At 69.1% G+C, this 83756-nt stretch carries 90 protein-coding genes and 1 pseudogene (1 of these 91 running past the window's edge); 51 read left to right on the top strand and 40 right to left on the bottom strand.

What is annotated here, in order from left to right; genetic code table 11:
• The 3 genes from ACIA6A_RS12535 to ACIA6A_RS12525 all read left to right on the top strand — a co-directional run.
• Nucleotides 1–390 (top strand): UDP binding domain-containing protein (locus tag ACIA6A_RS12535; RefSeq protein ID WP_396097603.1); only part of this gene is annotated, 390 nt, incomplete at its 5' end.
• A gap of 45 nt (nucleotides 391–435) precedes the next feature.
• Nucleotides 436–1755 carry a glycosyltransferase family 4 protein gene (locus tag ACIA6A_RS12530; protein WP_396097602.1) on the top strand — a complete coding sequence of 440 codons (1320 nt, stop codon included), beginning with the start codon at nucleotides 436–438 and terminating at the stop codon, nucleotides 1753–1755.
• A gap of 5 nt (nucleotides 1756–1760) precedes the next feature.
• Nucleotides 1761–2978 carry a hypothetical protein gene (locus ACIA6A_RS12525; RefSeq protein WP_396097601.1) on the top strand — a complete coding sequence of 406 codons (1218 nt, stop codon included), beginning with the start codon at nucleotides 1761–1763 and terminating at the stop codon, nucleotides 2976–2978.
• A gap of 46 nt (nucleotides 2979–3024) precedes the next feature.
• On the opposite strand, the gene ACIA6A_RS12520 is transcribed toward ACIA6A_RS12525, so the two are convergent.
• The 5 genes from ACIA6A_RS12520 to ACIA6A_RS12500 all read right to left on the bottom strand — a co-directional run bounded on the left by ACIA6A_RS12520 (nucleotide 3025) and on the right by ACIA6A_RS12500 (nucleotide 8396).
• On the bottom strand, nucleotides 3025–4410 hold the full coding sequence (locus ACIA6A_RS12520; RefSeq protein ID WP_396097600.1) for a hypothetical protein: 1386 nt from the start codon (nucleotides 4408–4410) through the stop codon (nucleotides 3025–3027).
• Between the two features lie 144 nt (nucleotides 4411–4554).
• On the bottom strand, nucleotides 4555–5652 hold the full coding sequence (locus ACIA6A_RS12515; protein ID WP_396097599.1) for a hypothetical protein: 1098 nt from the start codon (nucleotides 5650–5652) through the stop codon (nucleotides 4555–4557).
• A gap of 338 nt (nucleotides 5653–5990) precedes the next feature.
• Nucleotides 5991–6632 (bottom strand): NeuD/PglB/VioB family sugar acetyltransferase, encoded by a 642-nt coding sequence (locus ACIA6A_RS12510; RefSeq protein WP_396097598.1) that lies wholly within the window; start codon nucleotides 6630–6632, stop codon nucleotides 5991–5993.
• Nucleotides 6625–7269, bottom strand: coding sequence for a sugar transferase (locus tag ACIA6A_RS12505; RefSeq protein ID WP_396097597.1), 645 nt, complete (start codon nucleotides 7267–7269; stop codon nucleotides 6625–6627). Before ACIA6A_RS12505 ends, ACIA6A_RS12510 begins: the two co-directional genes overlap by 8 nt.
• Complete coding sequence (locus ACIA6A_RS12500; RefSeq protein ID WP_396097596.1) at nucleotides 7266–8396, bottom strand: DegT/DnrJ/EryC1/StrS family aminotransferase; 1131 nt, start codon at nucleotides 8394–8396, stop codon at nucleotides 7266–7268. Before ACIA6A_RS12500 ends, ACIA6A_RS12505 begins: the two co-directional genes overlap by 4 nt.
• 42 nt (nucleotides 8397–8438) lie before the next feature.
• Between ACIA6A_RS12500 and ACIA6A_RS12495 the strand changes: the two genes are divergently transcribed.
• A complete protein-coding gene (locus ACIA6A_RS12495) occupies nucleotides 8439–9020 on the top strand; it encodes a low molecular weight phosphatase family protein (protein WP_396097595.1) in 582 nt (193 codons plus the stop codon).
• Here ACIA6A_RS12495 and ACIA6A_RS12490 read toward each other — a convergent pair.
• Complete coding sequence (locus ACIA6A_RS12490; protein ID WP_396097594.1) at nucleotides 9004–10608, bottom strand: polysaccharide biosynthesis tyrosine autokinase; 1605 nt, start codon at nucleotides 10606–10608, stop codon at nucleotides 9004–9006. The genes ACIA6A_RS12495 and ACIA6A_RS12490 overlap by 17 nt on opposite strands.
• Before the next feature lie 450 nt (nucleotides 10609–11058).
• Here ACIA6A_RS12490 and ACIA6A_RS12485 point away from each other — a divergent pair, with 450 nt between their 5' ends.
• The gene (locus ACIA6A_RS12485; RefSeq protein WP_396097593.1) at nucleotides 11059–11652 is read left to right on the top strand and encodes a hypothetical protein; all 594 of its coding nucleotides are present in this window, start codon (nucleotides 11059–11061) and stop codon (nucleotides 11650–11652) included.
• Nucleotides 11653–11730: 78 nt separating this feature from the next.
• On the opposite strand, the gene ACIA6A_RS12480 is transcribed toward ACIA6A_RS12485, so the two are convergent.
• Nucleotides 11731–11937, bottom strand: a complete 207-nt coding sequence (locus ACIA6A_RS12480) for a DUF397 domain-containing protein (protein WP_396097592.1) — start codon at nucleotides 11935–11937, stop codon at nucleotides 11731–11733.
• On the bottom strand, nucleotides 11928–12791 hold the full coding sequence (locus ACIA6A_RS12475) for a helix-turn-helix domain-containing protein (protein ID WP_396097591.1): 864 nt from the start codon (nucleotides 12789–12791) through the stop codon (nucleotides 11928–11930). The genes ACIA6A_RS12480 and ACIA6A_RS12475 overlap by 10 nt, the downstream gene beginning before the upstream one ends.
• 155 nt (nucleotides 12792–12946) lie before the next feature.
• Between ACIA6A_RS12475 and ACIA6A_RS12470 the strand changes: the two genes are divergently transcribed.
• The 7 genes from ACIA6A_RS12470 to ACIA6A_RS12440 all read left to right on the top strand — a co-directional run bounded on the left by ACIA6A_RS12470 (nucleotide 12947) and on the right by ACIA6A_RS12440 (nucleotide 17212).
• A complete protein-coding gene (locus ACIA6A_RS12470) occupies nucleotides 12947–13222 on the top strand; it encodes a hypothetical protein (RefSeq protein WP_396097590.1) in 276 nt (91 codons plus the stop codon).
• 608 nt (nucleotides 13223–13830) lie between these two features.
• Entirely contained in the window at nucleotides 13831–14322 is a 492-nt protein-coding gene (locus tag ACIA6A_RS12465) for a hypothetical protein (protein WP_396097589.1), read from the top strand.
• Between the two features lie 36 nt (nucleotides 14323–14358).
• Nucleotides 14359–14850 (top strand): hypothetical protein, encoded by a 492-nt coding sequence (locus tag ACIA6A_RS12460; protein ID WP_396097588.1) that lies wholly within the window; start codon nucleotides 14359–14361, stop codon nucleotides 14848–14850.
• Nucleotides 14850–15530 carry a hypothetical protein gene (locus tag ACIA6A_RS12455; protein WP_396097587.1) on the top strand — a complete coding sequence of 227 codons (681 nt, stop codon included), beginning with the start codon at nucleotides 14850–14852 and terminating at the stop codon, nucleotides 15528–15530. The genes ACIA6A_RS12460 and ACIA6A_RS12455 overlap by 1 nt, the downstream gene beginning before the upstream one ends.
• Nucleotides 15531–15647: 117 nt before the next feature.
• Nucleotides 15648–15947, top strand: coding sequence for a hypothetical protein (locus ACIA6A_RS12450; protein ID WP_396097586.1), 300 nt, complete (start codon nucleotides 15648–15650; stop codon nucleotides 15945–15947).
• Nucleotides 15944–16285, top strand: coding sequence for a hypothetical protein (locus ACIA6A_RS12445; protein WP_396097585.1), 342 nt, complete (start codon nucleotides 15944–15946; stop codon nucleotides 16283–16285). The genes ACIA6A_RS12450 and ACIA6A_RS12445 overlap by 4 nt, the downstream gene beginning before the upstream one ends.
• A 180-nt stretch (nucleotides 16286–16465) precedes the next feature.
• Nucleotides 16466–17212, top strand: coding sequence for a SigB/SigF/SigG family RNA polymerase sigma factor (locus tag ACIA6A_RS12440; protein ID WP_396097584.1), 747 nt, complete (start codon nucleotides 16466–16468; stop codon nucleotides 17210–17212).
• Between the two features lie 9 nt (nucleotides 17213–17221).
• Here the strand turns inward: ACIA6A_RS12440 and ACIA6A_RS12435 are convergent, their stop codons facing one another.
• The 3 genes from ACIA6A_RS12435 to ACIA6A_RS12425 form a co-directional block, all read right to left on the bottom strand.
• The gene (locus ACIA6A_RS12435; protein WP_396097583.1) at nucleotides 17222–17551 is read right to left on the bottom strand and encodes an STAS domain-containing protein; all 330 of its coding nucleotides are present in this window, start codon (nucleotides 17549–17551) and stop codon (nucleotides 17222–17224) included.
• Nucleotides 17552–17634: 83 nt separating this feature from the next.
• Nucleotides 17635–18066 carry an ATP-binding protein gene (locus ACIA6A_RS12430; RefSeq protein WP_396097582.1) on the bottom strand — a complete coding sequence of 144 codons (432 nt, stop codon included), beginning with the start codon at nucleotides 18064–18066 and terminating at the stop codon, nucleotides 17635–17637.
• A gap of 29 nt (nucleotides 18067–18095) precedes the next feature.
• Nucleotides 18096–19088 carry a GlxA family transcriptional regulator gene (locus ACIA6A_RS12425; RefSeq protein WP_396097581.1) on the bottom strand — a complete coding sequence of 331 codons (993 nt, stop codon included), beginning with the start codon at nucleotides 19086–19088 and terminating at the stop codon, nucleotides 18096–18098.
• A 52-nt stretch (nucleotides 19089–19140) separates the two neighbouring features.
• Between ACIA6A_RS12425 and ACIA6A_RS12420 the strand changes: the two genes are divergently transcribed.
• Entirely contained in the window at nucleotides 19141–19491 is a 351-nt protein-coding gene (locus ACIA6A_RS12420) for a cupin domain-containing protein (protein WP_396097580.1), read from the top strand.
• Between the two features lie 97 nt (nucleotides 19492–19588).
• Complete coding sequence (locus tag ACIA6A_RS12415; RefSeq protein WP_396097579.1) at nucleotides 19589–20185, top strand: type IV toxin-antitoxin system AbiEi family antitoxin domain-containing protein; 597 nt, start codon at nucleotides 19589–19591, stop codon at nucleotides 20183–20185.
• A gap of 48 nt (nucleotides 20186–20233) precedes the next feature.
• Here the strand turns inward: ACIA6A_RS12415 and ACIA6A_RS12410 are convergent, their stop codons facing one another.
• Genes ACIA6A_RS12410 through ACIA6A_RS12400 form a run of 3 tightly spaced genes read right to left on the bottom strand, consistent with a single transcriptional unit; the run spans nucleotide 20234 to nucleotide 22729 of the window.
• Nucleotides 20234–21511, bottom strand: a complete 1278-nt coding sequence (locus ACIA6A_RS12410) for a DUF4407 domain-containing protein (protein ID WP_396097578.1) — start codon at nucleotides 21509–21511, stop codon at nucleotides 20234–20236.
• Between the two features lie 35 nt (nucleotides 21512–21546).
• A complete protein-coding gene (locus ACIA6A_RS12405) occupies nucleotides 21547–22197 on the bottom strand; it encodes an SIMPL domain-containing protein (RefSeq protein ID WP_396097577.1) in 651 nt (216 codons plus the stop codon).
• A complete protein-coding gene (locus tag ACIA6A_RS12400) occupies nucleotides 22190–22729 on the bottom strand; it encodes a DUF4352 domain-containing protein (protein WP_396097576.1) in 540 nt (179 codons plus the stop codon). The genes ACIA6A_RS12405 and ACIA6A_RS12400 overlap by 8 nt, the downstream gene beginning before the upstream one ends.
• A 171-nt stretch (nucleotides 22730–22900) precedes the next feature.
• Here ACIA6A_RS12400 and ACIA6A_RS12395 point away from each other — a divergent pair, with 171 nt between their 5' ends.
• A complete protein-coding gene (locus ACIA6A_RS12395; protein WP_396097575.1) occupies nucleotides 22901–23560 on the top strand; it encodes a hypothetical protein in 660 nt (219 codons plus the stop codon).
• A 43-nt stretch (nucleotides 23561–23603) separates the two neighbouring features.
• On the opposite strand, the gene ACIA6A_RS12390 is transcribed toward ACIA6A_RS12395, so the two are convergent.
• The 4 genes from ACIA6A_RS12390 to fdxA all read right to left on the bottom strand — a co-directional run bounded on the left by ACIA6A_RS12390 (nucleotide 23604) and on the right by fdxA (nucleotide 28137).
• On the bottom strand, nucleotides 23604–25427 hold the full coding sequence (locus ACIA6A_RS12390) for a LamG domain-containing protein (protein ID WP_396097574.1): 1824 nt from the start codon (nucleotides 25425–25427) through the stop codon (nucleotides 23604–23606).
• A 138-nt stretch (nucleotides 25428–25565) separates the two neighbouring features.
• Nucleotides 25566–26669: a S8 family peptidase gene (locus ACIA6A_RS12385; protein WP_396097573.1), complete on the bottom strand. Its 1104-nt coding sequence runs from the start codon at nucleotides 26667–26669 to the stop codon at nucleotides 25566–25568.
• Between the two features lie 50 nt (nucleotides 26670–26719).
• Nucleotides 26720–27808 carry a succinyldiaminopimelate transaminase gene (dapC, locus tag ACIA6A_RS12380; protein ID WP_396097572.1) on the bottom strand — a complete coding sequence of 363 codons (1089 nt, stop codon included), beginning with the start codon at nucleotides 27806–27808 and terminating at the stop codon, nucleotides 26720–26722.
• A 2-nt stretch (nucleotides 27809–27810) separates the two neighbouring features.
• Complete coding sequence (gene fdxA / locus ACIA6A_RS12375) at nucleotides 27811–28137, bottom strand: ferredoxin (protein WP_396097571.1); 327 nt, start codon at nucleotides 28135–28137, stop codon at nucleotides 27811–27813.
• Between the two features lie 83 nt (nucleotides 28138–28220).
• Here fdxA and ACIA6A_RS12370 point away from each other — a divergent pair, with 83 nt between their 5' ends.
• Nucleotides 28221–29186, top strand: a complete 966-nt coding sequence (locus tag ACIA6A_RS12370) for a GNAT family N-acetyltransferase (RefSeq protein WP_396097570.1) — start codon at nucleotides 28221–28223, stop codon at nucleotides 29184–29186.
• Nucleotides 29187–29257: 71 nt separating this feature from the next.
• Entirely contained in the window at nucleotides 29258–29722 is a 465-nt protein-coding gene (locus ACIA6A_RS12365; protein WP_396097569.1) for a hypothetical protein, read from the top strand.
• 17 nt (nucleotides 29723–29739) lie between these two features.
• Here ACIA6A_RS12365 and ACIA6A_RS12360 read toward each other — a convergent pair whose 3' ends face one another.
• From ACIA6A_RS12360 to mshB, 4 genes are all read right to left on the bottom strand, one after another.
• Nucleotides 29740–30204: a hypothetical protein gene (locus ACIA6A_RS12360; protein WP_396097568.1), complete on the bottom strand. Its 465-nt coding sequence runs from the start codon at nucleotides 30202–30204 to the stop codon at nucleotides 29740–29742.
• Nucleotides 30205–30214: 10 nt separating this feature from the next.
• Entirely contained in the window at nucleotides 30215–31945 is a 1731-nt protein-coding gene (locus tag ACIA6A_RS12355) for a VanW family protein (RefSeq protein ID WP_396097567.1), read from the bottom strand.
• Between the two features lie 83 nt (nucleotides 31946–32028).
• Nucleotides 32029–32472, bottom strand: coding sequence for a hypothetical protein (locus ACIA6A_RS12350; RefSeq protein WP_396097566.1), 444 nt, complete (start codon nucleotides 32470–32472; stop codon nucleotides 32029–32031).
• A complete protein-coding gene (gene mshB, locus ACIA6A_RS12345; protein WP_396097657.1) occupies nucleotides 32469–33317 on the bottom strand; it encodes an N-acetyl-1-D-myo-inositol-2-amino-2-deoxy-alpha-D-glucopyranoside deacetylase in 849 nt (282 codons plus the stop codon). Before mshB ends, ACIA6A_RS12350 begins: the two co-directional genes overlap by 4 nt.
• Nucleotides 33318–33422: 105 nt before the next feature.
• Here mshB and ACIA6A_RS12340 point away from each other — a divergent pair.
• The 3 genes and pseudogenes from ACIA6A_RS12340 to ACIA6A_RS12330 all read left to right on the top strand — a co-directional run.
• Nucleotides 33423–35230 (top strand): annotated as a pseudogene (locus tag ACIA6A_RS12340) (prolyl oligopeptidase family serine peptidase); the annotation flags it as partial.
• On the top strand, nucleotides 35219–35671 hold the full coding sequence (locus tag ACIA6A_RS12335; RefSeq protein ID WP_396097656.1) for a Uma2 family endonuclease: 453 nt from the start codon (nucleotides 35219–35221) through the stop codon (nucleotides 35669–35671). The pseudogene ACIA6A_RS12340 and the gene ACIA6A_RS12335, both read left to right, overlap by 12 nt.
• Nucleotide 35672: 1 nt before the next feature.
• Nucleotides 35673–36209 (top strand): Uma2 family endonuclease, encoded by a 537-nt coding sequence (locus ACIA6A_RS12330; RefSeq protein ID WP_396097565.1) that lies wholly within the window; start codon nucleotides 35673–35675, stop codon nucleotides 36207–36209.
• Nucleotides 36210–36227: 18 nt separating this feature from the next.
• Here ACIA6A_RS12330 and ACIA6A_RS12325 read toward each other — a convergent pair whose 3' ends face one another.
• Nucleotides 36228–37763, bottom strand: a complete 1536-nt coding sequence (locus ACIA6A_RS12325) for a diguanylate cyclase (protein ID WP_396097564.1) — start codon at nucleotides 37761–37763, stop codon at nucleotides 36228–36230.
• A gap of 92 nt (nucleotides 37764–37855) precedes the next feature.
• Between ACIA6A_RS12325 and ACIA6A_RS12320 the strand changes: the two genes are divergently transcribed.
• From ACIA6A_RS12320 to ACIA6A_RS12280, 9 genes are all read left to right on the top strand, one after another.
• On the top strand, nucleotides 37856–39298 hold the full coding sequence (locus tag ACIA6A_RS12320; RefSeq protein WP_396097563.1) for a TldD/PmbA family protein: 1443 nt from the start codon (nucleotides 37856–37858) through the stop codon (nucleotides 39296–39298).
• A complete protein-coding gene (locus ACIA6A_RS12315; protein ID WP_396097562.1) occupies nucleotides 39295–40674 on the top strand; it encodes a TldD/PmbA family protein in 1380 nt (459 codons plus the stop codon). Before ACIA6A_RS12320 ends, ACIA6A_RS12315 begins: the two co-directional genes overlap by 4 nt.
• Before the next feature lie 284 nt (nucleotides 40675–40958).
• On the top strand, nucleotides 40959–41687 hold the full coding sequence (locus ACIA6A_RS12310; protein WP_396097561.1) for a hypothetical protein: 729 nt from the start codon (nucleotides 40959–40961) through the stop codon (nucleotides 41685–41687).
• A 36-nt stretch (nucleotides 41688–41723) separates the two neighbouring features.
• Complete coding sequence (locus ACIA6A_RS12305) at nucleotides 41724–42392, top strand: hypothetical protein (protein WP_396097560.1); 669 nt, start codon at nucleotides 41724–41726, stop codon at nucleotides 42390–42392.
• Between the two features lie 127 nt (nucleotides 42393–42519).
• Entirely contained in the window at nucleotides 42520–43308 is a 789-nt protein-coding gene (locus ACIA6A_RS12300; protein ID WP_396097559.1) for a hypothetical protein, read from the top strand.
• Nucleotides 43309–43324: 16 nt separating this feature from the next.
• A complete protein-coding gene (locus tag ACIA6A_RS12295; protein WP_396097558.1) occupies nucleotides 43325–45205 on the top strand; it encodes a fumarate reductase/succinate dehydrogenase flavoprotein subunit in 1881 nt (626 codons plus the stop codon).
• Nucleotides 45202–46104 (top strand): succinate dehydrogenase/fumarate reductase iron-sulfur subunit, encoded by a 903-nt coding sequence (locus ACIA6A_RS12290; protein WP_396097557.1) that lies wholly within the window; start codon nucleotides 45202–45204, stop codon nucleotides 46102–46104. Before ACIA6A_RS12295 ends, ACIA6A_RS12290 begins: the two co-directional genes overlap by 4 nt.
• A 15-nt stretch (nucleotides 46105–46119) precedes the next feature.
• Nucleotides 46120–46578, top strand: a complete 459-nt coding sequence (locus tag ACIA6A_RS12285; RefSeq protein ID WP_396097556.1) for a hypothetical protein — start codon at nucleotides 46120–46122, stop codon at nucleotides 46576–46578.
• A 52-nt stretch (nucleotides 46579–46630) separates the two neighbouring features.
• Nucleotides 46631–47248, top strand: coding sequence for an alpha-ketoglutarate-dependent dioxygenase AlkB (locus ACIA6A_RS12280; protein WP_396097655.1), 618 nt, complete (start codon nucleotides 46631–46633; stop codon nucleotides 47246–47248).
• 13 nt (nucleotides 47249–47261) lie between these two features.
• Here ACIA6A_RS12280 and ACIA6A_RS12275 read toward each other — a convergent pair whose 3' ends face one another.
• Nucleotides 47262–48659: a DUF4328 domain-containing protein gene (locus tag ACIA6A_RS12275; RefSeq protein ID WP_396097555.1), complete on the bottom strand. Its 1398-nt coding sequence runs from the start codon at nucleotides 48657–48659 to the stop codon at nucleotides 47262–47264.
• 330 nt (nucleotides 48660–48989) lie between these two features.
• On the opposite strand from ACIA6A_RS12275, the gene ACIA6A_RS12270 reads away from it, so the two are divergent.
• The 10 genes from ACIA6A_RS12270 to ACIA6A_RS12225 all read left to right on the top strand — a co-directional run bounded on the left by ACIA6A_RS12270 (nucleotide 48990) and on the right by ACIA6A_RS12225 (nucleotide 57957).
• Nucleotides 48990–49688 carry an ABC transporter ATP-binding protein gene (locus tag ACIA6A_RS12270; protein WP_396097554.1) on the top strand — a complete coding sequence of 233 codons (699 nt, stop codon included), beginning with the start codon at nucleotides 48990–48992 and terminating at the stop codon, nucleotides 49686–49688.
• 24 nt (nucleotides 49689–49712) lie between these two features.
• Nucleotides 49713–50420, top strand: coding sequence for an ABC transporter ATP-binding protein (locus ACIA6A_RS12265; RefSeq protein WP_396097553.1), 708 nt, complete (start codon nucleotides 49713–49715; stop codon nucleotides 50418–50420).
• A gap of 8 nt (nucleotides 50421–50428) precedes the next feature.
• Nucleotides 50429–51307 (top strand): branched-chain amino acid ABC transporter permease, encoded by an 879-nt coding sequence (locus ACIA6A_RS12260; protein ID WP_396097552.1) that lies wholly within the window; start codon nucleotides 50429–50431, stop codon nucleotides 51305–51307.
• Complete coding sequence (locus ACIA6A_RS12255) at nucleotides 51304–52290, top strand: branched-chain amino acid ABC transporter permease (RefSeq protein WP_396097551.1); 987 nt, start codon at nucleotides 51304–51306, stop codon at nucleotides 52288–52290. Before ACIA6A_RS12260 ends, ACIA6A_RS12255 begins: the two co-directional genes overlap by 4 nt.
• Nucleotides 52287–53552: an ABC transporter substrate-binding protein gene (locus tag ACIA6A_RS12250; protein ID WP_396097550.1), complete on the top strand. Its 1266-nt coding sequence runs from the start codon at nucleotides 52287–52289 to the stop codon at nucleotides 53550–53552. Before ACIA6A_RS12255 ends, ACIA6A_RS12250 begins: the two co-directional genes overlap by 4 nt.
• A gap of 107 nt (nucleotides 53553–53659) precedes the next feature.
• Nucleotides 53660–54415, top strand: coding sequence for an SDR family oxidoreductase (locus ACIA6A_RS12245; protein ID WP_396097549.1), 756 nt, complete (start codon nucleotides 53660–53662; stop codon nucleotides 54413–54415).
• Entirely contained in the window at nucleotides 54412–55176 is a 765-nt protein-coding gene (locus ACIA6A_RS12240) for an SDR family oxidoreductase (protein WP_396097548.1), read from the top strand. The genes ACIA6A_RS12245 and ACIA6A_RS12240 overlap by 4 nt, the downstream gene beginning before the upstream one ends.
• Entirely contained in the window at nucleotides 55173–56162 is a 990-nt protein-coding gene (locus ACIA6A_RS12235) for a phosphotransferase family protein (RefSeq protein WP_396097547.1), read from the top strand. Before ACIA6A_RS12240 ends, ACIA6A_RS12235 begins: the two co-directional genes overlap by 4 nt.
• Nucleotides 56162–57367, top strand: a complete 1206-nt coding sequence (locus ACIA6A_RS12230; protein WP_396097546.1) for an acyl-CoA dehydrogenase family protein — start codon at nucleotides 56162–56164, stop codon at nucleotides 57365–57367. Before ACIA6A_RS12235 ends, ACIA6A_RS12230 begins: the two co-directional genes overlap by 1 nt.
• Nucleotides 57367–57957, top strand: coding sequence for a TetR/AcrR family transcriptional regulator (locus tag ACIA6A_RS12225; RefSeq protein WP_396097545.1), 591 nt, complete (start codon nucleotides 57367–57369; stop codon nucleotides 57955–57957). The genes ACIA6A_RS12230 and ACIA6A_RS12225 overlap by 1 nt, the downstream gene beginning before the upstream one ends.
• On the opposite strand, the gene egtD is transcribed toward ACIA6A_RS12225, so the two are convergent.
• The 9 genes from egtD to ACIA6A_RS12180 all read right to left on the bottom strand — a co-directional run bounded on the left by egtD (nucleotide 57954) and on the right by ACIA6A_RS12180 (nucleotide 66672).
• Nucleotides 57954–58919: an L-histidine N(alpha)-methyltransferase gene (gene egtD, locus ACIA6A_RS12220; RefSeq protein WP_396097654.1), complete on the bottom strand. Its 966-nt coding sequence runs from the start codon at nucleotides 58917–58919 to the stop codon at nucleotides 57954–57956. The two genes, ACIA6A_RS12225 and egtD, sit on opposite strands and share 4 nt — an antisense overlap.
• A 2-nt stretch (nucleotides 58920–58921) precedes the next feature.
• Nucleotides 58922–59668 carry an ergothioneine biosynthesis protein EgtC gene (gene egtC, locus ACIA6A_RS12215; RefSeq protein WP_396097544.1) on the bottom strand — a complete coding sequence of 249 codons (747 nt, stop codon included), beginning with the start codon at nucleotides 59666–59668 and terminating at the stop codon, nucleotides 58922–58924.
• On the bottom strand, nucleotides 59668–60972 hold the full coding sequence (gene egtB / locus ACIA6A_RS12210; RefSeq protein ID WP_396097543.1) for an ergothioneine biosynthesis protein EgtB: 1305 nt from the start codon (nucleotides 60970–60972) through the stop codon (nucleotides 59668–59670). Before egtB ends, egtC begins: the two co-directional genes overlap by 1 nt.
• Complete coding sequence (gene egtA, locus ACIA6A_RS12205; protein ID WP_396097542.1) at nucleotides 60969–62195, bottom strand: ergothioneine biosynthesis glutamate--cysteine ligase EgtA; 1227 nt, start codon at nucleotides 62193–62195, stop codon at nucleotides 60969–60971. The genes egtB and egtA overlap by 4 nt, the downstream gene beginning before the upstream one ends.
• 263 nt (nucleotides 62196–62458) lie before the next feature.
• The gene (locus ACIA6A_RS12200; RefSeq protein ID WP_396097541.1) at nucleotides 62459–62926 is read right to left on the bottom strand and encodes a hypothetical protein; all 468 of its coding nucleotides are present in this window, start codon (nucleotides 62924–62926) and stop codon (nucleotides 62459–62461) included.
• A gap of 38 nt (nucleotides 62927–62964) precedes the next feature.
• Entirely contained in the window at nucleotides 62965–63423 is a 459-nt protein-coding gene (locus tag ACIA6A_RS12195; RefSeq protein WP_396097540.1) for a hypothetical protein, read from the bottom strand.
• A gap of 146 nt (nucleotides 63424–63569) precedes the next feature.
• Nucleotides 63570–64655: a zinc-binding dehydrogenase gene (locus ACIA6A_RS12190; protein WP_396097539.1), complete on the bottom strand. Its 1086-nt coding sequence runs from the start codon at nucleotides 64653–64655 to the stop codon at nucleotides 63570–63572.
• On the bottom strand, nucleotides 64652–66046 hold the full coding sequence (locus ACIA6A_RS12185; RefSeq protein ID WP_396097538.1) for an aldehyde dehydrogenase family protein: 1395 nt from the start codon (nucleotides 66044–66046) through the stop codon (nucleotides 64652–64654). Before ACIA6A_RS12185 ends, ACIA6A_RS12190 begins: the two co-directional genes overlap by 4 nt.
• Nucleotides 66043–66672 carry a TetR/AcrR family transcriptional regulator gene (locus ACIA6A_RS12180; RefSeq protein WP_396097537.1) on the bottom strand — a complete coding sequence of 210 codons (630 nt, stop codon included), beginning with the start codon at nucleotides 66670–66672 and terminating at the stop codon, nucleotides 66043–66045. Before ACIA6A_RS12180 ends, ACIA6A_RS12185 begins: the two co-directional genes overlap by 4 nt.
• A 54-nt stretch (nucleotides 66673–66726) precedes the next feature.
• Between ACIA6A_RS12180 and ACIA6A_RS12175 the strand changes: the two genes are divergently transcribed.
• Entirely contained in the window at nucleotides 66727–67899 is a 1173-nt protein-coding gene (locus ACIA6A_RS12175) for an acyl-CoA dehydrogenase family protein (RefSeq protein WP_396097536.1), read from the top strand.
• Nucleotides 67896–69431 (top strand): long-chain fatty acid--CoA ligase, encoded by a 1536-nt coding sequence (locus ACIA6A_RS12170; protein WP_396097535.1) that lies wholly within the window; start codon nucleotides 67896–67898, stop codon nucleotides 69429–69431. The genes ACIA6A_RS12175 and ACIA6A_RS12170 overlap by 4 nt, the downstream gene beginning before the upstream one ends.
• Here the strand turns inward: ACIA6A_RS12170 and ACIA6A_RS12165 are convergent.
• On the bottom strand, nucleotides 69408–69842 hold the full coding sequence (locus ACIA6A_RS12165; RefSeq protein ID WP_396097534.1) for a (deoxy)nucleoside triphosphate pyrophosphohydrolase: 435 nt from the start codon (nucleotides 69840–69842) through the stop codon (nucleotides 69408–69410). The genes ACIA6A_RS12170 and ACIA6A_RS12165 overlap by 24 nt on opposite strands.
• A gap of 183 nt (nucleotides 69843–70025) precedes the next feature.
• Between ACIA6A_RS12165 and ACIA6A_RS12160 the strand changes: the two genes are divergently transcribed.
• The 4 genes from ACIA6A_RS12160 to ACIA6A_RS12145 all read left to right on the top strand — a co-directional run bounded on the left by ACIA6A_RS12160 (nucleotide 70026) and on the right by ACIA6A_RS12145 (nucleotide 75262).
• Entirely contained in the window at nucleotides 70026–70340 is a 315-nt protein-coding gene (locus ACIA6A_RS12160; RefSeq protein WP_396097653.1) for a pterin dehydratase, read from the top strand.
• A 10-nt stretch (nucleotides 70341–70350) separates the two neighbouring features.
• The gene (locus ACIA6A_RS12155) at nucleotides 70351–70713 is read left to right on the top strand and encodes a PH domain-containing protein (RefSeq protein WP_396097533.1); all 363 of its coding nucleotides are present in this window, start codon (nucleotides 70351–70353) and stop codon (nucleotides 70711–70713) included.
• A gap of 71 nt (nucleotides 70714–70784) precedes the next feature.
• The gene (locus ACIA6A_RS12150; RefSeq protein ID WP_396097532.1) at nucleotides 70785–73580 is read left to right on the top strand and encodes a PQQ-dependent sugar dehydrogenase; all 2796 of its coding nucleotides are present in this window, start codon (nucleotides 70785–70787) and stop codon (nucleotides 73578–73580) included.
• Nucleotides 73577–75262, top strand: a complete 1686-nt coding sequence (locus ACIA6A_RS12145; RefSeq protein ID WP_396097531.1) for a ThuA domain-containing protein — start codon at nucleotides 73577–73579, stop codon at nucleotides 75260–75262. The genes ACIA6A_RS12150 and ACIA6A_RS12145 overlap by 4 nt, the downstream gene beginning before the upstream one ends.
• Here the strand turns inward: ACIA6A_RS12145 and ACIA6A_RS12140 are convergent.
• From ACIA6A_RS12140 to ACIA6A_RS12120, 5 genes are all read right to left on the bottom strand, one after another.
• On the bottom strand, nucleotides 75259–75996 hold the full coding sequence (locus ACIA6A_RS12140; protein WP_396097530.1) for a Type 1 glutamine amidotransferase-like domain-containing protein: 738 nt from the start codon (nucleotides 75994–75996) through the stop codon (nucleotides 75259–75261). The two genes, ACIA6A_RS12145 and ACIA6A_RS12140, sit on opposite strands and share 4 nt — an antisense overlap.
• Nucleotides 75993–76820: a nucleotidyltransferase domain-containing protein gene (locus ACIA6A_RS12135; RefSeq protein WP_396097529.1), complete on the bottom strand. Its 828-nt coding sequence runs from the start codon at nucleotides 76818–76820 to the stop codon at nucleotides 75993–75995. The genes ACIA6A_RS12140 and ACIA6A_RS12135 overlap by 4 nt, the downstream gene beginning before the upstream one ends.
• A 48-nt stretch (nucleotides 76821–76868) precedes the next feature.
• Nucleotides 76869–77609 carry a methyltransferase domain-containing protein gene (locus tag ACIA6A_RS12130; RefSeq protein WP_396097528.1) on the bottom strand — a complete coding sequence of 247 codons (741 nt, stop codon included), beginning with the start codon at nucleotides 77607–77609 and terminating at the stop codon, nucleotides 76869–76871.
• Complete coding sequence (locus tag ACIA6A_RS12125) at nucleotides 77606–78526, bottom strand: G5 domain-containing protein (protein WP_396097527.1); 921 nt, start codon at nucleotides 78524–78526, stop codon at nucleotides 77606–77608. The genes ACIA6A_RS12130 and ACIA6A_RS12125 overlap by 4 nt, the downstream gene beginning before the upstream one ends.
• A gap of 180 nt (nucleotides 78527–78706) precedes the next feature.
• Entirely contained in the window at nucleotides 78707–79933 is a 1227-nt protein-coding gene (locus ACIA6A_RS12120; protein WP_396097526.1) for an FAD-dependent monooxygenase, read from the bottom strand.
• Nucleotides 79934–80009: 76 nt separating this feature from the next.
• Between ACIA6A_RS12120 and ACIA6A_RS12115 the strand changes: the two genes are divergently transcribed.
• Both ACIA6A_RS12115 and ACIA6A_RS12110 read left to right on the top strand, forming a co-directional pair.
• On the top strand, nucleotides 80010–80540 hold the full coding sequence (locus ACIA6A_RS12115; RefSeq protein ID WP_396097525.1) for a MarR family winged helix-turn-helix transcriptional regulator: 531 nt from the start codon (nucleotides 80010–80012) through the stop codon (nucleotides 80538–80540).
• Nucleotides 80541–80676: 136 nt separating this feature from the next.
• Complete coding sequence (locus ACIA6A_RS12110; RefSeq protein ID WP_396097524.1) at nucleotides 80677–81135, top strand: lamin tail domain-containing protein; 459 nt, start codon at nucleotides 80677–80679, stop codon at nucleotides 81133–81135.
• A gap of 76 nt (nucleotides 81136–81211) precedes the next feature.
• Here the strand turns inward: ACIA6A_RS12110 and ACIA6A_RS12105 are convergent, their stop codons facing one another.
• The gene (locus tag ACIA6A_RS12105) at nucleotides 81212–81775 is read right to left on the bottom strand and encodes an NADPH-dependent FMN reductase (RefSeq protein WP_396097523.1); all 564 of its coding nucleotides are present in this window, start codon (nucleotides 81773–81775) and stop codon (nucleotides 81212–81214) included.
• A gap of 85 nt (nucleotides 81776–81860) precedes the next feature.
• Here ACIA6A_RS12105 and ACIA6A_RS12100 point away from each other — a divergent pair, with 85 nt between their 5' ends.
• The 4 genes in view from ACIA6A_RS12100 to ACIA6A_RS12085 are tightly spaced (at most 43 nt apart) and all read left to right on the top strand, a layout consistent with a single transcriptional unit that may run on beyond the window.
• Nucleotides 81861–82328 (top strand): MarR family winged helix-turn-helix transcriptional regulator, encoded by a 468-nt coding sequence (locus tag ACIA6A_RS12100; RefSeq protein ID WP_396097522.1) that lies wholly within the window; start codon nucleotides 81861–81863, stop codon nucleotides 82326–82328.
• Nucleotides 82329–82371: 43 nt separating this feature from the next.
• A complete protein-coding gene (locus ACIA6A_RS12095; RefSeq protein ID WP_396097521.1) occupies nucleotides 82372–82758 on the top strand; it encodes an ArsR/SmtB family transcription factor in 387 nt (128 codons plus the stop codon).
• Nucleotides 82706–83182 (top strand): SRPBCC family protein, encoded by a 477-nt coding sequence (locus ACIA6A_RS12090; protein WP_396097520.1) that lies wholly within the window; start codon nucleotides 82706–82708, stop codon nucleotides 83180–83182. Before ACIA6A_RS12095 ends, ACIA6A_RS12090 begins: the two co-directional genes overlap by 53 nt.
• A gap of 22 nt (nucleotides 83183–83204) precedes the next feature.
• Nucleotides 83205–83756: the 5' portion of a phosphoesterase PA-phosphatase gene (locus ACIA6A_RS12085; protein WP_396097519.1), read on the top strand. 24 nt of this gene lie beyond the right edge of the window; the window shows 552 of its 576 coding nt (coding positions 1–552); it begins with the start codon at nucleotides 83205–83207; its stop codon lies beyond the right edge, outside the window.

Genomic DNA, 83756 nt, shown 5'->3' with positions numbered 1-83756 from the left:
GGCACCCGCATCGCCGTACTCGGAGCCGCGTTCAAACCCAACTCCGACGACGTACGCGACGCACCCGCCCTGTCCATCGCCGCCAGCCTCGCCAAAGCCGGAGCCGACGTACGCGTCTACGACCCCCAAGGCATGGAAAACGCCCGCAAGGTCCTCTCAACCGCGACCTACGCAATTTCACTAGAGTTCGCCGTCACCGATGCGGACCTGGTGTGCGTGCTCACCGAATGGCCGGAATTCCGCAACGCCGACCCGGCCGCGCTCGGCGCCCTCGCCGCCGCCAAACGCGTGATCGACGGCAAGAACTGCCTCGACGCCACCCTCTGGGCCCGCGCAGGCTGGGAATACCGCGGAATAGGTGTCCCCAACCTCGCGAGCAGCGGCCGGTAAAGATTCATCTCCGCGACCTGGCGCAATTCCTCATTCCCATCGGGCTTGGATCTGCTGCTCGGCAGCCAATCCCTCTCAGGAGATGACTGTTTCTTCATGACTGAACCCACGATTCGGGTAGCACTCCTGACGCACGGCTTCTACTCCGGCGGAGGCGTTCCCTCCGTCGTCCGCTGGTTGCGAACCGGCCTGCAGAAGCAGGGCCGCTACGAGGTCACCGTCCATGACCTCGCGACCTCGCGAGCGGATGCCAACAGTCGTCTCCTCACCCGGCCGGCCACTTGGCGGCGAGAGAGTCTTCTGACCGTGGATTCCGCCGGTGTCCACCGGTGGGGGGCGAACGCGGTCGAGCTCGAGTTCATGCGCTACAAGCCACGCAGAGAGATCACCGACCACCTGGAACGTTACGACGTACTCCAAGTCGTCTGCGGGACCCCTGCTTGGGCCGCGGTGGTACGCGGAAGCACCAGACCCGTCATCCTGCAGACAGCGACCATCGCACAATGGGAGCGCCAGGAGGCCCTGGTCTCCAAGAAGTTGGGCAGACGGTACTGGACGAAAGCGATGACCTCGGCCACCACCAAGGCCGAGAAGCTCGGGCTGGAGGCGTCAGACGTCGTCCTGGTCGAGAACAGAGAAATGTTCGACCACGTCAAGACGATGGGTCACACGAACACCATCATCGCTCCCCCGGGTATCGACACCAACACCTTCAAGCCTCATCCGAGGGGACACAACCGGCAGGGCTACCTCCTTTCCCTGTGCCGGCTCGGCGACCCACGCAAGCGGCTTGATCGCCTGGTGGACGCCTACGCGCTGCTCCTCGGTGCAGCGCGTGATTGTCCCGACCTGGTGATCGCCGGGCGAGGAGCGCTGCATGACGCGGCCAAGCAGCGGATCGACCACCACAAAATTTCTGAACGAGTCCGGGTAATGCCTGACGTCAGTGCAGAGGATCTGGTCTCGCTGTATCAAGGTGCATCCGTGTTCGTCCAGACCTCGCAGGAGGAAGGGCTCGGACTCTCGCTCCTGGAAGCCATGGCCTGCGGAGCGCCGGTGGTCGCCACGGAAACCGCCGGCAGCCTCGAAACCGTGGTCGACGGATACAACGGCTTCCTGGTGACGCAGAAAGTCGAGCACGAAATTCCGCACAAGGTGATGCTGGCCGTGTCCAGGCTGCTCCACGAGGACGATGGCCGCACGAGCACCAACGGGCGTGACTTCTGCGTCGCCAATTTCTCCACCGCGAAGACGTTAGCAAGGTATACGGACGCCTACGATCGCGCGATCGGCCAGCGCGTAGTGCCCCCATCGAGATCACCGGTTGCAGCCGATCTCGAACTGGGACAGCGGCTTTCCGAGTAACCGTCATGAGCAAAATAGAGCTTGGATTCAGCCGCGTAACACAGGCGAAGCGCCCCCTGCTGGGAGTAACGACCAACGCCGCCTCCAGCCTGGGGAACTTCCTTCTCGCAGTAGGAGTGGCGCGCTCGGTCTCCGTCGAGGAGTTCGGCCATTTCGCCGTAGCCTTCTCCCTCTATGTGCTGATCGTCGGTGCATACCGATGTGCGATCACAGAGCAAGTGCTGGCCCTCCCCGGCGCGCCGGGCGTCACGCACCGAGGCAGTCAACTCCTCGTCATGCTGGGAGGAATCGCCGGCGTAGTCGCCGTAGGGACGGCCCTCGCCTTCGATCTGAAGTACATCCTGGTGCTCGGCATAGCCCTGCCCGGCCTGGTGATGTACGAACACATCAAGACGCTACTGCTGGGATTCGGCCGCGCCGAGAGCGCCTTCGTCCAGGAGATCATCTGGACCGGGATCGTCGTATCCCTGTTCGTCCTGATGATGGTCACCGACCTCGGCCCGCTGGCCATCTTCTCCGGGTGGGCCATCGGCGGAGCCACAATCGGCCTGTTGCAAGCCGTCCGGCTTGGCGTTTCTCTGAAGCCGGCCACGAAGACGCCTGATCTGCCGGCCAAGACCTCGTTCCTCTACGGCCTCGAGTTCCTCACCGGCAGCGGGGTAGCCCAGCTGATCACCAGCCTGCTGCTGATCGCGGCGACCGCGGAGGTGATCGGTGCACTCCGTGCGGCCGGCACCATCCTTGCCCCGTGCACGATCCTGATCACGACAGCACGCGGCATCGCGATCCCATACCTGGCAAGGATCCAAGCGAACGATCCTCAGAAGCTCGTTCAGCGCGCACTGCTCATCTGCGCCACCATGATGAGCGCCATCGCCACGCTCGGTCTCCTGGTGTTCCTCCTGCCGGCGCAGGTCGGCTCAAGCTTGCTGGGCGGGAGCTGGGCAGGCGCCAAGCCGACGGTGCCGTTCCTGACCGCAGAGCTCGTCTTCGCCTGCCTGAGCGCCATCGCCCTCGCCCTCCACCGCACCATGGGCGCCCCCGCACGAGGCCTGATGATCGAGGCCGCAGTCGGACCCTTCCGAGTAGCGGCGATCCTGGCTAGCGCGCACTATTTCGGCGCGGTCGGCGCATCTGTGGCAATGGCGCTGATTTCACTATTGGGAGCGGCGCTGTGGTGGCTGAGCTTCACAAAGCTGAAGCACGCCTCGGTCATTCCCTAATCCATCGCCAGGCAGACTTCTCCTGCCCGGCAACCACAACCGATCATCACTTTTTTGCGCCGACCATGAGGGTCGATGGCATGACATTTTGCAGCCGACGGCTCCCATCTCTTCTGAGCATCATCCTAACTTCTTTGGTCAACCAGATAAGGGCGACGAACGCGACCACCCCTCGACCGGTGACGAAAAGCGCTTGAGGCCCGGCCTCATAAGCCAATGCACACTGCGCGACCCCGATAGACAGAACGAAGCGCGCTGGGCTTGGATGATGGAGCGCAGCGATCTCCAAGCTTCCGAGCAGCAGACCAAAGATCGCAGACAGCGTGAGCAGCCCCAGCGGCCCGAAGTAGGCAGTCATGGCTCCCAACATTCCTGGGAGCCAGTCGATCTGCTGGTCGATGCCGAATCTACGATCAATGAATGCCTCCTCGTTCCTGACCTCTCGGGCACTGTCCAACTTATCCGGTGCCAGGAAGCTCGGAACAACCAGAAACATACTATTTTTCAACGTCTCCAGCCCCACCGACGGGACATCCTGACGGAGCCCCTGGAGTACCAGCGCACCGTAGGTGTTGCAGTCAAAGCGGTAAACGAAGTCGTTGAGGATCGCACCCCGGCTCTGAGCGGTGGGGAGCGCCGCAAGGCCCGCAAAAAGCCCGTTGATCCGGTCGTCGGCGCCCTGTCCCGCGGTGAAGGATTCCCGACCGGCGGTAAACCGTGTGGACGAGATCAAGGCGGCAAAGAAGATCACGATCAGCGCCACCCATGCGGCCTGTCTGCGCGAAGGACGCACCCCACACAGGCGAGCTCCGAGCAGAGAAAGCAGGCAGGTCGCTACTATCATCGTCCGCGTGCCGGCCAAGGACAACATGATCCCCTGCACCGCAAACAACGGAATCAGCCATCGGACTCCATAGCGGACCAGGATGACTGCTCCGGTGGCAGCCATCACCGGCACGAGGAACTGGCCGGCAAGCCCGACAGCTACGTAATCATCGCGGCTGGCAACCTGCCCGATGGCCACGGCGCCGAGGGCTCCTCGACCTTGCCAGGTAAGGATCAGAAGAGGAGCGGTTAGCGCCACCAGAAATTTCAGCGGAAGCCTGGAAACGTATTCGGTCTTGTCCTGAGCCGCATCCGTGAAGTGCGCTCCTTTACTACGCACCAACATGGAGTAAGCGACGGCGTAGATCGCGATCGCCACTGACATCAGCAGAACCCAGTCGTCCATGTCTGCCTGAACAAGCCATCGGCGATACGCATTTCGGCCGGGCCAGATCCACTGCATCACCTCCGTGACACCGTGACCCAAGACGGCCATGAGCAGCATGAGAGCCGCAGGCCTACGAATCCAATCACCACGAATGACGACATGCACAAAACAGACTGAAATGGCTTGCAGGCATAGGCCGAGTATCACTGAAACGGTCAAAGCGTGCCTCGATGCGCTAGCTGGATACGGTCAGGTCAGCCGGTCCAAAGTCTTACGACCAGCCACAAGGACCAACCGCGCGGATCTTTTCGCCGCACCGTTCCACAGGCCAGCCACACAAACATGAACCCGGACATCCCGCCGTCACTGGTCCTTCGTTTTGCCGTCCCGTCCGAATATCCGGAGAGCAAGAAATACAGGGAGCGCGGCCAGCAGACTCTGCAGATAACCGGTCAGGGCGTCGGGATGAGTGTTCGCCCAGCCCAGAGGACCGGGTATGGCCATCAGAGCGACTGCAAGCCGGACAGGCCCTGGACCACCTCGGGTTCTCAGCAGTAGAACAAAAGCAAGAGCCCAACCGCTATAAAATATCATCAGGCCATAGGGGCCTTCGATGAAGTAGACCGTTCCTACCGCAAGGAAGTTGTAGGACGACGTCCTGGTGCCGCCCATGTACTCATTGATCAAGTTTCCGGTCGAAAGGGCGGGGCGGCCCGGATCGAGGACCCGCGGAACCAAGCCGTAGCGAAGGATGTCGCTGGTACGCATCTCGCCCGGCAGCCTGGCGGGAACAGAATAGGCGGACGCTGCCGTCAACTGCTCATCGAAGCGGAGCCGGTCCTGGGCCGTGACGTCGGAGTCCACGGCCACGCCGCCACTTTCCCGGATCTCGTTTCGTATGCTGAAAACGACCGGCCAGATCAGCACGAGACACAACCCGAACGTCGCGACGAACTTGATTCTGAGCAGTCCGAGCAGGAGGCCGGCAAAGATGGTGAAACTGATGTAATTGACAATTGGCGCGGTAATGGCGGTGTATCCGGCAACAACGATTTGCCCGAGAAGGAGCAGGCCGCACCACTTCAAGAACGAAGAGTCCTTCATGAGCCCACCGAGGCATGCCGAAGCGAAAAGCGCTACGGCTAAATACTTCCAACTGGCAAGCGGGGTGGTCAAGCTGGCCAACGGCGACGCCGCGACTTGCCCGGTCACCTGGGTGAAGATGGAACTTCCACCGACGGCAGCATTGGTGATGTCAGCGACCACGCTCACGATCGCCACGACCCTGGCTACACGCACTATTTGTGGGTACTTGGAATTTGCCTCTACACACTTGTCTGCCGACTTGTAGGGCAACCTCAGCAGGAAGAACATCGTCTCCACGCACGCAGAACTTCCGACCGCAATCCCGAGGACCATACACAGGAAACCCATATGCGGATTCCCGTAGTAGATTGCCATGGGAACAATTGCGACGTACGGCGCCAGCGTCAGACACGTGATGGGATACCGCTGAAGAACTCGGGTTATCACCCTCCCGTTGCCATCTCGGACCTGAGTGGAGTCCTCGACCGCATGCACGGCAAGAGTCGCGGGGAGAGGTTTCATCAGTGCCCCGTTCCATCGGGCCGCTGAACCAGGACGAGGAGCACAGACAGCCTCCCGACGTCGCCCACATCACGTGAGCGGCAAAAGCCAACGGGATTCCTGCAAATGCCTGCCCGGTCTATGCCGTAAAGAGTTCCCACCCATATTCCCGCCTAGTGTCTTTGGGATTTTTCACCGCTTCAGCACAAGATCTAACGCGCCGGCACGCCCTTGACGATTGAGCCTGCCGGGACGTCTTTGACCGCGCATGCACCCGCGCCTATGGTCGCCCCCATTCCGACGGTCAGGCCCTGGAGCAGGGCAGCCGTGGTACCGACCAGGACTCGCTCGTGCAGATGACAGTCGCCGGACACCGCAGCCAGTGGGTTGATCTGGACGAAGTCATCGAGAACGGTGTCGTGACCAACGGTGACGTTCTGGTTGAGATGGACGTGGCGGCCCATCGTGACATTGGTCGTGACTCGTGCTCCGGGAAAGATGACGACGCCCTCGGCGAATCGGTTGTCCAGGCCCACCGTCGCGGCGGGATGGATGATGGGTGCCGCGGCCCTCATCCCCGGCCCGATCTTGCCGGCGACCTTAGCTCTTACCCGGGGGTCTCCGATACCGATGACGTATCGCACGTCGTTGGGCATTGCTGCCAGCTGGGGGATCGCTCCCAAGAAGGGAACCCCCAGGCGTTCCAGCCGACCGAGGTTGACGTCGCTGGGTGCGTCGTCGACGAAGCCGAGTACCTTCCAGGGGTCTCCCTGGGCTTCGTTGATGGCCTGGACGACGCCGAAGATCTCGCGGCCATGACCTCCGCACCCGACGATGACCAGCGGCTCAGGCATTCGCCACGCCTCGCATGCGTTCGGCCGTTCCGGTGAACTCCGGCATGCTGACCTCGCCCTCAGCCGCGATGCCGTCACGCCGCAGCACTGTCATGAACGTCTCGAACATGATGCGGATGTTGAGGGGCAGGGTGCGGTGATCGACGTACCAGACGTCCAGATCGAATTTGTCTTCCCAGGAGAGGGAGTTTCGGCCGCGGACCTGGGCCAGGCCGGTCAGGCCCGGGCGGACCTCGTGGCGGCGGGCCTGTGTCGGTGTGTAGCGGCCGAGGTAGCGGACCAGCAGCGGCCGCGGGCCTACCAGGCTCATGTCGCCCTTGAGGATGTTGATGAATGTTGGCAGCTCGTCCACGCTCGTCGCTCGCAGGATGCGGCCGAGGCGGGTCATTCGGTCCGCGTCGGTGATGAGGCCGCGCTGAGGGTCGACGTCGCGCATGGTGCGGAATTTGACCATCGTGAAGATGCGTCCGTTCAAGCCTGGTCTGGCCTGGTGGAAGAAGACTGGCCGGCCCAGCCGCCAGGCGACCAGGATCGTGACGACGAGGATGAGTGGCGCGGTGATTGTCAGCATGACCAGGGCGACGATGATGTCGAACGTCCGCTGGATCCCGTCGTGCAGTCGTACCCGGTCGATCATCGGTTCCTCCCCAGGAACTCCGAGGTCGTGTCGAGGATTCGTTGCCTGTCGAGGTCGCTCAGGACCGAGCCGCTGGGCAGCGTGAGCCCGTTCTGGAAAAGCGTTTCGGCTGCGCCGGTCAGGTATGACCGCGCACCGGCGAATGCGGGCTGGAGGTGCATCGGCTTGAAGACCGGGCGGGTCTCGATGTCCTGGTCGGCGAAGTGTTGTGCCAGGTCCGCCGCGGCCCAACCGGCCTTGGCCGGGTCCACGATGATGCTGGTGAGCCAGCAGTTCGCGCCGTCGTCCACACCGAGCAGGGTGACCCCGTCGGTGCTGGCGAAGACCTTGGCGTAGGCGTCGCGGAACGCCCGGCGGCGGGCGATCATGTCGTCGAGCCGGCTGAGCTGTGCCCGGCCGAGGGCGGCCAGGAGGTTGCTCAGGCGGTAGTTGTAGCCGACCTCCTCGTGCTGGTAATACGGCACGGGTTGCCTGGCCTGGGTGGAGAGGTGGCGGCAGCGGGCCGCGAGGGCCGCGTCGTTCGAGAGCAGCATGCCGCCACCCGACGTGGTCATGATCTTGTTGCCGTTGAAGGAGACGACGCTCGCCGATCCGAACGAGCCCGCCGGCCGGCCCCGGTACGAAGCGCCCAGCGATTCGGCGGCATCCGCGACAAGCGGCACCTGGTGCTCGTCACACAGACGGGTGAGTTCGTCGTAGTCGGCACACGTGCCGAAGAGGTCGACCGGCATGACCGCGCCGATGACGCGGCCCTCACCCCGGAGGTCGCTCAGAGCCCTGGCCACCAGTGCCGGGTCGATGTTGCCGGTCTGCGGATCGCTGTCGACGAATACCGGGGCCGCCCCGGTGTACGCGACCGCGTTCGCCGTGGCGGCGAACGTAAGAGTCGGGACCACAACAACCTGGCCTGGGCCGACTCCGTTGGCCAGCAGGGCGAGGTGGAGCCCCGCGGTGCCCGAGCTGACGGCGACCGCGTGCGCGACGCCGACCCGGCCGGCCACCTCCTGCTCGAAGGCGTCGACCGCCGGCCCGGCCGGGGCGACCCAGCCGGATCGGAGTGCCTCGACGACGTAGGCCTCTTCGAGCTCGCCGACATCGGGGGCGGACAACAGGATCCGTCCGGTCATCGCTGGGCATCCTTTCCACAAAACCGAGAAAGAGGAATTTCGTTGACTGAGGATCGTTTTGACATTCTTTTTGTCTGCCACGCGAACCTCTGCCGCTCGCCCATGGCTGAGCGCCTGGCCCGGCGGGCGTTCGACGACGCGTTCGGGCCGGCCGCGGCCGGAGTCGTGACCGCGAGTGCCGGGACCCGGGCCTTCGACGGGGCGGGGATGCACCGGGGCACCGCTGAGGTGCTCGGCGAGTGCGGGGTCGATGCGGGTGGCTTTGTCAGCCGTACGGTGACCGCCGGGATGTTGCGTGCTGCCGACCTGGTCCTGACCGCCTCGCGGGACCAGCGGGCGGCTTGTCTGATGGTCGAGCCGGCAGCGGTCCGGCGGGCCTTCACGTTGCGGCAGTTCGCCCGGTTCGCCGCGGAGGTGAAGCCCGTTCGCGGTGGGACGGTCGCCACGCGGATGGGCCGGTTGGTCGCGACGGTCAATGCGACCCGGCACCTCGCGGCGCCGGTTCCGGACGGGGACGATGATCTGCCGGACCCGGTGGACCAGCCGATCGAGGCGTTCCGGACCTGTGCCGAGGATGTCTGGCTGTCACTGCGGGCCGTGGTCGGGGTCATCGCTGGTGCCTGACCTCGGCCACCGACGCGGTGCCCTCGTAGTGGCCGTCCTCGGTCCGGCGATAGATGCGCAGGTCGGTGGTGGGGGTCTCGTCGATCTCGGCGCGACGGGAGGCCCGGGTCGGCCGCTGCTCGGTGCGGACCGCGGTGGGGGCGGCCGCCGAGCGGAAGGGCGACGCGGGCAGCGGTTCGTTGCGCGATACGGGGGTCTCGCGGGCACGTGGCGGCGTGATCGCGGCCCGCGGGGCCTCGTCCATCTCGTTGGTGTAGCTGTAGTACGCGTAAGCGCCGGCGCTCTTGGCCGGGACCATGTTCAGGACGCAGCCGTGCAGCTTCGCGCTGACCTTGCTGAGGGCGGCGGCGGCCATCGCGGCCTGTGACCTGGTGGTCTTGGCGTGCCGGGCGACCAGCAGACAACCGTCCGCGAGGGTGGCCATCACCGCCGCGTCGGTGACCGGCAGCAGCGGCGGGGTGTCGATCAGGATGATGTCGAAACCGGAGCTGAGCGCGGCGAGCAGGTCCGCCATGTTGCCGGAGCCGAGCAGCTCACTGGGGTTCGGCGGGATGTAGCCGCTGGGCAGGACCCACAGTCCGCTCGTGCCCCACTGCTGGGCGGCGTCGCGTAGGTTCGCCTGGCCGGCCAGGACGTTGGTGAGACCGACGGCGCCTTCCAGGCCCAGGTATTCGGCGATGCGGGGGCGGCGCAGGTCGGCGTCGATGATGATGACGCGCTGGCCGGCCTCGGCGAAGGCGATCCCGAGGTTGCAGACCGTCGTCGATTTGCCCTCGCCCGGCAGTGAGCTGCTGACGACCAGGCTGCGGATCGGCCGGTCCACGTCGACGAACTGCAGGTTCGTACGCAGCTGGCGCATGGCCTCCGCGCGGGTGGACTGGGCGCTGCCCTCGGTGATCAGCGGGGACTTGTCGGCCTTGCGGTCGAACGGGATGGCGCTGAGCACCGGCGCCGACGCCGCGTCGTTCAGAGCCTCGGGGGTACGGATCGTGCTGTCCATGGATTCGCGCAGCGCCGCGGTGCCGACGCCGATGATCAGGCCGAGTGCGACAGCCAGGCCCACATTGCGTACGGGTTGTGGGGAGACCTGGTCCGGGGCGAGTTTCGGCTCGGCGATGATCTGGACGCCCACCGTGGGGACCTTCGAGCCGGGTGGGGTCTCGAGTTTGCTGATGAGGGCCGGGAACGCCGTCGCCAGCCGCTGGGTCAGGCGCAGGGCGCGGGCCCGGTCGGTGTCGGTGATGGTCGCCTCGACGAGCACGGTGTCCGGTACCACCTGTGCGGTGATCTGCTCCTGGATGTCCTCGGCGGTCAGCGCGCTCGGTTCCTCGTCGTCGAGGGCTACCGCGAGCCGGTTGCTGGTCAGCACGTCCACGTACGACTTCACCCGCTCCTGGGCGAATTGGCCGCCCTGGAACGCCTGGGTCACCTCGGTGCCCCGGGTGTTGACGAAGAACGTGACCGATGCCGCGTACCGGGGTGGGGTGAGGAGGGTGACGGTGATCGCCACGCCGATCGCCATCACGATCGCTCCGACGACCATCCACCATCTCTTCCGGACGGCGCGCACGTAATCGCGCAGGTCCATCGAGTTGCCTCCTCTATCTGTATCCGGAGAATCCGCCATCCGGACATCGTGTACGACCCGAAATGCTCATGTATTCGGCCGTCGGTTGCGCGTTGTCCCGTACGAGTCCGCGTGCGCAACCGGGGCTCGTAGACGACTAACGCCGCATAGCGCTTCTGATGATGGTTTGCCGCGCAGAAACTCCGAGGTATTTCGGGATTCACCCGCACGAGGGGGGTGAATTTCGTGATGCCGCCAGTGACGCCTATAACCGCAGGTCGCAGGCCTTTGATCTTCATCTCACCGGGATGGTGCGGTGAGGCCGCACAGACCGCGAGGAGGTGAATCAGCACCGGACGGTGATCACCATCCAGGTCGTCCGGACCGAGCAGGACAGGGTCTCATCGCAACCGAAACGGGTCTCACCCGTTCGACCCTGCAGAATCATCACTTTATTCGGAAGAGGCAATCATGAGCCGCAGTAGGGCCATTGCTTTTCTCACGGCCGTCGCCGCCACCCTGGCGATGACGTTCGGCCTCACCGCCTTCGGCGCCTCCGCGGCGCAGGCCGCGCCGGGCGCTTACCCGCCGCCGCCGCCGTCGCTGGTGGTGAACAAGGGCGTCGTGAAGATCGGCATCAAGGTTCGGGCGACCGGTAAGAAGTACATCGCCCGGGAGAAGATCGCCGTTGTCATCAAGTTCCTGCCCAAGGGTTCCACGAAGTGGAAGACGACCAAGGTCGTCGGCCTGAAGGCGGACAAGTTCGGCAAGTTCACGTACAACGTGAAGACGAAGAGTGCCGGCACCATCGTGATCACGGCCAAGGGGGCAAAGTCCAAGAAGGGTGCCTCCGCCACGATCCTGGTCCTGAAAAAGGGCAAGGGCCGCATCGTCATGCGCAAGGCCTCGTTCGACTCCGCACCGGCGACGGTCGCGGTCGGCAGCACCACCGAGGCCCCGGCCTCGAACGGTGTCTGGATCGCCATCGCCGGCCTCGGCGTCCTGGCGCTCGCGGGCAGTGCCGCGGTCACGCGTAACCACGTGCGCCGCCGCAACAACGTCTGATCCCTGGATCTGACAAAAGGCTGGCCCGCACTGCCGACATGGCAGTGCGGGCCAGCGTCTTTTACCCAGCCGCCTGGATCAGGCGGGCAGGTCGAACTCGCCGTCCTTGGTGCCGCCGATGAAGGCCGCCCATTCGTCCTGGGTGAAGCGCAGGGCCGGACCGTCGGGGTTCTTCGAGTCCCGGACGGCGATGCCTGCCGGGAGCAGGTTCATCGCGACCTCGACGCAGTTGCTCTCGGGCTCGCTGCGGGTGCTCTTCTTCCACGACGCGTTGGTCAGGTCCATGGTGAACTCCTTTTCCTGGTGATGAGAGCGATCGTTTCCGCGGGGTCGAGCGCTTGTGCCGCGAGGCGTCGGAACGTGGTGCGGTATCGGGCCACGGTTGCCTCTGTTTCCAGGAAGAGGACGCCGCTGGCGGCGTCCGCGCAGACGAGCGATGGGTCGTCGTCCGGGAAATCCATCAGCACGAAGGATCCCGGCATCCCTGGGTGGGCGCCGGCGCTGAAGGGCAGCACCTGCAGGGTGATGGTGGGTGACCGGGCGGCTCGGACGAGGTGGTCGAGCTGGGTGTTCATGACCTCGGGTCCGCCGACCGTCCGGTGGATGGCGGCTTCGTCGAGGATCGCCCACAGCTGGATGGACTGCTTCGCGGTGAACAGGGCCTGCCGGCGGGCCCTGGTCTCGACGCCTCGTTCGGCCCGGTTGTCGCTGTCGTCCTGGAGCAGGCCTTCGAAGAGGGCCCGCGTGTAGGCCTCGGTCTGGAGCAGGCCCGGGACGAACAGGCTTTCGTAGTTGTGGATGCGGTCCGCCTCGGTCTCGAAGCTGATGAAGGTCTGGTAACCCTCGGGCAGCTCCGATCGGCCGAACTCGAGCCAGCCCAGCTGCGGTACGTCCCGGGTGAGTTCGACCAGGAGATCCCGTTCGGGGCCGTCGGGGATGCCGTAGAACTCGAGCAGGGCGTACAGGGTGCGTTTCTGCGGGCGTACCCGTGCTGTTTCTATCCGGTAGAGGCTGGCCGTGTTGATGCCGGTCTTGTCCTCCACCGTTTCCCGGGTGTGGCCGGCGGCGGCGCGCAGCTGTCTCAGCTCCGCGGCGAGCCGGCGGAGCCGGGCGGTCGGGGGCTGCTTGCGTCTCGCCATGAAATCTCTCCTCTCGGTCCGCCCCGTGACCGGTCCCGTCCCGTGGTCGGCCGGGCCGATCTCGCGCATGCGTTGCATCGGCATATCCACTCGGGCATGCTGCACGACAACTTGTCGTACGACTAGCCTTGCTTCAGACCATAGATGAGGTAGCCATGCAGCATCAAGCCCGGTCCGGCGCCCATGAGCCCGACCGCCCCGGGTGGAGCTGTGCCGGGTGCGGGACCGGGTGGCCGTGCGCGGCGGCCCGGGCCGACCTGGCGCGGGACTTCGACCGGTTCCCGACGTCGTTCGCCGCCTACATGGCGCAGTTCTACGCCCAGGCCTTCGAGGATCTGGCGGCGAGCGCGGACGGCGTGCCGGAGGACCTGTGGGACCGGTTCATGGGGTGGTTGCCGCCCCGGCCGCATCGCGTCACTCCTGCGGGCTAAACCGATCAGGCGCCCGCTGATGATCAAAGCGTCGAATCCGCGAACGGTTGCCCGATCTCCGCCGGTGCCGCAATAGCGTTCTCCAGTAAGAGACGCACCAAGGATTTCAGGAGAGCCACATGTACGGATAAACAGACCTCTTCACCGATGCTGCCCGCCGACCTGCCCCCAGGCGTGGCGCGTGGTGAAGAACCCGCCGATGGTGACCGGCGGGCTGCTGGGTTCCCGTCGCCCCTCCCCGGCGACGGGAACCCGGCAGAGCAAGATCTTTACCGATTTGGATAACGGACGGGAAAGGTGCTAAACGGATGTCGTGGCTGCTCAGCAACGGTTCACCGGCCATTGTCGACCGTTGTCGCATCGATGATCCCGGCAGCCGGCATGCTGCTTTACCTCTCGCGGGGTAACCCGGTAAGCGCGGATCGCGGGATTGTTACGGCGGTGATGCCGCACGGAAATCCGATCACGCGTTCGCCCATGGTCAGGGAATGTGGTACCGCACAGTTCCGCCTCCACCGGAACGACAGTGGCAGTACCGATTCCCGCGCCCCCGGTCGCGGTCCGGCGACCGGGGGCGCATTTTCGACTTCTGCGGGAGGAACGCGCGCATGCGCAAGTTCAGCAAGCGGTCGGCGGCCGTGCTCACCACCGTCACGGTGCTGCTCGGGGCGGCCGGGGCGGCCTGGGCCGCCTGGAGCCTCAGCGGCACCGGGAACGCCGAGGCGAAGGCCGGCTCCGGGGTCACGCTGCGCGTCACCGGCGCGGGGCTGGCCGGCGCCGGGCTCACTCCCGGGAACACCACGACCGTGCTGCTGACCGTGGAGAATCCCAACACTTTTCCCGTACGCGTCAACAACATCGACCTGACGCAGGTGGCCTCCACGACGGCCGGATGTGACGCCGCGGCGAACGTCGAAGTGGTGAACGACGCCCCCCTGCCGGAGGCGGTGACCGTGCCGGCCGGCCGCGCCGACGCCCCGGCGACCGCGCGGATCACGTGGGACGGGCCGTTGCGGATGATCGCGGATCCGGCCGACGCCTGCCAGGGCGCCCCGTTCACCTTCAGCGTCCATCTCGATGCCGTCAGCGCAGCTTCGTGAGCGCGGCGGTGAGGCCTAGAACCGAAAAGGAACCGCATGCGCAAGCTCGACCGTCGCGGCAGGGCGATCCTCAGTTTCGCGGCCGCCGCTGCCGTGCTCGTCAATGCGGGCGCCGCCTGGGCGTACTGGAAGCTGGACGGCAGCGGGACCGGGGTGGCCGTGGCCGGCCGGGCCGTCGAGCTCAAGCTGCAGGGCCGCTCCGACGACAGCAGGCCGCTGTACCCGGGCGCGACCGCGGATCTGACCGTCACGGTCACCAACCAGAACGACTTCCCGGTGCGGATCACCACGGTCAGCCCGGGCGCCGGGCCGGTGGTCGCCGATGACGAGCATCGCGACGCGGGTTGCCGTACCACCGGGGTCGTGATCACCGCGGAGACGCTGCCGGTCGCGTGGGAGGTCCCGCGGAACACCATCGGGGTCTTCACCGTCGCCGGTGGACTGCGGATGACCAACGCCTCCGACAGCGCCTGCCAGGGTGCGACCTTCACGATTCCGGTACGGGCGAACGGCGCGAGCAGCGCCTGATGGTGAGGGAGCCAGTGGTGCGCCGATGGTCCAGGACGTTCGTCGCGGTCGCCGGCGCGGGGGCCGGGGTGGTGGCGGTCGGCAGCGGGGTCGCCGCCTACGGGGGCTGGAACGTGACCGCGTCCCCGTCGACGTTCACCATCCACGCGGTGCGGATCCCGCGGATGGCGGCGCCGACCGTACGGCTGGTGGCCACCGGGCCGCGGGTCGGCTGGGACGCCGTCGAGCTGGCCCCGGGGGTGCCGGTGGACCGGTACCTCGTCACCCGCCATCCCGGGCCGGTCGGCGAGGTCGTGTGCGAGGTGCCGGGCGGGCGGGTGAGTTGTGTCGACACGGCGGCCGCGGCGGGGCAATTGAGCACGTACACGGTGTCAGCGGGTTTCGGGTCGCACTGGGCCGGACCGGATTCCGCACCGAGCGCGGCGATCCGGCTCGCCGTCGCGGTGCCCGCACGGTCGGAGCCGGCGTCCCCGGCGGCTTCCCCGGAACCGAGCGTCTCACCGGCGGCGGTCGTCCCGCGGGCCGATCGGGACACGCCGGCCCCGCGCCCGGACGACGAACCCTCGGCCCCGCAGCACCATCACGAGCCGCCCGTCGATCCACCCGTGCCGTCACCGGCGGAATCGGTGGCATCGGTGCCGCCGAGTTCTCAAGAACCATTTCCGCCGGACTCTGAATAACTTTCTGTCACGTCGAAACACCGTACACAAACAGCCATTTCGCTTGCGACGAGCGTTGACCGCAACCGCCGCTACAGATGGGGTTGTTTGATTCCCGTCAACCATAGGATCAATGGCATGACACCGTCCGGTTCCATCGCGATCCAGTTCGCGCTCTCCGTTGCCATGGTCATCTTCACCGCGTACGTCGCGGGCCGGGTGCACCAGTGGTACCGGCACGGATTCGAGCGTGACGTCGCGTACCGGGAGGGCTACAACCAGGCCTCGCACACACTGTTCCAGCTGGCCGTGCGCAACCACCCAGCCGCGGAGCCCGCGCCGGCCCGGGCGCTGCCGGCGCCGGCCCGCGCGGTCGTCCCGCTGCACCACCTCGAGCCGCTGCCGGCTCTGGCAAGGAAAGGTCACCCCCTCGTATGACGGTCCCGGGTAACAGCATCATCCAGGCGGTTTTCGCGCTCGCCTTCGTGATCGCCAGCGGGTATGCCGCCGGCCGGATCCACCAGTGGTACAAGCAGGGACTCGATCGCGACGAGGCCTACCGGACCGGTTACGACCGGGCGTCGCACTCCATGTTCGACATGGCGATCCGCAAACGGACCGCCGCACCGCCGGACGAGGACTTCACCCCACCGGCCGAACGGGCCGCCCGCCAGCAGCGCCGGGCCCACCTGATCGGGCACGCCCGCCGGCGAATCTTCGCCGAGCCGACGCAGACCGCCAGTGGCCGCCGGCGCCGGCGCCGCCCCACCGAATAACGCACCCGTCGAGGTGTCGTTCTCCCGTCAGATGAATGCCATTGACGGGAAAGGGTTCACCCGCGCGGCGGTGACCCGGCATTCACTCCAACGACGTAAAGACCCAGACGCGTCATGGCGCGGCGTTCGCCCGGCAAATACGGTCAGGCCACCGAACGCAGAGTCCTGGGAGGCATTTTCATGGCACCGACCGTGACCGACGACGCGCTCATTTCCCGGTTCACCACGCTGGCCCCGCACGATCCGGCCCGGCCCGCCGCCCGCTCACAGGTCGTCGGCCAGTGGCTCCCCCTGGCCCGCCATCTCGCCCGCCGTTACGCCGGCCGCGGCGAACCCCTCGACGACCTCGTCCAGGTCGCCGTGCTCGGCCTGCTCAAATCCGTCGACCGCTACGAACCCGACCGCGGCGACTTCGGGGCGTTCGCCGTCCCCACCATCATCGGCGAGATCAAAAGACACTTCCGGGACCGGACCTGGGCGGTACGGGTACCCCGGCGCCTGCAGGAACTCCGCCAGGCCATCAGCGCGGCGACCTGCACGCTGACCCAGACCCTGCACCGCTCCCCCACCGTGGTGGACGTGGCGGCGTACCTCGGCATCTCCGAAGAGGACGTGATCGAGGGCCTCGAGGGGTCGCGTGCCTACCGGGCCACCCCGCTGTCCGCCCCGGCCGGGCCGGGCGACGCCCGTGAGCTCAGCGAACTGCTGGGCGCCGACGAGGACGGATACGCCCAGGTGGAGGCGCGGATGGCCATCGGGCCGGCACTGGCCGGCCTGGACGAGCGGGAACGCACCATCGTGGTGCTGCGCTTCTTCGGCAACCTCACCCAGACCCAGATCGCCGAGCACGTGGGCATCTCCCAGATGCACGTCTCCCGCCTGATCACCAGGGCCCTGGAGACCATGCGCGATTTCCTGGAGACCTGATCGCGCCGATCAGGACTCCGGGCCGAACAGGCGGGGCATGTCGATGACCTCGAAGACCCGCTTGACCAGGCCACTGGGGTTGATCAACCGATAGGTGATGCCGGCCTCGTCGGCGGCGAGATAGCCGTCCAGGAGCACGTTGATGGCCTCGGAGTCCAGGAACGTGACGTCGGCGAGGTCGACGGTGATACCGCGGGGCCGGTCGTCGTCGACGATGCCGAACAGCGCCTCCCGTAACGCGGGACACGCCCCCAGGTCGAATTCCCCGGCAAGGTGCACCCGGGTCTCCGGGGTGCCACCGGGGTCGCCCCGGCTGATGGTGAAGTACTCCTCGTCCACGGCTACTTGTCTACCAGCAAAGATCCCCGGCGCCACCGACGGGCGGTCACATTTGGTACATGTGTTCCCGCTGTCGCGGTGCGTTACCCGAGCAGGGGGAACGCGGCCCAGATGTGCTTGGTGGTCGAGGAGGCATACCAGCCGACATCGAGCGCGAAAGCATTGGCGATGTGCAGCCCCCGGCCACCGGCGTTCAACGGCCGGGTGTGGGCCAGCTCCGGGATCGCGGTCAGATCATGATCGGCGACATCCAGGACGAACTCGTCCCGGGTGCGCATCAGCCGCACCGTGGTGGGCGGGATCCCGTACTTCAGGGCATTGGTCGCCAGCTCCGTGACGACCAGGACCATCCGGTCCGGGACATCGGCCAGAGCGTCATGCGCCTCGGGCGTATAGGCGTTGAGCGCATCGATCAGCCCCACCCGCAGGGCGCGCAGTTGATCGACGGATTCGAGAACCCAGACGCGCAGCTCCTCGGCATCCGGAGGCGGCGGCGAGGTGCGTAGTTGCTTCACCTCCGGCACTATGCCCCCGACCCGGTGGTTTAAGGCCCCGCCGCGCGGGTGAACCGCTTGCGATAGTCGGTCGGGCTGATCCCCAGGTGCTTACGGAAGACGTTGCGCAGGTTCGCGCCCGTGCCCAGGCCGGCATGGTGAGCGACCGCCTCGACCCCACCGGCACCCTGCTCGATGAGCCGGCACGCCAGCGCGACCCGCTGCGTGGTGAGCCACTCCAGCGGCGTGCTGCCCACCTCCCGGCGGAACCGGCGGTGCAGCGTGCCGGGGGTGACCCGGGCCCGGTGCGCCAGGTCGTCGACGGTCAGCCGCAGATGCAGCCGCTGGCGGGCCCAGTCCAGCGTGGGAGCCAGCGAGACCGCGGCCGGCGCCGGCACCGGCTGCTCCACGAACTGCCGCTGGCCGCCGTCCCGGAACGCGGCGAAGACCAGCCGGCGCCCGACATGATTGGCCACGTGCGCGCCATGATCGCGGCGCACGATGTGCAGCCCCAGATCCAGCGCGGCGGCACTGCCGGCCGAGGTCAGCACATCCCCATCATCGACGAACAACACGTCCGGCTCCAGGCGCACCGCGGGGAACCGGCGCCGGAACTCCTCCGCGAGCTGCCAGTGCACCGTCGCCCGGCGCCCGTCGAGCACACCGGCCTCGGCCAGCGTGAACGCACCGGTGCACAGCCCCACCAGCCGGACGCCACGCTCGTGCGCACGCCGGATCGCCGCCAGCACCGCCGGGCGCGACGGGCGGTCGACGTACGGCCGGTTGGGCACGATGACCATGTCCGCCGCCGCGATGTCGGAGAGCCGGCCCCGCGCGCTGACGCTGAACAGCCCGTCACGCATCACCGTGCCCCGGCCGGGAGTGACGACCGAGAGCTCGTACGGCTCGTAGCCGACCTCGGCCCGGCGGCTGATCCCGAAGATCTCGCACGCACAGCCGACCTCGAACGGGTTGGAGCCCTCGTCCACGATGAGGACGACCCGCCAGGTGCGCTGGGTAGGCTCGCAGGATCCTTGCGCCATTGGCCATTCCTAGCACTGTTTCCACCGCCGTGGCGCGGCCAGGATCGACAGCATGCTGCAGAAGATCTCACTGGCCCGGGAGACCGGGAAACTTACCGCGTTCTGGTCGCAACGAACCGTCGCCGAGGGCAACGGCAACCTCTTCAAGGTGGCGAAAGGCACCGGCTCGACCGAGTGGCACACCCACCACGACCAGGACGAGACGTTCCTGCTGCTCGAGGGGCAGCTCACGGTCCAACTCCGCGACGGTGACGTGGAACTGACCCCGGGCGACTTGCTGGTCATCCCCCGCGGCACCGAACACTGCCCCAAGGTCGACGGCGAGGCCCGCTTCCTGCTCGTCGGCCCGGAGATCACCTCGAACGCCGCCGGCGGCAAGCCGGCCTGGAGCTACGAGGCCTAGGACGACGGGTCCGACGAAGGCGTACCGATAGTGGTACTGTTTTGCCAAATACCAAGGTTAGAGAAAACCACTTTCGGTACGGTAATGACTACGGGTCATGGATCTGCAACGGGAAGGGGCCGGAATGACGTACCGCCACGACCTGTGGGAGATCGCCGCCGAGAACCATGGCATCGTGACCACCCGGCAGGCCGACGATGCCGGAGTTCCCGCGGTCGAAGTTCGAAAGCTGGCGTCACGGACCGCACTGGAGCGGGTCGGCCATGGAGTTTACCGGCACAGAGGCGTGCCGGTCGATGAATGGACCGAGCTTGCGGCCGCGCTGGCCGGCGTCGGCGAGGATGCCTTCCTGGAGGGCGACACCGTGCTGGCGATGTTCGGCTTGGCCCTGGTCAACCCGCACAAGATCCACGTCGGCACCCGACGCCGATGGCGGAACCAGCCACCACGCAATACCGTCGTCACCGTCCGATCAGATGTGACCGAGGACGATCTGACCACCCACCAGGGTCTGCGCTGCGTCACCGTGCGACGCGCGCTGATCGAGGGCATCCCCCGTCTGATCAGGGAGCGAGTCCTGGACGCGGTCACCGATGCCCGGCGACGCGATCTGATCGATGAGCTCGAGGCGACCGAGATCATCGGCGCAGTCGCGGGCCGTGACCGGCTGCTGGCTCTCGCCACTCGAAACTAGCTACCATGCGCTCCCGTTCGACAAACCGCCAACGACCATCCAGCCTGGTCAGGCGCGGATGCGGTCGGGTTCGCGGAGGGTGCGGGCTTTGAGGTCGGCGGCGGGGTGGCGTTCGAGGAGGGGGACCGGGGGCAGGGGCATCGCGGTCACGTTCTCGTAGAGGCGGATACGGGCCCGGTCGAGGGCGATCTGGTTGAGGTCGTTCTCGCGGGAAGCCTTGCCGATGCTTTCGGCCATGACCCGTGATGATGCCTCGGCGAAGCGGCGGGCGTCCCGCAGGCCCTGTTCGTAGCCGATCGCGGCCTCGTGTTCGTGGGCGCGGGCGATGCGGGCCTCGGATCGTTCGTAGGAATTGCCGTGGGAGACGATTTTGAGGCCTACCGCGGCGCAGTCGAGGGCCACCAGGAGCAGAGCGATGCCGATGTAGAACAGGCCGATGCCCGCGAAATCGGATGTCACGAGATACCACATCGCCTTGGTACGGGCGCCGAAACCGGAGTCGGCCCGGATGGCTTCCGCGTTGGCCGTACGTTGGTTGCTGATTTTGGCGGTGAGGTCTTTTTCTTCCTCGGCGCGGGCGATGCGGCTGGTGGCCTGGGTCTTCTGCAGGTCGGCGGCCTGTAGATCGAGGCGGGCGGCCTGGTCGTCCAGGGCCCGGGAGCGTTTGACCAGGGTGTCGCAGAAACCGCCGGCCGGGCAGCCGGATTTGCGGGAGACGCCGTCACCCTCGGAGTCGGCAAGGGCCTGGGCGTACAACTTCCGCGCGTCGGCCCGTTTCTCCGCGGCCCGGGTGTTCAGGGACTGGACCGCGGCGTCGGCGGCGATCGATTCCTTCTTCACGACCTGCAGGCGGGCGTCGTAGGCGGCGATGGCGCCGCCCACCTCGATCTCGCTGATCTGCTGGTTGTGGACCTCGTTGAGTCTGGCGTCGATCTCGCCCTGGTATCGGGCCAGCATCAGCGGCTCGGTGATGATCACGGCGAAGAGCAGGGCGAGGCAGACCCGGCCGGCGTACAGGCTGAACGTCGGGTGCTTCAGCAGGTCGTCCGGGTCGGCGGATTCGAGGCGGTCGTAGTTGATCGGGACGCGGCCTACGACCGCGCGGTCGTAGGCCACCACGCCGAATGCCACCAGCGGGCCGACCAGCCATTGCCACCACGGGTGGGTGTAATTCGCGCTGGCGTCGACGAACGCCGCGCCACCCGCCGTCGCGTACACGAAGTACAGCATGATGAAAATGCCGATCGAGCCGTAGAGAACCCGGTCGGAATGCGTTGTCACGCTGTCCGGGTTCACGTTGGCGATCCGGAGCAGCAAACGACGCATGATGAAAGTCTTACGGATCGTACGGGCTTTCGTGGCTATTTGAGACTTTGCGGCTCGGTGATCAGCACCCGCACCGTCACCGCGGCGTGCACGGTCTGCAGCTGCGGCTCGACGTCGAGCTCGACGTCCATCTCCTGGCCGCCACCCTTGGCGTAGGCCATCCGCATCATGCCGCCGCCACCGCCGCCGGTGCCCTCGTCGGCGATCTCGACGAGCCGGTCGACCTGGGCTCCGACGGCCTCCGCGTACTCGTGGGCGCGGGCCAGGGCGTCGGTGATCGCGGCCTTGCGCACGTCGGTGCCGGCCTTGCTGCCCGCGCGCAGCTGCCACCAGGGACCCGAGATCGTGGTCTGCTCCTGGTTGGCCAGGCGCAGCAGCATGTCGCCGAGGACCCCGAAATCGGTCACCGTCACCGTGACGCTGACACTTCCCTGGTACGCCGAGACGCGCTCGCCGCCGCGCTTGAGCTCGGGCCGCACCTGTACCCCACTGGTCTCGCGGCGTTCGATCGCGTCCGGCCAGTCGTCGAGCGACGAGCGCAGCTGGGCGGCGCGTTCGGCCAGGCGGGTGAGGGTGACCTCGCGGTCCTTGTCCCGGGCGGAGACCGTGACGGAGAACAGCGCGATCTCGGGGGGCACTTCGCGCATCGCCTCGCCGCGGACGACGACCATCGGTTGCTCAGTCATCCCCCGACGCTACCGACCGCAGCGGGATACGGACACCGGGGCTGTGCTCGGTGCCGTGCAGGACGATGCTCGCGAGGCGGCCGGCCGTGGGGACGTCGTAGACGAGCGTGCCGCGTACCCGATGGCCCGGCTCGATGGTCTCCAGCAGTTTGCGGTTGCGGTCGTCGGCGTAGAGCGCCGCGGCACCGTCGGGGGTGAACGCCACCCCGTCGGCGTCGAACGCGTGCTGGGAGCCGGCCGGCAGGAAACAGGCCGTGGCGCTGACGTTCGTGACCGCGATCGGCACCATGCAGAACTCACCGCGGGCCCGCTGGCCCAGGCGCCGGGTGCCGACCTGGGTCGCGCCGCAGCGGACCCGGCCGACGGTGAAGCGCAGCGCGCCGTCACGGGCCGCCACGTCGATCCGGCCGGCCGCCGGCTCCGGCTTGCGCACGCTGTCGGCCAGGTAGCGGGCCGCCGTGCCGATCGTGGCGACCAGGTAGGCGCCGGAGGCCAGCGAGACCAGGAGGAGGGCACCGGCGACTTTCCGCACAGGTCGATCAACGTGTCCGGCGAATCCGGAGATATCAGCCGAACAGCCGGAAGAACCGCCTTGTCGGACATCGGCCGACCGGTCGGGTGATCCATTGGTGAACAGGCATATCGCGATGTCGTCCCGGCCCGTTATCACCTGCGTCCCGCGCCGATACAACCGGAGGTTCCAGTGAGCGAGAACCAGGCGGCCGACCGCCTCAAAATCATCATGCAGGGGCGGTCCCCGGACTCCAAGACATCGGAACATCCCATGGTCATGCCCCCGAACCAGGCGCTGCAGGTGCTCACGCTCGCTCAGCGCACCGCCGAGGAACACATCGCCATCGCCAACCGGCAGGCGGACAAGATCCGTACGGACGCGCAGGCGGCCGCGGAGAAGATCGACGAGGACGCGCAGGGCCACTCGCGCACCGTGCGTACCCAGGCCGACCAGGTGCTCACCGACGCGCGCAAGGCCGCCGAGAAGGCCGCCCGCGAAGCCCGGGAGAAGACCGAGGAGGCCCGGCGCTCCGCGGACAAGATCGTCTCCGAGGCGCGGGCGCAGGCCCGGACGATCACCGGCGAGGCCCGCGACCACGCCGAGCAGCTGAAGATCCAGGCCCAGCAGCGGTACGACGACGTGGTGGGCAGCCTCGGCGTCAAGCGGGAAGCCCTCCAGGAACAGATCGAGAGCCTGGAGGTGTTCGACCGCGAATACCGGGCCCGGTTGCAGAGCTTCATGCAGGGACAGCTGCGCGCCCTCTGGGTGGACCAGCCGGTCGCCGCCGTCATCGACGAACCGGTCGTCGTCGAGGAGGCCACGCGCACCGACGTGGCCCGGAAGAAGTAGCACCGGGGGCCCGCCGGGACGACTCCGGCGGGCCCGCTCTCGGTCAGCCGATGCTCACCCAGGCATCGTCGAGCGCGCCGAGGAACTGATCCGCGTTCTCGGCCAGGCCCTTGCCGCCCAGCACCAGCGGGGCGGTGTTCGACACCGACACCGTCGCCGGGATCGAGATCTTCGAGGCCACCACGTCGTCCACGAGCACACTGAGGACGGTCACGTTGCGGCGGCACTCGACCCGGTGCCACGTACCGTCCGCGATCGTGTTCTTGGCCTGGACCAGATAGATCTTGTTGGTTCTCGTGTCCGTGAGCACGCAACTCGGCTTGCCCGGGATCTTGTCGATCTGCAGCTTGTACTGCCCGCCGCTGGCCGAGTAGCCCTTCTGCAGGACGTTCTCGCCGGGGCTGGTCTGATTCGCCTTCAGCAGCACCCGCGCACCGAAACGCATCGGCCGGGTGCCCGGGTTGAGGGCCGCGGTGTGCGCGGTCTGCAGGACCAGGCGCGGGCAGGCGTCACCCGAGCAGGCGGGCGGGAACGCAACCGCCTGGCCGGTGTCCCGCGGGATCAGCTGGGCCCTGGCACCATTGCTGGTCAGCGCCTGCAGGACGTGCCGGTTGCCGGAACCGTCGCCGAACACCCCGTCGCCCATGCTGGAGTCGAAGTCGTAGGACACCACCATGGGCGAGCCGGCCGGCGCGCTGCTCGACGTGGTGGGTTGCGGCGTGCCGGCGGCCTGGAAAGCGGCGTACCGCTTCTGGGTCTTGCCACCGATGCTGATGAACTCGCCACCCACGCCGATCTGCCCCAGAGCGGGGTTCGTGGCGACCGCCCACACCCCGGCGATCCCGTCGGCCTGCGGGGCCCAGCCCAGCAGCTTGCCGGTCTGGTCCACCGCGGCGAGCTTGACCCGCTTGACCGAACCGTCCGTGCAGGCGCCCTTGGTGCCGTTCGCCTCGGTGGTGCAGGCGACGTCGAAGTGCCCGCCGACATAGACCGTGCCGTCCATGACGTTGATCGCCTGGGCGTCGCCGTCGAACACCCGGGTCCAGCGGACCGCACCGTTGCTCTTGTAGGCGACGGCCCGGCCACCCTTGCCACCCGAGGCCGCGTAGACGCCGTCGCCGTCGACGGCGAGCGCGAAGACCTGGTATTTCGGCTTCGGCAGGAACGCCGTGTCCAGGACGCCCGTGACCGGGTCCACGGCGGTCAGGCGCAGGCTGTTCTTGCCACCGTTCGTCTTGTGGAAGCTGCCACCCAGGTAGACCCGGCCGGCCGTCAGCGCCAGGGCGTTCACCGTGTTGTCGGTGGCCGGGGCCCACCCGGTGTCCAGGGCGTCGGTGGTGAGGCTGAACGCGGCCAGGTTGGCGCGAGCCGTGCCGTCCACCGCGGTGATCCTGCCACCGACGTAGAGCCGGCCGTTGCCGGCCGCCAGGGCCCGGGGCCGGCCGTCGACCGTGTGGCTGAACGGGGTGACGACACCGTCCGCGGCGATCTTCGCCAGGCTGTCGCGGGACTGACCACCGACGGTCGTGAAGTCACCGGCGGCATAGAGCGCGCCACCGTCGACCGCCAGGGCCCGGACCGCCGCGTCAGCACCGGGGTTCCAGTCCAGCAGGGCGCCGGAGGAGGCGTCGAACGCGGCCAGGCGGTCCCGGGGAACCTTCTTGCCGGCCACGATCGCCTGCGTGAAGATGCCGCCGACGTAGACGGTGGTACCGCTGTACGCGACGGCATAGATCGGGCCGTTGAACGAGGGGGCGGCGGCCGGATCGTTGCCGACCACGCCGGCGATCGCGGCACCGGCGCCCACGGTCACCGCGGCGCTGACGGCGGCTACGAGAGCCGTACGCCATTTCCTAGTTTTTCGCATGAAGGGTGACGCTAGGGGGATCCGGCGTCGTGGGCGCGTCGCGCCGCTCCGCTCGACGGGCACCGATCCTGAGCCGAAAGACCGCCTGCCGCACCCTTCGACGGACCGCGATCGGGGCCTTTGTTTCCGGCGGGGACTTCAGATCGGGCGGCGGCGGATGAAGCGGACGGCAAGGACCAGCAGGATGAGCAGGAGAAGGACGCCCGCGCCCACGGCCAGGGGGAACAGCCAGGACGGGGCCTGACCGGGCGGCTGGAGGGCGGGGGCGGCGATGGGGGTGACCGGGGCCGCCACCTCGGCCGGGGGCGCCTCGGAGGGATCGGGCTGGGGAGCGGTCAGGGCGGCCATCAGGTTGAGCCGGCCCGCGCCGTAGTAGTCGTCACGGCCGTCCTTGCCCGCGTCGATGGCGGTGCCGGTCAGGCGGGCCTCGACCTCGTCGACCGTCAGGTCCGGGTATCGCGACCAGATCAGGGCCGCCGCACCGGAGACGATCGCCGCCGAGGCGCTGCTGCCGGTCTGGGTGGCGTACCCGTCGTCGGGGGCCGGGCCGGGGATGTCGACGCCGGGGGCCGCCAGGTCGACGTGGTCACCGTGGTTGGAGAAGTCGGCGATCTTGTTGTCGCGGTCCAGGGCACCGACCGTCAGGACCTCGGGATAGGCGCCCGGATACTCCCGGGCGTTGCCTTCCTCGGCCTGATTGCCGGCCGCTCCGACGAGCAGGACACCGGCGTCGCGGGCGTCGTGGACGGCCTCCTGCAAGCTCTGCGAGGGAGCCACCTCGAACGACATGTTCACGATCTTGGCGCCGTGCTCGACCGCGTACGTGATGCCCTGGGCGACCACGTACGGGTCGTTGATCGGCAGGATCGGCATGATCTCCGCCTCGGGGGCGATGCCGAGCACACCCTCACCGGCACCGTGGCCACGCGCCGCGATGATGCCGGCCAGCGCGGTGCCGTGGCCCTCCGGGTCGTTGTCGCCGACCGGGGCGTCCTGCACGATCTGCCGGCCGGGCAGCACCGCGCCGTCCAGGTCGGGGTGGCGCCGGTCCACGCCGGTGTCCAACATGGCCACCACGACGCCGTCCCCCCGCGACAGCTGCTGAGCCTGGGAGACCTTCAGGGAATTCCAGAACCATTGGGCTTCGCGTACGGAGTCAGCGCGCGCCGGGGCGGCCGGCAGCGTCACCGCGAGCAGGGCTACGAACGCGGTGACACCGCATGCTTTCCGGACCAGGGACACAGTGGTGTGTTGTCCGGATAGATGGTTCTCGAAACGTTTTCCTGGCCGCATCAGGCCTTGAGGCGGGCAGCCGCCGCGGCGACCCTCTCGTCCGTCGCGGTGAGCGCGATCCGGACGTGCTGGGCCGCGGCCGGGCCGTAGAAAGCGCCCGGGGCGGCGAGGATGCCCCGCTCGGCGAGCCAGTCGACGGTCTTCCAGCATTCCTCGCCGCGGGTCGACCAGAGGTAGAGCCCGGCGGTGGAGTGCTCGATGGTGAAGCCCGCGCCGGTGAGCGCCGCGCGCAGGGTCTCGCGGCGGGCCGCGTAACGGGCGCGCTGCTCGGCCACGTGGGTCTCGTCGTCCAGCGCCGCGATCATCGCCGCCTGCACCGGGGCGGGCACGATCATGCCGGCGTGTTTGCGGACCGCGAGCAGCTCCGCCACGATGCGCGGGTCGCCGGCCACGAACCCGGCCCGGTAACCGGCCAGGTTGGAGCGCTTGGACAGCGAGTGGACCGCGATCACGCCGGTGTAGTCGCCGTCGCAGACCTCGTCGGACAGCACCGAAACCGGGGTCTCATCCCAGCCCAGCGACATGTAGCACTCGTCGCTGACCACGGTCGCGCCGCGTTCGCGGGCCCAGGAGACGACCTTGCGCAGGTGCTCGCGCGGCAGGACCTTGCCCGTCGGGTTCGACGGGGAGTTGATCCACACCAGCTTGACCCGGGGGTCCGGGCCGAGCGCGGTCAGCGAGTCGCTGCGGACCACCTCGGCACCGGCGAGCCGGACACCCACCTCGTACGTCGGGTAGCAGACCTGGGGAATGACCACGACGTCGCCGGGGCGGACCCCGAGCAGCGTCGGCAGCCAGGCCACCAGCTCCTTGGAGCCGATGGTCGGCAGCACCGACGGCGCACCCGAGACCGCGCAGGAGCGGGCCAGCCAGCCGGTGATCGCCGCCCGCAGCGCCGGGGTGCCCGCGGTCTGCGGGTAACCCGGCGCGTCCGACGCGGCGGCCAGCGCGGCCCGGATCGACGCCGGCACCGGGTCGACGGGCGTGCCGACCGACAGGTCGACGATGCCGTCCGGGTGCGCGGCGGCGACGGCCTTGGCCGGCTCCAGCAGGTCCCAGGGAAAATCAGGCAGGGAGGCCGACAGCACGGTCAGTGCGCATCCCCGCGCGGCGGCTGCGCCACGACGAACGGGGTGTCCTTGTCGATCTTGCCGACCTTCGAGGCACCGCCGGGCGAGCCCAGGTCCTCGAAGAACTCGTAGTTGGCGTTCGTGTAGTCCTTCCACTGCTCGGGGACGTCGTCTTCGTAGAAGATCGCCTCGACCGGGCAGACCGGCTCACAGGCACCGCAGTCGACGCACTCATCGGGGTGGATGTAGAGCATCCGATTGCCCTCATAGATGCAGTCGACCGGGCATTCCTCGATACATGCCTTGTCGAGCACATCGACGCAGGGCTCAGCGATGATGTATGTCACGGGACTTTCCCTTCCAGAGCCACACCGCGGGAAGGCGCGGTGATACGGGCAGAGCCTAGTATCTCGCCGTGAGGGGGTGACGCGTGCTCCGACGGCAGGATGTGGGACACCGGGTTGTGGTACGCCGAATTGTAGGCGTTTCTCAGGATCGCCCACTTTTCACGGATGCGCTCGGCGAGCTGGTCGAGTTGACAGAGACGGAACTCACTCTAGCGACGGCCAAGGGAACTCTCCGAGTGCCACTCAAGGACGTCCACCGCGCCAAGCGGGTGCCCCCGGCCCGGCGCCCACCGGCCGCGGACGTGATCGCGCTCGAACTCGCCGCCAACGAGGCCTGGCCGGCCCCGGTGCAGGCGACCCTCGGTTCCTGGCTGCTGCGCGCGGCCGAGAACTGGACCGGGCGGGCCAACTCGGCGCTGCCCATCGGCGACCCCGACCGCCCGCTCGAGGCCGCCATCGACGCGGTCCAGGACTGGTATGCCGCCCGTGGCCAGCAGGCCCTGATCAACACGCCCATGCCGCTCGCCGCCCCGGTCAGCGCGGCGCTCGACAACCGGGGCTGGACCACCCGCCCGCTGACCCTCGTGCAGACCGCACGGCTCCCGACCATGCTCGAGGCCACCACGCCGCGCCCGGACCTGCCGACGGTCGAGCTCGCCGACAGCCCCACCGACGCCTGGTACGCGATGGTCGCCGAGCACAAGGGCGCGCTGCCCGCGACGGCCAAGCGCATCCTGACCGGCGTACCCACCGCGGTTTTCGCCTCCGTGCTCGACGCCGGCGGCGAGCCGATCGCGGTGGCCCGCGGCGCGGTGACCGGACCGGACCGCTGGCTGGGGATCGCCCTGGTCCAGACCGCGCCGGCGGCACGACGGCGAGGGCTGGCCGCGCACGTCATGCGTGCCATCGGGCTGTGGGCCGGCCAGCAGGGCGCCGGCCGGGCATATCTGCAGGTGGAGGAGCGCAACGCGGGGGCGGTGGCGCTGTATCAGAAGCTCGGTTTCAGCACCCATCACACGTACCTGACCCGCGAAGCACCCCCACGCTGAGCCCCCGGTCGTGGCGGAGTTGAGTACGTGCACTCAGTCGATCATGAAGCTGGCTGACAAGACTTCTGGCCATGACGAAGAACATGAGCAGCCGGGTCGCCACCACGTCGGGCAAGTACGCGGGGCTGGCGGTGCTGGCCGGCGGCGGAGTGGTGTGGGGCCTCAGTGACTTCTGGTGGACCGGGATCGAGGCCCACAACGCGCTCGTCGTGGCCGCCGGTGCGGCCGGGCTGCTCACCGCGGGCGCGGCGCTGGTGACCTTCGCCAAGGCGACCTGGGACCGGGTGGTGCACCCCGGCTGGTGGTTGAGCATCGTGCCGGTGCTGGCCACCGGATTCCTCACCGGCTGGGTCCTGGCCCCGCTGACCGCCGCGGACATCGAGTCACTGGTGTGGATGGTGCTGCTGGCCGGCCCGCTCGTGGTGCTCGGCATGATCTGGACGGCGGGCTGGAGCTCCTTCATGACCAACCGCGACGAGCGCCGCCGCAGCACGCCCCCACGGTCCCAGAAGCGCCTGGTCCCGATGCCCGCCTGAGCGCCGGCGCTTACCCGTCAGCGGCGGACGATGCGGCGGGGCTTGGAGACCTGGCGCTGGGAGTAGGCCTTCAGGGAGCGGGAGCGGTAGTCGCGGCCCAGGGTGGTGGCGATCCAGTAGCCGAGCAGGGTGCCGACGATGGAGAAGCCCGCGTAGAGCCAGATCTGGGAGAAGAAGTTGCCCGCTCCGCCGGAGAAGGGGTAGTCGCCGCTGGCGAACGGGCCGATCAGGATGGTCAGGAGCATGCCGAGGCCGGCTGCCGCGGCCAGGTCGGGGAGCCAGGTGGCCAGCGGGACGCGCTGGCAGCGACGGAAGGCCAGGGTGGCCAGGACGATGCCGATCACCGCGAACATGCCGATGGAGACGCGGCTCTCCGCGTCGCTGTCGTCCGTGAACGCGAACCGGATGACCAGGCGGGCCACCACGTTGATCGCGAACAGGGCCGCCGCGAGCACGGCGATCGACACCCAGCGCTGCCTCATCATGTTCTCCCTAGGGCGTGCTCTCCGGCTCACCGCCGCAGACGAATCGTGGTTCGGGATCGTAGTGCCAACTGAACTTCTCGCGCTCGATCTCTTTGCCATCTTTGCGGATGACGCGCCATGCGTCCTGGGTGAAACCTGGGAGTCCGCTGCTGGTTATGCATTTCGGGCCGGCTTCGCGGTGCACGGTCGGCGGGGACGTGATGCCGCGGCGGGGGCCATAGACGGTCTTGACGCTGTCGTAGACCTTGGTGCTCCACATGGTGACCGTCACCGAGCTGTTCGTGTACGACGTGTCGATGAAGATGCCGTGCGGGGTGGTGTTCTTGAACCGCAGGTCCAGCGTGGGCCAGAAGATGGTCGACTCGATGACCGACGGGTACCGGGAGAAGTAGAACGAGTGCGGCTTGTGCTCGACGTCCTCGAGGCCGGCGTAATAGGCCGCGTTGAACAGCGTCGTGGTGAACTGCGACGCGCCGCCGCCGACACCGGGCTCGAGTTTGCCGCCGACGATGACCGGGGCGTCCTTGTAGCCGGCCGCGTAGTCGCGCTCGCCGGTGTGGCCGTTGAGGGAGAACGTCTCGCCGGGCTGCACCAGGGCGCCGTCGACCGCGCGGGCGATCGTCATGATGTTCTGGCTGCGCGGGGAGCTCGCACCGCCGGTGAAGTCGGTGGTGAACGTGGAGACCTTCTCCTTGACGCCGAGCTTTGCGATGGTCGCCTCGGTGACCTTGGCTTCCTGCTCGGTGTGGCTCGCCTCGACCGTGCGCGAGCCGGTGCCGCTCAGCACCGGCAACAGCGCGGTGGCGAGCTTGTCGGTGTCGACCACGTCGCCGGGCTTGTCGGCCACCACCTTCGGCTTGCCGTCGGTGAGCTTGATCCGGGCGTCCACCGGCTTCTTCTCGACCGTGGCGAACTCCTTGGCCGCGGCGGCGCGCAGCTTCTTGCCGTCGACCGCGGGGGTGAGCTCACCCGCGTCGTCGGAGCGGAACACCAGGCCCTTGGCGATCGCGGCCGGTTTCAGGGTGAACGACTTGCCCGCGACGGTGACGGTGACCGGGCCCGACACGGCCGGTTTCGCCACGTCGGCGATCAGCGCGTCGACCTCGGCCTTGCTGGTGACCGCGGGCTGTGACACCAGCGGGACCTTCGCGGTCTCGCCGACCGGCCAGGCCAGGCGCACCGCGGCGGCGGCCTGGGCCACGTCGAGGCCGAGGCCGTCCTGCGGGTAGGTCGCCTTCGGCGTGGTGCCCGACCAGGTGATCGCCGGCTTCTTGAGGGTCACTTTCCTCGGGTCGAGCTTCTCGCGCAGGCTCGACTCGAGCAGCTTCTCGTCCAGGTCGACGACCGGGGTCACCGTACGCTCGCCGAACAGCGTCGGGCTGCCCTTCATCGCGGCGCCGACGGTGCGCTCGACGTTGAGCAGGACGTCGATGTCGGCGGCCTGCAACTCGACCGGCTCGCCGTCCAGGTCGACCTTCACCACGTCGGCGATCCGGGTGGCGAAGCCCTCGCTGAGCGCCCGCTCGGCGTCGGAGCGGGACTTGCCGCCCAGGTCGACGCCGAGGACGTGGGTGCCGCGGGGCACGTCACCGCCGTAGTAGTAGGCGGTGACACCGGCGGCGGCGATCAGCACCGCGGCGACCGTGCCCACCACCACGACCCGCTTGCGGTTGAGCGGGCCGGGCCCGTCCGGCGGGGCGGCGGGCAGTGCCTGGGTCTCTGCAGAAACGGAGGTCACGCGTCACCTTCACCGCCGGGGGCCACCATGTGGCCGCAAGTCTGCATCCCCGGCCCACGGTGACCAAGGGCCCCGGGCGGTTGTCACGACTTTGTGACGCTCGGACCTCGCACGATCCCCCGGTAGACGTAGACGGCGAACGTCAGGCTGCCGACCAGGATCGTGCCCAGCGCCACCCAGTCGTCGCCGGCGACCAGGTAGTCGCCCTCGGCAGTGCGGGTGCCGGCCGCGGTGAACATGACCAGCGTCCACGCGGCCCAGGGCAGCCCGACCGCCCAGCCGCGGGCCACCGTGCCGGTCGCGAACCACGCCAGCGCCCAGTTGGCGACCGCGGCCAGTAGCACCGACACCCAGATCAGCACCCCGCCGACCCGCAGCGTGGACAGGAACAGCTCCAGTGTCGCGGTGAGCAGCGCGGCGGCGACCGCCAGGACCGCCCCGACGATCCGGATGGCCAGATCGGCACCCCGGCGCGGCGGCCGGGGCCCCTGCTCGGGGGCCTCGGCCACCTCGGTCTCCACCGTCATCGGCCGGTCACGTTGCTGAACAGGTCGCTCTCCCACTTGTGCGGGCCGCCCACCTCGCCGCGCTCGCCCTTGACCAGGGTGAAGTACTCCACGCCCATGAATTCGCCGCCGAAGTCGCCGGCGATGCCGTACAGCCAGGAGTTGTCCGGGATCTGGGTGGCGTGCGCGCGCATCGCGGCGACCTTCTGCTCGTGGAAGTCGGTGCCGTCGATCCGGGCCGCGATCTCGTCGTCCGGATGCCCGAACGGCAGCTCGGAGACGTCCACCACGTCGGCGAACGGGTTGTCGTCCATCCCCTTGAACGCCTCGATGCCGCCCTCGAGCACGCTCAGCGGCATCGCCGTCCAGTAGATCTTCTCGGGACCGAAGCCCTCGGCCTCGGCCAGCTCCGCCGCACGCATCGCGACCCGGTGGGCCTGGATGTGGTCGGGATGGCCGTAGAAACCGTTCTCGTCGTACGTGATCAGCACCTGAGGGCGTACCTCACGCATGATCTCCAGGCAGTGGGCCGCGGCCTCCTCGAGGTCGGCCCGCCAGAAGGCCCGGGGATGGTCGTTGGTCTCCAGACCCATCATCCCGGAGTCACGGTAGCGGCCGGCCCCGCCGAGGAAGCGGTGATCGGTGACGCCGAGCGCGGCACAGGCCCGTTCCAGCTCCACGAGCCGCCAGCCACCGAGCTGGTCGGCCTGTTTCGCCTCGAGCTGGGCCAGCGCGGGCACGTGGATCTCGCCCTCCTCACCGAGCGTGCAGGTCACGAGCGTGACCTGGGCGCCCTCGGAGACATAGCGGGCCATGGTGGAACCGGTGCCGGTGACCTCGTCGTCGGGGTGGGCGTGCACGAGCATCAGGCGGCGTGCGGGCAGGGCATTCGTCACGCGCGCCACTTTACGCGCGCACCCGGGAACGAAGCGGTCTGCGGTTTGGCGGGCGCAAGTGGCGGGTGATCAGGGATGCTGAACAGCGTGGAGTATCCCGAGCTCGCGGACCGCACCGGTGGGTTCCGCTTCGGCGCGCCGCACGCCGTCACGGTGGGCGTCGACGGCGCGCGCGTGGCTTTCCTGCGCTCCCCCGGCCCCTACGACCCGGGCGCTGCGCTGTGGCTGCTCACCGTGGCCACCGGCGAGGTGACCCAGGTCGCGGCGGGGCCCGTCACCGCGTACGCGGGCTCCGGGGATCTGTCGGTGTTGACCTGGTCCGAGGACGGCGTGCTGCGGTGCGTGGGCGCGGCGATGACCGCGACCGCGCAGGTCGTCGACCCCCGGCCCGATCCCACCGGCACCCACGTCGGCTACGTCACGCCGGACGCCACCCTGCGTGTCATCAGCGGCAACGACGATCAGCTCCTGGCCGGCGAACCCGGGGTCACCTGGGGTGTCGCCGAACCCGTCGCGACCGGGTTCGGCCGCACCCGGGGCTGGTGGTGGGCCCCCGACGGCAGCCGGATCCTGGCCGTCCGCGGCGCCGGCCCGGCCAGCCTGCACCTGCTCGACCTGTACGGCGGCTGGGTCGACGTGCACTGGGACCGCGAGACCTACCCCTACCTCGCCGACGTGCGCTGGACCGCCGGGAACCCGCTGATCACGGTGCTGCGCCGGAGCCAGCAACACGGCCTCGTGCTCTCCGTCGACCCGCGTACCGGCGAGACCCAGGTGCACGCCGAACTCGCCGACGCCCGCTGGGTCGAACCCGTGCCCGGCACCCCGCTGCTGCTGCCCGACCGGCGCGTCCTCGTCGGCGGCGAACTCGCCCACGACGGCTTCGACGCCCGCTGCCTGTTCGCCGACGGCAGCCTGCTCACCCCGCCCGGCCTCTATGTGCGCCGGGTCGCCGGGGTGCTCACCGAAACCCAGGAACTGATCATCGAGGGCAGCGAGGGCGACCCCGCCGAACACCACGTGTACGCGATCCGGACCACCCTGGGCGGCGCCGGAGCCAAGTCCCGCCGCCTCACCGACGGGCCCGGCCGCCACCACGCCGACGTCGCCGCCGACGTGCTGGTGATCGACAACGCGGTGCGCCGGGGCTCCTCCATCCAGCCGCTGGCCTCATGGGCCGAACCGCTGCCCTACGATCCGCGACCGGTGTTCGAGCGCGTCACCGACCGCCGGCTGCCCGCCGCCGTGCTGTACCCCACCGGCCACGTCACCGGCACCCGGCTGCCCGTCCTCGTCGACCTCGGCGACGGACCCGGCCGCCAGCACGTCGTCCACGACCCGGCCGCCTGGCAGGAAAGACAATGGTGGGCCGATGCCGGCTACATCGTGGTCAGCGTCGACAGCAGGGGTACGCCCGGAGTGGCCCCGAGCTTCGAGAAAGTCGTCTACCGTCGGCTGGCGGACGTCGCACTCACCGACCAGGTCGAGGCCCTGCACGCCCTCACCGGTAAGCATCCCGACATGGATCTCGCCCGGGTGGCCGTACGCGGAACCGGTCTCGGGGGCTGGCTCGCGATCCTGGCCGTGCAGCGCCGCGGTGACCTGTTCCGCTGCGGCGTCGCGCACCGGCCGATCACCGACTGGACCGCGCTGCCACCCGCCTACGCCGAGCGTTACCTCGGCAGCCGCACCGACAACCCCGAGATCTACGACCACCACGCGGCGGCTCCGGCCGGTCCGGAGCTGCTGATCTCCCCCACCGGGGGTCTCACCGAAGAACTCGCGTTCGTCACCCGGGAGTGCGCATGACGTCAGCCCTTATCGGCCGCAGCCTGCCCATGGAGGCGCTGCCGACGTCCGAGGTCGATTATCTGCAGCTCGGCGAGACCTCGGCCATCTCCGAGCTCTGGGACGGCAACGTCCTCACCTGCCCCCGCGACACCCCACGGCACCAGATGATCCTCAACGCGCTGAGCAACGCGCTGCGGGCCGGCCGCTCCGATCTCAACGTCATCACCGGCATCCCGGTGCGCCTGGGCCCCAGCCGCATCGCGGTCCCCGACCTGATCATCGCGGGCACCATCGACCCGGACATCCCCCTGGTCGAGGCCACCTCGGTCCGGCTGGTCTGCGAGATCACCTCCGCGTCCAGCGCGACGGTCGACTGGACGTTGAAGATGCACGCGTACGCCCAGGCCCGGATCCCGTGTTACCTGGTCGCGGAACCGGAACGCGGGCTGCTGCACAGCAACATGCTGTCCGCCCAGGGCTACGTCGAACAATCCGTCATGCAACTCGTCCGCGTAACCGGGCTCAATCTCTGACATGTCGTCCCACACGTGGACCGAAAGGGAGTTCCTGGCACTCGGCGAAGCCCCCGAGCGGGTTGAACTCTTCGACGGGAGCCTGCTCGTGACCCCGGCGCCGACACCCCGGCACCAGCACATCTCGACCGAGCTCTCGTTCGCGTTCAGGCAGGCCACCCGCAAGGCCGGGCTCTATGTGCACGAGGCGGTCAACGTCCGGCTGCAATCGGGGCGGATCCCGATTCCTGACGTCGTCATCACCTCCGGCATCGATTTCGACGAACTGGTCATCGACGCGGCGGCGGTCCTCCTGGTCTGCGAAATCGTCTCGCCTTCCAACGCCTCCGCCGACAAAGTCCTCAAGTTGCACTATTACGCGGCCGCCGGAATTCCGTGGTATCTGCTCATTGAGCAGGAAACGGGCGCATTGCACCTTTACCAGTTGACCGAGAAACACTACGTCGAGCACTCGGTGACACCTTTCGGCGAGACCCTGCACCTGCGGGAGCCGGTCGTCGTCGACATCGACACGACGGAGCTGTTGCCGCCACGGTGAGCCGCAACCCGGAGTGAGTCAGGCGGCGGCGAGGCGGTTGCGGCCGGCCCGTTTCGCGGCGTACAGGTTGGCGTCGGCCCGGTCGTAGAGGTCGGTACCGGATTCGCCGGTGCGGGTGGTGGCCAGACCCATGCTGAGGGTGACCCGCAGGCCGGGGGCGATGTCGGACCAGTCGCGGGTCAGGATGACCGTGCGGATGCGTTCGGCCACCAGGCGGGCCTCCCGCTCGCCCGCGGACAGGAACATGGCGAACTCGTCGCCGCCGAAGCGGATGGCCACCTCGTCGTGGCGGCAGGCGGTGCGCAGGACCCCGGCGATCTCGCGCAGGACCGTGTCGCCGACGCCGTGGGAGAACGCGTCGTTGATCAGTTTGAAGCGGTCGACGTCGATCAGGAGCAGGGCGCCGGTCACCGCGGACACGATGCGGCGGTCGAACACCCGGCGGTTGGCCAGGCCGGTCAGGGCGTCCGAGGTCGCCGCCTGGTCCGCGGTCGTGCGGGCCAGTTCCAGCTCGAGCCGGCGCTGGGCCTGCTGCAGCATGGCGCGGCGGTCCAGGCGCAGGCGCCACAGCATCTCCAGCTGGCCACGCAGGGCGGCCAGCACCGACTGCGCCTGTTCCCCGGGGAATTCCAGGGTGGCCAGCACCGCCAGTTCGTACCGGTAGATCAGCCGCTGGGCCGGCAGGGCCGCGAGTTCGTCGGCGGCCAGGAACTCGCGGCGGGCCCCGCGCAGGTCACCGGTGTCGCGCAGGACGACGCCGTGGGCGAGGTGCAGCAGGCGCGCCTCGTGGTCCTGACCCGTCAGGCGGGCCGGCATCAGCAGCTCGCCGATGAGGTCCAGCGACTCCTTGTGCCGGCCGATCTTGGCCAGGCCGAGCGCGAGCAGCGCACTGGTCAGCGGGCCATCCGGGTCGCGCCAGCGTTCCAGCAGCTCGACACTCGTCGAGTACAGGCGCTGGGCCTCCCACTCCTGACCGACCTGCTCCAGCCGCAGACCCCATTCCAGGCGCAGCTCGGCGCGCTGCTGATCGGCCGCCGACCGATACTGCTCACTGAAATCGAAGATCCCGTCGGGTACGGCCATCGACTCGTCCGCCAGCTCGAACAGCTCGGCGACCTTCGCCGCGTCACACAGCGAATACATCGCCGAGACGTACCGGACGCTGCCGCGCGGGGCCGTGTCCAGGATGACCATCGCGCGGGCCAGATGCTGCAGCCCGTCGTCGATGCGCCCCATCCGCAGCAGCACCTCACCGGTGTCCGCGAGGATCTTGGCGTCGGTGGCGCGCGGGCCGGCGGGCGTGGTCAGCTCCTCGCCGACCGCCAGGGCCTCCTGGAGCCGGCCCAGCGCGGTCAGCGCGTACAACCGGGCGAGCCTGATCGACCGCAGCGTGCGCACGTCACCGAACGCGCTGGCCACCGCCTCCGCATGATCCGCGGCGACCAGCGTCTCCGCCTGCCGGCCCAGCATGGTCAGCTCGTGGACGTGCAACGCCAGCGCGGCGAACGGACCGTACGGCGAGATGAGCTCGGGCAGGTGGCGGTGCTCCGCCATCGTCCCACCCCAATCCGGCCGCAGACCTTCCCGTGACCGTACCGTTCGGCTTCGCCGAGCGACATCTAAGGAGAACGTCATAGGGTCTAGCCATGAGCGTTGATCACTTCGATGAGGCCGGGGCCGCGGTCCAGGCGGCACTCGACGCGGGGGCACGGTACGCCGACGCCCGGGTCATGCTGCGACGGACCGAGACCATGAGCGCCCGCGACGGCGACATCGAGGACCTGAGCTCGGACGAGAGCGCCGGCATCGGCGTACGCGCGCTGGTCGGGTCGAGCTGGGGCTTCTACGCCGTACCCGATCTCTCCGATGCCGCCGCCCGCGCGGCCGGGCGCCGGGCCGCGGAGATCGCCGCCGCCAGTGCCCGGGTCCCCGGACCCGCGATCGACCTGGTCCCGGCCGCCGGCCGGACCGCGAGCTGGGCCAGCGAGTGCCTGATCGACCCGCTGTCGGTGCCGCTGTCCACCAAGGGTGACCTGCTGGTCGCGGCCACCGCCGCGGCCCGTGACGCCGGCGCCGACCTCGCCGAGGGCATCTACCAGATCTGGGACACCCGCAAGTGGTTCGCGTCCAGCGACGGCCACCGCATCGACCAGCACATCCGCGAGTGCGGCGCGGGCATCACCGCCAGCGCCTACGGTGACGGTGAGATCCAGCGCCGGTCCTGGCCGTCGCACCGCGGTCAGTACGGCACCCGGGGCTGGGAACTCGTCGACGAGCTCGCGCTGACCGACAACGCGGCCCGGATGGCACAGGAGGCCCGCGAGCTGCTGACCGCGCCGCTGTGCCCGTCCGGCGAGACCACGCTGATCCTCGGCGGCGAACAACTCGCGCTGCAGATCCACGAATCCGTCGGGCACGCCATCGAGCTCGACCGGATCCTCGGCTGGGAGGCCGCGTTCGCCGGCACCTCCTGGCTCGACCTCGACCAGCTCGGCAGCCTGCGCTACGGCTCCGACCTGATGAACATCACCATCGACCCGACCATCCCGGGCGCGCTCGGCAGCTTCGGCTACGACGACGAGGGCTCCCCCGCCGCCAAACGCGACGCGGTCCGCAACGGCATCTGGGTGGGTGTCCTGGCCGGACGCGACTCGGCGGCCATGGCCGGGCTCGACTACGCCGGCAGCGTGCGCTCCGACGGCTGGGCCCGGCTGCCCATGGTCCGGATGACCAACGTCGGTCTCGAACCCGGCCCGCACACGCTCGACGAGATGATCGCGGCCACCGACGACGGCGTCCTCATGGACATCAACCGGTCCTGGTCCATCGACGACAAGCGGCTCAACTTCCAGTTCGGCTGCGAGATCGGCTACGAGATCAAGAACGGCCGGCGCGGGCGGATGCTGCGCAACCCGACGTACACCGGCATCGGCCCCAAGTTCTGGCAGTCGATGGACATGCTCTCCTCCGAGACGGTCGCCTGGGGCACCCCCAACTGCGGCAAGGGCCAGCCCGGCCAGATCGGTCACACCGGCCACCCGGCGGCACCGGCCCGGTTCACCAACGTACGAGTGGGGGTCCACGGATGAGTTCCGAACAGAACCTGGCGGGGCGCGTCGTCGAGCTCACCCGGCACCTCGCCGGCGCGGGAGCCGAGGCCGAGGTGGTGGCGGTGCACAGTGCCGACGCGCTGACCCGGTTCGCCAACTCGGCGATCCACCAGAACGTCGCCGAGGCCACCACCACGGTGCGGCTCCGGCTGCACGTCGACGGGCGCACGGCCGGCGGCTCGACCACCGTGACCGACGCCGACGGTCTGCGGTCGCTGGTGGAGCGCACGATCGCGGCGGCCCGGCTGTGCCCGCCGGATCAGGCCTGGTCCGGGCTCACCCCCTCGTCCGCGGTCCCTGCCCCGGACTTCGACGAGCCCACCGCCGCCGCCACCCCGCAGCAGCGGGCCGACCTGGTCCGTGACTTCGTGGACGCCGCCGAAGGGCTCGAGACGGCCGGCTTCTGCCGCACCAGTTACACCTCGGGGGGCTACGTCAACACCGCCGGGCAAACCGCCCACGGACGTACGGCGGAAGCGGCCATGGACGGCATCGCCCGGCTCGACGGCGCCGACGGGGTGTCCCGGCGCGCCAGCGGCCGGATCAGCGACCTGGACGGCGCGCCGATGGGGGCCCGGGCCGCGGCCAAGGCCCGAGCCGCCGGACGGGCCATCGAGCTGCCGCCGGGACACTACGAGGTCGTGCTCGAGCCGACCGCGGTGGCCGACCTGCTCGACAACCTGGCCGGGTTCGGCTTCAACGGCAAGGCCTTCGCCCAGCAGCAGTCGTTCGCCGCGCTCGGCACCACCCAGTTCGACCCCACGATCACCATCACCGATGAGCCACTCGGCGCGACACTGCCGTTCGACATCGAGGGCACCCCGCGCGACACCCTCGTCCTCGTCGAGAACGGCGTGACCCGGGCGGTCAGCCACGACCGCACCTCGGCGGCCGCGGCCGGCACGGTGTCGACCGGGCACGCGGGCGCGGCGTCCCGCTCCTGGGGGCCGATCGCCCACAACCTGCACCTGCACGCTTCCGCTGGTGCCGCGGCCACTTCCCCGTCCTCGCCGGATCGGAGCCCGACGGCGTCCTCGGCGCGGGCCCTGGTCGCCGGCATGCGGCGCGGGCTGCTGATCACCGATTTCTGGTACACCCGGGTCCTCGACCAGAAGAGCCTCGTCATCACCGGCCTCACCCGCAACGGCGTCTGGCTGGTCGAGGACGGCGAGGTGACCGCGGCGGTGGGCAACATGCGCTTCACCCAGAACTACCCCCAGGCCCTCGGCCCGGGATCGGTCCTCGGCGTGGGAACGACGGCGGTGTCCTTGCCGGACCGCTGGTCGGGCGTGCGCTACACGGCGCCGGCTCTGCACCTGGCCTCCTGGAACCTGACCGGCAACGCATCCGGCTGACAGATGCCCGACAGCGGCCCGCGGGGCCGCGGCGCACCACGCCGTCGACCAGCGACGATGCCCACCGGCCGGGCGAAATGCCAGAACTTGAGCCGCCGCCCGGCCGTTGGCACCCCCGCGGCAATCACCTAGGGTGATCATTCATTGACGTGGAGCAATGCTGATCCCGAAGTGACGGTGCCTGCGTGGCCGCGACCCATCACCCGACGAACTGCGAGAACGCGCGCAATCCTGGTTGCGAGTGCGCCACGTGCGGTGGGTCGCTCCACGGCATGAAAGGCTGGGTGACACTCAGCGGATCACCGGCACGGCGGGCCGCCTTGCGGCACGATCTCGTGGCGAGCATCGAGACCGACAGGCACACCGGACGGCCCAGCACCAATTCCGGAAACCGCCAGCGATACCTCAATCTCGCCCGCCTGGACCTCACCGAGCACCTCGGCGGCACCCCACCACACCGCCCCCGCTCCTACGACTTCGGCCGGGTCACCATCCTCGGAGAGCAGATCGTGCAACAACCGTGGCCGGAGATCTCCGCGGAGATCGACAGACTTGCCAAGGACCCGGCGACCGCCAGGACGATCAAGCTACAGCTGGCCGACCACACGTGGTGCGCGTGGCTCGTCGGACTGATCCAGCTGATCGAGCTGTTCAGGCAAGGATGCGACGTCCTCTCCGATGCCGTCCGGACCATGTTCGCCGAGAACGTCCTGAGACACTTTCCACCAGGACTCTGGCGCATGGTCGCCGACCTCGTTGTGGACAGGTTCTGGGCCGCTTTGACCACCTTGCTGAGATCCCACGTGCTTCCCGTCGGCGCGGATCTTCTGCGCGCGCTGCGCATCCTCACCGTGTTCATCTGCCCCTCGATCGAAGACCACCGAGAGGTCTACGACACCGCGATGCGGCCACTGATGGGCGAATCCTTCGAGCTGATCAGTGACGGGGTCAAGGCACAACTCACCGCACTGTTCACCGCCTGGTGGGGCGAGGACCAGCCTTACCCCGGCTGACCTGCGCAGCATTGACCGGCGTGCTTCACTGAGCCGGTGAGCGAGACGCCGCAGGACCAGCCGCCGTCGCCGGGTGAACCATACGCGGCCGGTACGGACGGGCCGGACAGCATTCTGCCGGGCGGGGACGAGACGGACACGGCGGCTGACGACCGCCCGAGTGGGTGGCGGACCCGGGCTGCCCGGTTCTCGGCGGGCGGGTCCGAGGTCGATCCGGCGAAGCGGCGGCGCCGGCGGTGGTTCCTCGGGGCGGTCGGGGCCGGGGCCGCGCTGATCGTGGCGGTGCTCTGTGCCGGCGGGGTGGCTGTCGTCGCCGCGGTTTCCGGGTTCCGGGACGATGCCGATGAGCTTCAGGAGGAGCGGCAGGTTCACAATGCCGCCTGCCTCGAACTGGAAGGACAGCTCAACCGCCTCGTTCCGCCCGGGGCGACCACAGCGACCGCGGCGCGGGCCGACGCCGTCCGGGACGAGAACGCCGCGTTGCGTATCTACATCGGACAGCTGCCGGCCGGGCGGGCTGCCGACGGGTGGCGGCAACTGGTCGACGCGCGGACAGCGTATGCCGAAGCTCTGGGTGGGGACGCGCCCGCTTTCTATGCTGCCCCGCGCGACGCCGAGGGCCGGGCCGTCAGCGATGAGCTGGTACGACTCTCCCCTTCGGGGTGTGCCGGGCCGATCCGGCGGCTGCAGGCTCCCGATCTCTGACCAAGATCACCCAGAGTGACCCGCAGACAACTCATGACCTTCGTTGTAACGTGTGCCACACATTGCGGACGCACACGGTGGTCAATAGGCGCGCCCGCTGACAGTTCTACCTGTCTGGGAGACGTCAATGACGACGACAGCAACGGGTCCGGGTGCGAAGCGTGCCGCGATCAGCGCCCGGACGTTGCGGACCGACCGGTGGTGGATCGCACCGCTGGTGACGTTTGCCGGATTGACCGCCTGGGTGGTCTACGCGACCGTCCGGGTGTTCATGCACAAGTGGTATTACGTGGCGGACTTCCATTATCTGACCCCGTTCTATTCTCCGTGCCTGACCGACCGGTGCGTGGCAGGGTCCGCTGAGTTCGGGACGCCACTGCCGAGCTTCTGGCTCATCCCCGAGGCTGCACTCACCCTGCCGTTCCTCCTGCTCTTCCGGTTGACCTGCTACTACTACCGGAAGGCGTACTACCGGGCATTCTGGCTCTCCCCACCGGCGTGCGCGGTGCCCGACGGGCACGCCACCTACACCGGCGAGACCCGATTCCCGCTGATCTTCCAGAACCTGCACCGGTACGCGTTCTACGCCGCCGGGATCATCTCGGTCATCAACACCTGGGACGCGGTCCGCTCGTTCGGGACCGGCGTCGGGCTGGGCAATCTGATCCTCAGCATCAACGTGATCATGCTGTGGGCGTACACATTGTCCTGTCATTCCTGCCGGCACATCGTCGGTGGACGCCTGAAGCACTTCTCGCGGCACCCGGTGCGGTACCGATTCTGGACTCTCGTCTCGAAACTCAACGCCCGGCACATGATGCTGGCCTGGATCACCCTCGGCACCCTCGCCCTGACCGATTTCTACATCATGGCGCTCGCGGCCGGCTGGTGGCCCGACCCGCGCTTCATCAGCTGAAGGACGGCGCAGCACAATGACTTCGCGTATCGAGCGGCACCTGTACGACGTCGTGGTCATCGGGGCCGGCGGGGCCGGACTACGGGCCGCCATCGAGGCCCGGATGGCCGGGAAACGCACCGCGATCATCTCGAAATCGCTGTTCGGCAAGGCGCACACCGTCATGGCCGAGGGTGGCGCCGCCGCGGCGATGGGGAACGTGAACAGCCGCGACAACTGGATGGTGCACTTCCGCGACACCATGCGCGGCGGCAAGTTCCTCAACAACTTCCGGATGGCCGAACTGCACGCCAAGGAGGCCCCGGAACGGATCTGGGAGCTCGAGACGTACGGAGCGCTGTTCGACCGCACCAAGGACGGCAAGATCTCGCAGCGCAATTTCGGCGGGCACGAATACCCGCGGCTCGCGCACGTCGGCGACCGTACCGGACTGGAACTGATCCGGACCCTGCAGCAGAAGATCGTGTCGCTGCAGCAGGAGGACTTCGCCGAGACCGGCAACTACGAGGCCCGGCTGCGGGTGTTCTCGGAAACCACGATCACCGAGTTGCTGCTCGACGGCGACCAGGTCGCCGGGGCGTTCGGCTACTACCGGGAATCCGGGGAGCTGATACTGCTGGAGGCGCCCGCGATCGTGCTCGCCACCGGTGGCGTCGGTCGGTCCTACAAGGTGACGTCGAATTCCTGGGAATACACCGGGGACGGTCACGCGCTGGCGCTGCGGGCCGGCGCGACGCTGATCAACATGGAATTCCTGCAGTTCCACCCGACCGGGATGGTCTGGCCGCCCAGCGTCAAAGGCATTCTGGTCACCGAATCCGTACGCGGCGACGGCGGTGTCCTGCGCAATTCCGACGGCAAACGGTTCATGTTCGACTACGTCCCCGACGTGTTCCGCAAGCAGTACGCGGACACCGAGGAGGAGGCCGACCGCTGGTACACCGACCCGGACAACAACCGCCGCCCGCCGGAACTCCTGCCCCGCGACGAGGTGGCCCGGGCCATCAACAGCGAGGTCAAGGCCGGGCGGGGCACCAAATCCGGCGGAGTTTTCCTGGACGTGTCGACCCGGATGCCCGCTGAGACGATCACCCGGCGGCTGCCGTCGATGTACCACCAGTTCAAGGAACTGGCCGACGTCGACATCACCAAGGAGCCGATGGAGGTCGGCCCGACCTGCCATTACGTGATGGGCGGCGTCGAGGTCGACCCGGACACCACCGCCGCGTCCGGACGGGTACGCGGACTGTTCGCGGCCGGTGAGGTGTCCGGCGGGATGCACGGTTCCAATCGGCTCGGCGGCAACTCCCTCTCCGACCTGCTGGTATTCGGCCGACGGGCGGGAGAGCACGCGGCCGCGTACACATCCGGGTTGGAGAAAAGGCCGAAAATCAACGCCGCGGATCTCGCGTCGGCCACCGCCGGCGCACTCGCGCCGCTGGAACGGGAGGCGGGCGAGAACCCGTACACATTGCAGCAGGACCTCCAGACGGTGATGGGTGACCTCGTCGGCATCATCCGACGCGAGGGTGAGCTGACCGACGCGCTGAAACGGCTGCAGGAACTGAAAGCGCGAGTGGCGAACGTCGGCGCGACCGGCGGCCGGCGTTACAACCCCGGCTGGCACCTCGCCCTGGACCTGCGCAACATGCTGGTCGTCTCGGAATGCACCGCGAAAGCGGCCCTGGAACGCGAGGAATCCCGCGGCGGGCACACCCGTGAGGACTTCCCGAGGATGGACCCGCAATGGCGCAAGGTGAACCTGGTCTGCTCGCTCGACGACGCCGGTGACGTGCATCTGGAACGCAAACCGCTGCCCGTCATACGACCCGAGCTGCTGGACCTGTTCGACCGCGGCGAGCTGAGCAAATACCTGACCGACGAGGAGCTGGCATGAGCGCGAGGCGTCACTTTCGGGTCTGGCGGGGAGACCCGGCGGGCGGCGAGATCCGCGACTACGACGTCGAAGTGAACGACGGCGAGGTCGTGCTCGACATCATCCACCGGCTCCAGGCGACCCAGACCCCCGACCTCGCCTGCCGATGGAACTGCAAAGCCGGCAAATGCGGCTCCTGCTCCATGGAGATCAACGGGAAACCACGGCTCGGCTGCATGACGCGGATGTCCACCTTCGAGGACGACGAAACCGTCACGATCACGCCGCTGCGAACGTTCCCGGTCATCCGCGACCTGGTCACGGACGTGTCCTTCAACTACACGAAAGCCCGCGAGACGCCCGCGTTCGCACCGCCGCCCGGCCTCGAACCCGGCGAATACCGGATGCAGCAGATCGATGTGGAACGGTCGCAGGAGTTCCGCAAGTGCATCGAGTGCTTCCTGTGCCAGAACACCTGTCACGTCGTACGCGATCACGAGGAGAACAAACCCGCGTTCAGCGGCCCGCGATCCTTCATCCGCGCGGCGGAACTGGACATGCACCCGCTCGACGACCGCACCGACCGCAAGGAGTATGCGCAGGCCCAGCAGGGGCTCGGACTCTGCAACATTACCAAATGCTGCACCGAGGTCTGCCCCGAGCACATCCACATCACCGACAACGCCATCATCCCGATGAAAGAAAGAGTCGTGGACCGGCGGTACGACCCCCTGGTGTGGCTGGGCCGCAAGATCTTCCGCCGCGACGAGCTCGAAGCGCCTGCCCCGGTCAGCGAGCCGCTCGAGGTGGCCGAGCTGCTCTCCGGCCAGTCCGGTGGCCCCTCGCCCTTCGGTGACCAGGAGTTCCCGCTGACCGAGATCACCTATCAGCACCCTTCTTCGACGACCCGGCCCGACTGATGGAACCATCAGGGCGTGTTTCCTGACGACCAATGGAATGCCCGCAGCCGTCACCTCGACGATCGACAGCGGGAGCTCGACGGCCGCGAGCGCATGCTCGACGGCCGTGAGCAGCGCCTGGCCGGGCTCGAGGAGGTCCTCCACGAACTCGAGCGGCTCCTCGCCGAACGCGAGAGAATGGTCGCGCACCGTGAGGTTGCCGCTGAGCGCCGCGACGAGGAAGCCAACGAACGCGAGTCACTCGCCGACAGCCGCGAGCACAACGCGACCGCCCGCGAACGGGTCCTCGATCAGCGCGAGGCCGTACCCGGCTCGGACCCGGCCGACCCCGCCGTCCGCATCGAGGGGGCGTTCGCCCGGGAGGTCGCCCGGCTCGACCGCAGCGACGCCTTCCTGGAACGCTCCCGGGCCGCGGTCAAACGGGCCCAGGACCGGCTGGACTCCCTGCGAGCCAACCGGCACGAGGAAGGCTGAGTTTCTCGCACTGATGTACTAATATAGCTGCGTGAGCTCCTACCAGCCGTCGATGCTCGACCTCATGGGTGGCCAAGCGGCCGCTCTCACGCCGCTGCGTGGCCGGGTCGTGCGGCACCAGCTGACCGCCGGCGCCTGGGTCGACGTGCTGCCCGGATGGGTCAGCGGATCGGACGAGATCTTCGAAGCGCTGCTGGCGGAGGACGTCGGCTGGCGGGCGGAGCGGCGACAGATGTTCGACGGGGTGGTCGACGTGCCCCGACTGCTGCGCTGGTTCGGCCGCGACGAGCAATTGCCGCATCCGTCGCTGACGGAAGCCCGGGAACAGCTGTCGGCCTATTACGCGGCGGAGCTGGGCGAGCCGTTCGTGACCGCCGGGATGTGCCTGTATCGCGACGGCAAGGACAGCGTGGCCTGGCACGGCGACACGCTGGGCCGGTCCGCCCGCGAGGACACGATGGTCGCGATCGTGTCCTTCGGGTCGCCACGCAACCTGATGCTGCGGCCCCGGTCCGGCCAGGCGGAGACGCTGCGGTTCCCCCAGGGGCACGGCGATCTGATCGTGATGGGCGGGTCCTGCCAGCGGACCTGGGAACACGCGATCCCCAAGACGGCCCGCCCGGTGGGACCCCGGGTGAGCGTGCAGTTCCGGCCGATCAACGTGGCTTGACCGGCCGGCGCCATCAGCCTCCTGACCGCCCGTCGCCCGACGGCGTCCACGGGCTGGGCTGCTGCGGCGACGAAGGCGCGGCGGTCGGGTCCGCGAAGGCAGCGGGCGGTGGCGGCACAGGGTGTGCCCAAGGGTCCGACGGCGGTTCGCTGGAATCGTGCGGCGCCATGGACGGCTGGGCCGAGGAGAACGACGGGACCGCGTAGGGCGATCCAGCCGGGTCGGACGACTGGGCCGCGTACGGCGACGCCGCCTCGCTGGGCGGCTGGGCCGCGTACGGCGACGCCGCCTCGCTGGGCGGCTGGGCCGCGTAGGGCGACGGTGCCGCATAGGGCGCTGCCATTGGGTGGAACGGCTGAGACGCGTAAGGCGACGGCGCCGCGTACGGCGACTGGGCCCCGTAGGGCGGCTGGGCCGGCTGCTGCGGGTAGCCGGTGGACTGCTCTGGGTAGGCGGGCCGCACGAGATGGCCCGGCTGGTTCTGCGGCGGGCCGAACGGGTCGGGGTAGCCCTGCGATGCCCCGTAGCCCTGCGGTACGCCGTAGCCCTGGTGTGCGCCGTAGCCCTGCTGGGCTCCGAAGCCGGGCGGGGCTCCGAAGCCGGGCGGGGCTCCGAAGCCGGGCGGGGCTCCGAAGCCGGGCGGGGCTCCGAAGCCGGGCGGGGCTCCGAAGCCGGGCGGGGCGAAGTGGGCCGGCGGGGTCGGGAAGCCCTGCGGATAGCGCTCGGCCATCGCTCGGATGTGGGCGTCCTGGTTCTGCATGATGCGGCGGATCAGCAGGATCGCGCAGATCGCCGCCGCGATCTCGAGGATGGTCGCCAGGACGGCGATCAGGATGCCGGTGCCGGTGCCCGGGTCGGAGACCGAGGTGCTGGAGAAAACCCGGTTGAACACGATGAACGTGGTCCACAGGGTGGCCCACCAGTAGAAGATCGCGCGGGGGATGCGGCTGCGGGGGCCCTGGCTGCCGGCTTCGCTCGCGGCGTCGATCTCCTTGATCACCAGGAGCGGGATCACCAGGTTGGCCAGGGGGATGAACCAGCCGCCGATGGTCCAGCCCTTGACCCAGCGCAGGTCGGCGCCGAACACCTCGAGGTTGGCCCGGGTCCGGTACAGCCAGACGATGAAGGAGATGGCGCCGAACAGGAAGGTCGCCGCCGTCACCACGACGGCGATGGCGGAAATGGCCAGCACATCCAGGTTGTACGGGTTGGCCTCGTCCAGGGTGAGCCCCTTGGCGCGGACCTCCCCGTCGATCCAGATCACCGTCACGAGGGTGAGCACCGCCGCCACCATGGTCACCACAAGCGCCACGGTCGCGGTCAGCGCCGGGATGCGGGCCGGCCGGGGCGGGGCGTAGGCCACCTGGCCGGGCGGGTACTGCGGGTAGGCGTGGGGCGGGTACTCGTTCATGTCTGCTTCCCGGGGAGGTTCGTGCCCGGCTCAGGGCGGTGACGAAGAATATCCGCTCCGGAGCACTCCGCGCTGCCCCGAACTCCCGCCCTGTGGATAACGAGCATATTCCCAGTTCAGAGCGGTCTTCCACAGAGTTATCCACAGGCTGGGCCGTCGTCGTTTTGCCCGTCCGGGACAAGCGAGGAAAGTGGGCGGTCCACAAAGGCCGACGGGGGCATACGGTGCATGTTGACGGTGACGTTTCCAGACCATTGACACGACGTCTCAAGTATCTACACTCCAAGTGTAAATAGCGATCTTCCACTGAGGACGACAGCCGAGGTGACGATGACGCGCCAGATCCCGTCCGAAGGTCTATCCCTCTACGACATCGGTGTCCGCTTCGGCGGCCTGGTCGCCCTCGACGGCGTCTCGCTGCGGGTGCCGCCCGGGCGCACCGTCGGGGTCATCGGGCCCAACGGCGCCGGCAAGACCACGCTCTTCAACGTGATCTGCGGCTTCGTCGGCCCCTCGGCCGGTGAGCTCCACCTCGACGGGCGACCGCTCCGGGCTCGTCCGCACCAGCTCAGCAAGCGCGGCATCTCCCGTACGTTGCAGGGGGTCGGGCTCTTCCCCAGCCTCACCGTCCTGGAGAACGTTCTGGTCGGCAATGCCGACCGGGAGCGGGCCATGGCGGCGCTGGAACGGTGCGGTGCCGACAGCCATGCCGAGGCGAGCCCGAACAGCCTGCCGTATGCGATCCGCAAACGGGTCGCGCTGGCCCGGGCCCTGGTCACCGAGCCCCGGCTGCTGCTGCTCGACGAGCCGGCGGGCGGGCTCGGGGTGCGCGAGATCGAGGAGCTCGGCGATCTTGTCAGAGGGCTGACCTGCTCGGTGCTGCTGGTCGAGCACCACATGGACCTGGTCATGGCGGTCTGCGACGAGATCCTGGTCCTCGACTTCGGCAAGCCCGTCGCCCATGGCACCCCTGAAGCGATCCGCAACGACGACGCCGTCGCTGACGCTTACCTGGGGGCCGCAGCATGAGCGCATGCACAAGGCAGGCACAGCATGAGTGATGTGCTGCTCAGGACGGAGAGTCTCAGTGCGGGATATGGCTCCGTTCCCGTCCTGCACGATGTCGGGCTCGAGGTCGGGACCGGGTCGATCACCGCCGTGCTGGGGGCCAACGGGGCGGGGAAGACGACGCTGCTGCGTACCCTCTCGGGCCTGCTTCCGGCCACCCACGGCCGGGTGCTGCTCGACGGCAAGGACCTGCGCGGGGTCCGGGTCGAGGAGATGGTGCGCCGCGGGGTGGCGCATGTCCCGGAGGGTCGTGGGGTGGTCACCGAGCTGACCGTCGACGAGAACCTGCGGCTCGGCGGGCTGTGGCGCAAGGACCGCGCCGATGTGCGCACGGCGATGGCCGAGGTCTACGAGCTGTTCGAACCGCTCGCGCGGCGGCGCAAGTTTCCCGGGCACCAGCTCTCCGGCGGCGAGCGGCAACTGCTGGCCCTCGGGCGGGCCCTGGTCGGGCGGCCCCGGTTGCTGCTGCTCGACGAGCCGTCGCTCGGGCTCGCGCCGCGGATCACCGGGCAGATCATGACGCTGCTCGGGACGCTGCGGGACAAGACCGGGCTGACCGTGCTGCTGGTCGAGCAGAACGTGCGGGGTGCGCTGGCGATCGCGGACGAGGCGGTGGTGCTGTCGCTCGGCCGCATAGTCACCCGCGGCACCTCCATCGACGACGAGCTCCGGCACGCTTACCTCGGCTTCTAAGGACGGCCATGGACCGCTTCGTGTTCCTCACCTTCGACGGATTGAGCCGGGGCGCGGTGTACGCCGCGTTCGCCCTGGCACTCGTGCTCATCTGGCGCGCCACCCGGATCGTCAACTTCGCCCAGGGGGCGATGGCCGTGGCCACCGCGTACGCCGGGTTCTCGGTCTCGTCCGCGACCGGGTCGTACTGGCTGGGGTTCGGTGTCGCGATCGTCGCCGGGCTGGTGCTCGGCGCGGTCACCGAGCGGGTGGTGATGCGCTTCGTCGACCATTCGTCACCGCTCAACGGGGTGGTCGTCGCGCTCGGGCTGGTGCTGGTCATCCAGGGGGTGCTCGGCATGATCTTCGGCAACGAGTACCGGCCGGCGGACGCGCCGTTCAGCCGGGAAGCGTTCACGGTCGGCGGGGTGGCGCTGTTGTCCCGCTTCGACCTGTTCGTCTTCGCCGCGGTGGGCATCGTGGTCGGGCTGCTCGCGCTGCTGTTCACCCGCACCCACACCGGGCTGCGGATGCGGGCCTCGGCGTTCGCGCCGGACGTGTCGCGGCTGCTCGGGGTGAACGTCGGCGGGATGCTGACGCTCGGCTGGGCGCTCGCCGCGGCGGTCGGTTCGCTCGCCGGGATGCTGGTGCTCCCCACCGAGCTGGGGCTGCACCCGAACGCGATGGACATCGTCTTCGTCTCGTCGTTCACCGCCGCGGTCGTCGGCGGGCTGGACAGCGCCCCCGGCTCGGTGCTCGGCGGGCTGATCGTCGGGCTCCTGCTGTCCTACGTGAGCGGCTATCTCGGGGCCACGGTCGCCCCGATCGCCGTACTCATCCTGCTGGTCGTGGTGTTGCTGGGCCGGCCCGGCGGCCTGTTCTCCCGATCGGCGGCGAGGGCGGTATGAGCGTCGCGACCCTGCGGAGATCCCTGCCGGTCGACCGGCGGCTGGTGTGGACGCTCGCCCTGGCCGTGGTCGTCGTGGTGCTGACCCTGGTGCTGCCACCGTTCCGCACCTATCAGCTGGCGACTGTCGGCGCTTACCTGTGCGTGACCGCCGGCCTGACCGTGCTGACCGGGCTCAACGGGCAGCTGTCGCTGGGGCACGGCGCGCTGATGGCGACCGGTGCCTACACGCTGGCGCTGAGCGTGAACGCGGGCTGGCCGCTGACCCTGGCGCTCACCGCCGCGGTGCTGGTCACCACCGCGGCCGGGGCGGTCGTCGGGCTCGCCGCCGCCCGGTTGCGCGGGCCCTACCTGGCCGGGCTGACGCTGGCCGTGGCGGTGGTCGTGCCCGCGATCACCAGCACGTTCGACGGCACGTTCAACAGCGACCAGGGGCTCTCGGTCGCGCTCGAGCCGCCGCCCGCGACGGTCACCGTCGAGCAGTGGCAGGCGTGGCTGGCGTGGGGTGCCGCGATCGTCACCCTGGTGCTGCTCCAGCTGCTGATCGGCGGCCGGTTCGGGCGGGAGCTGAGAGCCGTCCGGGACGACGAGACCGCCGCGCGGCTGTCGGGCGTGAGCGTCGCTCGTACCCAGGTGCTGGCCTTTGTCGTCAGTGCGGCCTGCGCCGGGCTCGGCGGCGCGCTGTTCGCGGTGCTCGCCCAGAGTGTGTCGCCGGGCGCCTTCCCACTGTCGTTGTCGCTGTTCCTGGTGATGGCCATCGTGATCGGCGGGCTCGGCAGCCTGGCCGGCGCGGTGTGGGGAGCGGTGCTGCTGGTCGCGTTGCCCGCGCTGGCCCACTCGGTCACCGACGGCATCGACGTGCAGCGGCTGGAGGGCAACCTGCCGCTCGCCCTGTTCGGCATCACCCTCGTCGTCGTCATGCTCGCCGCTCCCGGCGGGATTGCCGCGCTCCGCCCCCTACGCACAAGGAGAAGAAAGGTATGAGACGTTTCTGGTCCGTCCTCACCGTCATAACCCTTGCCGCCGCCACCACCGCCTGCAGTGAGAGCGGTGGCGGGGGAAGCAGCGCGAACACCCCCGGCGTCACCGACAAAGAGATCACCATCGGTACGCACATGCCGCTCACCGGGCCCGCCGCGGCCGGGTATTCGAGGATCGCGCCGGCGTCCAAGGCGTACTTCGACTACGTCAACGCGAACGGCGGCGTGCACGGACGGACCATCAATTACAAGATCATGGACGACACCTACAACCCGGCCACCACCCAGCAGGTCGTACGGGAACTGGTGTTGCAGGACAAAGTGTTCGCGATCCTCAACGGGCTGGGCACACCCACGCACACCGGCGTGCTCGATTTCCTCAAGACCAACCGGGTGCCGGACCTGTTCGTGGCGTCGGGCAGTCGCAGCTGGAACCAGCCCGACAAGTATCCGGGCACGTTCGGGTTCAACGTGGACTACACGGTCGAGGGCAAGATCCTCGCCAGTCACGTGAAGCAGACCCAGGTCGGCAAGAAGGTGTGCTTCCTGGGCCAGGACGACGACTTCGGCAAGGACAGCCTGGCCGGCATCGAGCAGGTGCTCGGCCCGGTCGCCGCGAAGCAGTCGTACGTCACGAGCAACCCGAACGTCGGCCCGCAGATGGGTGCGCTCAAGCAGGCCGGCTGCCAGGTCGTCATGCTGGCCACCGTGCCCGGGTTCACCGCGCTGAGCATCGGCACCGCGGCGAAGCTGGCGTTCAAGCCGCAGTTCGTGGTCTCGCAGGTCGGTGCGGATCTCGCCACGCTGACCACGTCGCTGGGGGCCGCGGCGCCGCTGACCGAGGGGATGATCTCGGCGAACTACCTGCCGCTGGCCACCGACGAGGCCAACCCGTGGATCCAGCTGTTCAAGAAGGTCAACACGCAGTACAACGCGGGGGCCGAGCTCGGCAACAACGAGGTCTACGGCATGTCCGTGGCGTATTTGTTCGTGCAGGCGTTGCAGGCCGCGGGCAAGGACCTGACCCGCGACGCGCTGATCGCGGCGGTCGAGAAGGGTGGCTTCCAGGGCCCGGGGCTGGTCCCGGTGCGGTTCTCGGAGACCGACCATTCCGGGTACGCGGGTGAGCAGCTCAGCCGGGTCGAAGGCGGCAAGCAGACCTATTTCGGCACCCCGTTCACGACCGACGACGCGGCCGGCGCGGTCACGGCGTACTCCACCGCACCGCCCGCACCGCCCGCGAATGGGATTCCGGCGGCTTCATAGGTCAAATCCTTGCGCCCCGCCGCCGGCGCGATGCAGGGTTGGCGGCGGGGCGGTCACTCCGTAGTATTAAGCACAATTAGTGCAATAACTTTTGGGGGTTCGCGCGGATGTCGCAGCTGTCCGGTGCCGTCGCTGTCGTGACCGGTGCCAGCCGGGGAATCGGGTTCGCCATCGCCCAGCGGTTCGTCGCCGAGGGCGCCAAGGTCTGCATCACCGGCCGCAACGCCGAGGCGCTGGAGACCGCGGTCAAGGACCTCGGCGGCGAGGAGGTCGCCATCGGGATACCCGGCAAGGGTGACGACGCCGGCCATCGGGCCGAGGTGATCGACACCGTGCTCGGCACGTTCGGACCGGTGTCGGTGCTGGTCAACAACATCGGCATCAATCCCGCGTACGGTCCGCTGGCCGGTCTCGACCTCGGCGCCGCCCGCAAGATGCTCGACGTCAACGTGCTCGGCACCCTCGGCTGGGTGCAGGAGGGCCTGCGCGGCGGGCTCACCGACACCGGCGGATCGATCGTCAACATCTCCTCGATCTCCGGGGTGCGACCGGCGCCGGGAATCGCCTTCTACGGCGTCACCAAGGCCGCGCTGATCCACCTCACCGAGGAACTCGCGGTCGAACTCGCCCCCAAGGTCCGGGTGAACGCGGTGGCACCCGCGGTCGTCAAGACCCGCTTCGCTACCGCGCTGTACGAGGGCCGCGAGGAACAGGTGGCGGCCGGCTACCCGCTGGGGCGGCTCGGCGTGCCGGAGGACGTGGCCGGAGCGGTCACGTTCCTCTGCTCCCCCGACGCGACCTGGATCACCGGGCAGACGCTCGTGCTCGACGGCGGCATCACGCTGACGGGCGCCGGCCAGTGAGCGCCCAGCGGGTTGTCGTCACCGGGGCCGGGGGTGGGATCGGCGCGGCACTCGCCCGGCGGTTCGCCGCGGACGGTGCTCGGGTTGTCGTCAACGACCTCGACGCGGCGGCCGCGCGGGCGGTGGCCGACGAGATCGGCGGGCTGGCCGTGCCGGGTGACGCCGGGAACGAGGCCGATGTGCAACGGCTCGTCGACACGACGTTCACCGAGCTCGGCGGCTGCGACCTGTTCTGCGCCAACGCTGGGATCCTTTCCACCGGCGGGCCCGACGCCGACGACGCCGTATGGAATCAGGCCTGGCAGGTCAACGTCATGTCCCATGTGTACGTCGCCCGGGCGCTACTGCCCCGATGGCTCGACGGTGACGGGGGCCGGTTGCTGTTCACCGTCTCGGCCGCCGGCCTGCTCACGCTGCTCGGCAGCGCGCCGTACTCGGTCACCAAGCACGCCGCGCTCGGCTTCGCGGAATGGCTCCGGGCGACCTATGCCCACCGGGGCATCACCGTGCAGGCGCTGTGCCCCCAGGGCGTCAACACGGCCATGCTCGCCAACGACGGGCAGAGCGCCAGCAAAGCGCTGCTCGCCGCCGGGGCGCTGGAGCCCGAAGCGGTCGCCGAGGTGGTCAGCCAGGCACTGAAGGGCGACAGCTTCCTGATCCTGCCGCACCCCGAGGTCGGCGAGTATTACCTGCGCCGGGCCGCCGAGACCGACCGCTGGCTCGGCGGCATGAACAAGATCCAGCGGAGCGCCGAGGCGTGAAGGGCCTGGACCTCGAGCGGCTGCGCTCCTACCTCGGGACCGGCGAACTGACCGCGACGATGTTCGCCGGCGGGCGGTCCAACCTGACGTATGCGGTCAGCGACGGCACCAGCCGCTGGGTGCTGCGCCGGCCGCCGCTCGGGCACGTGCTGCCCACCGCGCACGACATGGTCCGTGAACACAAGGTGCTCGGCGCGCTCTCCGCCGCCGGGTTCCCCGCGCCCCGGCCGATCCGGCTGTGCACGGACACCGACGTCATCGGGGCACCGTTCTGCCTGATGGAGCACGTCGACGGGACGATCTACCGGGATCCGGTCCCGCTGGAGAAGCTCGGCCCGGCAATCGGGGGCCTCGTGCTGTCGCTCGTGGACACACTGGCCGACCTGCACGCGCTCGACCCCGACGCGATCGGGCTCGGTGACTTCGGCCGGCCCGAGGGCTTCAACGAGCGGCAGGTGCGCCGCTGGAAGAAACAGCTGGACGCGTCCCGCAGCCGGGACGTGCCCGGGATCGAGGAGCTGCACGCCCGGCTGGCGGCCGAGATCCCGGCCGGTGGGCCCGGTTCGGTGGTGCACGGCGACTTCCGGCTCGACAACGTGCTGATCGGCGACGAGCTGCAGGTCAACGCCGTGCTCGACTGGGAGATGTCCACCCTGGGCGACCCGCTCAGCGATGTCGCGCTCATGCTCGTGTACGCCGGGCGCCCGCTGCTCGACGGGCGTACCCCGCTCTCGATCCCCGGGCATCCCGGGGTGGACGAGATGGCCGCCCGCTACGCCGCACGCTCCGGCCGGGACGTCTCCGACCTGCACTGGTACGTGGGATTTGCCGCCTTCAAGCTCGCGGTCATCCTGGAGGGCGTGCACTACCGCTTCGTCCAGGGCCAGACCCTCGGCGAAGGCTTCGACACCGTCGGCGAGATGGTGGCGCCGCTCGTCGCGCGCGGCCACGCCGCCCTGGACGGCACTTTGGTGGAGGGAAACTGATGGACTTCGCGTTCGACGAGAAGACCGAGGACTACCGCAAACGCCTGCTCGCCTTCATGGACGAGCACGTCTACCCCGCCGAGGCCGCATTCGAGGCGGACTACCGCGACGACTGGTCACCGCCGCCGATGCTGACCGGGCTGAAAGAGCGGGCCAAGGCCGCCGGGCTGTGGAACCTCTTCCTGCCCGGGGAGCACGGTGCCGGGCTGAGCAACCTGCAGTACGCCCCGCTGGCCGAGATCACCGGCCGCAGCCCGATCATCGCGCCGGCGTCGCTCAACTGTGCCGCCCCGGACACCGGCAACATGGAGGTGCTCGCCGAGTTCGGCAGTGCCGACCAGCGCGAGCGGTGGCTGCGGCCGTTGCTCGACGGCGCGATCCGCTCGGCGTTCGCGATGACCGAGCCCGAGGTCGCCTCCTCCGACGCGACCAACATCGGCACCCGCATCGTCCGTGACGGCGACGACTACGTGATCAACGGGCGGAAGTTCTACATCTCCGGCGCGATGAACCCGAACTGCGCGATCTTCATCGTGATGGGCAAGACCGACCCGGACGCCGCCCGGCACGTGCAGCAGAGCATGATCCTGGTCCCCCGCGACACCCCGGGCCTGCGTGTCGAGCGCGGCATGACGGTCTTCGGGTACGACGACGGGGACCACGGCGGCCACGCCGAGGTGATCTTCGAGGACGTCCGGGTCCCGGCCGGCAACCTGATCGGCGAGGAGGGCTCCGGTTTCGCGATCTCCCAGGCGCGCCTCGGCCCGGGACGCATCCACCACTGCATGCGCCTGATCGGGATGGCCGAACGCGCGCTGGAGCTGATGTGCACGCGGGCGTTGACGCGTACCCCGTTCGGCAAGCCGCTCGCCGAGCAGGGGGTGGTCCAGGAGTGGATCGCGGACTCCCGGGTCCGGATCGAGCAGGCCCGGCTGCTGGTGCTCAAGGCCGCCTGGCTGATGGACACGGTCGGCAACAAGGGTGCGCACACCGAGATCCAGTCCATCAAGATCATTGTCCCGGCCACCGTCGAGTGGATCATCGACAAGGCCGTGCAGACCCACGGGGCCGCCGGGGTCGGGCAGGACACACCGCTGGCACGGCTCTGGGCCACCACCCGTACGCTGCGACTGGCGGACGGACCGGACGAGGTCCACAAGCGATCTCTCGCCCGCCGCGAACTCAACCGCTACCGGAGGGCCTGATGCCGGCCGCTTCACCCCGACCGACCCAGCGCATCGACGGCCGCACCGCACGCTCGGAGCGGACCCGGGCGGCGATCGTCGAAGCGCACGTCGCCCTCATCCGCGACGGCGACCTGCGCCCCACCGCGGACCGCATCGCCAAACAGGCCGGCGTCTCGCTGCGCGCGCTGTGGAGCCACTTCGCCGACATGGAAGCGCTGTTCGCGGCGAGCGGTCAGCTGATCCTCGACCAGCGCGACGCCGCGTACGAGCCGATCCCGCTCGACCTCCCGCTGGACCGCCGGATCGACGCCTACTGCCGGCAACGGGCCCGGATGCTGGAGCTGATCGCCCCCGCCGCCAAGGCCTCCGCGCTGAAGGAGCCGTTCTCCCTGGCGCTGCAGGAGTACCGCCGCAGCCACACGATCCGGGTCAGCGACGAACTCGCGTCGCTGTTCCCCGAGATCGGTGACGACAAGGACCTGCTCAACGCGCTGACCACCACCAGCACCTGGCCGGCCTGGGGCACCCTGCGCGACGCGATGGGCCTCGACGTCGAAGCCGCACGCGCCGCGCTGACCCGCACGGTCACCGCACTCCTGACCCGTTAGACGGTCACCGCCTGGGCGAGGGAGACCGCGAACAGGCCCTGCGGGTCCGTCCACCAGTGGCGCAGGGCGAAACCCGACGCCGCCAGCTCGGCCTCGACACCCTCCCGGCGGAATTTGGCGGAGATCTCGGTACGCAGGTCCTCGCCGGCCGCGAACTCCACCGTCAGGTCGAGCGCCTTGACGTGGACCCGCTGCGCGGTGGTGGCGCGCAGGCGCATCTCGATCCACTCCTGGGCCGGGTCCCAGACCGCGACGTGGGCGAACGCATCCACGTCGAAGTCGGCGTCGAGGCGCTGGTTGACCACGTGCAGGACGTTGTGGTTGAACGCCGCCGTCACGCCCGCCGCGTCGTCGTAGGCCGGGACCAGGACGGCCGGATCCTTGACCAGGTCGGTGCCGACCAGCAGCCACTCCCCCTCGCCGAGCACCGCACGCAGCGCCGACAGGAACATGGCACGCTCCGAGGGGACCAGGTTGCCGATCGTGCCGCCGAGGAAAGCCACCACCCGGTTGTCGCCGTCCGGAAGATGCCGCAGGTCGTCGATCATGTCGCCGACCACGCCCCGGACGGACAGCTCCGGATAGTCGGCGGTCAGCGCGGCGACCGCTTCCGCGAGAGCCGTACGCGAGACGTCGAGCGGGACGAACGCGCCCAGCGTGCCCCGCCGCTGGAACGCGTCGAGCAGCAACCGGGTCTTCTCCGACGAGCCGGAACCGAGCTCCACCAGCGTTTTCGCTTCGGTGAGCAGGGCGATCTCGGCGGCCCGCTCGGTGAGGATCGCGCGTTCGGCACGGGTCGGGTAATACTCCGGGAGGCGGGTGATCTCCTCGAACAGTTCGCTGCCACGGGCATCGTAGAACCACTTCGGCGGCAGCCATTTCGGCTCGGCGGCCAGGCCGAGAGCGACGTCGGCACGCAACTGGCGGTCGATGTCGTGCTCTTCGATGTGGATGTCGAGCATGCTCACGGTCTCCCTAGTGGCGTCGTTGTCACGGTGGTCGGGGTGGCGATCAGCAGGTGGCGGTCCGGGACGGGGGTCCACGCCGGATCGTCGTCGAGGGGTTCGGAGGCTACGAGCACCGAGTCCGCTGTGGTCCGTACCGAAAGGGAATGGCCTGCCGTGGTCGCGATGATCTGGTCACCGTCGGTGAGCAGCAGGTTGAGCCGGGAACCCGGCGCGGCCGCGTCCGTCTCGGCGAGGACGCCGGCGATCGCGTCGGCGGGGGTGTCGCCGGCCCGGAGGCGGTCCCGGACCAGGGCCCAGAGCAGCGCGCTGTCGGTGGGGGCGTCGAGCGTGATCAGGTCGGTGGTGGGCAGCCGGCTCGCGAGTTTCGCCACCGAGGCCGGCCAGCCGCGGACCACCCCGTTGTGGCTGAACAGCCACCGGCCCTCCTGGAAGGGCGCGGCGGCGGTCTCGGTGACCGGCATACCTTCGGTCGCGGAACGTACGGCCGCGAGCACGCATCCGGACGATGTCGCCGCGGCGAGCGCCGGCAGCGCGGCATCGGACCACAGCGGTTGCGCACGGCGATACCGCACCGGCTCGGCGTCACCCTGGGTCCAGGCGACGCCGAAACCGTCGGCGTTGACGGTGCCGCCGCCACGCATGTCGGCCGGGGCCCACGACTGGTGGGACAGCGCGTGCGGCGGGTCGTGGAGCAGGGCCGACAGCCGGATCGGGCTACCGAGGTAGGCCAGGTGGCGGCACATCAGCTCTCGTCCGGGCCGGCGTCCCGGGCGCAGCGGAAACCACTGAAGATCTGGCGGCGGATCGGATGGTCCCAGTTGCGGAACGTGCCCCGCACGGCCGCCTCGTCGGTGCCGAACGAACCGCCGCGCAGCACCTTGTAGTCACCGCCGAAGAAGACCTGCGAATACTCCGCGTACGGGAACACGGTGAACCCCGGGTACGGATGGAACCCGGACGACGTCCATTCCCACACGTCACCCATCAGCTGATGCACGCCGTACGGCGAGGCACCGTCCGGGTACGCGCCGACCGGAGCGGGCGCGAGGTGGCGCTGGCCCAGGTTGGCGTGGCGGGGCTCCGGCGACCCGTCGCCCCACGGGAAGCGGCGGGACCGGCCGGTCGCCGGGTCGTGGCGGGCCGCCTTCTCCCACTCGGCCTCGGTCGGGAGGCGGCGCCCGGCCCACGTCGCGTACGCCTCGGCCTCGAAGTAGCTGACGTGCACCACCGGCTCGTCGCGGATGACCCGCCGGGTGCGGCCGAACCGGGTGTACGACCACCCGTCGCCGTCCCGCTGCCAGTGCATCGGCGCGACCAGCCCGGCCTCCTGCCGGTGGGCCCAGCCGCGCTCGCTCCACCAGCGGGGCTCGTCGTAACCGCCGGCCGCGATGAACGCCGCGTACTGCGCGTTCGTGACCGGGGCGACGTCGATGTAGAACGCCGGCACGTCCACCGCCACGGAGGGACGCTCGTTGTCCAGGGCCCAGGGCTCGGTGTCCGTACCCATGGTGAAGCTGCCGCCGGGCACCAGGACCTCGCCACTGACGGTGTTGCGGGCGGCCGGGGGTTCCGGGGCGGTCAGCACGGGCGCGCCGGTCCGCAGCTGGTGGGTGGCGAGCATGGTCTCGTCGTGCTGCTGCTCGTGCTGCACGATCATGCCGAACGCGAAGCCGTCCGCGACCAGGCGCCGGTCGTCGAGGCGCACGTGGTCCAGCACGTCGAGGGCCTTGTCGCGCACCTGGGCCACGTATCTGCGGGCCTCTGCGGGATCGAGCAACGGCAACCCCGGGCGGTCCTTGCGGGCATGCTTGAAAGCGTCGTAGAGCTCGTCGATGTCCTGCCGCACCGGCTCACGGCCGCCGACGTCGCGGACCAGCCACAACTCCTCCTGGTTGCCCAGGTGGGCCAGGTCCCAGACCAGCGGCGACATGATCGGCGAATGCTGGCGGACAAGATCGTCGTCGTCGACCGCGTCGGTCAGCAGCGCGGTGCGTACCCGGGCCCGTTCCATCGCGGCGGCGACGGTGAGTCGCAGATCCTGGGTCATCGCAGGAGGTCCTTCCTGGGCTGACCGGCGCCATGCAGGCGGCGGTCGACAATGCCGGTGACCGTCTCCTGGACCGCTTGTGGCAGTCCGGTGCGATCAAGACACCGGCCGGCGAGATCAGCGAGGTCGGCGGCGGCGCGGGCCACCGCCGGTTCGGCAAGACCGTCCCGGGCCGCGGCCACCCACCGTCCGGCGGCCGGAGCGGCGGCGTCCCGCGCGGCGTCGGTCAGGGTGTCATCGGAGAACAACGCGACGAGTACGGCCGCCGGGGCGATCCACTCCAGGCCGGGCTGGGCGTCGAGGTAGCGGATCTCCAGGTAACCGCGCGGCCGGACCGGCGGGAACAGCGTGCTGAGGTGGTAGTCGAGGTCGTCCACGGTGGGCGGCCGCTTCAACGCGCCGTTGATCCAGTCGGCGAACGTCACCCCGTCGGGAACCTGCCAGGTGCTCCCGCGCTGCCGCACACACAACAGCGGAGCGGCGAGGGCGTAGCGCGCCCAGTCCTCCCGGGGATCATCACCCTGGGGAACCTGCCCGGTGCGCCGGGGATCCATGCCGTACCAGGCGGCCATCCGCCCACTGGCCCAGCCGGTGTCCCGGCCCTGGCGCATCCGTGAGGTCGCGAACAACGCGAGCAGCGCCGGCCCGAGCTCATGCACGGCCGCCCAACGTGTCCTGAACTGCTCCTCGGTCCCGGCGTCGAGGCACACCTGAAGGCCGGCGGTGCTGCGCATCATGATGTGCCCGGACGGGGTACCGGCCTGGTCGAACGACTGCTCCATGGCCTGATACCGCGGGGTGTCGAGAATGCGCACCGGCTCCCGGTGCGGATCGAGACCACGTTCCCCGAGGGCGATACCACCCCGGGCGAGCAGGTCGGTGAGATGAAGCTGATCACCACTGACCGCGGTGTAGAGCGCGGCGAGGGAGTCGGCAGGAGCGGAGGAGATCTCGACCTGACCGCCGGGTTCGAGGGTGACCGAGCCGCCACCCGGCAGCGGCTCAGGATCAGGATTGCCCAGGACGGTCGGACTGTGCCGGCCGAGGGCCCGGCTGAGGTCGGACGGCCGCAGCAACGCGGCGGGCTGATCCTGGTGATGGGTGGTCCATTCCAGCTCGACACCCACCTGCCGGGGTGGGCCGGTCTTGAAACAGATCCCGGAGACATGCTCAGCCGCGTCGGCGGTCCGGCGCAACACGGAATCACTACTCAGTGTAGTCATTACCCCTCCTTCCCGTAATCACGTCCTTGGACGATACACACATGCTTCGATGCACCGCACCACGAGAACCAGATCATCATCCGTCGGCCATCCGCTGCTTGCCAGCGAAACACCAGGCCAGAATGGTGGGCAACCCCTCAGCCACCGTGACGGACGCGACACCGAGCGTTCCGGCGGTGCGCGTACTCCGTCGCTCCCTCAACCGATAACGCACACGGCGGCCGGACCTTGAGGCCCTGCCGCCGTGCGCGCTGACCGTTCGGTCAGGCATAGAGGATGTGGACGGGGCTGCAGTTGAAATAATTGGTGACGTTCGAGGGGACGGTCACGGAATTGTTGTCGTAGAGGCAGACCTTGAACTCGATCTTCGAACCCTCGGTGAAGTTCTTGTTGCAGGCGCCGATGCGACCGGCTCCGAGGCTGTTCACGCAGGAGCCCCAGCGGTACAGGGTGTTCGGGCTGCCGGCCAGATAGTTGTGCCAGTAGACGGCGGTCGAGTGGCCATCCGCATAAGCGTCCTGGATCCGGAAGTGGTCACCCACCGAGTCGAAGCAGCCGATGCCGCTGTAACCGTCCCCGGTGTAATCGCACCAATCGGAGCCTGTCCACGAGGACGACGAGGCGGTGTTGAACTCGAAGGCGTTGGCGGCACTGGCCGGTTGCCCTGACATCAGTGACGCCAGAATCGAGATAAAAACACCGGCGACGATAGACATCGTACGTCGGATCATGCACATCTCCTTCAGCCTTGGCTTCGATTCCTCAGGCATCAGGCGACACTGCGCCAGACATCGCCGCATTCGAAGTACGAATTGACGTCCGAAACGACCGATCCCACCTCGAAGGTACAGATCTTGTATTCGACCTTCGAACCCTCGGTGAAGTTTTTGTTGCACTGCCCCATTTTCCCGGAGCCCAGACTGTTCACGCAGGAGCCCCAGCGGTAGAGGGTGTTCGGACTGCTGGCCAGGTACTTGTGCCAATAGATGGCGGCCGAATGCCCGTCCGACAGGCTGTCCTTGACAAAGAAATGGTCACCGTCAGAGACAAAGAAGCCGCAGCCTCCGGGGCTCCCCAGGCCGATGCAGACCGGGGGAATGGCAGAGGTGGCGACCGCCTTGTCGGCTTCGAAGGCATGGGCGGCGCTGGCCGGAGCAGCGATCGTGAGGGAGGCGACAACCGCCACCGCCACTGCGGCGAAAGAGGCGAACATCTTACGTACGAGCACCGAGGATCTACTTTCGTTCGAAGGAGCAGATGGTCAGATCCTGTTACGGCCCCGTACATTCTCTGTACATTGAGCTTTGCCATCCTGCGCAAGCCGGGTCGGTCAGGACTTGCCGCGCGCAGGGACCACCGTTCGAACGGCACATGTCAGAAGATGACGACCGAGCGGGCTCCCTCGCCTTTGGACATGCGGTCGAAGGCTGCGGGGACGTCCGCGAGTGCGATCCGGTCGGTGACCAGGTGGTCCAGCTTCAGGGTGCCGGCCAGGACGTCGCGGGCCAGCTGCGGCACCTCGCGGTCCGGGTCGGCCGAGCCGTAGACCGAGGCCCGGAGGGTACGCGCTGACGAGAAGATGTCCAGCGCACTGAGCTGGACCATGTCGTCGGCCCGGCCCATGCCCACCACGGTGACCTGGCCGCCGCGGCGGGTGGCCCGCCAGGCGGCCCGGATCGTCGACGCGCGGCCGACGCACTCGAACGCGTGGTCGGCGCCGCGGCCCTCGGTCAGGCGGCGGATGTCCTTGGACAGGTTCTCCGACGAGACCACGAACTCGGTCGCGCCGGCGGCCTCGGCCAGGGCCTTCTTGGACTCCGAGACGTCCACCGCGATCACCGTGGACGCACCCGCTGCCTTCGCGGCGGCGACCACCGACAGGCCGACGCCGCCGAGGCCGATCACCACCACCGACTCGCCGGCCGCCACCCGGGCGGTGTTGCGGACCGCTCCGGTGCCGGTCAGCACCGCGCAACCGAGCAGCGCCGCGCTCTCCCAGGCCAGTTCCGGCGGCACCGCGATCACCGCGCGTTCCGGGACCACCACCTGGGTGGCGAACGCGCCCAGCCCCAGCGTCACGTGCACGGGGGCGCCGTCGAGGGTGCTGCCGTTCTCCAGGGCCGCGATGTTCGCCGTGGAACACAGCCAGGGCTCGCCGTGGGTGCAGAACCAGCAGTCGCGGCACGGCGGCGACCAGTTCAGCGCGACGTGGTCGCCGGGCGCGACGCGGGTGACACCGGCTCCGGCCTCGATCACCTCGCCGGCCGCCTCGTGGCCGAGGATCAGCGGGTGGGGCGGGCTGAGCGTGCCGTTGACCATGGACAGGTCGGAGTGGCAGACGCCGGCCGCCCGGATCGCGACCCGGACCTGGCCGGGGCCGACCTCCGGCAGGTGGATCTCCTCGACCGCCGGGGTCAGACCCTCGGAGCGGACCACCAGGGCCTGAATGTACGCGGTCACAGCTGAATCGCCTTCGTCTGCTGGAATTCGGCCAGGCCGTGGGCGCCCAGTTCCCTTCCGATGCCGGATTGTTTGTAGCCGCCGAACGGGGCGACCGGGTTGAACGCGGCGCCGTTGACGTCCACCGCGCCGGTCCGCAGCCGCCGGGCCACGTCCAGCGCCCGGTACGGCGTGCCCCAGACGCCGCCGGCCAGGCCGTAGCGGGAGTTGTTGGCGATGCGTACGGCGTCGTCGTCGTCCTCGAACGGGATGATCGACAGGACCGGGCCGAAGATCTCCTCCTGGGCCAGTTCGCTGTCCGGGTCGACGTCGGCGAAGACCGTGGCCGGCACGAAGTAGCCCTTGTCCGGGACGGGGGCGCCACCGGCCACGAGCTTGGCGTCCGCCCGGGCGATGAAGCCCTGGACCCGGGCGCGCTGGGCGGCGGAGACGAGCGGGCCGAGCCGGGTGGTCTCGTCGAACGGGTCCCCGGTGCGGTATCCGGCGGCTGCGGTGGCGGCCAGCTCGACCGCGTCGGCGTACAGGCTGCGGTGCACGAGCATGCGCGTCCAGGCCGTACACGTCTGGCCGGAATTGAGGAAGGCGTTGCCGACGCCGACCTTGACCGCTTTCGTGAGGTCGGCGTCGGCCAGGATGATGTTGGCGGATTTTCCGCCGAGCTCGAGCGAAACCTTGGCGATGCGGTCCGCGGCCGCGTGGGTGATCGCCCGGCCGGTCGCGGTGGAGCCGGTGAACGACACCATGTCCACGTCCGGGTGCCCGGCGATCGCGGCGCCCACGTCCCGGCCGGTGCCGGGGACCAGGTTGAGCACGCCGGCGGGCAGGCCGGCCTCGTCGGCGGCGTCGAGCAGCAGGTACGCGACCAGCGGGGTCAGCTCGCTGGGCTTGAGCACCACCGTGCAGCCGGCCGCCAGTGCCGCGGCGACCTTCGCGACGACCTGGTGCAGCGGGTAGTTCCACGGCGTGATCGCACCGACCACACCGACCGGCTCGCGCGCGATCAGCGAGTGGCCGATCGTCTCCTCGGGGGCGGGGTTCGAGGCCAGGTCCGCGTACCCCCGGAGCACCGCGAGCGGCAGTCCGGCCTGGACCGCTTTCGCGATCTTGAGGGGGGTGCCGAGCTCGAGGCCGACGGTACGGGCGATCTCGCCGGTCCGGGCCGAGAGCGCCTCGTGCAGCTTGCCGAGCATGGCGCCGCGCTCGGCCGACGGTGTGCGTGACCAGCCCTCGAACGCGGTGCGGGCGGCGGTCACGGCCCGGTCGACGTCGACGGCGTTACCGGCCGGGACGTGGCCGATGATCTCCTCGGTGGCGGGGTTCTCCACCGGGAGCGTGGTGTCCGAGTTCGGGGAGACCCAGCGGCCGCCGATGTACAAGCTGTCACGGTTCAACGCAGCACTCCGTTCTTCATGGCCAGCAGGCCCGTGATCACGGTTTCCAGTCCGAGCGCGAAGGCACCCTCGTCGACGCTGCGGCGGTGCTCGGCCAGCAGGTGCGCGTCGCGGAGGTGCGGGTAACGCCCGGCGTACAGCTCGGGGTCCTCGTCGAAGCCCAGGGCGAACGAGCCCAGGGCGGCGCCGGTGACCAGGTATCGCATGAGCGCGCCGATGTGGGTCGCCCGGGCGGGCGGCCAGCCGGCCGCGATCAGGCCGCCGTAGACGGTGTCGGCCATGGCCAGTGCGGCCGGGCGCCGGCCCGGCCCGTGGGACAGCACCGGCACGATGTTCGGGTGGGCGGAGAGCACCGCGTGGTAGGAGTGCGCCCACAGTCGCAGCGCCTCGTCCCACCCGCGGTTGTCGAAGAAACTCACGTCGACCTGGCCGACCACGGCATCCGCGACCGCGTCGAGGATCTCGCCCTTGGTGGCGAAGTGGTTGTACAACGAGGGGCCGGCGACGCCCAGCTCAGTGGCGAGCCGGCGCACCGAGACCGCGTCCAGGCCTTCCGCGTCCACGAGCTTTCCCGCGACCTCGACGATCCGGTCGCGGGTGAGCAAGGTGTGGCGCGGGCGGGCCATTTAACACTCCTGAAACTCTTTACTCCGGAAAACTTACACCGCTAGTTTTAGCACGTGGACTTTTCTCTCAGCGACGAAGAGCGGGCGGTCCGTGACACCGCCCGCCAGTTCATCACCCGTGAGGTCATGCCGCTCGAGCAGGAGGCACTACGGCGCGAGCGGGCCCACCAACCCGGCCTGGAGCTCAGTGAGCTGCGTGAACTCCAGCTCAAGGCCAAGAAGTTCGGCTTCTGGGGGCTGTCCACCCCGGAGGAGTACGGCGGCATGGACCTCCCCGCGATGCTGCAGTCCCTGATCTGGACCGAGATCGGGCGCACCTTCATCCCGTTCAAGTTCGGTGGCGACGCCGACAACATCCTGTACTACGCGAACGAGCGGCAGAAGCAGGAATACCTCGTTCCCACCATCGAGGGTGACCGGATCTCCTGCTTCGCGATCACCGAGCCCGGGGCCGGGTCCGACGCCGCCAACATCAAGCTCAGCGCCCGCCAGGACGGTGACGACTGGGTGCTCAACGGCGAGAAGACGTTCATCACCAACGGCAACGACGCGGATTTTGTCATCGTCGTCGCGGTCACCGACAAGGAGAAGGGCGTCCGGGGTGGCGGGACGACCGCGTTCCTCGTTGACCGGGACATGGGGTGGCGTTCGGAGTTCATCCAGACCATGGGCGAGGGCGGACCCGCCGCGCTCGTCTTCGAGGACGTCCGGGTGCCGGCCCGCAACATCCTCGGCGAGATCGGCCAGGGCTTCGAGCTCGGCATGAAATGGATCGGCAAGGGCCGCTACCTGATCCCGTCGCAGGCCCTGGGCATCGCCGAGCGGGCGCTGGGCATGGCGATCGACTACGCCAACACCCGCGAGACGTTCGGCCGCAAGATCGGTGAGAACCAGGCCATCCAGTGGATGATCGCGGACTCCGAGGTCGAGCTCGAGGCGGCCCGCTGGCTGATCCTGCGCGCGGCCTGGACCGTGGACCAGGGCGCGGACCCGCGGCACGCGTCGTCGATGGCCAAACTGTTCGGCGCCACCATGGTCAACAACGTGGTGGACCGGGTCATGCAGGTGCACGGCGGCATGGGCTACACCCGTGAGCTGCCGATCGAGCGGTGGTACCGCCAGGTCCGCCTGATGCGCATCTACGAGGGCACCGACGAGATGCAGCGCCTCATCATCTCCCGCGACCTCCTCCGCGGGTACACGAAGATAGGAGGGCACCTCCAATGACGATGCTGTCGCTGGCCACTGTCTTGGCTGAGGGCGCGCGTAAATATCCGGACAAGGTCGCCGTGGTCGACGGGGCGGTCCGGACCACCTATCGGGAGCTGTGGAAGCAGAGCCTGGAGTACGCGGCCGGGCTGCGGGCGCTCGGGGTCAAGGCCGGTGACACGGTCGCGATGCTCATCCCGAACGTCACGGACTTCCCCCGGGTCTACTACGCCGCGCTGGCGGTCGGCGCCCAGGTCGTACCGGTGCATCTGCTGCTGACCGCCGAGGAGATGGCGTACGTCCTGCGTGACAGCGGCACCGACCTGCTCGTGGCGCATTCCAGCCAGCTGCAGACGGCGGCGACCGCGGCGCACAAGGCCGGCACCAAGCTGGCCAGCGTCGGGCCGATGCCGCCCGGGGTGCCCGACGCCCCGCCCCGGTTGGAGGACACCGCCGCGTCGGTGGAGCCGCTGCCGACGTACGTGTCCCGCGAGGCCGAGGACATCGCGGTCATCTTCTACACCAGCGGGACGACCGGGGAGCCGAAGGGCGCCCTGCTCACCCACCTCAACCTGGTCATGAACGCGACCGTGAACACGTTCGACTGCAACGACGTGCGGCCCACCGACGTGGTGCTGGGCTGTCTGCCGCTGTTCCACACGTTCGGGCAGACCGTGGGCATGAACGGCACGTTCCGGTTCGGCGGCACGCTGGTGCTGCTGGCCCGGTTCACCGGGGAGGCCGCGATCGACCTCATGGTGCAGGAGGACGTGACCGTTTTCCACGGCGTCCCGACCATGTATGTGGCCCTGCTCGAAGCCGCGTCGAAGGCCGACAAGCTCCCCACTCCGCGACTCTGTGTCTCCGGCGGTGCGTCACTGCCCGTGGCGGTCCTGGAGAAGTTCACCGAGACGTTCGGGGCGACGATCTTCGAGGGGTACGGCCTGTCCGAGACCTCCCCGACGGCCACCACCAACCAGCCGGCGTTCGGCACCCGGCCGGGCACGGTCGGGCACGCGATCTGGGGCATGGAGGTCGAGGTGGCCCGCCCGGAGCTCGACGACCGGATCGAACTGCTGCCCACCGGCGCGCTGGGCGAGATCGTGATCCGCGGGCACAGCGTGTTCGCCGGCTACCTGAACCGGCCCGAGGAGACCGCCCAGGCGGTGGTCGACGGCTGGTTCCGCAGCGGGGACCTGGGCACCAAGGACGCCGACGGGTTCATCACCATCGTCGACCGCAAGAAGGACCTGATCATCCGGGGCGGCTTCAACGTGTACCCGCGGGAGGTCGAGGAGGCGCTGGCCCGCCACCCGGGCGTGGTCCAGGTGGCGGTGATCGGTGTGCCGGACGCCACGCTCGGCGAGGAGATCTGCGCGGTGATCGTCCCCGACCAGGGCGGACTCACCGCGGAGGAGCTCATCGAGTGGTCCAAGGAGCGGCTCGGCAAGCACAAGTACCCGCGTAAGGTGCGGCTCGTGGAGTCGCTGCCGATGGGACCCAGCTTCAAGGTCCTCAAGCGGGAGCTACGCCGGACGATCGACCAGTAACGCCGGCAGTTCGGCCACGATCGGCTTGTCGGCGGGCAACCAGGGCACACTGTCCAGCTCGTCGGCGCCGAGCCACCGCATGGCGGTGTGCTCGAGAGCGCGCGGCACGTCGCCGTCCAGCAGTGTCACCTCGAAGACGCGCAGGACGGCGCGGCCGTGCGCCAATGGCACGTCCGGCCCGACCCGGGCCCCCACCTCGACGCGCACGCCGAGCTCCTCGGCGCATTCGCGGGCCAGCGCCTGCTCGTCGGTCTCCCCGGGCTCGACCTTGCCGCCGGGGAACTCCCACCGGCCGGCGACCTCCGGCGGGGCGGAACGCTCGCACGCCAGCACGCGGCCGTCAGTGACGATCACCGCCGCGACGATCACTCTCGGTAGTGAGCGACCACCGAGCTGTTGTCCAAGGGGCATGAGCCAAGAGCGTGCCACAAAACTTAACCGAACAGGTTGCGTGAGACGTCCTGATCGTCACGAGAACACGGATATGTGGGCGTGGACATAGTTGACGTGGAAGACAAGACTGTGACCACCGACCATGACGACACGGCGTCAGTTTGGCCACAAGCCGGCAACGACGCCAGGGAGGTGCGGTTCATGCGGGGCAGGAGATCAACACGGGGTACCCGCTCCGATTATCTCAGCGACGCGCTCGATGTGCTCGGCGGCTGGACGAGGGACGGCGTGCAGCTCAAACGCGAGCTGCCGTGCGACGACAGTCAGCATGCCGCACTCACCGAGCGAATCAAGGTGGCGGCGGACACACTTCGGCTCCGGCCGAAAATAAACCGCACGGCCGGCCACACCCAGATCCTGCTCGGCAACGCCGACGGCGGGGCCATCGGCGACGGCGAGGTCACGCTCGCCGCCCGGATCGAGGACGCCTACCGGACGGTTGTCGGGCCCCAGTAACTTTAAGATCATGACTGCACCGGTGTATGACAACAAGGGCCAGTACGAGCAGATCGTCTCCGGTCTCCTCGAGGGCGAGCAGATCATCGCCGTGTACGACGCGGTCGGCGTCGGCACCGGCTTCATCGGCCTCACCACCCGCCGCGTGATCATCCAGGACAAGTCCTTCGCCGGGAAGCGCTTCGCCATCACGAGCATCCCGTATTCCAAGGTCAGCGCCGTCAGCGTGGTGAGCAACAAGAGCTTCGTGGGGCAGTACTTCTCCACCGGCACGATCGCGATCACCGTGGGCACGCACATCTACGAGGTGGAGTTCCGCGGGTCGGACAAGACCCACCACGTCCACAACGTGATCCTGCACTACGCCTCTTAACTTTTAGCACCATAGACAAAAGTCGATGGTGCACGTTCAAAAGTAGGCGTCGTCAGTTACATGCTGGCAACATGCCTGAAAGATTTCGATCAGCGGCGGCCGTAGGCCTGCTTACGGCCGCGTTGCTGATCGTCCCCGGATCCCCCGCCCAGGCCGTTGACATTGACCCCGCCGACTACCAGCAGGTCACCCTCGCCAAGGGGGTGGCCGAGGTCGGCGAACCGATGACCATCGCGGTGCTCCCCGACCGCTCGGTGCTGCACACCGCCCGCAACGGCACGCTGCGGCGCACCGACGCGGCCGGCACCACCACCGTCCTCGCCACCATCCCCGTCTACTCCCACGACGAGGAAGGACTGCAGGGCGTCGGCGTCGACCCCGGCTTCGCCACCAACCGGCAGATCTACCTGTACTACGCGCCCCCGCTGACCACCCCCGGCGGCGACGCCCCGGCCACCGGCACCGACTGGTCGGCGTGGCAGGGCGTCAACCGGCTGTCGCGCTGGACGCTCAACGCCGACTTCACCCTGAACACCGCCAGCAAGGTCGACGTGCTCGACGTCCCCGCCGACCGCGGTCTGTGCTGCCACGTCGGCGGTGACATCGACTTCGACGCGGCCGGCAACCTCTATCTGAGCACCGGCGACGACTCCAACCCGTTCGACTCGGCCGGCTACTCACCGCTGGACGAACGGACCGGCCGCAATCCCGGGTACGACGCCCAGCGCAGCGCCGGCAACACCAACGACCTGCGCGGCAAGGTGCTGCGGATCAAGGTCGGGGCGAGCGGGGCGTACACGATCCCGGCCGGCAACCTGTTCGCGCCGGGCACCGCCGGAACCCGTCCGGAGATCTACGCGATGGGCTTCCGCAACCCGTTCCGGATGAGCGTCGACAAGGCGACCGGCGTCGTCTACCTCGGTGATTACGGCCCCGACGCGGGCACCACCGCCGCCGGCCGCGGCCCGAGCGGGCAGGTCGAGTTCAACCGGATCACCAGCGCCGGCAACTACGGCTGGCCCTACTGCACCGGCTCGAACACCAGCACCGAGACGTACAACGAATGGAACTTCGCCACCGGCACGACCGGCCCGAAATACGACTGCGCGGGCGGGCCCACCAACAACTCGCCGCACAACACCGGCCTGACCACGCTCCCGCCGGCCCGCACCGCCTGGATCAAGTACGCCGGGGACAGCGGCACCCCGCCCGAGTTCGGCGGCGGCTCCGAATCCCCGATGGGCGGCCCGGTCTACCGCTACGACGCGAACCTGAACTCTCCCACCAAGTTCCCCGCCGAGCTGGACGGACAGTTCTTCGCCGGTGAGCTCGGCCGGGGCTGGATCAAACCGACCCAGGTCGGCACCGACGGCTCGCGAGGGGAGATCTCCGCGTTCCCCTGGGTGGGCAAGCAGGTCATGGACATGGCGTTCGGGCCCGAAGGCTCGCTGTACGTGCTCGATTACGGCACCGGCTACTTCAACGGTGACGTCAACTCGGCGCTCTACCGCTTCGACTACCTGGCCGGCTCCAACCGGGCACCGACCGCGGTCGCGTCCGCGAACCCCACCTCCGGGCAGCCCCCGCTGACCGTCACGTTCTCGTCCGCCGGCTCCACCGATCCCGAGGGCGGGGCGCTGACCTACTCCTGGGACTTCGGCGACGGCACGAGCTCCACCAGCGCCAACCCTTCCAAGACCTACACCGCGGCGGGTACGCACACCGCGACGCTCACGGTCACCGACCCGGAGGGCCTGACGGGTACGGCGAGCGTGCCCATCACCGTCGGCAACACCGCCCCGGCGGTCACCATCACCGCCCCGCTGAACGGATCGCTCTTCTCCTACGGCGACACCGTCCCGTTCTCGATCACCGTCACCGACCCCGAGGACGCCTCGATCGATTGCACCCGGGTCGTGATGACCTACGTGCTCGGCCATGACAGCCACGGCCACCAGATCACCTCGCAGAACGGCTGCACCGGCGCGATCACGATCCCGGTCGACGGCGAGCACGACGACGCCGCCAACATCTTCGCGGTCTTCGACGCCCAGTACACCGACGCCGGCGGCCTGACCACGCACACCCAGCACACGCTGCAGCCCCGGCACCGCCAGGCGGAGCACTTCAAGGCCTCCGCGGGCGTCGACCTGATCAGCAAGACCGGCGCCGAGGGCGGCCGGACCGTCGGCAACATCAGCAACGGCGACTGGATCAGCTTCGAACCGTACCGGCTGGACCGGGTCACGTCGTTCACCGCCCGGGTCTCCTCCGGCGGCACCGGCGGCACGCTGCACCTGCGCACCGGCTCCCCCACCGGCACCGTCGTCGGCTCCGCGACCGTGCCGGTGACCGGCGGCTGGGAGACGTTCACCGACGTCAACGGCACGATCAGCGGCGCACCGGCGAGCACCGGCACGCTGTACCTCACGTTCGCGGGCGGCGCCGGCTCGCTGTTCGACGTGGACAGTTTCACGCTCACCACCGGCTCCGGCCCGATCCGCGGGCTGGCGAACAAGTGCCTCGACGTCGCCGGCGGGGCGACCGCCAATGGCACCAAGATCCAGCTGTACACCTGCAACAACACCGCCGCGCAGAACTGGGCGGTCACCCCCGGCAGCACCGTCAAGGCACTCGGCAAGTGCCTCGACGTGGCCGGCGGGGCGACCGCCAACGGCACCAAGGCCCAGCTGTACACGTGCAACGGTTCCGGCGCCCAGAACTGGGCCGCCCAGGCCGACGGCACGCTGCGCAACCCGGCCTCCGGCCGCTGTCTCGACGTCTCGCAGAACAACTCCGCCGACGGCCAGCAGATCCATATCTGGGACTGCCTCGGAGCCGCCAACCAGAAGTGGGTGCTGCCATGATCGGAAAGTTGCTGGCCGCGATGCTGTTACTCCCGGTGTCGGGTGTACCGGCCGTCGCCGACGACCCCTATGACGTGCTCGTGTTCTCCAAGACCGCGGGCTTCCGGCACGACGCGATCCCGGCCGGCATCCAGGCGTTCCGGGAGCTCGGTGCCGCGAACAGCTTCACGGTGACCGCCACCGAGGACGCGACCGCGTTCACCACGGCCAACCTCGCCTCGTACGAAGCAGTGGTCTTCCTCAACACCACCGGTGACGTGCTCGACGCGGCCCAGCAGACCGCGTTCGAGGGTTATGTCCGCGGCGGCGGTGGTTACCTCGGGGTGCACGCCGCCGCCGACACCGAATACGACTGGCCGTTCTACGGCGACCTGGTCGGCGCCTGGTTCGCGTCGCACCCGGCGATCCAGCCGGCCGACGTGGTCGTCGAGGACCGCGCGCACGCCGCGACCGCGCACCTGCCGCAACGGTGGAACCGCACCGACGAGTGGTACAACTACCGCACCAACGCCCGGTCGACCGCGCACGTCGTGGCGTCGCTGGACGAGGGGTCGTACACCGGCGGTGGCATGGGCGCCGATCACCCGCACGCCTGGTGCAAGACGTTCGACGGCGGGCGCTCCTTCTACACCGGGGGCGGGCACACCATCGAGTCGTACGCGGATCCGGCCTTCCGCTCCCATCTCCTCGGCGCGCTGCGCTACGTGGCCGGGCAGAGCAACGCCGACTGCCGCCCCGAGACCGGATACACCGCGCTGTACAACGGATCGACCAGCGGCTGGTCACAGGCCGGGCCGGGCAGCTTCACCAACACCGACGCCACGCTCGGCACCACCGGCGGCCTCGGCCTGCTCTGGTACAGCGGCAAGCAGTTCAGCAGCTACTCGCTCAAGCTGGACTGGAAGATGTCCGGCGACGACAACTCCGGCGTGTTCCTCGGCTTCCCGCCCTCGGACGACCCGTGGTCCGCGGTGGACAACGGCTACGAGGTGCAGATCGACGCCACCGACGCCGCCGACCGGACCACCGGCTCGGTCTACACGTTCAAGGCCGCCGACCTGGCCGCCCGCGACACGGCACTGAACCCGCCCGGCGAGTGGAACACCTACGAACTGCTCGTCGAGGGTGAACGCCTGCAGGTGTTCCTCAACGGCACCCGGATCAACGACTTCACCAACACCGACCCGGCCCGCTCCCTGGCCGGCCACATCGGCCTGCAGAACCACGGCGACGGCGACGACGTGTCGTTCCGCAACGTGCGGATCAAAGAGCTCGGCGGCACCCCGCCTCCGGCCGACCGCACCGGGCCGGTCGTCGGCCTGGCCGGCAAGTGTCTCGACGTCTCCGGGGCCGGCACCGCCGACGGCACCAAGATCCAGCTCTACACCTGCAACAACAGCGCCGCGCAGCGCTGGACCGTGACGCCGGGCAGCACCGTCAAGGCGCTCGGCAAGTGCCTGGACGTCGCGGGCGGCGCGACCGCCAACGGCACCAAGGCACAGCTGTGGACCTGCAACGGCACCGGTGCGCAGGTCTGGGCGGCCCAGGCCGACGGCAGCGTCCGCAACCCGCAGTCCGGACGCTGCCTCGACGTGTCGCAGAACAGTTCGGCCAACGGACAGCAGATCCACATCTGGGACTGCCTGGGTGCTGCCAACCAGAAGTGGGCGTTACCCGTCTAGTACTTGAGCACCCGGGTGGGCAGCGGCGTCTCGATCACCGAGCCGTCCGCTGCCCGCTTCAGTTCGTACCCGAGCGGTCCTTCCTTGTCGGCGACCGCCTCGACCATCGTGGTGCCGCGATAGAGCAGCCCGGCGCCGTCATCGGTCGCGTAACCGTCGGAGAGCGTGCCGTCGGCGACGAAGCTGTGCATCTTGGGCCGGCGCTGGTCCTCGCTGTCGTAGTGCACACCGTTGCTGTACGGCAGGAAGCCCAGCCCACCGGTGAACGCCCGCAGGTCGTAGCCGTAGCTGTCGGTGCTGCCTCCGGTGTGCCAGCAGATCGAACCGGCCGACACCCCGCCGAGCACGATGCCCGCCTCCCACGCCTCACGCAGGATCTCGTCGACACCGTGCACCTTCCACACCGCGACCAGGTTCGCGACGCTGCCACCGCCGACCCAGATCACGTCCTGGGCGAGCAGGTGCGCCCGGATGTCCTCGTGGTTGGGCATCGGGAACAACTGCAGATGCGACAGGCGGAAATCGGTGCGCGCGAAAGCGGCGTACGCCGCCCCGATCCAGTCGGCCGAGTCGCCCATGGCCTGGTTCAGGAAACAGAACTTCGCGGTGTCGCCGGCCCCGGACAGCTCCGCGGCGAAGCGGTGGATCGCACCGACCCGCAGATCGAAGATGCCGTGCTTCCCGCGCTCGAATCCGGCGCTGGTGGCGAGAATGGTGGGTTCAGCTGCGGTCATCGAGCCATCATGGCGCACGCATCGGTCGTTTCGAGCACAAGGTCGGCCGCCGCGTCGAGCGCCTTGCTCAACCGCATCGGATCACCGTCGACGAACCCGAACACCTGATCCACCCGCTGCTTGAAATGCGCCGGGGCACCCGGCAGCGCCGCCGCGGCCGCCACCGCACCCTTCTCGTTGATCAGCCAGCGCCCGGCCGCACCGTGCAGCGCGTGCGCGCAGACCCCGAACAACCGGAACAGGCACCCGGCGACGTACGCGGAATCGCCCCGCGGCACCGCCTTGCGCGCCACCCCGACCAGAAAATCGGCCTCCCACAGGCCGGCGACCAGCGCCTGGCGCAACGCCGGCGGATACAGCCGGGCCCGCTGCTGCAACACCGACAGCGCCCCGAACGGATCGGCCAGGATCACCCCCAGAGCAACCTCCCCCACGTACGCGAAGTCGGGCACGCCCAGCGGATGACCGGCCTGCACATGGAACGCGTAGACCCCCGACCCGGCATCGGACAGCGCCCGCTCGACCCGGGCCAGATCCCGGTACAGCCAGTCCACCGGCCGCGCGTCCACGGTGAGCCAGCCGCCCCCGTCGACCCACGGCCCCCACTCGCCGGGCGCGGTGACCCGGGCGGACGGGCCACCGAACTCCCGGGCCAGCGCGTTCAACGCGTCGACGTCCAGCGTGCCGCCGTAATAGATGCCGAGGTCGGTGTCGGAATCCGCGGTATGGGTGCCCCGGGCCCGGCTGCCGCCCAGCACCACCCCGGCGACTCCCGCAACCCCGGCCAGCCGGGCGGCCATCTCCTGCAGACGCGCGTCACTCACCACGGGATCCATCCTTCTCGATCAGCCGGGCCTTGATACTCCTACGAATCAGGGGCGTTTGACAGCCTCGACGAGCACCCGCCGCGAATGGGACACGAACACGCCCTCCGACCGGATCCGCTCATGGACCGCGAGCAACTGCGGCCGGAAGCGGTCGATCGTGAACCCGGGCACCGTCCACACGACCTTACGCAGGAAGTACGCGACCGCGGCCACGTCGAGGAACTCCAGCCGCAACCGCGCCGGCCGCGCTTGCCGCACCTCCAGGCCGGCATCCTCCGCGAGCAGCCGGTGGTCGAGGGCCGAGGGCGGCGGGAGCGGGCCCAGCATCGCCTCGGACAGCTCCCGGTTCGTACCGGCCCCGATCTGCTGCGACAGGAACCGCCCACCCGGCCGCAGCACCCGGGCCACCTCACCCCACGGGGTGCGCTCCGGATGCCGGCTCACCACCAGATCGAACGAGGCGTCCCGGAACGGCACCTCATCGCGCGACGCCTCGACCACCAGCCCGCCCAGCGGTGCGAGATTGCGGTGCGCGATCGGCGCATTGGGCCGCCACGACTCGGTGGCGACCAGCAGCGCGGGTGGCTGCGCGACGGTCGCCAGCACCTCACCGCCGCCGGTCTGCAGATCCAGCGCGGCACCGGCACCGGCCATCGCCGCCCCGATCAGGCGGGCATAACCCCAACCGGGCCGCTCCTCGGTGGCACGACCCTCGAACCACGAAAATTCCCAGCCCGCCACGGGTACGGCCGCGGCCTCGTCGAGCAGCTCATCGAACGTCTTCACGACCGGTGATTCTGCGCCTCGTCCTCGTCGTCCGGCTCCCCGTTTTCGTCCCGCTCCGGCTCCTCGGCGCAGGGCACGGGCACCTTCAGGTCGGCCAGGTCGAGGGCGGCCAGGTCGTCGTCGCTGAGCTGCTCACCGTCGTCGGCGCAGGGCGCGTCCCGGCCGGACGGCTCCTCGTCCTCGTCGCCCCAGGGCTGGTCACCGAACGCGATGATGCGGTGCCGGGGCTCCCGGGTCACCGTGGAATCGAGCAGCTCACGACCGGTCTCCCGGCTCCCGGTGAACGTGACCGCGTAGTGCAGCACCCGCACCCCGGAGCGCCCGGTGAGCTGGACCCGACTGGTGCCCCGGGGCAGCGACGGATCGCGTACCAACCGGGTCCGGAACGGAATCGCCCGCGTCTCGGAGACCCGTACCACCCGCACGGCCGGACCCACGACCTTGGCCGGGGTCCGCTGCGGCGGCCGCGTCGTCGTCCGATCAGCCTGCCTCGGCGCGGACCGGCCGTCATCCCCGGACCGGCCGTCATCCCCGGTCCGGCCACCCGCGGCGGCTTTCGCTTTCGCGGCGGCCCTGGCCTTCGCGGCGGCAGCGGCTTCAGCGGCGGCCTCCGCACGCTCGGCGGCGGTCACCTCCGCGGCGGCGGTCACCGCGGCATCGCTCGCCGCGGCCGTAGCCGTAGCCCCGGCCGCGGCGACCCCCTCAGCCGAGCCCACCTCCCCGGCCGCCGCGCAACCAGCGCCCCCGCCCTTGCCGGCGGTGCAGGCGACTTCGCCGAGGTGGGGTGGGACGGGGACGGCACCTTCGACAGCTGGCGGGGCGGCGGCTGCCTGGGACGGCCGGTCGGCGGTTACCGTGGCGATGCCTCCGGCGGTGCCTGCTACCAGGGCCAGGATGCCGATACCGGCGGCGCTCATCCGGACCCCGAACGGTAAGCGGGCCCAGAAAGACTTTCGCGGCATTTCTAGGAGATGCTGCCAGGAATCACTAGATGTCTGATTTGGCACCTCAGCATTGTGCGGGTGCAAGCGTGCCACGCCAGCGTCAGCGCCGCACTCAAACGGATGACCGTGGCCCAGCGACGGGTTTGCGACACCTCAGGCGGCGGCTCGCAACCGAGGATAGTCCGGCAGGGTGAGCCCGGTCGGCTCCGAGGTCAGCAACGCTCGTTCCGCGACCGCGCGCAGCACCCGCGTGGCAGCGAGCCGGTGGACGCCGTGCAGCACCTTGAGCCCCCACAGCGTCTTGGGCAGGGCGACAGCGGGCACCCCCGGCGGCAGTTTCTGGGTCTTCTCGACGTGGGGGCGCAGGAAACTCTCGTAGGCACGGAAGGCGCCGCGCGGATCGAACGTCGGCCCCTGGTCGAGGGCCCGGGCCAGTTCGCCGGCCAGGACGTGCGCGCCCAGCAGGGCCAGGGTCGTACCCATCCCGGTCGGCCCGGCCCAGGCGGTGTCACCGACGATGGCGACCCGGCCGTTGGACCAGCGGGGCATGAACACCTGCTCGGCGCGTTCGAAGTAGAACTCCCGGGGCCGTGCGGCGAAACCGTCCAGGATCCGCGGGGTCTGCCAGCCCACCCCGGCGAACCGTTCGCGCAGCACCCTGATCTGCGCCTGCGTGTCGAGGCGGTTCACCCCCATCGGCGGGGCGAGGAACGCCAGCGTCGCCCGGGTCGATCCGACGTTGTCGGGGCGCAGGGACGCGACCCGGCTGCCGGGGGCCGTCAGCCACTGCCACCACCGGTCGTCGTCGGCACCGCGGTCGATCGTGCCGTAGGCGATGTACTGGCCCAGGTCGCGGTAGGTGACGTCGGCGCCGAAGACGAGGTCGCGGGTCATCGAGCGTTTGCCCTCGGCGATCACCAACAGGTCGTAGCGATCCTGGCGCCCGGCGGCGGTGGTCACGTCCACACCGTGCTCGTCCTGGGCCACCCGCACCAGGTGATCGCCGTAGCGGTGCTCGACCTCGCCGTGGGTGGCATCGAGCAGCAACGCCGACAACCGCCCACGAAGGATCTCCAGCTCGGCGGTGGGTCCATCACGCCCTTCCCGTACGGGGACAGCGGCGTACGTGGTGCCGTCCGGCCGCAGGAAACGGGTGCCGGTCTCGCCGGTGCCCGCCGCCGCCACGATCTCGCGCATCCCCATCCGGCGCAGGACCTCGTGCCCGAGGCCGCGGATGTCGACGTTCTGACCGGCGCTGCGGATCTCGGTGGCGCGCTCGAGCAGGGTCGGGGCGAACCCGGCCCGCCACAGCCCCCACGCCACGGCCGGTCCCGCGATGCTACCGCCGGTGACCAGCACCCGCGGACGTTCGGTACGCACATCTACCTCCGTTAAATACCTTTGTCACAAAGCTTCTATGCAGCAAAGGTACTCGATGATCGAGTAGAGTGCACGCGTGGCGATCCGGAGCGAGCAGGGTGACTCCCTCTTCAGGCCCGGCCGCCGGGCTCGCGTGCTGCAGCTGCTGCGCGACTACACCGACAGCCACGTCGAGCTGACGCGTCACCTGGCCGGCGCGCTGGAGGTGCACGCCACCGACGCCGTCGCCGTCGCCGAGATCCTGTGGGCCGAGTCCTCGGGAAAGCCGCTGTCACCGGCCCGGCTGTCGGAACGCGTCGGCCTCACCTCGGGCGCCACAGCCATCCTGCTGAACCGCCTCGAGGCCGCCGGGCACATCGTCCGCAGCCGGGAGGCGGCCGACCGGCGTGTCGTCACGGTGCGCCTGACCCCGCAGACCCGCGACCGGACCATCGCGTTCTTCGTCCCCACCGGCGAGCAGGTCGACCGGGTCCTCGACGGGTACGACGACGTGGTGCTGGAAAGCGTCGAGCGGCTGCTCACCGACGTCGTCACCACGACCGCGGCACACAACGCGCAGCTGCGCGACTCCCGCGTACAGCCGGAACGCCCCCGCCCGACGAGGTAGGCACGGCCGCCGATGGTCGGGCCGGGGCGACGTGTGGTCATCCAACATCAGCTGTTCCGCTGCGCGGCGGAATCATGACCCGGGGTGCAGCGGGCCGAGAATCTGCGTGTTACGTACCCGACACATTGGAGGAACGGTGCGCAGAACGATCAGCATTCTCGCGGCGGCGGCCATGGCGCTCGCCGGCACGGTCGCGGTCGGCAGCCCGGCCTCGGCGGCTCAGCCCGCCCTGCGGTTCCACGGCACGCAGTACGACTCGCCCGGCTCGGACACCCGGAGCAACTCCAGCCTGAACGCGGAGTGGATCTCGCTGATCAACAGTGGGACCAAGCCGGTGAACCTCAAGGGATACACGATCCGGGACACGTCGAACCACGTGTACACGTTCGGGAACGTGGCCATCGCCGCCCGGGGCGGCCGGATCTGGGTGCACACCGGCAAGGGCACGAACACGTCGAAGCACCGCTACTGGGGCAGCGGTAACTACGTGTGGAACAACACCGGGGACAAGGCGACGCTGAAGAACGCGTCCGGCAAGAGCCTGGACACCTGCTCGTACGCGAAGAAGTCCGGGCGGGCCTGGGTCGGCTGCTGATCCCGTACGGGAAAAGAGCGGGCCGCCGAGCGACACTCTGCCTGTCGCCGGCGGCCCGCCGCATCTGTGCCTGGGATCAGGCGGACTTGCGGACGGTCTCGAGGGCCTTGCTCCAGCTGATGGTCTGGTCGAGGACCGTGGTCAGCGCGCCGGCCTGCTGGGCACCCGGGGTGAACTGGCTGTAGTTGACGAAGTCGCCACCGAGGGTGAGGGTCACCGCGGCGCGGACGTCGGCCATCATGAGCTCGCCGACGATGAGGCGCAGCGACTCGATGGCCCGGGCGCCACCGAGCGAGCCGTAGCCGACGAAGCCGACGGCCTTGTTGTTCCACTCGGCGAACAGGAAGTCGATCGCGTTCTTCAGCGCGCCCGATGTGGAGTGGTTGTACTCCGGGGTGACGATGATGAAGCCGTCGAAGGAGGCGATCTTCTCGGCCCACGCGAGGGTGTGCGGCTGGCTGTACTGCGCCATGGAGGCCGGGATCGCCTCGTCGAGGTGCGGGAGCTTGTAGTCGAGCAGGTCGACCAGCTCGAACTCCGCGTCGGTGCGCTGCAAGGCCAGCTCGAGCACCCACTTGGCCACCGCTTCGCCGTTGCGGCCCGGACGGGTGCTGCCGAGGATGATGCCGATCTTCGTCATGGGGTGTGTCTCCGCACTGTAGGAATTTGCTTCGTCAAGGAAATACCTGTCGCCCACGGTAAGTCAAGGTCGTAGGATCTTTGTCATGCCCCCGGACCGCCTTCCCGACGAGCCTCTCGTGGTGCCGCTCGACGAGCGGGAGATGGCGGTCATGCGGGCGTTCGGCCGGATGATGCTGGTCATGCCGCGGATGCTCGACGCCGACCTCGAGCGCGACCAGCGCATGTCACTGAGCGAATATTCCGTGCTGCGCCACCTGTCGGAATCCGAGGGCGGCATCATGCGGATGAGCGAGCTCGCGGTCGCCTGCGACATGTCACTGAGCGGCATGACCCGGCTCGCCGGCAAGCTCGAGTCGCTCGGGTACCTCACCCGGCGCCGCTGCGAGACCGACGGCCGGGGCCTCGACGTGATCCTCACCGATGCGGGGCTCGCCCGGCTCCAGGAGGCGTGGCCGGCCCACCTGGCCAGCGTGCGGCGGCGCATCTTCGACCACCTCGGCGACGTGGACCTCGTACACCTGGCCAGGGCCCTCGAAGCGATGACCGGCTGAATCTCGCCCCGCAAGCATTCCCTTATGGGTATACGATTGCGTCATGGCACGAGCGGCAACAACGACAGACGCATTCAACGCGGTGGCCGAGCCCCGGCGGCGGCAGATCCTCGACCTGCTCGCGGCCGGCGAACGCCCGGTCAACGATCTCGTCGAGCTGCTCGGCCTCGCCCAGCCCCAGGTCTCCAAGCACCTGCGGGTGCTGCGCGAGGTCGACCTGGTGCACGTCCGGGACGAGGGGCGCCAACGGATGTATTCGCTCAACGCCGGGCCGCTCCAGCCGATCCACGCCTGGCTGCGCAAATACGAGCAGGCCTGGGACGAGCGGTTCGACCTCATGGACACGGTTCTCAATGACTTGAGCGCGGAGGAAAACAATGACGAGCAAGGTCACGTTGCCGGCGGACAACCAGATCCTCATCACCCGTGAGTTCCCGGCGCGGCCCGCGCTGGTGTGGAAGGCGTACACCACGCCCGAGCTGATCAAACGCTGGTGGGCCGGGAAGCGCGGCACGGTCACCAGCGCCGAGGTCGACCTGCGGGTCGGCGGTGCCTGGCGCTACGTGATGCGGGCCAACGGCGGGTTCGAGGTCGCATTCCACGGGGAGTATCGAGAGATTATCGAGCCGGTCCGGCTGGTGACCACGGAAGCATTCGAGGGCATCCCCGACCCGGACGGGCACGCGTCCACGGTCACCCTGACGCTGAGCGAACGCGACGGGCGTACGTACCTGGAAATGCTCTGTGAATATCGTGACCGCACCGACCGGGACGCGGTGCTCGAATCCGGCATGGAAGGCGGAATGCAGGAGTCCATGGACGCCCTCGAGCTGGTGGCGACCGAGCTGTCCTGACCCGCCCTGCGATCATCGTGCGGTGAACCGACTGGCCCGTATCACCACCGAAGTCCTCGCCCCGGCGGTGCTGGTCGCCGCCCTGATGCTGGTGGTCGGCTGGCACGCCGGTGACACCCCGGGAGTCTCCCGCTGGTGGGGTCTCCCGGGCGCGGTCTTCGCGGCCGGCATCCCGCTGGCCTACATCCTGCGCGGCGTCCGCAAAGGCAGCTTTACCAGCATCCACATCCCGGAACGCGAACACCGCCGGGTGCCGCTGCTGTTCGGCGTCGCGTCGGTACTGGTCGGCCTGACCGCGCTGATCCTGCTCGGCGCACCCCGCGACGTGCTCGCCCTGCTCGGCGCCGGTGGCACCGGGCTGGTCATCTACGCGGTGGTCACCCACTGGTGGAAGATGTCGATCCACGCCGGGGTGGCGGCCGGCACCGCGGCGACGCTGACCGCGCTGTACGGGCCGATCATGCTGCTCACCGTGCCGCTGGTGCTGCTGGCCGGCTGGGCCCGGGTTCGCCTTTCGGCCCACACCACCGCCCAGGTCGTCGTGGGAGCGCTGGTCGGCGCACTGATCGCCGGC

This window comes from Actinoplanes sp. NPDC051494, assembly GCF_044454705.1.
In the GTDB taxonomy this organism is placed as follows: Bacteria; Actinomycetota; Actinomycetes; order Mycobacteriales; family Micromonosporaceae; genus Actinoplanes.
This window is presented reverse-complemented; position numbering and strand designations above follow the sequence as displayed.

Coding starts and splice junctions, on each gene's coding strand:
- ACIA6A_RS12525 (WP_396097601.1), top strand. CDS start 1,761: ATGAGCAAAATAGAGCTTGGATTCAGCCGCGTAACACAGGCGAAGCGC.
- ACIA6A_RS12515 (WP_396097599.1), bottom strand. CDS start 5,652: ATGGCAATCTACTACGGGAATCCGCATATGGGTTTCCTGTGTATGGTC.
- ACIA6A_RS12510 (WP_396097598.1), bottom strand. CDS start 6,632: ATGCCTGAGCCGCTGGTCATCGTCGGGTGCGGAGGTCATGGCCGCGAG.
- ACIA6A_RS12505 (WP_396097597.1), bottom strand. CDS start 7,269: ATGATCGACCGGGTACGACTGCACGACGGGATCCAGCGGACGTTCGAC.
- ACIA6A_RS12500 (WP_396097596.1), bottom strand. CDS start 8,396: ATGACCGGACGGATCCTGTTGTCCGCCCCCGATGTCGGCGAGCTCGAA.
- ACIA6A_RS12490 (WP_396097594.1), bottom strand. CDS start 10,608: ATGGACCTGCGCGATTACGTGCGCGCCGTCCGGAAGAGATGGTGGATG.
- ACIA6A_RS12485 (WP_396097593.1), top strand. CDS start 11,059: ATGAGCCGCAGTAGGGCCATTGCTTTTCTCACGGCCGTCGCCGCCACC.
- ACIA6A_RS12480 (WP_396097592.1), bottom strand. CDS start 11,937: ATGGACCTGACCAACGCGTCGTGGAAGAAGAGCACCCGCAGCGAGCCC.
- ACIA6A_RS12475 (WP_396097591.1), bottom strand. CDS start 12,791: ATGGCGAGACGCAAGCAGCCCCCGACCGCCCGGCTCCGCCGGCTCGCC.
- ACIA6A_RS12470 (WP_396097590.1), top strand. CDS start 12,947: ATGCAGCATCAAGCCCGGTCCGGCGCCCATGAGCCCGACCGCCCCGGG.
- ACIA6A_RS12465 (WP_396097589.1), top strand. CDS start 13,831: ATGCGCAAGTTCAGCAAGCGGTCGGCGGCCGTGCTCACCACCGTCACG.
- ACIA6A_RS12460 (WP_396097588.1), top strand. CDS start 14,359: ATGCGCAAGCTCGACCGTCGCGGCAGGGCGATCCTCAGTTTCGCGGCC.
- ACIA6A_RS12455 (WP_396097587.1), top strand. CDS start 14,850: ATGGTGAGGGAGCCAGTGGTGCGCCGATGGTCCAGGACGTTCGTCGCG.
- ACIA6A_RS12450 (WP_396097586.1), top strand. CDS start 15,648: ATGACACCGTCCGGTTCCATCGCGATCCAGTTCGCGCTCTCCGTTGCC.
- ACIA6A_RS12445 (WP_396097585.1), top strand. CDS start 15,944: ATGACGGTCCCGGGTAACAGCATCATCCAGGCGGTTTTCGCGCTCGCC.
- ACIA6A_RS12440 (WP_396097584.1), top strand. CDS start 16,466: ATGGCACCGACCGTGACCGACGACGCGCTCATTTCCCGGTTCACCACG.
- ACIA6A_RS12425 (WP_396097581.1), bottom strand. CDS start 19,088: ATGGCGCAAGGATCCTGCGAGCCTACCCAGCGCACCTGGCGGGTCGTC.
- ACIA6A_RS12420 (WP_396097580.1), top strand. CDS start 19,141: ATGCTGCAGAAGATCTCACTGGCCCGGGAGACCGGGAAACTTACCGCG.
- ACIA6A_RS12415 (WP_396097579.1), top strand. CDS start 19,589: ATGGATCTGCAACGGGAAGGGGCCGGAATGACGTACCGCCACGACCTG.
- ACIA6A_RS12410 (WP_396097578.1), bottom strand. CDS start 21,511: ATGCGTCGTTTGCTGCTCCGGATCGCCAACGTGAACCCGGACAGCGTG.
- ACIA6A_RS12405 (WP_396097577.1), bottom strand. CDS start 22,197: ATGACTGAGCAACCGATGGTCGTCGTCCGCGGCGAGGCGATGCGCGAA.
- ACIA6A_RS12390 (WP_396097574.1), bottom strand. CDS start 25,427: ATGCGAAAAACTAGGAAATGGCGTACGGCTCTCGTAGCCGCCGTCAGC.
- ACIA6A_RS12365 (WP_396097569.1), top strand. CDS start 29,258: ATGACGAAGAACATGAGCAGCCGGGTCGCCACCACGTCGGGCAAGTAC.
- ACIA6A_RS12360 (WP_396097568.1), bottom strand. CDS start 30,204: ATGAGGCAGCGCTGGGTGTCGATCGCCGTGCTCGCGGCGGCCCTGTTC.
- ACIA6A_RS12350 (WP_396097566.1), bottom strand. CDS start 32,472: ATGACGGTGGAGACCGAGGTGGCCGAGGCCCCCGAGCAGGGGCCCCGG.
- mshB (WP_396097657.1), bottom strand. CDS start 33,317: ATGCTCGTGCACGCCCACCCCGACGACGAGGTCACCGGCACCGGTTCC.
- ACIA6A_RS12330 (WP_396097565.1), top strand. CDS start 35,673: ATGTCGTCCCACACGTGGACCGAAAGGGAGTTCCTGGCACTCGGCGAA.
- ACIA6A_RS12325 (WP_396097564.1), bottom strand. CDS start 37,763: ATGGCGGAGCACCGCCACCTGCCCGAGCTCATCTCGCCGTACGGTCCG.
- ACIA6A_RS12320 (WP_396097563.1), top strand. CDS start 37,856: ATGAGCGTTGATCACTTCGATGAGGCCGGGGCCGCGGTCCAGGCGGCA.
- ACIA6A_RS12315 (WP_396097562.1), top strand. CDS start 39,295: ATGAGTTCCGAACAGAACCTGGCGGGGCGCGTCGTCGAGCTCACCCGG.
- ACIA6A_RS12300 (WP_396097559.1), top strand. CDS start 42,520: ATGACGACGACAGCAACGGGTCCGGGTGCGAAGCGTGCCGCGATCAGC.
- ACIA6A_RS12295 (WP_396097558.1), top strand. CDS start 43,325: ATGACTTCGCGTATCGAGCGGCACCTGTACGACGTCGTGGTCATCGGG.
- ACIA6A_RS12290 (WP_396097557.1), top strand. CDS start 45,202: ATGAGCGCGAGGCGTCACTTTCGGGTCTGGCGGGGAGACCCGGCGGGC.
- ACIA6A_RS12280 (WP_396097655.1), top strand. CDS start 46,631: ATGCTCGACCTCATGGGTGGCCAAGCGGCCGCTCTCACGCCGCTGCGT.
- ACIA6A_RS12275 (WP_396097555.1), bottom strand. CDS start 48,659: ATGAACGAGTACCCGCCCCACGCCTACCCGCAGTACCCGCCCGGCCAG.
- ACIA6A_RS12270 (WP_396097554.1), top strand. CDS start 48,990: ATGACGCGCCAGATCCCGTCCGAAGGTCTATCCCTCTACGACATCGGT.
- ACIA6A_RS12265 (WP_396097553.1), top strand. CDS start 49,713: ATGAGTGATGTGCTGCTCAGGACGGAGAGTCTCAGTGCGGGATATGGC.
- ACIA6A_RS12260 (WP_396097552.1), top strand. CDS start 50,429: ATGGACCGCTTCGTGTTCCTCACCTTCGACGGATTGAGCCGGGGCGCG.
- ACIA6A_RS12255 (WP_396097551.1), top strand. CDS start 51,304: ATGAGCGTCGCGACCCTGCGGAGATCCCTGCCGGTCGACCGGCGGCTG.
- ACIA6A_RS12250 (WP_396097550.1), top strand. CDS start 52,287: ATGAGACGTTTCTGGTCCGTCCTCACCGTCATAACCCTTGCCGCCGCC.
- ACIA6A_RS12245 (WP_396097549.1), top strand. CDS start 53,660: ATGTCGCAGCTGTCCGGTGCCGTCGCTGTCGTGACCGGTGCCAGCCGG.
- ACIA6A_RS12230 (WP_396097546.1), top strand. CDS start 56,162: ATGGACTTCGCGTTCGACGAGAAGACCGAGGACTACCGCAAACGCCTG.
- ACIA6A_RS12225 (WP_396097545.1), top strand. CDS start 57,367: ATGCCGGCCGCTTCACCCCGACCGACCCAGCGCATCGACGGCCGCACC.
- egtD (WP_396097654.1), bottom strand. CDS start 58,919: ATGCTCGACATCCACATCGAAGAGCACGACATCGACCGCCAGTTGCGT.
- egtC (WP_396097544.1), bottom strand. CDS start 59,668: ATGTGCCGCCACCTGGCCTACCTCGGTAGCCCGATCCGGCTGTCGGCC.
- egtB (WP_396097543.1), bottom strand. CDS start 60,972: ATGACCCAGGATCTGCGACTCACCGTCGCCGCCGCGATGGAACGGGCC.
- egtA (WP_396097542.1), bottom strand. CDS start 62,195: ATGACTACACTGAGTAGTGATTCCGTGTTGCGCCGGACCGCCGACGCG.
- ACIA6A_RS12200 (WP_396097541.1), bottom strand. CDS start 62,926: ATGATCCGACGTACGATGTCTATCGTCGCCGGTGTTTTTATCTCGATT.
- ACIA6A_RS12180 (WP_396097537.1), bottom strand. CDS start 66,672: ATGGCCCGCCCGCGCCACACCTTGCTCACCCGCGACCGGATCGTCGAG.
- ACIA6A_RS12170 (WP_396097535.1), top strand. CDS start 67,896: ATGACGATGCTGTCGCTGGCCACTGTCTTGGCTGAGGGCGCGCGTAAA.
- ACIA6A_RS12165 (WP_396097534.1), bottom strand. CDS start 69,842: ATGCCCCTTGGACAACAGCTCGGTGGTCGCTCACTACCGAGAGTGATC.
- ACIA6A_RS12160 (WP_396097653.1), top strand. CDS start 70,026: ATGCGGGGCAGGAGATCAACACGGGGTACCCGCTCCGATTATCTCAGC.
- ACIA6A_RS12155 (WP_396097533.1), top strand. CDS start 70,351: ATGACTGCACCGGTGTATGACAACAAGGGCCAGTACGAGCAGATCGTC.
- ACIA6A_RS12150 (WP_396097532.1), top strand. CDS start 70,785: ATGCCTGAAAGATTTCGATCAGCGGCGGCCGTAGGCCTGCTTACGGCC.
- ACIA6A_RS12145 (WP_396097531.1), top strand. CDS start 73,577: ATGATCGGAAAGTTGCTGGCCGCGATGCTGTTACTCCCGGTGTCGGGT.
- ACIA6A_RS12140 (WP_396097530.1), bottom strand. CDS start 75,996: ATGACCGCAGCTGAACCCACCATTCTCGCCACCAGCGCCGGATTCGAG.
- ACIA6A_RS12125 (WP_396097527.1), bottom strand. CDS start 78,526: ATGAGCGCCGCCGGTATCGGCATCCTGGCCCTGGTAGCAGGCACCGCC.
- ACIA6A_RS12105 (WP_396097523.1), bottom strand. CDS start 81,775: ATGACGAAGATCGGCATCATCCTCGGCAGCACCCGTCCGGGCCGCAAC.
- ACIA6A_RS12100 (WP_396097522.1), top strand. CDS start 81,861: ATGCCCCCGGACCGCCTTCCCGACGAGCCTCTCGTGGTGCCGCTCGAC.
- ACIA6A_RS12095 (WP_396097521.1), top strand. CDS start 82,372: ATGGCACGAGCGGCAACAACGACAGACGCATTCAACGCGGTGGCCGAG.
- ACIA6A_RS12090 (WP_396097520.1), top strand. CDS start 82,706: ATGACGAGCAAGGTCACGTTGCCGGCGGACAACCAGATCCTCATCACC.